This is a genomic window from Acinetobacter sp. NBRC 110496 (assembly GCF_000876115.1).
Lineage (GTDB): Bacteria > Pseudomonadota > Gammaproteobacteria > Pseudomonadales > Moraxellaceae > Acinetobacter.
Genome location: NZ_BBTF01000003.1, coordinates 115,344 through 197,268 on the forward strand (window position 1 = coordinate 115,344; position 81,925 = coordinate 197,268).

The following is an 81,925-nucleotide window of genomic DNA, read 5'->3' on the forward strand; positions in this document are numbered from 1 at the left end:
TTGCGTGCTGCGGGCATCGAATATTGCAAGTTACTGATTGTTGCGATTGATGATGTTGAAGACAGTATGAATCTGGCGCGACACCTGCGCTTGAATTATCCAGATTTGACCATTCTGGTTCGGGCTCGCGATCGGCATCATGCCCATTTACTGCATGGCTTAGGCATCTCACAAATCTGGCGTGAAACCTATGCCTCATCGTTAAATATGGCGCAGCAAGCCTTAATTGAAACAGGTCTGGATCATGACGAAGCACAAACCCAGATTGCCCAATTCAAACAGCAAGATGAACAACTGCTCACACAGCAACATTGGACTTACGACCAACAGACGCTGACTGAAAGTTATCCAAGTGCCATTGCTGAACTGGAGTATTTATTTGCCAATACTCAAACTTTGCTGACAGATCGCGTGAGCAATGAACAAAACACACAAAGTGATGCAAATTCCCCCAATGAACAAGCTTGAGTTTTTACGAACTGGCACCATTATTGACTGCATATATGCACCTTTTTTATAAAGCTCAAAGTGCTTTTCAAAGCAATAAATTGCTTTGTTTTCCCCTTGAGGGGGCTGGAGAAAAATATGTCTGATTTACGCCAACGCTTTTTTATCGAAGACTGTCCTGTTCGTGGTGAAGTGGTACATCTGGAAGAAGCACTACAAACCATTTTGGCGCAACGAGAATATATGCCTGCGGTTCAAAGCCTGTTGGGTGAAATGCTCAGTGCAACTGCACTATTGGCAAGTACGCTCAAGATTCATGGCCGTATTAGCTTACAGATTCAAGCCAGCGGTACATTTAAATGGGCAATGGCAGAGTGTAACCATTTAGGTGAAGTGCGCGCCTTGGCAGATTATGAAGAAGATCCTCGTTTTGTTGAAGGTACAGATAGCCGTACCGTATTGGCGGCTTTAACGAATCCCTTATTGTTCATTAATATTGAACCTGAGCACGGTGAACGCTATCAAGGCATCGTACCGCTTGATCAACCAACTTTAGCCGGTTGTTTGACACAATATTATGATTTGTCTGCACAGATCCCAACTCATATTGTTTTGGCAACCAATAACAAACGTTCAGGCGGTTTATTGATTCAGTTACTTCCGCGTAATGATGAAGAAGAGCAAAAGCTGGTTGATGAGGACTTATGGCCGCGTTTGACCATGCTCACTGAAACGCTTAAACCTGAAGAACTCACTGATCTTTCAGCCAATGAAATTCTGTATCGTTTATATAACGAAGAAGAAGTCCGTTTACCGGAAATTGAGCAGTTAAAGTTTGGTTGTACTTGCTCTAAAGAACGCTGTGCCAATGCCTTGATCCAGATTGGTGTTGACGCGGTACATGAAACTTTAGAAGTACAAAATCCAATCCAGATGGATTGCCAATTCTGTAATACACGCTATGAATTCACCGCAGAAGAAGCACTGGGGCTGTTCGGTGAGCATTTAAGTTAATGAAATAGCGAAAAATAAAAAAAGACGGGCTTCCGTCTTTTTTTATTTTGTATTAAGGTCTACGGGATAAAATAAGATCCAGATCTCCCAATAACATAGACCGTTATCCTGCCTTATGAACTATTTCGAATACCTGCTGTTTATTATTAGTGTTGTGGTACTGATTGCTACTCCTGGCCCTGTGATGATTCTCGTCGCCAGCGCAGGTCTCAAAGGTGGCTATAAAAAAGCCTTGCAAACCATTTTTGGCACTAATTTCGCCTCCTTAATCCTGATTTTTATTTCAGTGTTAATTCTCAAAGGCTTTCTGACGATTGATGAAAACTATCTCAAAGGTATCCGGGTATTGGGGTGCCTTTATATTGCCTACCTCGGTTATAGCATCATCAAAGAAGTGCTTCAGGCACCACATCCCGCAGCGATTCAAACGGTGTCCGCACAAAATGGCGGTTTTAAAAAAGGCTTTCTGGTGGGGATTTCCAACCCCAAAGATATTATTTTCTTTTCAGCTTTTTTCCCGCAATTTATTTCAATTTCACCGAATATCAATTTCAGTTTAAGTCTTCTGACCGTGACTTGGATTATCCTGGATTTCCTCACGCTGTCTTTGGTTTATTTGTTTTTCCGTCGCTTGTCACAAAGCAGTATTTATCCCAAGATTTTGGGGCTATGTGGTGTCCTACTGGTCTTGATTGCACTCTATGGTCTGGTTGAAACTTTTATTTAACACCGCCATAAAATAACCTCCAAGTTACAACCCAGCGGCTACGTTCAGCCAAGCAGAACAAGTCTTATACAATCGAATCCATTGAAATCTCTTGGATTCGTTTCATAATGAAACAAACATCTCATTATTATATTTAAGATCATGGCAAAAAATTATTATGAAGAGCTCGGTGTTTCCAGAGATGCCTCAGCAGATGAAATCAAAAAAGCCTACCGAAAATTGGCACGTAAATATCATCCTGACATTAGTAAAGAAGCAGATGCTGAAGCCAAAATGCAGGCGATCAATGTTGCTTATGACACTTTAAGTGATAGCAGCAAAAAAACCGAATACGATCAAATGCTGGATCATCCACAAGGGTTTTCTCATTTTGGACAAGGCAATCAAAGTGGCTTTGATGGTTCTCAGTTCTATCGGCAAAGTTCAGGTGAAGGAGCTGATTTTAGTGGCTTTGAGGACCTATTTGGTCGCTTTGGATCAGGCTTTGGTGGCGGACAACAGCGCTCTCAACGCCAGCAACGCAGCTATCGTGGTGAAGATCAGCATGCCAGTATTCAGGTCGACATAGATATTGCCTATCACGGTTCAACTCAACAGATTACACTGCAAATTCCAACCTATAATGTGTATGGTGAGCCTGAAGTCCAACGTAAAACTTTAGAGGTTAAAATTCCAAAAGGTATGAAAGAAGGCCAGCAAATCCGCCTCAATGGCCAAGGTCAAAGTGGTATCAACGGTGGTGAAAATGGCGACTTATACATCGAGATTCAATATAAAGACAGCGACCGCATTCGCGTTGAAGGCGCTGATGTTTATCAAACCATTGACGTTAGCCCTTGGGAAGCAGGCTTGGGTCAAAGCATTGAGCTAAATACCCCTGCTGGACAGCTCAAGGTCAACTTACCCAAAAATGCCAAAAATGGACAACAACTGCGTTTAAAAGATAAAGGGATTCCAAATAAAACGGCAGGACACTTATATCTGATTATTAATATTGTTTTACCGCCAGCGCACAGTGAACAAGAGCAGCAGGCTTATCAACAATTTGCCGATGCCTTTGCTGCATTCAAACCTCGTGCCTCATAAGGAGTAAGATCATGACAACTATTCAATACAAAGAAATTCAATATGACGGTCACAGCCAAGTTGAAATCATTGATGAACAATTGGCACTCGATCTTGAGCACTTCGCCGAAGCATGTGGTCAAAGTACCGATTGGGTGTTAAAACTGATTGATTATGATATTTTGCAGATCTCTGTTGAACCCCAGAACTATCAGTTCATTGGCGAAGATGTCAGTCGCGCCAGACGGGCCTACCGCCTGCAACGCGACTTTGATGCCAGTCTGTCTGCCGTAGCAGTGATGCTGGATTTAATTGATGAAGTGCAACAACTGCGCAAACAGCTTAAACATTTTCATTAAGCTATGATACAAATGACCAAGTTCGAACTATTTCAGCTTGGTCATTTTCTCGACTTCTTTCAGCGTTTGCTTAATCGGTTCATAATCAAGGAACCACAACAAATTAAAATTACGCTGCCGATGTTGCTGAGCCAGCAAATCAATCACACTGCGCTCACCACGTCCCACCAAATGCTGCTGATAAAAATAGTACAGTAATAACACGGTACTCATCAGCATCACACCCAGCATAATCCAGAAGCCCACAGGGGATTTCAATCCGGGAATAAACTCAAAGTTCATTCCATAGACCCCAGTCAGCAACGTTAAAGGCGCAAATACAGCCGTGATAATGGCCAAGATACGCATGTTTTCATTGGTTTGGTTGGCAATCGCAGAAAAGTGTAAATCGATGGCCGACTGAATCGCGCTCCTTAACCGCAAGGTATGCTTCTGTACCCGCTCAACATGGCTCATCAGGTCATTCAAACGCACCAACAGAATATCTTGTGCCTTGTGCTTATGCTCACCCACCACATGATGATAATTATCGACCAGTTCATCTCTAAACTCCTGCAAGGTCTCAATCTGTTCTTCGCATAAGTTTTCGATTTGTTGAAAGGCCATATCTTCATGGAACAATTGATGCCATTGTTTAAAACGGCGATTACCCTGTAATAACTGCTGCTGCCAATATTCAACACGACGTGTCAAAGGCGTACGCAAATTCAGATAACCATCAATCATGCTATTCAGTAGGCGCAGACATAAATCAGCAGATGTGCCCGCTAATTTACGCGGTTTATTTTGTTCAATGATCGGACGACCCATAATGGTCTGGATACGTTGAATATAACTTTCTACCGCTTTATTGCCCTGCTCACGGACACTCACCAGTATGTTGGGTGTCAAAATAAAACTCATCGGTGTCGTGGCCAATCCAAACACACTTTCATGGCTTTCTGAAGCATTCTCATTTGCCAAAATCTGGTCATCTGGGCTAATCAGTTTGCGGAACACCAACAGGTCATATTCCTCCACTGTATCAAATGCACAAGGGTGTTCAATATTGAGTAAGTCCCGCAAATGAAATTCATTCAGTACCAGTCCTGTATGCTCATAAATATTTTTCTGCCAAGCCTCGGTATGATTCACAAGATCTTGTCTAAGACTATCCACCCATAAAAATTCAAGCGTATGTTCTGTTTGTTGTTCCGCACTGATAAAAATCGTATTTTCACTGTTATGACGATAAAAATAATAAAGTTGCATAGGACAATAGAAATTAGAATGGCAAGAGAAATGCTGCCACGAAGCCAGATAAAAAGCTACGGCTATTACAGGACTGAAACGACATCCAATAAAAAAGCCTCACATGCAAGGCATAGAGGCTTTTTCTCATCTCAGCAAGATTACATTTCTGTTTTCTCAACCACACCATATTTAAGGGCTTGATCAAGTTGCTCTTTATCCAAGGCATTATCCCATTTTGCCACCACGATTGTGGCACAAGCATTCCCCACCAAATTGGTTAATGCACGGCATTCTGACATGAAACGGTCAATACCAAGGATCAATGCCATACCTGCGACTGGAATTGCAGGAACAACCGAAAGGGTTGCTGCCAAGGTAATAAAGCCTGCGCCAGTAATCCCCGCCGCGCCCTTAGAACTCAGCATCGCAACCAATAAAATCGTGATCTGCTGTGTCAGTGTCAATTCAATATTACAGGCCTGAGCAATAAACAAAGCTGCCAAGGTCATATAAATATTCGTCCCATCGAGGTTAAATGAATAACCTGTTGGAATCACCAGACCCACCACTGACTTTTCACAGCCAGCCTTTTCCATTTTCGCCATCAATGACGGTAATGCTGCTTCTGATGAACTTGTCCCAAGCACCAACCAGAGTTCGTCCTTAATATAACGAATCAGGTCAATAATCGAGAAGCCGTTATAACGCGCAACAGCACCCAAAATCACAATAACAAACAGTAAAGCGGTAATATAGAAGGTCGCAATCAATAACATCAAATTACCAATTGAACTGATCCCATAAGCACCAATGGTAAAAGCCATCGCACCGAATGCACCGATCGGCGCAAACTTCATCAGCATTCCAACCAAGGTAAATACTGGCGTGGTGAGCTGCTGTAGGAAATCAGTGACTGGACGACCTAAATCACCTGATTTTGCCAAAGCCAAACCAAATAACACAGCCACAAAAAGCACTTGAAGAATCTGACCTGATACAAATGGACTGACCAACGTATCTGGAATGATATTCATCAAGAAGCCGGTAATGGTTGACTCATGAGCTTTGGCGGCATATTCGTCTACTTTGGTGCTGTGCAAGGTACTTGGATCAATATTTAATCCATGCCCAGGCTCAATCACATTCCCGACAATCAGACCGACAATCAAAGCCAAGGTCGAGAAAGTCAGGAAGTAAATCATTGCCTTCCCGGTGACTCGTCCAACGCTGCCAATATTTTTCATCCCCGCAATCCCGGTCACAACCGTCAGGAAAATCACAGGGGCAATGATCATTTTCACCATTTTAATGAAGGCTTCGCCAAGCGGCTTTAAGCTTTCACCGAATTCAGGAAAAAAATGACCCAACAAGATCCCCGCGACAATGGCGAAGATCACTTGGACATAGAGAATTTGATAAAACTTTGGTTTCTTTGGAGGTTGTTGGTCATCTTGACCTGTGGCGACATGATCGACAAGCATGTGCAATATTCCTTCATATTGGGAGAAAAAATAGACTTCCGACTGTCTATCTAAAACCACATAAACGCAGGCAGGCACGGAAATTTGGGGAATTCTACGTTAATTGCAGCACAGACAATTGGCAGCTTAGACTAATGTCTAATATAAAAGACATTTATGTTCATAATTTCTACAATTTATAAACCAAATACTTAAAAATTATATTTCGAGTAATCATTGGGTTAATAAAAAAAGCGCATTGTTTACACAATGCGCTTTTTTAAAGCTAAAAGCTTACTCGCCTTAAGCTTGCTCGATATCTTTCATTGTCAACTTGATACGACCACGGTTATCAACATCGGCAACTTGTACTTTAACATCCTGACCTTCTTTCAATACGTCAGTCACATTGGCAATACGCTCATTTGAGATTTGCGAAATGTGAAGTAAACCATCAGTACCCGGCAAGATATTCACGAACGCACCAAATTCAACGATACGAATCACTTTACCCACATAGATGGTACCTGGTTCAACTTCTGCAGTGAGTGCCTGGATTTTTGCAATCGCAGCTTTCGCAGCAGCTTTAGTTTCACCAAACACACGTACTGTACCATTGTCTTCGATATCAATCGCAGCTTTGGTTTCTTCAGTAATCGCACGGATAGTTGCACCACCCTTACCAATCACGTCACGGATTTTGTCAGGGTTGATGTTGATCACTTCAAAGGTTGGTGCATGTGCATTGATTTCTGAACGCGCACGTGAAATGACTTTGTTCATTTCATTCAGGATGTGCATACGACCAGCAAATGCTTGGTTTAATGCAACTTCCATAATCTCTTCAGTAATTCCTTCGATCTTGATGTCCATTTGAAGTGCAGTAATACCGTTGGCAGAACCCGCGACTTTAAAGTCCATATCACCAAGATGATCTTCATCACCCAAGATGTCAGAAAGCACTGCGAAACGCTCGCCTTCTTTTACCAAGCCCATTGCGATACCCGCAACTGGTGCTTTCAATGGCACACCTGCATCCATCAGTGATAGTGAAGCACCACATACAGACGCCATAGACGATGAACCGTTAGATTCAGTAATATCAGATACGATACGAATCACATACGGGAAGCGGTCAGCAGCTGGAAGAACCGCCTGAACACCACGACGTGCCAAACGACCGTGACCAATTTCACGACGTTTAGGGCCAGATTCACGGCCTGTTTCACCCACAGAGTATGCAGGGAAGTTATAGTGCAACATGAAGTTGTCAGTTTTGGTACCCGCAAGCGTATCCACCATCAACGCATCACGGGTATTACCCAAAGTCGTTGTTACTAAGGCCTGAGTTTCACCACGGGTGAATAGCGCAGAACCGTGTGCACGGTCTAATACACCCACTTGTACGTCGATACCACGAACAGTTTTGGTATCACGGCCATCAATACGCGGCTTACCTGACAAGATGTTGTCACGTACAGTACGGTATTTCAGGTCTTCAAATAATTCGTTCACTTCATCCGCAATACCGGTTTCGTCATTTTCAGGAACGAACTGCGCTACTGCTTCTGCATACAAAGCATCAAGTGCTGCATAACGGTCTTGTTTCACCGCAATGGTATATGCTTCAGAGATTTTCGCTTCGAAAGCCGTTTTTAATTGCTCAAGCAATGCTTCGTTTTTGCTTGGTGCAACCCAAGTCGATTCAACCGCGCCCGCAGCCGCAGCAAATTCTTTGATCGCTTGAATTGCAATTTGCATTTCGTCATGACCGAAAAGCACAGCACCGAGCATTTGGTCTTCTGAAAGCTCTTTCGCTTCAGATTCAACCATCAATACAGCTGATTCAGTCCCTGCAACCACAAGGTCAAGATCAGATTGTGCAAGTTGTTCAAAGTTCGGGTTAAGAACGTATTCGCCGTTGATCAAACCAACACGCGCGCCGCCGATTGGACCACGGAATGGCGTACCTGCAATTGACAATGCAGCAGATGTACCCAACATTGCAGCAATATCGGCATCCATGGTTTTGTCAGAAGAAACAACCGTTGCGGTTACCTGGATTTCGTTGAAATAGCCTTCTGGGAACAATGGACGAATTGGACGGTCAATCAAGCGTGAAATCAACGTTTCAGCTTCAGAGGCACGACCTTCACGCTTACCGTAACCCCCTGGGATACGACCAGCAGCATATTGTTTTTCTTGATAGTTTACAGTTAACGGGAAGAAATCCTGACCCGCTTTTGCTTTAGGCTGAGCCACAACAGCAACGAGAACAGTCACGCCACCCATGGTAACTAAAACTGTATTTGCTTGGCGTGCAACACGACCCGTTTCTAAAACAACTTGGTGTTGACCAAATTGAAATTCTTTACGAACGATATTAAACATTGACATGTATTATATTTTCCTAGTTTTATTCTAGTGAGACCCCTAAGGTTTGGCATTCAGACTACCACTACTGTGTAGATAAATGACAAAGCTTAGAAGCCATCGCACTAGATCAAAATTTTTAAATAAATTTAAACACAAAGAAGGAGCGAACAAGCGCCCCTTCTAAAGTCATCTAAGATAAATTAGATGAAACTCTCTTTTCAGCAATAAAGCATAACAACATGCGAAATAGCGAAAACAAAGTAAAATCGAATTAACGACGTAAACCTAATGCGCCGATCAAAGCAACATAACGACCGTGATCTTTACCGTTTAAGTAGTCAAGTAATTTACGACGTTGGTTAACCATACGGATCAAACCACGACGGCTGTGATGGTCATGTTTGTGTTCTTTAAAGTGACCTTGCAAATCATTGATTTGTGCAGTCAATAAAGCAACTTGTACTTCAGGTGAACCAGTGTCGTTTTCAGCACGAGCAAATTTAGCGATGATCTCTGCGCGATCAGTGTTAGTTAAAGCCATTCGATTTCTCCGAGATGCTTACAAAAATAAATGATATTGATCAGTTGGGAACCAACCGACTGCCGTGCATCACTACAGCAAGGCGGTTATTTTAAGTGATCTATCGCTATATTGCAAAATTGTTTTCGATGCGCGGGCAATTCGGCAGCTGACAGCGTTACACAAAATAGGCACACTAGCCTGATTCTGTTTTCAATTTATGACAGAGAAGAAAGAAAACGAAAATATTGCGAGGGAATCGTGAAAATTTTATCAACCAATACCTGTTATGTACCGCATGATCTGAGTCAAGTGATTCGCAGCAAAGATGAAGTCTCGGCTGAATTCGGGGGAATGACTGAAAAGCAGATTGAAAAAATATGGAACAGTGTTGAAAGCCTATATAAAACAGGAAACTACCCACTCATTACCTTATGTTTACGTCGTCAGGGACAAATTCTTCTCAATCGTAGCATTGGGTATGCACAAGGCAATTCAGCTGAGGGTCTAGCAACGGATGCCAAGATTGGCACCCCCGATACACCCGTCTGTCTGTTTTCAGCTTCCAAGATGGTCACAGCGATGTTGATCCATATGCTGGATGAACGAGGTGCTTTGAACCTGCTTGATCCGATTAGCTATTACATTCCTGAATATGGGGTCAATGGTAAACGTCGGGCCACCATTTTTCATTTGCTCTCCCATCGTGGCGGTATTCCGCGTATCGACACTGAAGTCACGCCTGAGCTTTTATTTAATCAAGCAGAGATATTAAAACTACTCTATGCTGCAAAGCCTGTGTCTCCATCAGGCACCCATCTTGCTTATCATGCCGTCACGGCGGGTTATATTCTGGGTGAGATTGTGCAACGGGTGACAGGCCAAAGTGTGCGTGAGTTTTTAGCTGAGCACGTTGAGAAGCCAATGGGATTAGACTATTTCAACTATGGTTTAAAACCTGAATATCGCGCTGATGTTGCGCTGAACTATGCCACAGGAATTCATCCAAGCTTGGGGACAGACCATTATCTCAATCATGTGCTGGGTGGTGGCCTACAACTCGCAGTCGATGTCACCAATGATCGTCGCTTTATGGACACCATTTGCCCTGCTGGAAATATTTATACCAGTGCCGAACAGGTTGGGCGTTTCTTTGAAATGCTGCTTAGTGGCGGTGCCTATAAAGACCAGCAGATTATGAGCGCCCAAACCGTTTTTAGATCCACCCTACCGACCTCGGGTGTCAGTCTGGATCGAACCTTATTGGCACCGATGCGTTATGCATTAGGTCCAATGCTGGGCAGTAATCCAGTCGGTTTATTTGGCCCAATGACTGGGCAAGCCTTTGGCCATATCGGCTTTTCCAATATTCTCTGTTGGGCTGATCCAGAACGCGATATCAGTGTATCTTTATTAACTACTGGAAAATCCGTTGTTGGCACCCACCTCCCTGCTTTAGCCAGAACGCTGTATCAAATTTCAGCCAACTGCCCGAAGATTGCCAAAAATCAACGCCGCTCGTTGTTTGCCACAGACCGTACCGAAGCAGATTTAGTTTAATTTCCGTCATTCAGCAGACATAAAAAAGCCCAAGTAAACTTGGGCTTTTGCGCTTAGGGTTTATTGTTATCGTTTTGTCATTTTTATTTTTTATTCTCTTTTTTCTTCATCATTCAAACCCTCTGAATGTAAATTACCCATCCTTTTCTTTATTCTTTTTACTTCATGTTCGCTTTCTCTATACCGACTATTCTGTCAGAATCAATTGTGGAGAAAGATAGCATTTTTCTTATCTCTGTGTAAGAAAAAACGTACAAGTCTGTATAACATTTAACTTAATAATAACAAAAAATTGTCAGACAAGCCGATTTATATTTCTTGCTTTTATTTGACAGCTTGAACTAAGCCAGGTCATGCATATTTTTAAAGGTGTAAATTTTCAGCTATGAGCAAGCAGGGTGGATTAAATATATGGATTACACTGATTTCTATAGTGAATTTTGATGTAAAAATAAAAAAGCCCTGTAGTCTCTCCCAAAACTACAAGGCTTAGCGGCTGTAAGTTTCCTCTCTTATCACTTACTTCACTGTAAGTTCGCTGTCATACGACGTTATTGTTATATTTTTGCGATTTACCTAGCTTTCCATGCTAGGCTCTTTGTGTGTACATAATCTCAAAAACCGTGTGCCTGCTCTAGCGACAATATCTCGAATCTTTGTAAGCTTTTACTTACAAAAGAGTGAATTCTGAAGCTTAAGTTCACAATCTGCTCAAATTGATCTTTTGCACTAAACCACTTCGGCGCACTGTCCGAATGGTCAGTGCCTGATGTAATGCCCCCCGATCCGCCAAAATACTCACAACTTTCTTGGCTCGGGTTACTGCAGTGTAAATTAACTCCTGACTCAATAATTTTTCTGCATGTGCATCCAATACGATTGCAGTATGGGTAAATTCAGAACCTTGTGATTTATGGATGGTTAACACAAAAGCAGTTTGCATGCTTCGTGGTAGCCGGTGAGCGGCGATCCACTTGTTCAAGCTCGGGAAAAACACTTCGAATTGCTGTGGCTGAGTGCGATGTTTAAAACAGATCCCAATATCCCCATTGGAAATCCCCAGTTGATAGTCGTTATAGGTCATCATCACGGGGCGGCCAACATACCAATCCCCGACTGCGATTTGCTTCAACTGCTGATTTAGCCACTGCTCAGCAAAACGATTAAGTTGTTCCAGACCCAATTGACCATGTCGCACTGCCGTCAAGATTCGATAATCATCGAAAGCATGTATAACTGGTTGAATCTGATCTTCAGGCTCATCGGCCTGTAGATAATGTTTTAAGGCAGCCACATAGCCTTGGAAACCATACATCAGTTTTTGCTGATAGGGTTCCATCTCGATCTGCTGCGACTCGGCTAAATATTCCAGCTGAATCAGATCTGGCATCTCTGGATTTAAGTGAATTGCGCCTAAAGGTGCGGCGTTGACAATCTCATGTTCTAGTTTCGAAAGCACTGAATCAGGTTCAGTTGCATCCTGTTGTGCCTGAATAAAACGTGCCAATTGACCAATTTTGGCATCACCTGCAAAACGACGGCTGGTCTGCAACTGTACTCTGTTTTCAGTCAAAGCGGGGACTTGCTGTAAATCAGCTAAAACCGATCCGACATCAACTGAAGCCAATTGATTGGCATCCCCCAACAAAATGATCCGGCATCCTTCAGGAATCGCTTCAAATAATGCCGTCGCCAGACTGAGATCCAGCATTGAGGCTTCATCAACGACAACGACATCATAGGGTAAAGGTTGCTTTTGATTAAAGCGCGGAATCTGCCGATTGCCCATCCCCAACAGTCGATGCAAGGTCTGAGTATTTTGATGACGCAACTCGTCCGTGATCAGACCTGATTGCAACAGTTTTGGATCATTGAATGAGTTTTGTAAGGCTTCTTGCATCCGTTGTGCCGCTTTCCCTGTGGGTGCAGCCATGGCAATACGAATATCTGGAATAATCTGGTTCAACGCCGCAATAATACGGGCCAAGGTATAGGTTTTCCCTGTCCCCGGCCCCCCAGTAATCAGGCTGAACCATTGCTGTAATACCATTTTAAGCGCAGCTTGCTGATGTGGATCACTGAGTAAATCCTGAAAATCTGATGTATTGATCTGTTGAATCGTTTGTCGCTTTAATCGACAAATCTGCTGTGCGAGGCGTTGCTCTAGATGCCAATATCGGTATAATGCCAAGCCCTGCTGATCATAGACACATGGGGCGACTTGCGTCGTTGCGATTTCGCTAGAAACGGCTAAATCACCCAAGGCTTCCAGCTGTGTCGGATCAAGCGCAATACAACTATCCCCTTGCAAACTGGCTTCAATCAGTTGCTGTAATATTTGTGCAGCGCTAACTGTTTGAGCAGACTGAGAAAATGGGGCTTGTGTGAGGTAGTTGCTCCACATATTCAACCAGGTTATTTGCTCTGGTTGTTGACCATTTAGCTTGTCCACAGAGTTATCCTCAAACTTACCCACACGCTTGTCCACAAGGTTATAAACACACTTATCCACATGATAAGCTTTTGTTTAATTTAAAATCACACACTTTATCTACACCATTTTCCCAGCTTTATCTTCAGAGAAATATCCCAGAATTGCATCCAAACGCAGGATAAATTCGTCCGCAGGTTTCCAATACAGGCAGCCTTGCTGTGGCTGTCCATTCATGCCTCTTAAATACAGATAGGAAGCGCCACCCAAATGTTGCTGCATATCATAATCCTGTAGCTTCACCCCAAGATAGCGATGCAAGGCCACCAAATATAAGGCCGCTTGCAGCCAATAACTGGATAGTGACATGCTCTCGGCAATCTGTGCTTGCTGATAATCACTTTGTGCTGTGCCCAAATAATTACTTTTATAATCGGCAATATGGTAACGCTGACCATCAAAGTAGACCAAATCAATTGAGCCATTCAAGTAGCGAGCCGATTTAGCTTCGAGTAATTCAGGCATCTCGATGCCATATTCCTCAAACAACTGCTGCACACGCTGCATTGCCAACACCCGATCAGATAAGGCCAAATAGAAAGGACATTCAGATAGATATTGGCCGCTGGTTAATTGCTTGAGTTGAAAGCCTTGATCCAGTGGTGTGATCAATACCTCAGCCAACCATTCAGCAATCCATTGATAGAGTTGCTGTTCTGCATTTTGTTGTTCAGGAAACTGCTGTTGATATTGCTCAAGCAACTCCAACCATAGACTTTGATAGGTGTTTTTAAAACGGCGACGGATTTCCTCAACCCATGTCTCAGCGCGTTGAAAATCAATCTGTTCAAAGATTTCATGCAGAAAATTTCCTGCCAAGGTTCCTTTAGGAAAATGCTGTTTAATCCAAGCAATCGGTTGCGCTGCGGATGCCGTTTCAACCGCAAGCAGATTTAACTCATCCTCTGCTTGTTCAAAATCAGAATTGATATTGGCCAGCCGATCGACACGATTGGCCTTGTGTTTTAAATGTTGTGCCAGATAACTAAAGCTGGTCTTGGCGCGTGCATAGAAACGTTGTTCAGGTAACTCCAGCGCTCGTAACTGCAGCTGCTGTGGATGCTGTTGCAGATGTTGCGCTTGAGGGCGTTCTAGTACAGGCAACTCATCTGCACTATAGGCATGATGGAAGCTTTCCCCCTGATTCTTCCAGAAGGCGAGGCCTGAAAGTTTATTCTTTTCCCCTTTCTCTGGTTCAAAGACCGCATAGACGCGATGACTGGCGCGGGTCAGCGCTACATACCATAAGCGGTTTTGCTCTGCTAAAGCACGCTGTTGATGTTGATCAATCTCGATTGGTTGCAAAAAGTTTTTATCTGCCACTGCAACAACACGCTGCATCCTGCTCTGTCCCGTCTCAGGATTTTGTACTTCTGTGGTGGAAAAGTTTAACGTCTTCTGCATTTCAGAAAAGGCTTTATTCGCTCCTAACAAAAATACGATTTTATATTCCAGCCCCTTGGACTGGTGGATGGTCATCAACTGCACCCCCGCTTCACTGGACAGCTTATGTTCAAGCTCCCACTCTCGATCACTCGGTGCATGTAGTTGTTTTAAATACCAGTGATACAAGTTTTGGATGCCCTGTACATGCTCGCTGTGCTGACTCAAAAGATCAGTCAGATGGCGTAAATTTACGACGGCCCGCTCATTGTCTTTACTTTGGGTTGCCACCAATTGCTGCCAGATCCCAAATTGATTCAGACAACGCTGCCATGCGGTCAAGAAACCTTGACTAAGCCACATTTCACGAATGTCATCAAATTGTTGAATGTAATGACTCAGACCTTCAGGACTCTGTTCCAGTGCCAGTAAACGGCTGAGATCATAGCCGAATAAACGACTGAGTAAAGCACGTTTGAGTTTGGCTTCATCATAAGGATGAAGGATCGCCGTGAATAAGGCTGCTACATCCTGCGCAATTGCTGAATCGAAAACACTACGTTTTGATGGACGATTAACCCGAATCCCCAAGCGCTCCAGCATATATTGCACTTCATCCAACTGGCGATGGCTACGGGAAAGTACCGCAATATCATCTTCACAAATGGCTTGGCGACGCTCACCGTCCAAATACAATTGCTGCAAAGCAGCCTGATTCAACAAGGTCTGAATTTTCCAAGCCACCTGAGTGGCTTGCTCATTACCGTCTTGCAGCTGTAACCAACGTAAAGGGGCAGGATTGAGCTGATCATTTTCAATCAAGGCAGGATGTGGACGTGAGCCTGCCTGAATCGGGTCATATCTGACCTGCTCGCCAAAATCGACTTGTCGCTGAAACAGAATATCGATGACTTCAACCAGTTCTTTTACCGAACGATGGTTATGGATCAATTTATACTCACGCCCCTGTTTCGCCATAATATCTTGATGGGCATTCAGGAAGGTCAGCATATCGCCGCCACGGAAACCATAAATCGCCTGTTTCCGATCTCCAACCATAATCATGCAACCTTTTTGATAGCGTTGCGGATGTCGCCAAATACTGGCCAACATATCATCTTGATCTTGGTTGGTATCCTGAAATTCATCGACCAAAATTAAGGGATAGCGCGCTTGTACAAATACTGCAAAACGTTGTCCCTGCTCACCTTTCAGTGCCTCAGACAACGTTTTTATTTGTTGGGCGAATGTGGTTTCGCCTTTTTGCTGCAACACTTGCGGCAGTCTTTTTTTAACCTCAGTACATAGATAAGCTTTGAGATAAACCTGCAGTTGCTCAAATTGCTGCTGGGTGTTTTGAAGCTCCTGAAACAGTGCGCTCAGTTGCAGCAGCATCGGATGTTGATAAAAGCCTTCACTAACTTCAACAGGGCATTTTTTAAAAATCTTTTGCTGCTCGAATTTATCTAAAAATTTAAAAACAGCTTCACGTGCATCGGCAAAATAGGCATCAAATACCTGACTGTTCTCTTGTTCTGCTAAAGCGTTCAAGAGCAAAGGAATCGATTCACAGAACAAGCGATTAAAGGCATTGTTACGAAAAGAAGTCCCATTAATAAAGGTGTAATAAGCCCCATCCAACTGAAAATAGTCTGCGAATTGCTCCAGTTCAATCTGTTGCGCTTGCTGCTGCCATTGTTGAGACTGAGCCAGCTCAATTTCAGGCATGGCCGGCAATTTAAACTGAGCCGAACTAAAGTTCAGCGAGCTTTCCACCATCGAGACAAAATGATCGACACTTTTCAGCCCCCCCACCAGATACAATGTATCAATCACGGCTTGCGGCTGTGACTGGATCCATTCACGTAACACATCATGAATCAGTTGGCGGGTATAGCTTTTGGCATCATCCGTGATTTGCGCCGCTTCAATTTTGCCGCTTTCGAAAGCAAATTCCCTTAATAGTTTCTGGCTAAAACTGTCTAGAGTCCCAACAAATAACTCATCTAACTGATCAATCACCAGTTTTAAACGTTCACAGGCATACGCAATACGAGGCGCAAAGCTGTGTAAAATCTGTTGTTTGAGTGGATCGGCTTCTTGCTCCGCCAGCGTATGAATATCTGTTTCCAAGACGCTGCGTAATGGTTCCAGAAACTGCTGAACCTCAACCAGACGTAAACGAATACGGCTTTTTAACTCGGCCGCAGCAGCACGGGTAAAGGTGGTTGCTATCACCTGATTGGGTAAATACTTTTCTAGAAAAATCCGTACCATCAAACTGGACAAGGTATAGGTTTTTCCTGTCCCTGCTGAGGCTTCAATCAGATGTAAACCTTCAAATTGAATATCACGAATCGGCTGATAAGACACTGGATGTGATGCGTTCATGTCTTACTCCACCCGTAAAAATTCAAAAATAGGTTGATACAGTGCATACGCATAATGATCGCAGGCATAGTGTAATAATGCTGCGGCATCTTGCTCTTGCAAAATAAACTGCCAATCCCGATGCAACTTACACGCTTCATTCTGGGTCATATCAAAGCCTGAAAAATCCCCCGTGTCATTCCAGTCCTTCAAGATTTGTATTTGACTCTCTTCAACCAGTATTTGCTTGGAATCCAGTTCCACCCATTCATGCTGTTTCGCTTTTTCCAGAGGCTTTAATAACAAAGCTGCTGGTAAGACCACTGGTTGCTGTTGGGCATCTTGCCAAAGCTGCAACCATGCCCGTAAATAAGTCTGTGCCTGCGCAGAACTTAGCCCTTCACAAATCACGGTATGATCACTAAACACCACAATACGGCGTTTTTCAGTTGCTGTCTCACTGTTCAATACAGCCAGCCACAATAAATATTCCAGCCAGACTTTGGCGAGACGCTTGGCGCGCGCGCTGGATGCATCCAGACTGACCCAGTCCTGAGCCAATTGTTTAGGCGTCACGCAAGCAATCTGTAACTGTTTCGACACGCGCCAAACCCGTTGCGTAGTTGCTGTCGGTGCAGCGGCGTATTGCTGTAAGCGCTCCATTAATCGTTGCTGTTCGAGACGGCTCTGTTGCCATGCACTATGTTGCACCTTGCCCACAGGCAACTGATCTTGCAAGACGCTTGGTGATATCTGTTCATCTTGTTGTTGTAAAAAGTGGCGAATGGCGTATTTACCTAATCCATCGAGTAATAAAGGCTCACTTTGATCCACCAACTCCGTGGCACTCAGATTTTCCACACCCAGTGTTTTTAAATACAACCGTGCAGGGAATGTCACATCCTGAATCCATTGCTGACTTTCCAGAATGGTCATTTCATCCTGCTCAATAGGATAAGCCCGATCCACCCATGCCTGTCGCTCCCCTTTGGGCTGCTGAATCTGCGATGCCACATGGAACCAGTGATTTTGGTAACGAATCGACTTGGATTCCGCCACGAACCCGAGTGGATCAAATGGCTGCAACGGATGCAGGTGATAAAGTGGGTACAGCTGTGCTGGCGCGATCTTCTGCATTTCTACATGATCCGCATATTGTATTTCTGCTGAAGTCCCCACAATAAGTGCCAAATGATCACGGAAATTTTGCAGCACGCTCGATGGTTCTCTCACCTCACCATCATTGATATCAAAACCATTATAGAACAGCCAGAGTTGTTCTTGCGCCAGCAGCACGGCATCTAGAAATGCACCTTGATCATCTTCCAGACGGGAACGATCCCCTAATTGTTGACGTAATACATCCATCAAATCAAAGGGAATATGACTGTCGCGATTTGGAAATTTACCTGTATCCAGATTCAACAAGACAATTAAACGATAAGGCAACGGCCGAATCTGACCAATCTGGCTAAAGGTAATTTGCCCAGTCGGTTCAACCTGTGCAGACTGGCTTTCCAAGGTGCGTTGAATTTCTTCAATAATATAGGGTAAAGGCAACGAAATCTGACGTAATTGGGTTTCTTCATCTTCGTAATAACTGGCCAAGGTTAGCATCCGTTCTTGTTTCTGGATGATTTCCCGAACCGTTTTTAATGCCACAATCTCGGCTTGTTCAAACTCTTGAACATCGGCCTTAATCCGCTTTAACCATGCTTCTACCGGCAAGCGCTGTCCTTGTTCATGGGCCCGCAGCCAGTGTCGCCGAGCCGATAAATCCTGATAGATTTGAATCAAGATGCCAATCAGCTCAAAATCACTTGGTTGTACCAAGGCATAACTTAAGGTCTGCTGTACCATCACATGTGCAGGTACGGCGACTCCCAAAGCCAAGCGATCCAAGGCGAACTTAAAGCTATAACGATAGTCCTGATCGTCAGCACTCAAGCCTTGTTTGAGATGTTGCTCGTCCAGACCACGCTTAAAGCCAGCCTCATTCAGTAAGCTCAGAATCCGCTGTGCCTGACTATAGTCCAGTCCGTAACGCTGTTGCGTTGCGGAAAGATTGAGCCAGTCGGCAAAGTCATCCTGAGTAAAGCGAGCTTGTGTCAATTGCATCCGTCCCAAAACGGAACGCCAGGCATTTAACGCATCTAACTGTGCCACGCCTGCAATTTTCACAGGCAAAAACACCTCATGATCATTGGCAACGGCAGGAAAAACGCTGCGAATCAGCGGTTCCAGTTCCGCCAGATTCGGCGTCAGAATCAAAATATCACTGGGGCGGCGTGGTGTGGTGTCTGATTGGGAAAGCCAGTGTAGCAATTGTTCTTTTAACACTTCCAACTGGCGCAAACTGGAATGACAGACATGAATCTGGATCGAGGCATCGTCTGCAGCCAAGGCATATTCTGCCGCAACTGGTTCCACAAGATAGAAAATATCCGACTGGATTTTGCCCAGTAAGGTCTCAGGAAAGTAGTCCTCAAAAGCATCGACCCATTTTCCTTCTTCGCCCGTTGCAAGCTGTGACAACAATGAGAAGTTATCACGTGCCTGTTTACCCAAACGGGTCAATAAAGGATGTCGAGATTCACGATTTAAAGCATTAAAGCCTAAACTAAAACTGTCAAAGAATGCGGCAATTTCTGCATCTGTTGCCTTGGGATTTTTAGCAATAAAACGCTCTTTTACCCCTAAGTCATATCGTTGCTTCCACAAGGGATCGACACTGTCGGCCCAGTATTCTTGTGAAGGGTTATAGTGCAAAATCACCACATCGAGATACTGCCCCAAGCGCCGTAAAAACTGTAACTGGCTCGGTGGCAAATCCAACAAGGTGAAGACAATCACTTGATTGGGAAGTTGTGCCAATGCCTGTGATCGGGTCTGGTCGTTGTCTAACAGATGCCAGAAATCTGCATCAATCCCTTGTATTTCAACAAAATCATCATGGAAATAGTTTTGCCATAACCAGCGCTGCCAGGCTTCCAGCTGTTCAGTTTGTTGCAACGTAAATGCCGAGGTTTGCTGGTCGGTCTGAGAGATTAAATTTTCGATATCGAGTGCTTTGTTTTGTCCCCATGCCGATAACCAGTTGCCTGCACACTGACATTGGCCTTGGCATGCCTTTTGACAGTGCCCCCGATAAACCATGTAATGATTAAACAATTGTGAAACCTGCTCGGCGACCCAGTACAGCATACTTTGCTTTTTAAGCTGTTTTTCTGTGCCTTGCTGTAATTGATCGGCACTGGCATAAATCCGCTGCACAATTGAATACAACGGATGATCGACTGGCAGGTTGATCTGATCTGCTCGAATAAAAGGCTGTAAGGCTTGATGGATACGCCATTTCAAAATCAAGCGCGGAATATTGGCTTTACGGACTTGTTCTTTATTTTCGAGGACTTGCTGATAGGCATACCATTGAAAGCCACGGATACGCTGGTGAAACTGATAATTCGCGGTCATGCCCTGCTGTTCAGCAATTTTCTGGGTCAGCCATTGTTCTTGTGCTGGACTCGGCACAATAAAATGCTGGGTTCTAAACACCTGAAAGGGTGAGTTACTGGGCTGGGTAATTGATGCCATCACACCTTGAACAAGCACATCAAGGCGTTGACTTTGAATAACATGAATACCCATGTATTAATATAACCTCATCAAAAAGCGATCATTTTTTGGTACAAAAACGTTCATAATAGTCACTATACAACATTCAGCTTCATATCACGAAGTCACGTTAAATACACAATCCAATAAAAAATTGTTTTGAAATTCACCATTCAATACGATTGAATGTACTATCAAGGGACAGAGCTTAGGTATAACTTTATGAAAATCGATAAAATTCCTGATTCCATTGATCCAAATTTAAACTTGGATCAGATTCGAGAAGAATGTTTAGAACTGTCTAAAAAGCGTGCCTACTGGTCAGCGGGTGCTGCAATTGTACCGATTCCATTTTTTGATGTTGTGGTCGATTTAGGCATGCTGACCCAGATTATTCCCTATATTAATGCCCGCTTCGGTCTCGCACCTGAACATATCAGTGTTTATGATCCTGAAACCAAGAAAATCCATTGGGATGAACTGCGTAAGCGTGGCTTTGAGTTCTCTGGCTTTGTGGTGGCACGTACTGCAATGAAGGCATCTTTTAATGGCTTTTTCACTAAAATTGCCACCAAACAGGTGACTAAATTTATTCCTTTAGGTGGGCAACTGGTCGCGGCCAGTCTAGGCTATTTCATGATGCGTAAAATTACTGAAGCGCATGTGCAAGATTGCTATAACCTGGCCAAACAGATTCAGCAAAAAAGCCGCAGTACCATTGTCGCTTAAGCACTAATGAAAGGTGTTTGTATGAAACACCTTTTCTTTTTTAATGATTGACTCGGAGCTTCAAGCGCATTTACCCGAGCCGTTTTCATGCCTAGAATCTCGGTCGCTATTTTTGATATAGATCCATGCTTACAGTGCAATAACAGATCAATAAAAAAACCACACAAATACGTTAAGATTCACTTAATTTTTTAAGCTTTCATAAAGATTGTATTTTTATTCTCCACATCTTGATGATCAATAGATGATGGAGCGTCATTGTGCCAAATAGCCAATCCCCTTCTCGGGTCCGTTCAATTTTTAACGTGACCAGCGGGAACTTCCTTGAACAATACGACTTCTTCTTATTCGGTCTCTATGCACAAGCCATAGGTGAAACCTTTTTCCATTCGGACAGCAGCTACGCAGCATTAATGAAAACCTTTCTCGTGTTCGCAGTCAGCTTTCTGATGCGCCCGATCGGAGCTTTGGTGCTTGGCCCTTATGTAGATCGGATTGGTCGTCGCCGTGGCCTGATGGTGACATTAAGTATCATGGCTTTCGGTTCGTTAATCATTGCCTTTACTCCAAGTTATGCCAGTATTGGCTTTGCCGCAACCGTGCTTATTTTCGTTGGACGCCTTGCACAAGGTTTTTCCGCGGGGGTCGAGCTGGGTGGCGTTTCAGTCTATTTAGCAGAAATAGCCGAACCGCATAACCGTGGCTTTATTACCAGTTGGCAATCTGCCAGTCAGCAAGTCGCCGTCATTTTTGCTGCAATCTTGGGTTATCTCGTCAGTGTGATTTTCACCAAAGCTCAGGTCGATGCATGGGCATGGCGGATTCCATTCTTTGTGGGCTGTGCCATTATCCCCTTCATTTTCTGGTTGCGTAAATCTTTGGCTGAAACCGAAGCCTTCGCTTCCCGTAAAGAGCATCCCAGCACACAGCAAATTCTTGCGACTTTAGCAGCAAACTGGAAAATTGTGTTGGCGGGTGTGTGTATGGTTGCGACCACCACCACCATGTTTTATTTCATTACCGTCTATACCCCAACCTACGGCAAAGAGGTCTTGAATCTAACCCGTGCAGAAAGTTTGATTGCCACAATTATGGTGGGTGTGAGTAACTTTATCCTGTTACCCCTGGGCGGACATCTTTCCGATAAATTCGGCCGAAAACCGCTTTTAATCATCACCACAGTCTTAATTTTTATCAGTGCCTATCCTCTGCTGACTTGGCTGACACATACCATTAGCTTGTCGCATATGCTGATGGTGTTGTTATGGTTCTCGCTACTTTATAGCTTCTATAACGGCGCACTGGTGGTTTCATTGGCAGAAATGATGCCGAGCTCAGTGCGAATTGCGGGCTTCTCTGTTGCCTATAGCTTTGCCACTTCCATTTTTGGTGGACTCACCCCGATGATTGCAACCTATCTGGTGCAGACTTCAGGCAATAAGAGCATGCCTGCTTTCTGGCTGATGTTCGCCGCAATCACCAGTTTAATCGCGACACTGATCGTATTCCGACAGCATCGCAGCTATAAAGCACAATTGGCGAATAACAATTAATTTAATTGAACTTAACGAGAAGGTGGATTAGTCCGCCTTCAACTGTTTTAAGATGGCCTTTAATACTTCAATCCGCGCTGAATACTTATCATCGGTCGCAATCACATACCACGGTGCATAATCGGTATCGGTCCGTTCAAACATATCCGCTGCTGCCTTGAGATAATCATCCCATTTCTCACGATTACGCCAGTCTTCCTCTGTGATTTTAAAACGTTTATGTGGTGTTTGTTCACGTGCCTTAAAGCGAAGTGCCTGCTCGTCTTTACTAATCGCCAGCCAAATTTTGACAAGCACCGTCTGACTATCCACCAGATTTTCTTCAAAACGGTTAATCTCATTATAGGCGCGTTGCCATTCTACAGTAGAGGCAAAACCCTCAATCCGTTCAACCAATACGCGTCCATACCACGTGCGGTCAAAAATGGTGATCTTGCCACTGTCAGTCAATTTGCTCCAGAAACGCCATAAATAAGGACGCCGTAATTCATAGCGCTCAGGTGCTGCAATGGTATGAATTTCGTATTCTCTTGGATCAAGCTTTTTCACGATCCGTTTAATCGCGCCGCCTTTTCCTGCCGCATCCATGCCTTCAAACGCGATCACCACTTTGCGCTCATCATAACGCAGCGTGTCTGCAACTTTCTTGGTCAGCTTACGCAACTCATCTTTATAATCCTCTTTTTCTAAACTGGCTTGCGCAGGTGCAAGTAATGCTTTGGGAATCGCAGCCTGCTGCCATTTCTGCGTCACTTTAGTTTGATGTTCAGGCAACTCTCGCAAGGTTTGCAGCAAATATTGAGCAAAAGATTGATCACGCAGCTTGCCATCTTCGCCATCAATCATAAACCAGTCATCGGTAAAGCGTTGGCTTAAGCCTTGCAAGCTATCGTATTGTTTTTTATTACGCCAATCCAGGCCATGGAGTTTATGCCAACGTTGTTCCGAAGCATCGATTTCATCCAAACGCTTTTGCAGAGACTTCCACGACAAATCAAACCAGACTTTGACTATATGAACATGATTATTTTGCAGATCATGCTCAAAAGCCCGCATCTGCTCCACATAGGCATCAAACAAGTTCTCATCCAATGGTTTGGAGACATGCATCGCCGTCGTGAGTAGGTCGCTATACCAATTACCAAACATCACCACGATTTGCCCTTCTGCGGGGATAAAACGGCTATAAGATTGCCAAAAGGTTTGATTGTTGGACAACAGCTGTGGTGCATCCGCTTTCACTCTTAAATAGCGTGGATCGAGCCATTCACGTAATTGCTTGACTGCTTCGCCTTTGCCCGCCAGTTCAATCCCACTGACCAAGACCAAAACACTTTTGGCATTTTTTTTATCGCGACTTTGTTTGAGTGCATATTGGGCTTCAATGAGTTCTAAAGACAGCTCATCCTCATCACGTAATTCAAATGTCGGTTGTTGTATACTCATGTTCTGCTCTAAATGATTCATTCTTAATATTTAAAATCAGTATAGTCAAAACTGCTGCCGATCAAAGGCCACCCCGTGTACAGTTTATGTAGAATGTCATCAGATGACTGCCGTAGTGACCGATGATTAAACATTTAGAGTTTATGCTGTCATGGTTCTCCGTTATGATGCAGCCTATGCTTTTATGGTTTTATTTTCTTTGAGTTCGAACATGTCAAAACTCGCTGCATTTGATCATCTTTTATTACAATATCAAACACTGAATTACCACCAGAATCCAGCGATTGCCCAGAGATTGCATGAAGTCCAAGCATGGATGAAAGTACGGATTGCACAGACACATGCAGCATTTTTTGCTGAACCCAAGAATCAGCTGATGTCGGCGTATTTCTTAAACCGTTTATACGGCGGTCCAGATTTTGATGCTATGGCGCAACAAATCGAACGGCTGCTCAAATACGCACACAAAGCGGAGAGCCTTCTGCCTGAAAATGCCATCAAGACAGGGACTAAATCGGTCAGTTTAGCTGTTCTGGCAACGCAACTGGACGAGCAAGTGGCCATACAACTGTTAGAAGATTATCCACTTGAAACCCCATTAACAGATGAGATCATGCGTCAAACCCTAATCAAGCTGGATCAAGGTGAGGCTCGGTATGAGCAACTTCAACTGCTGGATGAATTAGGTCTGACCCTTGATAAATATATGCGTTCCACCATGATGTATGCCGCATTTAAAATGTGTAAAGGGATTGCACATAAATATCAATTCGAACAAATGTATGAGTTTATTCAGGAAGGCTTTGCTGCCATGAAACCGTTGAAATCGGCAGCAACCTTTATCAGTACTTTCACCGAAAAAGAACGTGAAATTATTGAAAAGGTGCATAGTGGACATCCTCATCCTTTTCAAGACTAAACGGGATCTGGGCATGCTTCAGTCATGAGATCCATGGCTGAAGCAGAAAAATGAGACTTTTCAAATCTTAAGAAAAATTAAAACCCTTTTGAGAAAGTGACTTTCTGTATATTATTCATATCAATTACATGTGAAAGCCTGTAAAAAGATACAAAATCTGTCATCATGCTTGCTGATTCGTGCCGCTAGAGCGAAAGTTTAGGAGAAAACAATGTCTAACGAAAACCAACAGCCTACCCCAGAAGTTGAGCAAAATCCAAGTTCAGACAAAGTCAGTCCATTCTTAAGCTCACCGCTTCCTCAAGGCACGCCACAAGGTCAGCAGCAGTCTTTACAACAAGGCACCACAGCGACCTCAACCGCATCAATCCCCAAATACAATCTGCCGCGCGGAGCCAATACGGGTAATGTAGGCGAAACAACTCACTTTGGTTTTCAAACCGTAAACAGTGATGATAAAGCACAGAAAGTTGCAGAGGTTTTCCATTCAGTTGCCAGCAAATACGACATCATGAATGACTTGATGTCATTCGGTATTCATCGTCTATGGAAACGCTTTGCGATTAATATGTCTGGCGTACGTCGCGGACAACATGTGCTTGATATCGCGGGCGGTACTGGTGATTTGGCCAAAGTCTTTAGCCGTGAAGTTGGCCCTCAAGGTCATGTCGTATTGTCCGACATTAACGAATCTATGTTAAATGTGGGTCGTGATCGTCTAATCGATGCCGGCTGTACCAATGTGGATTTTGTGCTTGCCAATGCAGAAACGCTTGAGCCATTTGCCGATAATAGTTTTGATTTAGTGACGATCAGCTTTGGTTTGCGTAACGTGACCGATAAAGATGCGGCACTGCAAGCGATGTACCGTGTCTTGAAACCAGGTGGCCGTTTACTGATTCTCGAATTTTCTAAACCTGTATTTGAACCATTTTCAAAACTCTACGATCTTTACTCATTCACGGCATTGCCGATTATGGGTAAATTGGTGGCCAATGATTCGGAAAGCTATAAATACCTTGCCGAATCAATTCGCATGCACCCAGACCAACGTACCCTCAAAGGCATGATGGAAAATGCAGGCTTTCAAAGCTGCGACTACCATAACTTAACGGGTGGTATTGTTGCGGTTCACCGTGGATTCAAACTTTAAGGTTCTCAGATATGTGGTCGATTTTAGCACTCGGTGCAGTCGAACGTATCATTCATCATGTGATTGATCTGGATGCGATTACCCGCATTCAGCTCAACCAACTGCAAGGTCAATTATTACGGGTTGTGATCGATAGTCCTCAACTCTCGGTTGATGTGTTTTTTGATGAAAATAGAGTTCGCCTCGAACCGACCGTGACTGGACACAGTCACAGCCCGTCTATTTTTGAACAACGTCCCTTTGATCCCCAACATAAAGTAACGGATGCAACCGCAACCCTACATGTTGAAAATAGCGTTGAGCTGATTAAATTATTGCTCAGTGACATGGATCAGATTGGCAATATTCCCTTGCAAGGTGATTACCACCTCTTGCAGGAGATTCAAAAAATTATGCAGCAGGCCGAGCCTGATCTGGCAGCGCATTTATCCCCTTGGATTGGTCCACAGCTGGCCCATGAACTCGGTAAAATTCAGCTTGCACCACAACAACTGAAACGCTCACTACAAAGCCATTTATTTTTTGTTGAAGATGCCTTAAAAGAAGATAGCGGTTTATTTGCTCCACGCTGGCAAATGGATGATCTCAATCGCGAGACACGTCAACTGAACCAAGAAATTGACCGTTTGGCAGCCAAGCTGCAACAGCTCAATGCTCAATTCAATCCCTCAAAGCCCACACAAGACTAGGTAAGACTTTATATGATTCCGCATGTTACACGGTTACTCGAACTCTGGCGTATTGCTGCACACTATCGCCTTGATACCTTGTTCCCTGCGGAAGAATTGCCAGTAAAAGCACGTCATGCATTAAACATCATTAAAATGCATCCTGCGGCATGGTCAAGTCGTGAGAAGAAAAATCCGCTGAAGCTTAAGCAAGCCTTAGAGGATATGGGGCCATTGGCAATTAAGTTAGGACAATTGCTGTCTACACGCCGTGATTTGATTCCACCTGAAGTGCTATCCCAACTGGTGTTATTGCAAGACCGTGTCAAACCCTATGATACCCAACTGGCCAAGCAACGTATTCAAGAATCACTGAAAGCAGATGTCAGTACCCTGTTTTCTCGCTTTGATGAACAGCCACTTGCAGCCGCATCGATTGCTCAGGTCCACACCGCGGCTTTGCATGATGGCCGTGAAGTGGTGGTAAAAGTCACTCGCCCAGATATTCGTCATCAGATTTTACAAGACTTCGAAATTCTGACGTGGCTAGGCGACTGGCTGGAAAACCGTTTAGAAGCAGCGCGTGCCCTGCATCTCTCGGAAATTATCCAAGATTACCGCCACATCATTTTAAATGAACTGGATCTGAGCTTAGAAGCCGATAATACCCGTCGTATGCGCCACTACTTTACAGGTTCAAGCATGATGTATGTGCCTGAAGTGTATATGGACAGTAAAGATGTGATGGTGGCGGAACGCATTACTGGCGTTCCTATTTCAGATACGGCCACTTTTGATCGTTTAGGTATGGATCGTGCGGATCTGGCAGAAAAAGGCTTAACCATTTTCTTCACCCAAGTGTTCCGTGACAACTTTTTCCATGCCGATATGCATCCAGGAAATGTCTTTGTCGAGACCATTAATCCAAGCAATCCACGTTTTATCGCCTTAGACTGCGCCATTATGGGCGAACTGTCGAAGCATGATCAGATGACGGTTGCACGGATGCTACTCGCGGTGATGAACAGCAACTTTATGCAGTTGATTCAAATCGTGCATCAAGCTGGCTGGATTCCACCGGGTACTGATCAAGATGCCTTGTCACGCGAGATGCGCCGTACGGTTGGCCCAATGGTTTCCAAACCAATGGATCAACTGGATTTCGCCGGTATTTTGATTCAGGTGATGGATATTGCCCGCCGTTTCCATTTGGAAATTCCGCCGCAACTGATGCTGTTACTGAAAACACTGGTGCATGTTGAAGGCTTAGGTACCGACCTCTACCCACAACTGGATATCTGGAAACTGGCGAAACCGATTCTAACCGAATGGGTCAAGGCCAATATGAACCCAGTCAAAAACATGAAAGAACTGGGACAACAAATTCCGGACCTATTATTGGGTGCTCAAGATATTCCAAGCCTGTTAATTGACAGCTTAAATGGTTTGAAAAACCAATCTGCATGGCACGATAAACAGCTCCGTGAAATTCAGCAAATGCGTTTACAAATGCAACAGCAACAACGTCGTAGCTGGATGTTTGGCAGTACCCTGCTGATCTTGCTCACAATTGCCATTATCAGCCCATGGTTTATCTCGGTTATTCTGATTGTACTGAGTAGTTTGATTGCCCTGTGGCGTATTGCCAAATAAAACCTAGATCCCGAATCAAAGGCTGTATCGATTGATACGGCCTTTTTATTTGGCAGAACAATCCAATTGATCGACATATTCACCGCACCGACCTCATCTAAGAATCCCAGCCCAGTTGTCACACTTTAGGCAATATCTAAATCCAACTCAGGCCATTATTAGCTAAAAACTTTTCATCCTTGAGCAGATCGCTCATCATCGGCTAAGCATTGAAATGTATCCGCACAGCTTTTAAAGGAAGAACAGCATGAGTTTAAAAAATAGTAGGGATAACTATGGCTCGATTGCAAAATGGTTGCATTGGAGCACAGCACTGCTCTTTTTATGTGCCTATTGCAGTGTTTATTACCGACACTGGTTTACCGAAAAAGGTACACCCGAGAACTGGACGGCTTTGCAGCTGCATCTTTCTGTCGGTATCAGCATTGCCGTGATTATTAGTCTCCGAATCCTCTGGCGGCTAAGCAATCCGCAACCCAAATTAGAACCTGCCAGTCCGCTCGCAACATTTGCTGCACATGCAGCACATTTTGCCCTGTATGCCATCATGATCATTGCACCGCTTACAGGCTACTTGGGTACAGGCGTCAATACAGAGTTTTTCTTTTTGTTTGAGATTCCCAAATTTGAACAGACTGGATTGTTCCAGAGCTGGGTTACCCAAGGTTTAGGCTTAAGTTTTGAACAGTTCGAGAAGCCGATTGATTTTATTCACAAAGAAATTCTTGGGAAATGGCTGATCTGGATGCTGATTTTAGGGCATGCAGGTGCGGCCCTTTATCATCACGCGATCAAGAAAGATCGTACCCTGATCAAGATGACCACAGGCAAAGATCCTTCAAAATAATCCAGATTGAGCTTTTGCTAAAATTACAGACCCGTACCTTAGGCATTGAGCTAGAACAGATTTCATTTAAAAAAATCATCGGGATCAGTTAAGATCAAGGCTGACTGATCTAATAAACCTTTAAAAGAATAAACAATGAAAATACCTCATTTTGCCATTGTGGGTGCTGGAACTGCTGGACTAGCAACAGCGATTTTGCTGGCACGCGCAGGCAATCACGTCACTATTTTTGAACACGTGGATAAGCTTTCTCCTGTCGGCGCTGGTTTGTTGTTACAGCCCGCTGGCCTCGCCGTATTTGAACATCTGGGCGTGCTTGAGCATGCCCTAAAACTAGGCGCAAAAGTCACAGGATTAGAAGGTCAACTTCCCAATAAACGTCTGTTAGTCAATAGTCACTATCATCAAGCAGGCAGCAATCTGTATGGGCTCGGCATTCATCGCGCCAGCTTATGTCATGTGCTCACCCACAAACTGGCTGAATATGCCAGTCAGGTGACATGGCGAATGGGTCATAGTGTTGAACGTATTCAAGAACAGCAAAATGAAGTTCGACTGTTCGGCATTCAGCAGCAACAAACATTTGATGATGGCTTTGATGCCGTGTTGATTGCCAATGGTGCACGCAGCCAGTTACGCCCTTCTGCATGGGTGAAAGTCGATCAGGCTTATCCTTGGGGTGCGGCATGGAGTATCGTGCCTGAATGCCCAACACTTGATCCTGCCATTCTGCATCAGTTTTATGACCGCTCCAAAATCATGATGGGGGTATTGCCTACTGGTGCAATCCCAATCGCCCCTCAGCAACGATTGTCGAGTGTATTTTGGAGTTTGCCCAGCAAGCAACTGCACACATTCTTAGAGGATGAATCCGCAAAGCAACAATGGTTAAAACAAGTGTCTGACCGCTGGCCTGATGTGGCGGAATGGCTCAAACAGCTGTTGTCGAATCCACAACATCAACCACAATGGTTGTCTGCGCAATATCGCGATGTGGTGATGTCTCAATTTGGACAAGGACGAATTGGAGTGATCGGTGATGCAGCCCATGCCATGAGTCCACAGTTGGGACAAGGCGCGAATATGGCCTTGCTGGATGCTTGGGCCTTTTCGCAATCATTGCAAATAGCACAAAAACATCAGCAAATTGACTGGTCGATGCTCTGGCAACATTATCATCAACAACGGCGTTCTTCGACCCAATTCTATCAGTTCCTGAGCCGCCTACTCACGCCACTGTATCAATCAGATCATTGGTGGGCGGGTGCTATACGTGATCTGACCTTTCCGTGGATGTATCAGATCCCGTATTTCCGTAAAGAAATGGCGATCACCATTTCTGGTTTAAAAACAGGACTGTTTCAGCAACTCGATTATCAACAAGTGGCGCAATATACAGAAAGCGACAATAGCTTTAGTGTCAAACTTGAATCTCTACCTGAATATAAATAAGGGCTGTGATATATGAAAATTAGCCATTTAGATCACTTGGTTCTGACCGTTGCCGATATTGAAATCACTTGTCAGTTTTATCAATCTGCCCTGAATTTTGAAGTGATAAGCTTTGCTGAAAACCGCAAAGCACTGCAATTTGGCAAGCAGAAAATTAATCTTCATCAACTGGGCAAAGAGTTTGAGCCTAAAGCACTTCGCCCGACAGCAGGTTCAGCAGATTTATGTTTTATTGCAGAAACCCCATTAAATGAAGTGATGGCACACCTTCAAGCGCAGCATATTGATATCGTTGAAGGCCCAATCGAATGAACTGGGGCAATGGGGAAAATTTTATCGCTCTATTTACGAGATCCTGATCAGAATTTGATTGAAATCTCGAACTACCAAAGTGTCTAAATTATTGATAATCCATTGGGATATTTTGTAATTGCGCATTAATATCCCAATGCTTCGGCTTATTCTTTAGTTCCCACCAATTTGCACCTGTATTTAACCATTTTGTACGCTGAACTTTTACGGATTCTTTTGTGCAATCCTCATAACCAAATTCTGTACCACAGCAAGCACAAATAATAAAGTTAGGTGTACTCCCATCCTCACCCCATGGGGCTTCAGATTGGATAAGTCCGCACACTCGACAAGCTAAATTTTCATTATTCTTCAATACTGAATACCTCTAAATTTGATTCACACCCTATTCATACCAGTTGAAAAAGTATTTAATTTAAATAAATGAGTTAACTACTATTTATAACGTTATAAACTTCTGTCTATTAATCTAATGCAAAAATCACATAACTTATTTTTTACCCCACAAGCATAGCCAACCCTAGTCACAAACGCTACACTAGCTGCTTTCCACTCAATGGATTTTCACTCATGTCAAACTGGTTAGATGAAGTTAAATTTGATTCCAATGGTCTTGTTCCTGCCATTGCACAACATCATCAAACTGGTCGAGTGTTAATGGTTGCGTGGATGAATCGTGAGGCCTTACAACTGACAGCTGAAAAAAATCAGGCGGTGTATTACTCACGCTCACGTCAAAAACTCTGGCATAAAGGCGAAGAGTCCGGACACTTTCAAACCGTGCATGAAATCCGTCTGGATTGCGATGCCGATGTGATTATTTTACAAATTGAACAGCATGGTGGCATTGCTTGCCATACCGGTCGTGAATCTTGCTTCTATCGCAAACTTACGCCACAAGGCTGGGAAATTGTAGATGCCCAACTCAAAGATCCGACGGCGATTTATGGCGCATCTGCCAAAGTTGCAGCACATGATCACGTTCAAAGTGAACAGGTTGATGTGCTTGCTTATCTCGGGCATTTGATGCAAGAACGCAAAAATGCCGAAGCAGATAACTCTTATGTTGCCAGCCTGTATAAAAAAGGCATTAATAAAATTTTAGAAAAAGTCGGTGAGGAAAGTGTCGAAAGCATTATCGCTGCCAAAGATTATGCCGTGCTTGCTTCGCTAGAAAATAAACACGACCTGATTTATGAAGTGGCCGATCTGTGGTTCCACAGTATTGTCATGTTGGGTTATTTCGACCTTGATCCGCAAGTGGTACTGGACGAGCTGGCACGTCGCCAAGGTCTATCGGGCTTAGTTGAAAAAGCCAACCGTAATCAAGAAGCGTAAGCAAAGCCTGTGTCAAATATAGAAAAACCTAAAGCCACTTATGAGCAAGCCATTGCCATCGACAACGCCCGTCTCGGTCAATCATTTAAAGTGATTGCCTATGCTGGCACAGGTAAAACCACCACCTTACAGATGATTAGTGATGCCATGCCCGAACGGCGTGGCATGTATTTGGCCTTTAACAAAGCCATCGCCTCAGAAGCCCAGAATAAGTTTCACAGTAATGTGAATTGTCGTACCTTCCACTCACTGGCCTTTCGTAGTGTTCCACGTGGAGTAACCGACAAATTACGTCTGCCCCGCCTGAGCCCAAGTTTTATTGCCAAAGAATATCGTCTCGAACCGATTACGCTACGTCGCCTCATGGGTGGGCGTTATGAAAAATATGTACTGATGCCAAGTCGTCTGGCGAGTTTGGTTGCCAATGCGGTCAGCTACTTCTGTTCAACCAGTTCACAATATCCTGCACCCCGTCATATTCAGGCGCCAAGTTGGTTACATCTGGATGATATTGAAGCTTTGCAACAGCATCTCTATCCCGCGGTAGAACGACGCTGGCTGGAATCGATTGACCCGAATCATCAGGCTGGCATCGGGCATGATATTTATCTAAAACTGTGGGCCCTATCTGAACCGAATATTCCTGCCGATTATGTGCTTTTTGATGAAGCACAAGATGCTGATCCGCTCATGCTGGGTATCTTACTGCGCCAGAAAAGCACGCAAGTAATTTATGTTGGGGATGCTCACCAGCAAATCTATGCATGGCGTGGTGCAATCAATGCCATGCAGCAAATGCCACTACCCGAAAGCCGTCTCACCACTTCTTTCCGTTTTGGTGAAGCGATTGCCGATGTTGCCAACAGTTTACTGGGGGCACTGAATGAAACGGTTCCCCTGCTGGGCAATCCCAACCAAAAATCCAGTGTGGTGAATAAACCGCATACCAAAATGCGTGATGCGATTTTATGTCGTACTAACGCACGAGCGATGGAATTGCTTTTGTCTGGTTTAGTGCATGGCGATAAAGTCAGTCTGCAGGCAGATCATCAAAAACTCAGTCGCTTTGTCGATGCCGCCAGTTTACTTAAACAAGGTAAACGTATCACCGATGTACCTGAACTGGCTTGGTTTAACTCTTGGCACGACGTACATGAATATTGTGAAACCAATGACGGCAGTGATATCAAACCCTTAGTAAAATTAGTGGATGATCATGGCACTGAACCACTAAAAAAAGCACTGGCAAAAATCACGCCGATTGAACAAGCAGATTATGTGATTTCTACTGCGCACAAAGCCAAAGGATTGGAGTGGGATCGTGTGCATATCGAAGACGATTACCAATTTAAAATAAATGGACTAGAACATAAAATTACAGATGAAGAATTAAGATTACTTTACGTGGCCTGTACGCGTGCTAAAGTAAGTTTAAACATTCATCATTTATACGACTTAATACAACAATTAAAACAGCGCGCGCCCTCAAGTCTTCGTCAGTCCGCAGGTTAAAGCGCCCATGATTGAGGTCAGCTTATGCAACTTGAATCGGTTCACTTTAAACATATTGGCATGTTTCGAGAGCTAGATCTCGAGTTTGATCCAGAGCAATACCCTATTACCCTGATTTTGGGCGATCAGGCGACAGGCAAAAGCACTATTCTAAAAAATATCTATCAAAGCCTGACCTGGTTTTCTGCACGCTATAAAGATATTCGTACTGCTGGCGTGGTGATTGCTGATCAAGATATTATGCTGAATCGCCTACAAGCAAAAATTGAAATTCAGGTTCACATGAGTCAGGAACTGGCTGGTAATCTGGTCGAGAGTAGCTCCGCCCAGCAATCAGACACCCACAGTTGCGCTTGGAAACTCTACAAAACCTTTAATAGTCAAAGTGTTGGTATTAGTCAGGTCGAAACTCAGCAACTCGATCAAATGGTTAGCCTGTACCAAAGAACAGGACAGCAAGACCCCTTATTTGGCTTGCCATTGATCGCTTATTACCCCGCAGAACGCTTTGTACAAGACATCAATCTACAGAGCAAAAATACATCGGGCATTTTACAGGAAATTTCGGCCTACGATTTAACAGCTGTCCCCTACACCACCTTTACTCGCTTTTTTGAATGGTTACGTGAGATCAGTGATGTTGAAAATGCCCATTCAGCACATATTGTTCGGCGGCTGATGGGGAATGATTTTAATCAGCACAATCAATCTGAGATTTTACAAGAATTACAACGGGAACTGATTAACCACCCCAAACAATTATCCGCTCCCAATCTCTATGCCTTAAAAAATAGCCTGCATACGGTTTTTCCTGAATTGGATGATATTTATATTCAGTATGTACCGAAGCTGCAATTGATGGTGCGCTATCAAGAGCAACTGGTTCCTTTTCAATACCTGTCCGCATCACTTAAAACCTGGATTGCTTTGGTTGGAGATATCAGCCGACGGCTTTGCCAATTGAATCAACATTGTTTTAACCCCTGCCTAGAGGGTGAAGGTATTCTCATGATAGATCAGGTTGATCATCAACTGGATCAAAGTCACTGTGCTGAAATTTTAGAACGTTTACATCAGGCTTTTCCTTGCCTACAAATTATTGTTACAGGCAATCGAGATGCATTGCTTGAACATGCCTTACATTATCAATGTTTAAAACTCGATCAAAAAGGAATCTACCAACTCAATCTGCAAGCATCACAACAACAGCTTTCGAATTTATATCAGACCTTATCACAAGCCGAAAGCACGGATTCTGTTCCAACCCACACCTTGCTACAAGCTGACCCTCCAACCAACAAAGTCGATGATTTATTTCAGCAAATTCAAGACCTAAACGAGCAAGAAAAGACCAACTTACTTCACTTACTTAAAATTGATGATACACCCCAAGAAAGCCCGTTATAAAGGTGTATCAAAAAGTGAAAATTGAAATGTTTTCAATGAAATGATGTTGTTAGTTTCATGTAATAACATTAAGTTTTTACAGTCTGTTTATAGTAAAATAAATCGCATTTTTTTATTTTCAAGTTGTGCAATACAACTTGCTGCCTCCGTTAACTTGATTGGGCTTCAAGATTTAAAGTTTTTGGTATTCTCTTTGAGTGCCTGTAAGTCTTGAAAGAAAATTCACCCCTTAGGTCTTCGACCTAAATCATCGACATGGATACCAGTGTGCTACCGATTATTATCTTATTACCGCTCATACTCGGCACCACCCTTGTCTCACAATTACAGCGTATTTCGCGTGGCGTGACGGCACTTGGGGCGATTGGGATCAGCCTTAGTTGTTTTATTTTACTTCTGACTCAGGCAGAAACGGTTCTACAGGGCAATCCCCTGCAACAAAGCTGGGACTGGCTTCCACAGCTTGGAATTAATCTGAGTTTTCGCCTAGATGCATTAGGTTTATTGTTTGGTCTGCTGATTAGCGGTATCGGCACGCTCATTTATATTTATGCCTATTATTATCTGAGTCCTAAAAACTCCCTGAGTAAACTGTACCAGTTATTGATGCTGTTCATGGCAGCCATGCTGGGCATTTCACTCTCGAACAACCTGATTATCTTGTTGGTATTTTGGGAACTGACCAGTATTTCTTCTTTCCTGCTTGTGGGTTACTGGAGTCAATACGAGGCAGCCCAACGTGGCGCACGTATGGCTTTAACCATCACCGGTATGGGGGGGCTGGCCATGCTGGGGGGATTTGTACTGATTGGACAAATCACCGGAACCTACCAAATTGATCAATTGGTGCTGATGAAAGATACCATTCAACAGCATGCGCTTTTTGTGCCCGCCTTACTGCTTATTCTGTTAGGTGCATTTACCAAAAGCGCTCAGTTCCCGTTCCATTTTTGGTTACCGAATGCAATGGCGGCACCTACCCCGGTGTCAGCCTATCTGCATTCTGCAACGATGGTCAAAGCTGGGATTTTCTTGTTGGCACGTTTAGCACCTATTTTTATTGGTGCTGCGTTATATCACAATATCGTGACTTTTGTCGGCCTGTTCACCTTGTGTATGGCCGCAGGTTTTGCCATCTTCAAGGAAGACCTGAAAGGTTTACTGGCTTATTCAACCATCAGCCATTTGGGTTTGATTGTCTGCTTACTCGGCATTGGTTCTCCACTTGCCGTTGCAGCTGCAATTTTCCATATCATTAACCATGCAACTTTTAAAGCTGCCTTGTTCATGATTGCAGGGATTATTGACCATGAAACTGGCACGCGTGATTTACGCAAGCTGAGTGGTATCTGGCAGCTCCTTCCTTTCACTGGAACCTTAACCATGATCACCGCTGCCTCAATGGCGGGTGTACCATTAACCAATGGTTTTATCTCGAAAGAGATGTTTTTTACCGAACTACTGGCCAACTTATCTGGTCCAGTGATGGTGATTTCAGCCATCGTCGCAACCTTAGCGGGTATTTTCGCAGTCAGTTATTCGATTCGTCTGGTACATGGTGTGTTCTTTGACGGGCCTATCGGCAAGCATGTTCCCAATAAAGATGCACACGAACCTCCTTTGGGTATGCGCTTACCCGCCATTATTCTGGCGAGCTTATGTATTTTAGTGGGTATCCTCCCTGCCCTATTTGCAGGCACTATGGTCAACAGCGTGACCCGTGCCAGTTTGGCACAGCCTGAATTTGAAGGCGTACACCTTGCGATTTGGCATGGGGTTAATGCACCACTCATCATGAGTCTGATTGCCTTAATTGGCGGATCAATTTTCTACTTTGCACTGGCAAAAGAGGGACGTATCCGCAAAATCGACCTCGATCCTTATCTTGGAAAATTCCAAGGCAAGATTCTGTTTGATTTGTTCCTTAAGCATTTATTGTTAACCAGTCGTAAAATCAAACAAAGCACTGAAAATGGCTCTCTACAAAGCTATCTGCTCTGGATTGTGCTGTTCAGCATCGTCATGGTCGGCTTACCACTCTTTAACCAAGGTCTAACTACAGGTACCCGTGAACTGACGCATGCGCCATGGATCGCCATTGTACTCTGGCTCACCTTGTTCTCTGCCTGCTGGATGATGCTGTGGTTCCACCATGAACGCATCAAAGCGGTACTGATCAGTGGTGCTGTCGGTCTGGTCGTGACCATGGTCTTTGTAACGCTGTCTGCACCAGACTTGGCATTGACCCAAATCACGGTTGATGTGGTGACAACCGTTTTACTGTTAATGAGTTTATCGCTTTTACCACAACTTACGCCTTATGAATCGAGTCGTTCACGTCGTTGGCGTGATGCCAGCCTTGCCATCGCAGGTGGCTTAGGAATTGGCTGGATTACCTGGTTGCTGTTAACCCGTGACCACAATTCAATCTCATGGTTCTTTTTACAGCAAGCGATTCCACTTGGCGGCGGTTCGAATGTCGTCAATGTGATCTTGGTTGACTTCCGTGGTTTCGATACCTTCGGTGAAATTAGCGTTCTCGGGATTGCAGCAATCGGTGCACTCTGTCTGATGGATGGCATGCGTGCGCATGGGACTACCATGACACAAGGCCTCACCTATCGCTTTAACCCGTCTCCACTGATGTTACGTATCACAGCTTCCTGGATATTGCCGCTCGCCTTAGTGGTGAGTGTTTATATCTTCATGCGTGGGCACAATCTTCCAGGAGGGGGCTTTATCGCAGGTCTAATCACCTCTATGGCGCTAGTCATTCAATATATCGTATTAGGGCAGGACCAAACCGAACAGATGCTCAAAGCAAAATCGGGGCGTCTCTATGAACTTTGGATTGGTTCAGGCTTAACCATTGCGGGCCTTACAGGCATTGCAGCCTGGTTCTGGGCACGTCCGTTCTTGACCAGTGCACATATTTATGTCGAGGCACCTTTGCTCGGAAAAATGCACCTCGCTTCCGCAGTTGCATTTGATACCGGGGTCTACATTACCGTTGTTGGTGCTGCGATGTTGTTAATTTCGGTCTTAGGTGATTCACGTCATTCCAGTATGTCAGGTCCAATCCCAAGTGGAGATAAACGAAATGATTAGTATTGAATTTTTACTCGCTTCCGGGATCGGCTTGTTGACCGCAACAGGTATTTATTTAATTTTACGTGCCAGAACATTTCCTGTGGTCCTCGGCTTGGCCATGATTGGTTATGCCGTGAATCTATTTTTGTTTGCCATGGGACGTTTGCAGATCAATGCACCTGCCGTATTGACGCAAACCACCAAGGTGACCGACCCACTCCCTCAAGCACTGGTATTAACGGCGATTGTGATTGGTTTCGCAACCACAGCCTTTATCGTGCAACTTGCATTACGCAGTCGTTATGAATCTGGGACAGACCATGTCGACTCTAAAGAAGAGCCTACTTTGACTTATGACCCACGTGAGGATGAGCCATAATGTTTGATTTTTATAGTTTCTGGCATGCTCATGCTCCAATTATCAGCATTTTAATTCCAGCATTCACCAGTTTTATTCTGGTGTTATTGGGCAATCCAGGTGCAGGTTCTTTAAAACAGGATTGGCGCCAACCTTGGCGTCGTGGCATCAGTCTCACCTCTGTGGTGCTCGGCTTAATTACAGCAATTAGCTATTTAAGTATTGCCAGTACAGGACAAATTACGGTTTATCAACTCAGTGAATGGTCTGCACCCTTTGGTATCGTGTTAGTCCTTGATCGCTTATCAGCCTTTATGCTGGTGCTTACCTATGTTCTTGCCGTCCCTGTGGTCTGGTATGCAAGTGAGAACTGGGACACCCGCGGTCGTTATTTCCATGCCATGGTGCATTTTCTACTCATGGGAATCACAGGGGCATTTCTCACAGGCGACTTGTTTAACTTATTCGTGTTTTTTGAAATCCTGCTGATGGCATCTTATGTGCTGTTATTGCACGGTCAAGGTCGTCCACGTTTTCAGCTTGGGATTCATTACGTCACCATTAACCTGTTGGCCTCTGCCCTGTTCCTGATTGGTTTAGGCATGATTTATGGCAGTGTGGGCAGTTTAAACATGACCGATGTGGGTCGTCTTGTTCCAACACTGGATGGTGACCAATACAAACTTGCTGTTGCGGGTGGATTACTGCTGTTTGTGGTATTCGGAATTAAAGCCGCAATGTTACCTGTCGGTTTCTGGTTACCCAAAACCTATGCGGTTGCCAGTACACCAGTAGCAGCACTGTTCACCATCATGACCAAAGTCGGAATTTATGCCATCTTACGTGTCAATGGCACCGTTTTCGATGAAGCCATGGCGCAAAGTATTTTCAAAAACTGCCTGTTAATTATTGGTTTAGTGACTTCGCTATATGGTGTAATTGGTGCCATTGGTGCAGAACGTTTACGTCGTTTTGTCGGTTTTATGGTGCTGTCCTCGATTGGCACACTGCTGATTGCCATTGCCATGTTTAATACCCACGCATGGGCAGCAGCACTGTATTATTTGGTTCACAGCACACTGATTGCTGCAGCATTCTATTTATTCTGTGGCTGGATGACGTCACAACGTGGTGCTTTTAAAGATCATTTAAAAGTTGCACCACGAATCAAACAGGAAAAAGCCGCTGCCTTTACTTACTTTACCATCGCCCTCATGATGGCAGGCCTGCCTCCATTTAGTGGCTTCTTAGGTAAAGTCTTTATCTTGCAGGCCACCGCCGAAACCCCTTATCAAGGCTGGATTATCGCGGTGATTCTGATTGTGAGCCTGCTCAGCATTATTGCCATGACACGGGTCGGTTTTATTCTGTTCTGGCGAGCGACACCGCCCGAAGAGGATCAAAAAGAAGCGGCTTATACAGAATATCAAGCCTTGCCTGAAGTTGCGCCGAAACGTAACGATACAGCAATTTATTTCCTGCTCGGCGCCTTAATGCTGTATGTGGTTTGTGCTGCACCGATTCAGAACTACACGCTTGCAACTGCACAGCAAATTCAGAATCATGCACTTTATAACCAAACCATTCTGAAACATGATGCACAAGGTCGTCCAATCAGCGTTCAACCGTATGATCCAAGCTACTTACCAGAAACCAAATATGGTGGTGAAGTTGAAGATGCCAATGCACTGTTGATCCCAGATATTATTTCTAAGCCAACATTGCAAGGTGGGCATATTTCTGAGTACAAGCAACGTCAAATTGCGGAACAAGTTCTACACGCACCGACCATTCCGAATAGCACACAGCTTAAACCAATGGAGGATCACTAATGCAAAAACCATCTTTGCTTGAGCGTTGGTTCCCCCATCCATTTGTGTCTGTTCTGATTTTTTTAAGCTGGTTGATGCTGGCGCATAGTCTGGATCTGACGGACATTTTAATGGCAGTGATTCTGGCGGTGCTGATTGCCCGTTTAGTCAGTCCATTTATTGCCAGAACGCCACATATTCACTGGCTTCCTGCCATTAAACTGGTCTTTGTCGTGCTGTGGGATATTGTGATATCTAATTTCCGTGTGGCCAAAATGGTGCTTGGCCCCATGGATCAACTACACCCCAAATGGTATCGCGTCCCCTTAGAAACTGAACATGAACAAGTCAACACCTTACTTGCAATGATTATCACCACCACACCCGGAACGGTTTCAGCCGGAATCGATCAGGAACGTGGTGATATTCTGGTACATGCACTCAGTTCCGATGATACTGAACTCGACATTCAAGAGATTAAAAAGCGCTACGAAGCACCTTTAATTGAAATCTTTGATGTCAAGACTGCAGAAGGAGCAACCAAATGACTATTTTACCTTATGCACTGGGTATCGGCTTAATTGCCATTACCATCTCTATGTTTCTGTGCTTGATTCGCTTGATTGCAGGCCCTTCAGTGATTGACCGTTTGCTGGCTTTAGACACGCTCTTTCTCAATGCGACCTGCCTGATTGTAGTCTTAGGTATCTATTGGGTCAGCACTAATTTATTTGAAGGTGCACTTTTGGTTGCCATGCTTGGCTTTGTCTCTACTGCTGCACTTGCCCGTTATTTCACAACGGGCCATGTGATCGATTAAGGAGCTTCACCATGCAACTCATCCTTGAAATTGTCGTTTCATTTTTTGTGGTATTTGGCGCATTCTTTATGCTGATCGGTTCGATCGGCATGATTCGCCTCCCCGACTTATTTATGCGCCTGCATGCCCCCACCAAATCGAGTACCTTGGGGCTCGGTAGCTTCCTCATTGCAGCCATGATATTTGCAGCAATGCATGGTCGTTTTGGTTTTGCTGAGTTGTTGATTACCTTGTTTGCCTTTATCACTGCACCCGTATCGGCAAATTTGATGGCGCAAGCTGCGATTCACCTCCGCTTACGCTCAACCAGTGGTGATGTACCAGAAGCACTCAATCGTCCTCTGCCTTGGCAACGCTATCGTCGCTACCCGCTGAAAAAAGACTAATTAAAGCCTCGCAATAAAAAAGCCACCCGAAGGTGGCTTTTTTTATATCTATTTACTTTTGTTCGTCTTGCTCTTGTTCAGGTAAATCCTTCACAGCTTCAGCAATCAGACCAAACATATAGTTGCCGTAGGCATTGGTTTTGTCATAGTGAAAACGTAAACGAGGCGTCACACGTGTTTTGATACGACGACTCAATTCATGGCGTAAGAAACCAGACGCTTTATTCAAGACATCTAGCGTTTCTTTATTCGCCGCCTCACTCTGATCATCACCGAGTTCACGTCCCATTACCGTGACATAAACTTCGGCATAACCCATATCTGCACTAACTTTCACGGCTGAGATGGTCACCAGACCACCCAGACGTGGATCTTTAAGCTCCTGACGGATCAGTTCAGACAACTCACGTTGTACTGAATCCGCCATGCGCTTTAAGCGTTGGCTACCCGCCATTAAAGACTCCGTTTAATCAATTGAACATCATACACTTCGATCTTATCTTGTGCTTTGATGTCTTTATAGCCTTTGACTGCAAGACCACATTCCATACCGGCACGAACTTCTTCAACCACTTCTTTATAGCGGCGAAGAGACTCAAGCTCACCTTGGAATACAACCACGTCATCACGTAATACGCGAATTGGCTTGTTACGGTGCAATACACCTTCAAGTACCATACAGCCCGCTGCAGCACCAAACTTACTTGAGTGGAATACTTCACGCACTTCCGCAACACCCAGAATAGTTTCACGGTGTTCAGGTGCAAGCTTACCGCTCATTGCAGCTTTTACATCATCAATCAATTGATAGATGATGCTGTAGTAACGAATATCGATACCATCTTGGTCAGCTTTCTGACGCGCAGTATTGTCTGCACGTACGTTGAAGCCTAACAATACTGCTTCTGAAGATTCAGCCAAAGTCACATCTGACTCAGTGATTGCACCTACGCCAGAACCGATGACGCGAACTTTAACTTCATCCGTCGCAAGTTCATCAAGCGCAACATGCAATGCTTCTAAAGTACCGCGTACATCAGTTTTGAGTACCACGTTAACGGTAGGAACATCTTTCTTGCCCATTGATGCCATGATGTTTTCAAGGCGCATTGAGCTCGCACGCTCAAGACGTTTTTGACGTTCGCGATCTGCACGAGCATCAGCAACTTCACGTGCTTTCTTCTCGTCATTGACCACAAGAACTTCATCACCCGCCATTGGCGCTTCTGGCAGACCTAAGATTTCAACAGGAATCGAAGGGCCTGCAGAGGTAATACGTTGACCATTTTCATCTGACATTGCACGAACACGACCATAAGATGAACCTGCAAGAACCAAGTCACCAATGTTCAAGGTACCGTTTTGTACCAGAATCGACGTTACCGCACCGCGACCTTTGTCGACACGTGCTTCAATCACCACACCTTGCGCCGCACCTTCTGCTGAAGCTTTAAGCTCCATCAATTCAGCTTGGATCAGGATGAGATCAAGCAAACCGTCGATACCCGCACCTGAGTGTGCTGATACTTTGGCAATTGGCACATCACCGCCCCACTCTTCAGGTACGATACCCTTGGTGGTCAATTCGTTTAAGACACGGTCTACATCAGCTGACTCTTTGTCCATTTTGTTGATGGCAACAATAATTGGCGTACCAGCTGCACGCGCATGGTCAATTGCTTCTGCTGTTTGTGGCATTACACCATCATCAGCCGCAACAACAAGTACCACGATATCAGTCGCTTTTGCACCACGCGCACGCATAGAGGTAAATGCTGCGTGTCCTGGTGTATCCAAGAAAGTGATAATTCCTTTCTCAGTTTCAACGTGATAAGCACCGATATGCTGGGTAATGCCACCCGCTTCACCCGCTGCCACTTTAGAGCGACGGATACGATCCAGTAATGACGTTTTACCATGGTCAACGTGACCCATGATCGTTACCACTGGTGGACGAGTGGTTTGCTCACCACGTGCTTCTTCAGCAGCAACCAATAAGTTGTCTTCTGCTTGCGTATCCGATACCAATACCGGATTGTGGCCTAACTCTTCAACCACAAGTACTGCTGTATCTTGATCAATGGCTTGGTTCTGAGTCACAAGCTCACCCATTTTCATGAGGGTCTTGATTACTTCACGAACTTTAACAGCCATTTTTTGTGCAAGATCAGCAACAATGATTTTTTCGCCAATCTCAACATCATAAACTTGCTTTTTAACAGGTTTTTCAAAACCATGTTTATTCGCCTGGCTGGTTTTCAAGCCGCGCTTATGATGGCTCTTGCTGAAACTTTGTTCAGACTGTGCATCACCACCGCGACCACCTTTCTTACCAGCACGCGGATTTGCAGTTGCACCACCACGCTTGATTTCACGGTCTTCTTTGTTAAAAGAATCTTCATACGCTTGACCAACAAGACCAGCGGCTAAAGGTGAATCATCGATTACGCGAATCGTTGCAGTTGCATCATCATTTGAATATTTTGATGCCATCTGACGCATTTGTTCAAGCGTACGTTGTTGTGCTTCTTCAGCCGCTTTACGACGTACCGCTTCCTCAGTTGCTTTCAACTGAGCAGTTTGCTCTTCACGCGCTTTCTTTTGTTCTGGTGTTTCAGTCGGTCGAACAACAGGGGCTTTAATAACCTTGTCGCTATTACGCTTTTTCACCACAACTGCGGTTTTTGCTGGCGCTTGACCTGAACTGTCAGAAGTATGCGCAGCACGCATCGCTTCTAAAGTTGCATTGGCTTTTTGTTCAGCGCTATGACGTGCTTTTTGATCTGCTTCGTCACGTACTTTTTGTTCAGCACGGACTTTTGCATCAGCTTCTACACGCGCTTTTGCTTCTGCAGCAAGTAACTCTGGATTTGGCTTCGCAAAAACTTGTTTTTTGCGAACTTCAACATTAATGCTTTTTGCCTTACCTGAAGTACTTGTTACTTTAGCAGTACTCGTTGTTTTACGTTTCAACGCAATCTTTCCTGTGTTACCACTTTCCTGACCATGTACTTTTTTCAAGTGATTGACCAAAGTATCTTGCTGTTCAGTGGTAATAATGTCATCTGCTTTACGCTGTGGTAGACCTGCTTCGCGAACCTGCTCTAGGAGTTTCTCTACAGGACGTTCTACGCTGAGCGCTAACTCTTGAATCGACTTGTCCGTCATCTATTATCTCCTAGTTAAACCATGATTCACGTGCTTTCATGATTAACTGACCCGCTTTGTCATGACCTAAACCTTCGATATCAGAGATATCATCAGTTGCCTGGTCTGCCAAATCATCAACAGTAACCACACCACGCGCCGCCAATGCATATGCAATCTCAGTCGTCATACCTTCCATACCGAGAAGTTCTGCACTTGGCTCTTGAATATTTTCTTGCTGTTTCAGTGCATCCGTCAAAGCAGCTTCTTTCGCACGGCTTTGCAGCAATTCAACTAAATCAGCCTCAAGCTCGATTTCGTCAAATGTTTCCGCTGGAACATACGCAATCTCTTCTAATGAAGTGAAGCCCATTTCAACTAAAGCCATTGCCAAATCTTCTTCAATATCAAGACGTGTAATAAACATATCTAAATATTGCTGTGCTTCATTTTGCTGACGAGCACGATACTCTTCTTCTAGCATCATGTCGAGTTTATAACCCGTCAATTCCGATGCTAAACGAACATTTTGCCCTTGCGAACCAATCGCGCGCGCCAATTGATCATTGGTTGCGAAGATGATATCGGCACTACGTGCATCTTCATCTAAAACAATACCAGACACATCTGCAGGCTCTAATGCGCTTGCAATATATTGCGCCGGATCATCAGACCACACCACCACATCAATACGCTCACCATTCAACTCTTGTTGTACAGCCTGGATACGTGTACCACGCATACCAATACATGCACCCACTGGGTCAATACGATGGTCATTGGTTTTCACTGCAATTTTAGCACGAACACCTGGCTGACGCGCTGCTGCTTTAATTTCAATGATTTCTTCAGAAATTTCTGGAATTTCTTTTTTCATTAAAGCAATCAACATCTCTGGACGTGCGCGAGACAATAATAATTGTGCACCACGACCTTCACGGTTAACGTTATATAAAATTGCATTGATACGCTGTTTAGGACGTAAAATTTCTTTGTGAATGGTTTCTTCACGCGCTAAATACGCTTCAGCGTTGTCACCCAGATCAATGATAAAGCCATCTTTGGTTTGCTTTTTCACTTCACCGTAAATCAACTCACCCACTTTAGACTCATAAGCATCGGCAACAAGTGCACGCTCTGCTTCACGAATCTTTTGCACGATCACTTGTTTTGCGATTTGCGCAGCGATACGACCAAACTCAATTGATTCGACTTCCAACTCGCGCACATCACCAATCGACCATTGTGATGGATCTACATCAGAAATTGCATCTTGGCATGCTGGCATTTCATGATCTTCATCCGCAACAACAGTCCATTGACGGAATGTACGGTAATCACCTGTTTTACGATCAATCTCAACACGAAGCTGAGCTTCTTCTGAACGCGTGCCTTCGTAAAACTTTTTCTTCGTTGCCGCAACCAGTGCTTGCTCTAACGCTTGGAAGATCGCTTCACGACTAACACCTTTTTCATTACTAACCGTTTCTGCAACGGTAAGAATTTCGCGGCCCATAAGTCACCTACCGATTTCTTATAAAATTAAGTTAATATTAGTCTTGATAGATTAAATTTGCTTTATCAATATTATTACTATCAATTTCAAGCACATGATTACCTTCAACTTCAACTTGAATCAACTCATTTTCTAAGTCAACAGAAAGTAATTTTGCCTGGAATTTACGACGGTTCTCGACAGCAGCAATTAATCGTAAAGCCACTTGTTGCCCGATATAGGCAGGTAGCTGATTAAGTTGGAAAAATGGACGATCCCAACCTGGTGATGATACTTCCAAAGCATACTCACCCGAAATTGGATCATGGACATCAAGCATTGCACCCACTTGTTGTGTGACTAACACACAATCTTGAACGCCAATACCACGCCCGAGTTCAACTTCACCATCTTCATTGAGGACAGGTTCTGCGTTTTCATCAACCGCTTTATCTATATAAATGCGTAATAAAGAACGTTTACCTTGTGGCAGGAATTCAATCCCCCACAGATCTACACCACATGCAGCCACAGCTGGTGCGATAAGATCATGCAATGCTTGAGACTTGTTTGATAATTTCATTTACTCTCGTCGCTCTTATACGAGCCAATCAATCTTAACCGTATAGTGAAGCACGACTATTTGACCAATTGATGTCGAACAACTACACGATAGCTAAACAACCAATAAAAAAGGGCGTAATCGCCCCTATGATACACAGAAAAGCATAGCCCACTGTGCAAAAAGGCCCACCTTATTGTGAGCCTCTTTTTAGAAACTTGGTAGCGGGAGCTGGATTTGAACCAACGACCTTCGGGTTATGAGCCCGACGAGCTACCAGACTGCTCCATCCCGCATCAACGTGCAAAAATTATATACAAATATAAAAAAAAGTCAATTTGAGTTTTCTCTACATTTGCTTGATTAAGTTGCACCTTAATCAAATGGTAGCGGGAGCTGGATTTGAACCAACGACCTTCGGGTTATGAGCCCGACGAGCTACCAGACTGCTCCATCCCGCATCAACACAAACACTGCATACACCGAACTTAACTGGTTATTAAGTTTGGTGCGGAAGGGGGGACTTGAACCCCCACGCCCGAAAGCACTACCACCTCAAGGTAGCGTGTCTACCAATTCCACCACCACCGCAGTTTGTGGGACGCATTCTAGCCCTTCAAGTACAAAAAGGAAAGAACTAATTCAACTTATTCAGTTGTTTTTGGTGCGTTTGATGAAGTTTCAGGCGATGTCGCTGGCGCAGATGTGGTTGTTTGAACAGTTTTCAAACTATAAGCATCCGTCGTTTGCTTTTTGGCAAATACAGCCAGAGTCAAACTGGTCACAAAAAACAATGCCGTAAAAATCGCGGTTAAACGAGTTAAAAAGTTGCCTGCACCTGAAGCACCAAATACGGTTGCAGCACCGCCACCACCAAATGATGCACCTGCTTCTGCACCTTTACCTTGTTGCACCAATACCAAAGCAATAATTAGAATTGCTAAAATGATATGTACAACGAGTATAAAACTATACATCTCTCTTCCTCGTTATTTGCTTTGCGCAAATGCTTTTGAGATTTGGTAGAACGATTGTGCATTTAAAGATGCACCACCAACCAAAGCACCATTAATATCTGGACATGCAGCCAACTCAACCGCATTCTCGGCTTTTACACTCCCCCCATAGAGGATTGCCATCTCTGCACCGAATGTTGTGATTTGCTTCAAGCCTTCACGAATTTTTGCATGCATCGCCTGAGCATCGGCAGGAGATGCTGTTTTTCCTGTTCCAATTGCCCAGATCGGTTCATACGCTATCACAATATTTTGCCATTGGTCAGCTTTTACCACTGCCGCAATATCACAAATTTGTTGCAATACCACTTGCTCTGCTGCGCCCTGCTCACGTTGTTCTAGACTTTCACCTACGCAATATATAATGGTCAGGCCAGCCGTTAAGGCATTTTGTAATTTAGCTTTTAAAATTTCAACATCGTCACCGAAGAGTTCACGGCGCTCAGAATGCCCAATTAAAACAAATTCAATTCCACTGTCCTTTAACAGTTCAGCACTCACTTCACCTGTATAGGCGCCTGTACCTGCGACACGTGATACATCTTGAGCCACGGTATAAACTGTTCTCGTAGCATCTTTAAATTGTATCTGAATGCCACTTAACGCGATTGCTGTTGGCGCAACACCAATATGACATTGCTCAGGTGCAATATTTTCCTGTTGTAATAACTGTTTAAATTCTTCTACTAATTGGAAAGCATTCGCATGCATTGGATTCATTTTCCAATTGCCAACAACCCAAGGAGTAATGCCCGAGTTCGACATACTTCGCCCGCCTACTGTTAATTTCTCAAAAATGCTGCATATTTTACACGGATTTTTATAAAATTCAGTTTTTTCTTTTATGTGTACATAAATTATGCAAAAACTTCAGAACCAATAAAAATTACCATCCCACCACCATGCTATGATGGCGATGAATTTAAAAATTAAAAGCCTACAAAGGTTTGAACTCATTTGATTCTAGATAAAACTGGCCAAAATTAATGAAAATTAATTGGCAAAAAACTCGATCAGTTCAAAGTTTTAACGAGGAATCAAGGCAAAAACAACACTTTCTGTAGTGGTATTTTTGCATAACAAAAGTATAATTTTTAAAATACATATTATAAACATTTATTGTCATAAGGCGGACAGATGTCAGGATTACATACGTCTCCAAAGTTTTCGGGGTTTATTCGGCGCTTAGTTGAAGATGGGCAACTGTCTGCAGCGACCATGCAAAGCGCAATTGATGCTGCTAAAAAAGCACAACAAGACATCGTCGCACATTTGATTGAGCAACATCGCTTATCACCACTCACAATTGCTGAAACCATTGCAGCCGAGTTTGGTGAGCCTCTTTTCGATTTGGCAGTCTACGATACAGCGCTATTACCTCGCGAGCTGGCAGATAATAAGCTCATTCAAAAGCATAAAGTTGCACCGCTATTGCAACGCGGACAAATTCTGTATGTTGCAACCAGTAATCCCACCAATATTGAAGCCTTGGATGCCATTCGTTTCAATACCAAGCTCAATATTGAACCGATTATTGTTGAACACACCAAACTCGAAAAACTGATCGAACAGCAGTTTGGTGATTCTGGCAGCTTTGATTTTGGCGAAAGCGAAGACTTTGACCTTGATATCGATGTTAGCCAAGCTCCCACCCAAGAGGAGGAGGATGCTCCTCAAGGTGACGAATCCCCTATTGTAAAATACATCAACAAACTGCTAATTGATGCGATTCGTATGGGTGCTTCTGATTTACATTTTGAACCCTATGAAAAAATGTATCGTGTCCGTTATCGCGTTGATGGGGTATTACGTCAGATTGCCAATCCACCACTACAAATGGCAACCCGATTGGCATCACGTTTAAAAGTGATGTCGCAAATGGACATTTCAGAAAAACGAATGCCTCAAGATGGCCGTATCAAACTCAAACTCTCCAAGACCAAAGCCATCGATTTCCGTGTTAACTCACTCCCGACACTATTTGGTGAGAAACTGGTGCTGCGTATTCTCGATCCGTCGAGCGCGATGCTCGGTATTGAAGCTTTGGGCTATGAAGATGAACAAAAAGCCTTGTTCATGGATGCTCTGGATAAACCTCAAGGCATGCTCCTCATCACAGGTCCAACCGGTTCAGGTAAAACCGTTTCCTTATATACAGGTTTAAATATCCTCAATACTGAGGATACCAACATTTCGACCGCCGAAGATCCGGTCGAAATCAACTTGGAAGGGATCAATCAGGTCAATGTGAATCCCAAAACTGGACTCACCTTCTCGGCTGCACTTAAAGCCTTTTTACGCCAAGATCCAGATGTGATTATGGTCGGGGAGATTCGTGACCTGGAAACAGCAGAAATTGCAATTAAGGCTGCTCAAACAGGCCATATGGTCATGTCGACGCTGCATACCAACAGCGCACCAGAAACCTTGACACGTTTACGCAATATGGGGGTTCCTTCTTTTAATATTGCAACGTCAGTCAATTTGGTAATTGCACAACGTTTGGCACGTCGCCTCTGTGGGCAATGCAAAGAAGTAATTGAAATTCCTAAACAAAGCTTACTAGAACTCGGCTTTACTGAACAAGATTTAAATGATCCTGAGTTTAAAATTTTTCAACCTGTGGGATGTTCTGAATGCCGTGAAGGCTACAAAGGCCGAGTCGGTATTTATGAAGTCATGAAAGTCACGCCAGAGATTTCTAAAATTATTATGGAAGATGGCAATGCCTTACAAATTGCGGCAGCATCAGAACAAGCAGGCTTTAATAATCTACGTCGTTCAGGTTTGAAAAAAGTCATGCAGGGAATTACCTCTTTGCAGGAAGTCAACCGAGTAACAAGTGAATAAAATCAATAAAAAGGATTAATAATCATGGCAGCTAAAAAAGCGCAAATGATGCCAACTTTTGCTTACGAAGGGGTCGATCGTAAAGGGGCAAAAATTAAAGGGGAATTACCTGCACGTAATATGGCCTTGGCTAAAGTTACGTTGCGTAAACAAGGGGTGACCATCAAGAACATTCGAGAAAAGCGTAAAAATATTCTTGAAGGCTTGATGAAGAAAAAAGTGACCACTTTGGATATCACCATTTTTACCCGTCAATTGGCGACAATGATGAAAGCGGGCGTTCCCTTGGTACAAGGCTTTGAAATCGTGGCTGAAGGCTTAGAAAACCCAGCCATGCGTGAAGTGGTCCTTGGGATTAAAAGTGAAGTCGAAGGGGGAAATACCTTCGCGGGTGCCCTGAAAAAATATCCGCAGTATTTTGATAATCTGTTTTGCTCGCTGGTTGAATCTGGTGAACAATCTGGTGCACTTGAAACCATGCTGGATCGAATTGCAATTTATAAAGAAAAGAGTGAATTACTCAAACAAAAAATCAAGAAAGCCATGAAATATCCAATTTCGGTGGTTGTGGTTGCAGTGATTGTGACCATTATTTTGATGGTGAAGGTTGTCCCTGTATTTCAGGATCTATTTAGCTCTTTTGGTGCAGATCTACCCGCTTTTACCAAAATGGTGGTCGAAATGTCCAAATGGATGCAAGAGTACTGGTTTATTCTGATTATCGTGATTGGCATAATTATTACCGCCTTTTTGGAAGCCAAGAAACGTAGTAAAAAGTTTCGCGACACCTTGGATAAAATGGCACTCAAAGCGCCGATTTTTGGGGATTTGGTCTATAAAGCCATTATTGCCCGTTATAGCCGTACTTTGGCAACAACTTTTGCAGCAGGTGTTCCACTAATTGATGCACTTGAGTCAACCGCTGGTGCAACCAATAATGTCGTGTATGAAGAAGCGGTGATGAAAATTCGTGAAGATGTCGCCACAGGCCAACAGCTACAGTTTGCCATGCGTGTTTCTAACCGTTTTCCATCAATGGCCATTCAAATGGTGGCAATTGGTGAAGAATCGGGGGCTTTAGACAGTATGCTCGACAAAGTTGCGACGCACTATGAAAATGAGGTGGATAATGCTGTCGATGGCTTGACCTCAATGATGGAACCATTAATCATGGCCATTCTAGGCGTGCTGGTCGGTGGCCTGGTTATCGCGATGTATCTTCCAATCTTCCAAATGGGCTCCGTGGTCTAAGTTTTATGCAAGATTTTTTTTCATATTTTATCGAAAATCCCACTGCACTTTATCTGGCGGTTGGGCTTTTTAGTTTATGCATTGGTAGCTTTCTAAATGTTGTCATTTTTCGCACGCCTCGAATGATGGAGCAGGAGTGGCAGCAAGAATGCCACATGCTCCTCCACCCTGAACAACCGATTATTGATCAAAGCAAGCTCAGTTTAAGCCAACCCGCCTCGACTTGCCCCAAATGCGACTCACCTATCCATTGGTACCATAATATCCCTGTGATCAGCTGGTTAGTACTTCGTGGTAAATGTGGGACTTGCCAAAACCCAATCAGTATCCGCTACCCTTTTATTGAGCTGCTCACCATGGTCTGCTCATTGGTTGTGGTTGCCGTATTTGGTGCAACAGTGCAAATGTTGTTTGGTCTGGTTCTGACTTGGGTATTAATTACATTAACCTTTATTGATTTTGATACACAATTATTACCTGATCGCTTTACCCTTCCCTTAGCAGCCTTAGGTTTAGGCATTAATAGTTATGCGATTTATACCACTGCCAGCCTAGCCATTTGGGGCTATTTAATCGGCTTCCTCTGCCTCTGGATTGTTTACTACATCTTTAAACTAATCACTGGTAAGGAAGGGATGGGCTATGGCGATTTCAAGCTACTCGCAGCGTTAGGTGCATGGATGGGACCAATGCTACTCCCCCTCATTGTGTTACTCTCTTCTATGATTGGTGCAGTGATTGGTATTATTCTGATGAAAATGCGGGGCGAAAATCAACCTTTTGCATTTGGTCCATATATCGCAATTGCGGGCTGGATCGCCTTCTTATGGGGTGATCAGATCATGAAAGTTTATTTAGGTGGCTAATATGCGTTTTATCTTGGGAATCACAGGTGGTATTGGCAGCGGCAAATCAGCGGCGACACAATGGTTTGAGTCTCAGGGTATTACGGTTATTGATGCTGATGTGGTGGCACGAGAAGTGGTCGAGCCAGGCCAACCCGCACTCAGAGCAATCCGGGACAACTTTGGCGATTGGGTATTATTGGCAGACGGCAATCTGGATCGACGGGCGCTGCGTGAGCATATTTTTCAATTTCCAGAGGCGCGTCAAACTTTAGAAAAAATCACCCATCCTGCCATTCGCCAGTCCATTATTCAGCAATTACAACAGGCTGAGAGTCCATATGTGATTTTGGTTTCGCCCCTGCTATTTGAAACCAATCAACATCAACTCACTCATCACACGCTACTGGTTGATGCTGATGAACAAACGCAATTACAGCGCGCGAGCCAACGCGACGGACAAAGTGAAGAACAGATTCGAAAGATCATTGCAGCACAAATGCCACGCTCTCAAAAACAGCAATTAGCCAATGATATTGTACTCAATGACGGTCTGTTAGAGCATCTTCACCAACAGCTGAAACCCTTGCATTTCAGCTATTTACAACGTGCAGAACGTTGTATCTAGCCTTGTTTCTGCTGCTCCAGCTGCGTGGTCAAACTGTCTTTGCGAAACCAACGCCAAGGTTGTAAAGCACCAATCCCCATTCCAACCAGACCACAGAGAATCGCGGCATTGAGCGGTTCATTTAATAATGGAACAGCCACAATCGCTGCAATAAATGGTGCCAGCGTTACAATACTACCCGTTTTAAATGCCCCTAAACGCTCAATTGCAGCCACATAACTTAAGGTCGCCACGATCACCACCAAAATGCCATGAAAAAGCCCCTGAATCACCAGATGAATCGGCTCTGCATCTTGAAAATGTTTTGGAATAAATAATAGATAAATCGGCAAATAGAGAATGGCAGACCAAATCACCACACCTACGGTCGAATGCCACGCTGATAATTTCCACTGTTTTAGCAGGACGGTGAAAAGCCCCCACCATGCCGCACTGATAAAAAGAAGCAGATCGCCCCACCCCAATGCGGCTGCCTGATCATGCAGTATTAAATAACTCATGAGCGCCAATGCACCCATCATAATCACCAAACTCAACCACGTGTTTTTATCAAAGGGCTGCTGAAACAATAAATAGGCTGCAACAGCCGTACACAGTGGAATACAGCCATTGAGAAAAATCGCCGCATGCGCTGCTGGAGCATGTAAGAAAGCGGTATACACCGTTAAGCAATAGGCCAAACCACCGATCAATGCCAAAATGACAGGACGAGGGTGCCATAAAAAGGCAAAATCTTTTTTATAGATTAATATAGGGATTAAAATCAGAGAGGCAATTGTAAAGCGCATTGCCATCAAATCCCACACACTGACGTGCCAATGTGCATTGAGACGGGAAAAAATGGTAAATCCCCCCCAAATACACATGGTGATAAAGACAAAGAAATAGCCTTGTGTGCGAGCAGTCATTTGAGCTTACATGAACAAGATTGGGTTAAATTATACACCAGCACGTTGGCGGCATGCCTCATAAAGTGCCATCCCAGTTGCCACACTCACATTCAAGCTTTGTAAATCGCCCAACATTGGAATATAAACCGTATGATCGCACTGTGACTGGGTAATCGGTCTTAAACCTGTATCCTCCGCACCCATCACAATCACCACAGGCCCGTTGAAATCACACTGATGAATCGGCAATGCCTTTTCATCCAGCATGGTCCCAATCACTCGGGTATGGGTGGTGTCTTTTAAGTGCGCAAGCGTTCGCGCAAGGTTGGTCACCTGAATAAACTTCACTTTTTCAGCTCCACCTGCAGCAACCTTACGTGCTGTCGGCGTTAAGCTCGCTGAACGATCACGCGGAACAATTACCGCCTGTACACCCATTGCCGCAGCCGTACGAATACACGCCCCCAGATTATGGGGGTCAGTCACTTGGTCAAGTGCCAGCAACAGGGCATCTGGTGATTGCTGTAGTAATTCGTCCAGATCTTTTTCATTCAAGGTCGGATGCGGGCGAACTGCTGCGACTACGCCTTGATGGAAAGGTAAACCTGCCAGTTTTTCCAGACCATCTCGACTGGCTTTTTGAACACTGATCCCAAAAGGTTCTGCAAGCTGCAAAATTTTTTGCAGACGCTGATCATCACGACCTTTTAGCGTAAATAAAGTTAAAACGCGTTCAGGCTCCAACTCCAACAATGACTCCACTGAATGAACGCCATAATAATATTCAGGTTTCGCCATGAACGACCTCTTGCAGTATTCCCTCTGATATAAAGAAGGATAATTAGGGGAGTTTTGAAAAAAATAAAAATCCTGCAAAGCAACTTTACAGGTGAGGAGCTGTTATAGCTCCGCAAGGGAACTTAATAAAAAATCCTGCAAAATGACTTTTACAGGATTTCCATTAAATCTAGTGTACTCGATTTAGACAGGAATAGGTTAACCTTCTAAATGACAGACATAATCGAGCACTTCATCTGCTTCGATATGGAACATACTGTTCCCAGGCACATAAAAGGACTGGCCTGCACGAAATAATTCACTCTCAGCACTATCTGCAATTTTTACACGGCATTCACCAGAAATAATTTCCATACGCTCTGGAACGTGTGTTTCAAAAGTCAAAGGCTGTTCAGTGGGTAAAATTACACCTAAAGTCTTTTTTGTACCATCTTCAAATTGTACTGTATGGCTAATACATGCCCCACCAAAATACACATTCGATTTCTTAATGACCGTTACATGATCAAATTGCACTGAACTCATGCGTACTCTCCAAATAATGCCGCATTTATATTAGGTTATGCTGGACGTAGTTTAATTGTGCCGTGACAACTAATCAATCCATTTTCTGGGCTAAACGTTGCAATTTTCATACCTGAGCCCAGATTAACAAAGCAACGCTTTGTCTGGGCGCAAGACGAACAGCTATGCTGTGAGTAAAGCGGAAAGCAACCCAACGCTTTACCCGAGCGCAAGACAAACAGCTATGCTGTGAGTAGCGAAGATAAATAACGCGAAACTTTACCAGAGCCTAAGACAAACAGCTTTGCTGTGAGTGGCGAAGATAAATAAAGTATGAGAAGCATCGCTTCGCAAGGTTCGAACACAAAACCTTGTACCATAGATGGTGCATCAGCGACGACTGGCGCACAAATACAAAGCGAAATCGTATCTTAAGCCCATAAACAATCAGTAATTCCTCAGTAAATCAGGAAAATCCAGTATTCCGCACTTGTCGTCACTTTAAAACTTCTCTATCTTTAAGCAAAAGATTCCGTGCATTGGATGCGTTTATGCTCACCCATTTAACTTTAATTAATTTTGCACTCGCTGACCATTTGGCTTTAGATATTGAACGAGGCTTCAATGTGCTGACTGGTGAAACTGGTGCAGGAAAATCATTATTGTTAGATGCACTTTCTGCGTGCTTAGGCGAACGTACCGATACCAATTATGTACGTTATGGTGCAGACAAAGCTGATGTCACTGCGATATTTAGTTATCAGCCTGAAAGCGCAGAAGCGCATTGGCTGACCGAACATGAACTGGATGATGATTCAGGTGAAATCCATTTAAGACGTGTGATTTTTGCCACAGGCCGCAGCAAGGCTTGGATCAATGGCCGCCCGAGCAGCTTGGCCGAACTCAAAGAGATTGGACGCTTGCTGGTTCAACTGTATAGCCAGCACAGCCAACAACAATTACTCGAACCACCTTATCCTAAACATTGGCTTGATCGTTATCATAATTTTGCCGAACCTTCGCAAGCAGTACGTGATGCCTATAGCACATGGCAACGAAATATTCGTCAACATCAAGCTGCCTTAGATGCGCAAGCAACACGTATTCAAAAAATACAAAGCTTAGAATTACAAATTGAAGAACTGGATGACGTTGTTCAAACCGATTATCGTGAAATCGAACAAGAGTTTGATCGTCTCAGCCATCATGAACATATCATGCAAGACTGTAGTTATAGTCTCAATGTACTGGATGAGGCCGAGCAGAATATTACCCAAGAAGTTGCATCGATCATTCGTCGTCTGGAATCTCATGCAGGTCGTAGCGAACAGCTCGCCAATATTTATAACTCCTTGTTAAATGCGCAAAGCGAAATAGACGATGCAACCGCAAGCTTACGTCAGTTTATTGACCGTCAAAGCTTTGATCCTGAACGCATGGAACAGTTGAATGCAACCCTCGAAGTGTTCCATCGTCTGGCACGTAAACACCGCACTCAACCCGAATTACTCAAACAAGACTATGAAACTTGGCAACAAGAATTAGCGCAACTGCATCAGCTGGAAGATCCAGAAACCTTGGCAGAACAAGTTGAGCTTTCCTATCAAGCCTTTATACAAGCGGCTCAACATCTGGATAACATTCGTCGCGCGGCCGCTGTTCCATTGGCAAAACAACTGACTGAACAGGTAAAGCCACTCGCACTTCCAGAAGCACATTTTGAGTTTAAATTTGAGCCACAGGAACCGAATGCCGAAGGACTCAGCTTTATTCAACTGTTATTCACCGCCAATAAAGGTATTCCGCCACAACCATTGGCACGCGTTGCCTCAGGCGGTGAGTTATCCCGTATTGCGCTGGTGATGCAAGTCATGAATGCAGAGAAAACCGAGTCCGAGGTACTGGTCTTTGACGAAATTGATGTTGGGATCAGTGGGGGTACTGCTGAAGTCGTGGGACGCCTATTGGCTGATCTGGCTCAACATGTGCAACTGCTCTGTATTACGCATCAAGCGCAAGTGGCAGCACAATCCGACCAGCATTTATTGGTGAAAAAACAACAAAGCGATCCAGCCAGCAGTACCATTCTCGAACTGGATGAAGATCAACGCATCTTAGAATTGGCACGTATGTCAGGGGGCGTTGAAATTAGCGAAACCACTTTGCAACATGCACGCCAGCTGCGCCAGCTCAAATTCCAATCTGCTTAATTGTGTATACAAAATATGAGAAAAAGATTGGCGAAATCCGATCAACTCTTGTATGTTGATAAAAAGAACCTATATAGATAGATCAGCATAATATATTGATGGAGAATCGCCTAGGTGACGAAACAATACTTAACTCACCGTTGTCTCATCGCTCCACCAGACATGGCAGATGACTTTTTTGCCAATACTGTCATCTATGTTGCGCGCCATGACGAAGACGGTGCTCAAGGCATCATTATCAATCGCCCTTCCGATCTACAAATCAAAGAATTACTTAATGATTTAGAGATTGATGCCGACAATGTCCATCCACATGCTGTTTTGCAAGGTGGCCCATTACGTCCAGAAGCAGGCTTTGTCTTGCATACCGGTCAGCCGACTTGGCATTCATCGATTGCGGTCGGTGAAAATGTCTGTATCACCACCAGTAAAGATATTTTAGATGCGATTGCACATAACGAAGGTGTGGGCCGCTATCAAATCGCCTTAGGCTATGCCAGCTGGAGCAAGAATCAACTTGAAGAAGAGATTGCACGTGGGGACTGGCTCATCTGTGAATCAGACATGGATCTGATTTTTAATCTGCCCTATCACGATCGCTGGGATGCCGCCTATAAAAAAATTGGAGTAGACCGTACCTGGTTTGCCTCTGAGATTGGTCATGCCTGAGATGCAGAGTTTCCAATCCATCATGGCATTTGATTTTGGCACCCAAAAAATGGGGATGGCGATGGGTCAATCCTCGATTGAAAGCAGCAATCCTCTGCCCTTATTCCCGATGAAAGATGGTATTCCAGACTGGGATAAATTACTAAAGATTGTCAAAGAATGGCAACCGAATCTATTTATCGTGGGTTTACCGCTGAATATGGATGACAGTGAATCTGAGCTCTCTGCTCGGGCACGTAAATTCGCGCGTCGTTTACGTCATCAAACCAATATTGAAACCTGGATGGTGGATGAACGTTTGACGACACGTGAAGCCAGAGAAGAGCTGGAGTCTTATCAAAGCAAAGGACAGGCAAAACGCTTATCTGCAGATAGCTTTGCAGCGGCATTATTGATTCAGAGTTGGTATCGCGATCCCGTAGGGATTACACCTTAAGGCTGAATTTCCCAAATATTTAATGGTCTCGTGCTATTAATACCGCGAGACCATTGTATAAAACATAAAACAACACTCTTAATCCCAAATAAAATCTTTAAGCCAAGCTCTGAGTTATTTCTCGATAATTCGAACCGTTGCCGTACGCCCTGAAACAAATGCCAGCGGATTTTGTGGTTGTTCATCCAAGACAATTTTCACAGGTACACGTTGTGCCAAACGCACCCAACTAAAGGTTGGATTTACATTGGCCAATAAATTCGAACTACCCGAACGTTCACGATCTTCAATCCCGGTTGCGATGCCTTGTACATGGCCTCGAATGCGTTGCTTATCTCCCATCAACTGGACAGTCGCAGCATCACCAACATGAATACGGTTTAATTTGGTCTCTTCAAAATACCCCACAACATAGAGCTGATGGCGGTCTAATAAAGCCGCAACGGCTTGCCCCACCTTCACATAATTGCCAACCCGCAAATCGAAATTCGATAAAGTCCCATCTGCAGGTGCGACCACTTCAGAGCGATTCAAATTCAGTTGCGCCAAATGTAAATTGCTATTGGCCACTTCAATCAAAGCTTGCTGCTGTTGAATCGCGGCATTGGCTTGTTCGATGCTCGCAGTTAATTGCTCACGCTCGGCTACGGCTTGATCGCGGGTTGCAAAAACTTGATCTTGTTCCTGTTTTGAAATTGCACCATCCATCAAGCTGGCATAACGTGCTGCATTTTTCTCTGCCAGTTTCATATTGGCTTCAGTTTTCACCAAACTCGCCTTTGAACCTGCCAGATTTGCATGCGCTTGCGCCAAACCGGCTTTGGCTTTGGCAAGGTCGGATCTCGCTTGCTCAACATCCAAGGCCTGACGTGCGACATCAATCTTGAACAGCACTTGCCCTTTCTTCACGGTTTGGTTGTCTTGCACCAACACTTCAGTGACCAAACCATTCACATCGGAAGCGACCTGAATCACATCTCCCCGTACACGTCCATCCCGTGTCCACGGTGCGGCATTGTAGTAATTCCATAAATGCACGATGGCGTAAACAGCAATCACAACTGCAACGAGCAACACCATAGGACGTATAACTTTGCGCACATCAAATGCATTCATGTTGATGACCTCTACTACATTTCTTGACATCATTAAATTTTAAAATCAGCATCTTGTCTCAGGCCCATAGCCAAACAAAGAGACAATGCACCAACAGCATCAGCCCCAAGTAAAAGCACAAGTTAAAAATGCTGGGCAACGCGATCCAGCCTTTGATGACCAAACGATCAATCAAGGGGCTGAGCAACTTAAACAGTACATAGGCAATAATGGCTTGTACCAGAAGGATTGGGATATAAATCCCGTAAAGATTCATTTCACCCATGAACTACCCCTAAACCAGATCTGTCCGAATCCATCTCTTGTATCGAGATATGACCAATACTTTCGCAAATATTATTCAGTGAAATGAGCAGTCGTTGCCGCAATTGCAGGTCTTCAATCTGCTGGGCAATCCCCTGTAAGCTTTCAATTTGCTGCACAATCTGCGTTGGAAAATGATGAATCGACAGTTGCTTTTCTTGTGCCTGAAAATAGTCTGCAAGCTGTTGCTGTAACTGCTTCAATTCATATTGTAGTTGCTGCAATTGCGGTAATTTTTGACTAATTTCCTGCAAACGAACTAAATCAACAATCGAACTGCTTTCAACCAATGCATTTTGAATCGCTGTTTTCACTTCAGGATTCTGCACCATTTTGCTATTCAATACCCCGACACGGTCTAACATACTGCGTAAGTGAATTTTAAAATCACTACCATAAGACAAATGCAAGGCTTGACGCATGGCTTGGTAATGCAAAGCTAAAATGCGTGTCGCACTGGTATCTGGTGAAACAGCACGTACCAAATCAATCACAATCAGAGACACCAAAACGCCTAACACCATGGCAAAGGAACTGTCCAGATAAGACACTGCATCCATGGTGTATTTGTTATGCAGATTTAAACCCATCATGGTATTAATTCCGAGTACCATCCCCACAGGCATCAGCATTTGATTAGCCATCATGGTCACGGCAACCAGAAATACCGGAAATAGCACCAATGCCAATTGCCAGAAATGTGTCACATGCGGAAAGATTCCAAAGGCATAGACAAATACCAAAACTGCCGAGACGATACTGCCCCAGATAAAGATACGTAACACTGGCACTGGATTATCCAAAGCCGTTAAGATACAAGCGGTAATCGCCCCCATCTGTGCCATCATAAAACCGGCTTTCCAACCTGACAGAATCCAGGCGGCAGTCACAATAAAGGTAATCAATACCGCGCTAATCCCCCCACGAATCGCAATGCCATGATCACGATGCAAACTTGGATATTTGGTGGTAATGGCGGTAATTTCAGAAGGAATCTCTTTGTTGCCCTGCTGAATCTGCTGCCAGATCAATTTCACCGCCAACATATTGGCAATGAAATGGCGAACATCCATCTTCAAGGCACCCAGTACAATTTGCTGTTCAGCCGTAGCTTGCGCAATCAGTTCGGCAAAATCCTGTTCAAATTTCATGGGTAAACTTTGCAAATCACTGGCTTTCACAATGCGCTCTTGCTTTAAAAAAGCCAATGTATCCTGACGTATGCGGTCTAAATGCGGTGCCAGATTACTCAGTTGCATCTGTTCCAGCTGTTTGACCCGTTGTGACAGAGCCACAAGATTGGCGACCACCAAAGACACCTGATGCAACATTTCCTGCAAAGTCTTGGTCATGCCTTTTAGCTCACCTTTTTCATAAGCCAAATGCACGGCCAAAGCATGAATATCTGCGGTATCACGGGTAATTACCGACAAGATTTGGGTATAGTTTTCCGGGCTGTCTTGAACGGTAATTAATTTTTCAAAGGTACTTTCCAGATCATTCAGGGTTTTATTGACCCGCTGTTTAATCATGGCTCCAACATGTACAGGAAAAAAAGTCGCTGACACCACGGCAGTGGCAATCACTCCGACAGAAATTTCTAGCACGCGTGCCAAAGCAATATCAAAAATATTATAGGTATCGATATAGGTAATGGCATTGTAAACGATCATTGCAGTGGAATAACCCGCCAACATAAAGACATAGCTTCTTGCCGTGCGGTCTAGCAATGAGACGTATAGGGCAAAACCCACCCACAATGACAAAATAAGGGTAAATAACCACGGTGTATTAATAAAATGAGGCGTCAGCAGCAAAGCAATGATTGCTCCTGCTACCGTTCCCACCAAGCGATAGACACACTTTGAAGACACCATACCCGAATAGGGACTGGCAATAATCAACACTGTACCAATCGACCACATCGGATTAATCAAATCCAGTTCAAACGAAATAAACAGTGCCAGCATGCCTGCGACGAATGTTTTGCACGCAAAGATCAGGTCAAGTCGACTCGGTCTAAAAGCCAACAACTGTTTAAATAGCATGAATATGTCTCTGTTCAGCGTCAGTTTGATCACTCATGGCATCACTAAAAAAGTGACAAGCTATCCTGACTGATTTGAAATCATTCAGACCAGGGCAATCAATGTGAGTAAAACTGGATATAGGGAGTGATACGCAATGTTGGCTATTTTCAGGAATTTCTGCCTAAAAATAATTATCCACATAAGACATTGCGTAGCTTATTTTTTCAAAATAGAGTAAATTAGTCAACATAAATTATCACCATTTGATAATTTTTAATTTTAATCTAAAATAATCGCGACAAAATTTGATGTTTTTCTCAACATCAGCGTTAATTTATTGATCTCGGATGATCAGGTTTAAAAGTACATACCCGATCTTTCGCTTTTCTGTTATAAAGCAATAAAAGTTCGGTTTTCACGTTATTTTGTAAGGAGTAGGCATCCCATCATGGCCATTTCGAGTTTTGGTAAAATTCTTACTGTACTGGATTTATTTTCAGTTTCACGTCCGATTATCAATGTCGATATCATTTGTGATGAGCTTGCGCTATCCAAACCTACCGCCTATCGTTATCTCAAAGAACTAGTCTCGACGGACATTTTAAAACGTATCAGCGGCACCTCGGGTGACTATACGCTCGGCTCCAAAATTGCCGTTTTAGATTATATTTCTCACAGCACTGACCCGTTGATTCAAATTAGTATTCCCTTTATGCGTGATATCGTGGAACGTACGGAATTGTGCTGTTTATTGACTTATTTAAATCATGATTATTGTATTGATCTACATCATGAAACCTTTAAAGATGCAGAATTACTTTCATTTGGCCGAGGTTGCCCACGCCCCGTCTATGTCGGCGCGTCACCCAAAATCGTGATTGCACACTTAACCAAACAACGCATTCAAGCCTACTATCAGCAGTTTTCGAAAGAATTAGCACAAGTCGGATTTGCACAGACGCAGGATGAGTTTACTCAACAGATGCGCAAAATCAAAAAACAAGGGTTCTACTTATCACAAGGTGAGATTGACCCTCAACTTTGCAGCTTGTCAGTTCCGATCCGTTTTTCAAACAAAGAAGCGCCGATCGCGCTCACCTTAGTGGCATCCAAGAATCGTTTTGACTTTATTAACATTCAAAAGCTAATTGAAATTTTGCAAAATAATGCGACTCAAATTGAACATAAATTTGCAACACTCTCAGAGAGCCAAGCCAACCCGATTTGAGAATTTTAAAAAACATTTACATTTTATACCGTTGTAAATATCAATAAATTCTCATATGATGATTATGTTCTTCAGCATACTCTCCCAAAAGAGCATGACTTTCCTCAGAGAACTAAGCTCATCGTTGTATGGGCTTTTTTCTTTTCTGTGCATTCATTAAAGAAGAAAAAGCCTTCTAAAAAGAAGGCCTGAATAATGGGATATGGATCAACAGATGATTTTTTGAATCAGTTTGGCTTCAACCAACATCTGTTCCGTCTGATCGGCAGTCATCAAGACCAAGTGTTTTCCATTCGAATACAAAACTGAACCTTCAATACCCAACAATGCATACCCCAGCACCCCCCGCTTGAGTACTTTTTGCTCTCCTGTTTTGGAACATTGAATCAGTTCCCAACTCCTTGGAATGACGCCTGCAAATTTTTCTCCAGCACTTTGATTCTGCTGCAAAGTCTTTTGTAGCTTAATTAAATTACCTTCCACAAAAAGTTCTTCTTCTGACTTTTGTCTCAACTTCGCAGGATTACTACCCGAGGTTGATTTCAATGACTCACCTGTATAACGTTGTGTAAAGAAATCCAACCAACCAAACACGGCGCGAATAATTTTAAAGGGTGCTAATACAATATCTTTCAGTGAGTTACCACTATAGTTCTTATTTTTATAAGGACGTTTAAGATAATATAACTGCCCAGCCGCATCAATCTGCGGTTTGTAGTAATCGTAACGCGGGTCAGCAATAATCGTTTCCAAATCACCTGTTTTCAGATTCAAACGACAAATTTCTTTCGGACCAATGCTCATTCCTCCTTGTTGGTCATACGCAAAGCCGCAGCTGTCATAATAAATAAGATCTGGATTTTGCGGATCAAAACATGGATGCTGATCCTGACAATCACCTTCCGTAATATATTGAATCCGATTGGAATCTAAACCTAAAATGCACAGATGCTGCTCATAAGCATAGCCTTGACTGGCCGATAAAATCAGTCTTTTATGCTGCGTATCATAAGCCATATGATGAATAATGAACTCGTTATTTCTTAATACCAATGCCTCAGGTTGCTGTGGATCTAAGAGTGATTTGATGTAAATCGCACAACCATCCTGCAATTGCGCTGCATAAATCACATGCTGATCATCCGTTAAAACCGCATCGACAGGATAAACATTCCCCAACTCATCTTGCTCGTTATAATTCGCAACACCCATGAATTGTGCCCCCGTGCCTGAGGTTTTCCATTGCTTGCGCTGCTTGATTTCTTGTAAATTTTTCTTGTACTGACTCACCGCATGACAATCTATCGTTTGTGCTTTTTGGCCATGCAAATGATGTAAGACTTGGTCTGATAAATATAATACTGATGACATTGATGTGTGTTCCCAACTTATCATTTTCAGCACTCAGCTTAGTCCAATCAGACATCGTGAGTGCTGTTTTCTCTAATTTTTATTTAAATTTACGTCAACTGGTGGACTTGCCCTCTAAGGCTGTTTCAAATACGGCCAAGCGGCTTTCATATAAATAAACATCGACCATAGCGTTAGAATAACAGCGGCGTACAGTAAGGCATAGGCCCAAATTTCCAATGGTTTCCAGTTCAATAAGAACACACTAATCGCAATCATTTGAAAAGCGGTTTTATATTTACCAACGGTTGATACCGCAACACTGGTACGTGCTCCTAGTTCAGCCATCCACTCACGTAGTGCAGAAACCGTGATTTCACGGGAAATAATCACAATCGCAGCAAAAGCCATTGAAATGGTTGGTTGCCATTGCACCAATACAATCAGCGCAGCTGCGACCATCAATTTATCTGCAACTGGATCCAAAAAGCGCCCAAAGGCTGAGGTTTGATTCAATGTTCTTGCCAAATAGCCATCAAACCAATCGGTCACAGCTGCAAGCACAAAAATTGCAGTCAGTACCATATGGCGCATCATTCCCCCATGATGCTCGGCAATTCCAATTGCAGGTGGCCAATAAGCGATGGCCAAAAACACAGGAATAAGGGCGATACGTGCCAAAGTTAAAATATTGGGAATGTTCAGGATTTGCCCTGTACTCATAAACACCGCCATGTTGTTTGCACTAAATATGCATGTTGCACAAAGGATGTGCTGAGATTATCCATGTGTAAGCAACTTTATACGAAATGCACCGCAGTGTCGACTAGGCAAAAACGGCAACTGTCTGTCTAAGCACCGCAATTAAACGGTTTTCAACATCCCAAATATAGGCATATTCAGTGGAATACCCATGTTCTGCATATTCAGTAATGACTTTATATTTTAGCCAGTCTTGAATTTGACCGTTAACTGGTTGCAAGTAGGTAATTTGCCAAGTTAAGGAACTGGCAGGTGCGGGCGTCTTGAACATCGGTAGTACCCCAGGCGGCCAGACATCCATTAAAGCAAACAGATCGGCCAATTGCATCTCACGATTGGGATGCAAACTTGCTGCAAACCGTCCCCAGCCCCCAAAGTCAGGAACTTTACTGCCTGCCATTGGATAACTGCCTTCGGCCCAACACAATTCAAACTGTTGTAAACACTCAGGCATTAAGCCTTCGATATAAAAAGTTTTATCCAGTTGTTCAGCCGTTGGATAATCAGGCACTTGCGGTAAATTCTGGACATGAATACGCGATTCACGTTGTAGACCAAAACTGGCCACCAAAATGCTTTGTACCGCATCATCCTGCCAAAGTCGGACTTCCAGAGTCGTGACGGACTTTCCTTCTCTCAATACTTCGGCACTCAGTCTGGCTTGTCCTTGCTGTACAGGACCGACAAAGGTGACATTACAGCTTAACAATTGCTTTGCTGCATCGTGTACCGTACTCATCGCCTTTTGGATCATTAGTCCAGCAATCAGACCGCCAAATACGGTACGCCCCTGTAACCAACCTGATGGAATATCAATCCATTCATGTTGTTCAACCTGTTGATAGAGCGGAAGCAAGGCCATCATTTTTCCTTCGTCATCGAAATACCCTATCTTTGAACGTTTTAACGCATTTGTGAATGATCGTTTACGCGGCAATATGGGAAGATTATGTCAATTGGTCAAATTATTCATGCAAAATTTTATAAATGGTTCTGGCCAACACCTCACCCAGTCCCGGAACCAAGGTCAGTTCATTTTCCGATGCCTTTAACACCCCTTGTATACCACCAAAATGCGTTAATAAATCGCGACGACGTTTCGGCCCAAGGCCTGGAATAGCTTCCAGAACCGAACTACTACGGCGCTTGTCACGCTTGGCACGATGCTTGGTAATGGCAAAACGATGCGCTTCATCACGGACCTGTTGAATCAAATGCAAAGCTTTATGGTCCTCTGGCAACTGAATCTTGGTACCATCGGTAAAATGCAGCGTCTCTAATCCGGGTTTACGCCCTTCACCTTTAGAGACCCCAATCATAAAGGCATCCAGTTCAAGCTCCTGCATGACCTCCATTGCCATGTGTAATTGTCCTTTACCACCATCAATCAATAATAAATCTGGCAACATATTCTTTTTATAGCGACGAATTAAGGCTTGGCGCATGGCGGCGTAGTCATCACCACCCGTAATGTCCTGAATCGCAAATTGGCGATAATCACGTTTTCTTGCGCCGCCCTGATCAAACACAACACAGGAGGCGATCGGGGCTTCACCCATAGTATGGCTGATATCAAAACATTCAATTCGGTCGATCGGACGCCCCACCACCTGTTCAAGTTGATGAAAGCGTTCATTCAGTTCCAGATGATTACTGAGTTTACCTTTAATCGCATGTTGCACATTCATTTGTGCCAGCTCTAACCATTCGGCACGGGTCTCTCGTACTTTATGTTTAATCTGCACTTTTTTATTAAAGGTCTGCTGTAAGCCTTCTTCCAACTGCTGCTGATCTGGCACCGCAACATTGACAATGAGTTCTGTCGGTACTTCATCTGCCACTTGGAAATAAAAATTGGCCATGAAATCACTGAGCATTTGCCCCAAATCATCGCCCAACATATCTGGGAAATAGCTTTTCCCCCCTAGCATTCGCCCATTACGCACATACATAATTTGCACACAGGTTACCCCTGCCTGATAAGCAATTGCCAGAATATCGGCCTCACCCTTGATTTTAAACACTGCTTGCTGCGCCTGTACTTCACGTAACAAGGCGAGACGGTCACGATAGAACACTGCTTTCTCGAATTCCAGCGCTTCAGCTGCCTGTTCCATTTTCCCAATCAATTCTTGATTCAGCTCTTTGGTATCGCCTTGCAAAAAGCGGATGGAGTTATCGACATCTTCCTTATAGTCTTTTGGGCTAATCAAACCGACACAAGGTGCGGTACAACGTTTAATCTGATATTGTAGACACGGACGTTTGCGTTGTGAAAAATAGCTGTTTTCGCATTGACGCACATTAAACAGTTTCTGTAACACCAGTAAGGTATCCCGCGCACTATAAGCACTTGGGTACGGTCCAAAGAACTTGCCGATATGATGCTTGCCTTTACCCCGTCCACTGGCAATACGCGGATAGGGTTTATCTGATGAGACAAAGATATAAACGTAAGATTTATCGTCTCGCAACATGATGTTATAAGGCGGGCGATGCAGCTTAATCAGATTTTGTTCGAGTAATAAGGCTTCGGTTTCAGAACGCACCACCAAGCTTTCAATATCATAAATACGGGCGACCAAGGCCTGTGTTTTTGGATGCTCGATGGTTTTTACAAAATAGCTCGAGACACGGTTTTTCAGATTTTTGGCTTTACCGACATACAATAACTCCCCATCCTTCCCCAGCATTTTATAAACGCCAGGTAACTGAGTCATATGTGCCAGTATTTTTTCAATGTGTTCTCGAGCGTTTGGGTTCACAGACTACTTTTAACTTTGGATAATGACTAAATGATGTAGCTTAAGTATCCATTTTTCAAGGCTACAATTGACTCAATTTAGATATCGTCAAAGTTTATTTTGCTGATCTTCTATCTAGGAGCTTACCCATGAAATTATTTTTTAAGGGGTTCTATAAATAATGAGGCTCCCAAATTACCTCTCCATTAAGCTCTTTTAATAAAAAAAGTATATCTGATGAGAACATTGCCGCCTTAAAAGCTGTTTCATTCATATAATCACATGCCAAATTATCCATTTCGACTGCAAAGGTTTCACTTAATGGGTGATAAATCCCCCAATATTCTTTATCGTTAATATTTAGCTTTACATTTGCTCTTTCGGGTTCATCGCTATCCGTTTTAAATTGTACCCAAGTTATGTTATTCCACTGACCAGATCTCTGAATTTCAGAATCCTCATTAACATGACGGATGATCTTTTCTGAATAGAATTCAATATATTCCTGACTACTTTCGGCAACTTGTTTTTGCCAACACACTGATCCTTCAGGAAATTTATTCGAAGCGCCATAACCTATCCCTAGTATTGCTGCCATTGTTTCTGCTGTTGGGCTTTTACTTATTGAATGCATTGGATTATTTTTATCACTTTTTATGGGCAAGCCAGAAACATCAATTTTCTTATACTTCCACGATAAAGTTAGTGGTTTCAAACCAACATAATTACTTACCGTATAGTGTAGATTTTCCCCATCAAATTCAGCATTTTCTCCTATTAAAAATTGAGACTCATGCAATTGTGGTGGCATCGTTGTCGACATGCTATCTTCGGTGAGAAAACTTCTTAATTTTTCTGTTTTAAAAATAGGTTTACCACTATATTCTACAAAAAATTTTTTATTTAAATCAAAAGAATAAGTCTTATAATTCACATAAATTGCAGAATAAATTAAAAGCGAAATAATATCATACTCTCCGCTAAAACTATCTATAGCATATATTTTAGAGGGTCTTTGGTGATCATTTAGCTGAGCAACTGATGAACTCGGCCCCTCTCCACCACACGCAGTTAATCCAAGAATAGACAGGCCTATCAACAATCCTTTTTTCATTCTTTTTTCTCAAAAATTTATATTCATCATCATTTATCCAATTGATATAATATCAAAAAAAAACAAAGCGTAATAAATAAGCATAAATTTAAAATATAGTTTTTATCCAAGTTTCAAAAAATAGAATTAGGGATGCACCTCTAAATTACTTGTAATGCCTGACAAAAAGCTTGTTTATCTTTAGGTGAAACCAAAATATGGCTTGTAACTCCATTTTTTTGATAATCAATGCGTAAACGATCTAAAGATAAAGCAGGAGATGACATTAAATTATGACTCACAGAGATTTTGAGGATGTCTGACTTATTAATCTGCCATTTAAACAACATCGAACGGATAATTAAATGATGTTCGGTCACAATATAACGGGTATTCAATATCGGCCACCACAGACATGCAATCGTTAGAAAATGTACAACCGTATGCTCAGGATATTGCTGTAGCGTACCTTTAAGATACATCGTCCATAACAACTGCAATGACAAACCTGTTATTGCGATCACGATTCCCCACAGCCACCAATCAATTTTAGAACGAAATGTTTGCATAGATTTTTTCACAATCAATTGTGATGAATTAAAACTATTCTATGCCATATTTTATAAAAAAACGCCCTTACGGGCGTTGATTTTATCCAGACTTAAAAGACATAAGGACGAATAAAAATAAGGAAGAAGAGACCCAGCATAATGAACCATTTCAAGAAGTAGTATAGTGAGCGGTTCGATGCTTTTAATGCTTTTGCCTTGATCCGAATCTGATAGACATAACCAAAAGCTTTATTTAAACCACCTGTCTGGTCGCCTGCTTCATTGGGTGAACTTGCCGCAGTCATGACTTTTTTACCAAACCAGTGATTAAACTTTTCCATAAAACGGGTTTTTAATGGACGTTCAACATCGGCAAAGAAGATGATACGGTTTTGGTCAGTGGTATTTTCCGCATAGTGAATATAGGTTTCATCAAACACCACACTCTCACCATCACGCCAAGAATAACGCTCGCCATCAACATCAATAAAACAGCGATCATCATTCGGAGTGATTAAACCTAAGTGATAACGCAATGAACCTGCGTAAGGGTCACGGTGACGCACCAAACGGCTGTCTGGTGCCAGTTCCGTAAACATCGCAGCTTTGATCGTTGGTAAAGTCTTCAATAAAGCAGTCGTTTTTGGGCAAAGCTCAGCTGCAGATGGATGCGCAGAGTCATACCACTTCAAATAGAAACGTTTCCAGCCTGTTTTAAAGAAAGAGTTAAAGCCCAAGTCATCATAAGTACTTGAGGCCTTAATCCCCCCTTTATCATACAGCGCTTTGGCTTCATCACGAATCATTTCCCAGTTTTCATCCAGAACTTTTAAGTCCTGAAAATGCTGGGTGTCGATATACGGTTGATTCGGCACTTTGGAAAACATGTACATTAAAAAATTAATCGGTGCGAGAATCGTCGAATGGTCAAAAAACTGACGATAAAACGAATGCTTTACTTTACCACGGCGCTGAATATACAACGCAGATATGATAAAAATCGCTAATATGATCCACTTAATCATAGATTACTCTATCTTCTTAGCTGAAAACCAAATGCCAATTTGATAACCAAATGTCAAAATCGCACACAAAAATAAGCCTGCTATTCTAACAAACTTGTCGACTTAAATACCAATTTAGGTTACCTAAATCGGACAAAGCACCTTGCAAATTCCTGATCACAATCAAGGAGTAAACACTCTATTTCGCACAAAAAATTTATTTTTATTCATGATTTAGCAATTCAAATCCCAGCTTACAATAAATTGATGACCCTAGCGTCACGGCTTGATACAACTTGTTATGTCCTTTTTGGATATAGTTATCGTAAGATTAGCGAAGCATTTTTTGTGTGCATCACTGTACATACGCTTTATGACATCAACTCAGAATCCTCCACAACAAGGGAGATCAGGCATGATCCACGCTGGCAATGCCATTACCGTCCAAATGCTTGCGGACGGAATTGCAGAATTCCGCTTTGACTTACAAGGTGAGTCGGTCAATAAATTTAACCGCGCAACCATCGAAGACTTCCAAGCAGCAATTGCTGCAGTAAAAGCCAATAAAGAGATTAAAGGCTTAGTTGTTACCTCTGGCAAATCAACTTTTATCGTTGGTGCTGATATCACTGAGTTTGGCGATAACTTCGCTGCGGGTGAGCAAGCGATCGTTGATTGGCTTATGCCTGTACATGAAATCTTCAACAGTTTTGAAGACTTAGATCTACCTAAAGTTGCTGCAATCAATGGTACAGCGCTCGGTGGCGGTTTTGAAATGTGCTTGGTTTGTGACTACCGCGTGATGTCAGAACAAGCACAAGTCGGTTTACCAGAAATCAAATTGGGGATCTATCCTGGTTTTGGTGGTAGTGTACGTTTAAGCCGTTTAATCGGTATCGACAATGCCGTTGAATGGATGGCAATGGCGAACCCGAAAAAACCAGCTGCTGCGCTAAAAGACGGTGCTGTAGATGCGGTTGTTGCTGCTGACAAATTACTAGAAGCTGCTGTTGATCTGGTTAAACAAGCACTTGCTGGCCGTTTGAACTGGAAAGCCAAGCGTCAAGAAAAATTAGATGCAATCAAATTGAACCCGCTTGAACAAATGATGGCGTTCAATACGGCAAAAGGTGCGGTACTTGCAAAAGCAAATCCTGCGCAATACCCTGCCCCAAAACTATTGCTTGATTCATTACAAGCAGGTGCGAACTCAACTCGTGATGACGCATTAAAAGCTGAAGCTCAAGGTTTTGCCAAAGCAGCGATTACCCCACAAGCAGGCGCATTGATTGGTTTATTCATCAATGACCAAGTGGTGAAGAAAACTGCGAAAAAATATGAGAAAGGTGCTCACCCTGTTAACCAAGCGGCTGTATTAGGTGCGGGTATCATGGGTGGTGGTATTGCTTACCAAGCGGCAAGCAAAGGCACACCAATCATCATGAAAGACATTGGTAACCCGCAACTTGCACTCGGTATGCAAGAAGCAAATAACTTGCTGACCAAGCAAGTTGAGCGCAAGAAAATGAAACCTGCGCAAATGGGTGAAACACTGGCTCGCATTCGTCCGACTTTAAGCTATGACGAGTTTAAAGAAGTGGATATCGTGATCGAAGCTGTGACTGAAAATCCAAAAGTAAAAGAAATCGTACTTGCTGACACTGAAAAGCATGTTCGTGAAAATACGATCATTGCATCTAATACCTCTACGATTTCAATTACCCGTTTAGCGAAAGCATTACAACGTCCTGAAAACTTTGTAGGTATGCACTTCTTTAACCCAGTACACATGATGCCACTGGTTGAAGTGATTCGTGGTGAAAAGACGTCAGAAGAAGCAATCGCAACAACTGTAGTGCTCGCTCAAAAAATGGGTAAAACACCAATCGTTGTTAACGACTGCCCAGGCTTCTTGGTGAACCGTGTATTGTTCCCTTACTTTGGTGCATTCGACCTTCTTGTGAAAGATGGTGCGGATTTCCAACAAGTAGACAATGTGATGGCGAAATTCGGCTGGCCAATGGGCCCTGCATACTTGATCGACGTTGTGGGTATCGATACAGGTGTTCATGGCGCAGAAGTGATGGCAGAAGGTTTCCCTGACCGTATGAAGCCAGACTACAAAGGTTCGATCGAAGCAATGTATGAAGCCAAACGTCTGGGTCAAAAGAATGACGTTGGTTTCTACAAATACGTGTTAGACAAGAAAGGTAAGAAAACGAAAACTGTTGATCCAACAGCATACGAAATCATTGCACCTTTCGTGACTGGTGAAAAACGTGAGTTTGATAGCCAGGAAATCATTGACCGTATGATGCTGGCTTTCTGTAACGAAACCGTTCGTTGCTTGGAAGACAAGATCGTAGCAACTGCTGCAGAAGCAGATATGGCGATGATTATGGGTGTTGGTTTCCCTCCATTCCGCGGTGGTCCATGCCGTTACATCGACCAAACAGGTGTTGCTGAATACGTTGCGCTTTGCGACAAATATGCACACTTAGGTAAGGCTTATGAAGCGCCACAAATGTTGCGTGACATGGCTGCTAACAACACAAAATTCTACGGTTAAGGAGCGACGTGAATGGCTACTTTAAATCCACGTGACGTTGTGATTGTTGATGGCGTTCGTTCTGCCATGGGCAAATCACGTAACGGTATGTTCCGCAATGTACGTGCCGACAGTTTATCTGCTGAATTAGTACGTGCACTTGTTGCTCGTAACCCGTTTGATACCAATGAAGTTGAAGACGTAATCTGGGGCTGTGTCAACCAAACTTTAGAGCAAGGTATGAACATTGCTCGTAACATTGGTTTATTGGCTGATATTCCTAAAACTGCTGGTGGCCAAACGGTAAACCGTTTATGTGGTTCTTCTATGCAAGCCATCCACACGGCTGCTGCACAGATTGCGACCAATCAAGGTGATGTGTTCATCATCGGTGGTGTAGAGCACATGGGCCACGTAGGTATGATGCATGGCATCGACCTGAACCCAGAAGCATCTAAGCACTATGCCAAAGCATCGAACATGATGGGCTTAACCGCTGAAATGTTAGGTCGTATGAATGGCATTTCTCGTGAAGAGCAGGATGCATTCGGTGTTGAATCTCACCGTCGTGCGTGGGCTGCAACTCAAGAAGGTCGTTTCAAAAACGAAATCGTCGGTGTTGAAGGCCACGATGCCAATGGCTTCAAAATCCTTTGCGACATCGACGAAGTGATTCGTCCTGATGCTAACCTTGAAGCATTCAAAGCATTGAAACCAGTGTTTGATCCTAAAGGTGGTTCAGTCACAGCAGCAACGTCTTCTGCGCTTTCTGACGGCGCATCTGCAATGTTGCTTATGTCTGCTGAACGTGCTCAAGCATTGGGTTTAAAACCACGTGCCGTGATTCGTTCAATGGCCATTGCAGGTTGTGATGCGGCGATCATGGGTTATGGTCCAGTACCAGCAACTCAAAAAGCGCTGAAACGTGCTGGTTTAACGATGGCGGATATCCAGACTATCGAATTAAACGAAGCATTTGCTGCTCAAGGCTTATCAGTGATGAAAGGCTTAGGCGTTTATGACAAGCAAGACATCATCAACTTGAATGGTGGTGCGATTGCATTGGGTCACCCATTGGGCTGTTCAGGTGCACGTATCACAACAACCTTGTTGAACGTGATGGAACAACAAGATACACAAATTGGTCTTGCGACCATGTGTATCGGCCTTGGTCAAGGTATCGCGACTATTATCGAACGTGTTTAATCAACACTGAGATAGAAAAATCCCCGCTAAATGCGGGGATTTTTATTTATTCAATCAGCTAATTTAATAAGGCTGTTTAAAGCCTCTTAGCCCATCTTGAATTTGCTGTTGCAAGCGCAAAATATCATCGGTATTCAACTTAATCGTACCATTACGAATCCCATCAATATTATTTCGATTGATATTCAAAGGTTCCAGCATTTTAAAAACGCCATTAGTTGGGTCAGATGACTGTAAACCCGAAGCAACCGCTAAAATATATTGCTGCAAAATCGGAGAATATTGGGTCAGATCTGGCTGTGCTGCCACTGGCTGATAGTTGACAATCAGTGGACTTTCACTCACGCCTGCATTCTGCATATCATTATTGAGCTTATAAACATAATGCTGCAGTGACTGACGAACCTGCTTGTCTTCTTGAAAGGGAACAAACCCCACCTCTTCACGTAATTCAGATTCAGCCATGACCCGAATGGTCGGCAATGAGGCCACCTCATCATTGGCATGAACTACCGGCAAGCCCATAAAAACCAGTGCAGTTGTCAGCACAGATCGTTTTAGAAAATTCATCTCTTGCTCCAAACATCCCTCATCCATAAGAACATCATGAGTTAAATAAAAGCATCTATAGAATAGGCTACAGCAAACTTAAATTTGATTCAGTAGAGGTCGGATAAACGGTAAATATCACTCAACTTTATGTCCTATCTCAAGCAATCTTGTCTATAAAATTTTTTAAATCGTGAAAACACGGGTACTTAGAGAAAATCAAAAGCCTCTGAAATTCATAGGGATTCATATTGTTTTATTTCCAGTTTCCAAGCTGCTGACAAGATTTTTGCTCGGTCTTCAGTTCAACGTTAGGCCAAATAAGATGAAGCATTGCTAACTATGGGTTTCCTCTTCATCATCGCCTTCAAAGGTTTTAGAAATCTTTTCGATATTTAAGCTCTTGGCCATCGCGTCAAAGATATCCTTATAGACGCCTTGTTGCTGATACAGCTGATGATGCTCGCCATGTTCCACGATCCTGCCATCCTGCATCACATAGGTATAATCGGCATCAATAATCTGTGACAGGCTATGTGAAATAATAATCACCGTCCGCCCCTGCTTAATTTCATCCAGACTATGCTTGATCTGTTCAGTGGCAATCGCATCCAGACTAGCCGTAGGTTCATCCAGAAAAATAATCGGCGGATTTTTCAGGAACATGCGGGCAATCGCAATACGCTGTTGTTGCCCACCTGAGAGCAATAAGGCATCAGATTGATAGGCCTGCGGTAGTTTAAGAATCTGCTCGTGAATCGAAGCTTTTTTCGCAGCAAGGATAATCTCATCCTGTGTGGCATTCATCTTGCCATAACGGATATTTTCCTCAATCGTGCCCTGAAAAATATGATTTTTTTGTAGGACGAGGCCAATATGATCACGCAAATATTGAGTATCAATCTCTGTTAATGACGTTCCATTTAGTAGAATTTCTCCGGACTGCGGTAAATAGAATTTATCCAGTAGGCTAATCAACGTCGATTTACCTGCGCCAGATAAACCCACCAATGCTGTGATCTTATTCGGCTGAATGGTCAGGTTAATATCTTTCAATGCATGAAAACCATTGGGATAGAAAAAATTAAGCTCCTTTAATTCAAACTTGCCTGTCAATGGCTGTGGTTTAAGCTGGCCAGAAGTTTCTATTTCATCCTCTGCTTCCAGAATCTTGAAAAAGCTTTCTGCATAAATCATTGCATCATTGACTTCATCATAGATTCGATGCAGAGAGCGAATCGGGGCGGAAACATTATTAAAGAGCAAGATATGAAACATGATCATGCCAATGCTCATATCACCGACCAGAACAAAATAGGCCGTTAGAATGATAATAAACACCACGCCAATCTGTTCAATAAAGGTTTTGAGTCCATCAAACAGAAAACTCAGCTGACGCGTCCGCATCTGATCATCAGTCAGCTGTTTTTGTAAGGTCAGTTGCTTTTCAGCTTCAATTTGCTCTCGGTTAAATGACTTAATCACCGTAATCGACTGAATGATACTTAAAGTCCCCTGACTTTTACGCTCCCGGCCATCACGTAAATTACGGCGTGTACCACTGAGTTTCTGTGCCTGTTTAAAGGTAATCCAGAAATAAATCGGCACAATACTCAAAGCCACCAATCCTATCCAGAAGTTGGCATAGAACATCAGACACAGGGCAATAATGGCACTACTAAACAAAGGAAAAATATCGATAAAGAAGATTTGCACCAGTCGGGTAATCGAACCTATGCCGCGATCAATCCGGGTTTGTAATTTCCCTGCCTGATTGTCATCTTGGGTAAAGAAGGCCAGACGATATTGTAGAAACTTCACAATAATTGACTGTGCCACATCTTGTGAAATCAAAATGCGTAATTTCTCGCCAAAAAACTTTTGTCCGAACTGAATAAAAATATTCAGCACTTCTTTACTCAATAAAATCACGCTGATGGTGATCAAAATATGCAATCCAGCAGTCAAACCCTGTCCAGACTCAACCACAGCATTGATCTGATCTACCGCATATTGCAAGGTCAGCGCATTGACCTGTGCCGTTAAGGCGCCAATCAAGGTCAGCACTAATGTGACTGCAACCAGCCACTTATAAGGCAATACAAAAGGTCTAACTTTAAGAAACTATTGCCATAAATTCATATTTGAATCTTCTACCTGTGTTCTGAGTACACTCTGTGGACTTGGTCAATTGGTATTACAATTCTTCGTCTAATACCTCAGCATTATTTTGTTTAATTTTCTCCATCTTGGCATTCAGCTTTAACACATCTTGATAGAGCCCATTGAATTTTTTCACTTGAGCGGTCTCTCGGAACAAAATGGTTTTATCTTTTCTCTGCCACGGATATTGCTTCAACATATCAAACATGGCCTGTGCTTTTTCCATAATCTGCTGTTCAATCGGGAAGATATCATGAGCTTTGTCTGCCTTCAGGTTATGCTCCAGTTTGGCTTGCAGTGAGGCTCTCATTTCATTGTGAATCGCCAAACTTTTTGCTTGCTGCATTGAATGCATCTGAATCTGTTGTCGTGCTTGTTCATATTCAGCAGATGCTTTACGCACCGCCACAAACATTTGCTCAGTGTCTTTATAGCCCTGTTTGCGGTCTTGGTCTAAGCGTTCAACATCTAAAAAAGTATCCCAATGGGCGGCTTTCAGTTCACGTAAATAACGATTACGCGCTTCTACATTCTGCATCCAATAGTTCAACAGAAACTCAGACATCAATTTATAGTCGCCAGATAAACGCTTATCATGGATATCCAGTTGTACAGGCGTTGACCAGTCTTGCGCCTGATCATAAAGTTCGCGCATTTTCTCGGACATTACCACCTCAAACATCTGCTGATTATTGATGGCACGTTGTTTTAGGGTATGTTGATAAAAGAAGAATGAACCGATACCAAGCACGACAATTGTAAGAAAAATTAAAAAACGGCGCATACAGCCTCCAAGTTTCATTATATTTTTTATGTTGTTTAGTCAGTTTAATCCATAAAACACATGCAGTTATAGCCCTTTTTATTTCATTTCTCGTAACGGAGCATTACATATTCATCGCTTTAAATTCATGAGCTTCGCCCCTATTATCTGATTAAGTAAAATTGAAGAGAGCTGCTATGCGTGTAGATATTTGGTCAGATGTGGTCTGTCCATTTTGTTATATCGGTAAAAAACGTCTTGAACATGTTGCTGAAGAAGCTGGTATTGAGCTGGATATTCACTGGCATAGTTTTGAGTTAGATCCCAATGCGCCAGCAAAACATGAAACCTCAAACACTGAACGTTTAGCGCAGAAATACGGTCGTAGTTATGCCGAGATGGAAGAAATGGAGCGTAATGTTGCAGCCATGGCAGCCGCCGAAGGCATCGATTTCCAGTGGCAGAAAGCCAATTCAGGTAATAGTTTTAATGCACACCGTATTATTCATCTTGCCCAAAGCAAAGGCTTAGGCAATGAAGCAGAAGAAGCCTTCTTCCATGCGTATATGACTGAAGGACTCGCGATTGGTGAACGTGAAGTGGTTGAAGAAATTGCCTCACGTATTGGCTTAGACAATGCTGAAGTTGAGTATGTACTGGATTCGGATGAACTGGCAGATTTTGTACGCCATGATGAACAAATCGCCCATGAACAGCTAAAAGTCACTGGGGTTCCTTTCTTTGTCTTTGATCAAAAACTAGCACTCTCTGGTGCACAACCCCGCGAGATTTTCTTGCAAGCATTACAGCAGGCACAATCTGCGGCTACAGAAGAGATTGAACAAACAGATGCCCCACAATGCAACGATGATCAATGCGAAATTAAATCTTAATTTCAACTGATCACAAAAAACCGCTTCTATGTACATCTCGAAGCGGTTTTTTTAATACCTACAGTCTAAGATTTCTTTTTCTTTCAGTCGTTTATCTTTAAAAAAGCACCGTCTATCGGCTGTTATCAAGATTTCCCACAAAGTCGATTTTTATTTGCTGAGCTTTTCACCAATAGATATGTGAAAGTGATCACAACTCACCCAAAAATTTATAGATAAATTTCGATCTTATGATCTGCTAATCCGATTCATTCTTTTAAAATGTTTTTATTTTCAAAGACAAACCATGATGAATATCTCGATTTAGTATATGCAAAGGAAAATTTTGACTAACTTGACCGCTATAGATTTTGTCTCTTTTTCTTCTATAATCGTCATAAAGTGACAATCTTTTGTGATGAAAATACAAGCTTTAAATCCTGGATCTACTCTGATTATCAAACACCGAGAGCTATGGATTAGAGCAGTTTTCACACCCGTAAAACAGCATACTTTGCCCACTATAATTGATTACAAACGATTCCGATTGCTGTCACTTTTCCGTATTTATGATTTAAAACAGGCTCAAGCCTATCTCTAAGGAAACAATCGATGGACGTATTAGAGAAAGCACTCTTGGTTGATGAGCTCAAGACCCTCGTCGACGGGCTGAATGATGATAAAACATCACTTTTTGAAATTGCCAAATCAAAACAACGTATCAAAGATATCTGCGCATCTTGCGACGATCCAACCTTCCAGGATCAACTCAGCCCATTCAAAGAGTTTATTCTCAATGAAGAGTTTTCGGCTGACGACTTAGCTGAATATGGCTATGCCATGACCTATCGTGGTACCTATAATTTTATGGGTCGTGTAGAAAACGCCTTGTTTGCTTCAGCGGATATGGGCTGGGCGGCATTACGTCAAGGACAGCACTGGCAAGTCTGGGTCATTCGCCCTGCCTTGTCCTTCCTGAAAAGTCCTTGGTTGAGCAAGTCACAAGATGCGCTGCAATGGCTACAAAAACATGCCAGTGAATATGTGAAAACTGACCATGAATTGCAAAATCTGATTCCTGTTTTAGAGGCAGTTCAAGCAGAAGAGATTCAGCACTCAAATAAAGATAGCTTCTCCCTGATTAAACAGCAAAGCAAAAACTTTCAGTCACAGCTGGATGCGATTATTCAAGAAAAAATTCAGCCCGCAGCAGTGACACCATCGACGCAGCCGACACCCCGTGTAAAACCTGGATTTAGGCAAGGCACTCTTCCTTCAGCCAACTTGAATAAAGCCCAACCATTGGCTTTAAATGATTTTAGTCTGGATGGTTTACTATGCCGATTGGAACGCGTAGATGCGCGCACTTTCCCGTCACTGTATCGGGTCGATCTGCATAACGAGATTGATCAAAATATTAAAATCGACTGGCTCTATCTCAAAGCCGAAAATGAAGCACAGCCACTTTGGGGCTCAGCACAAATTTTTATTGCTGAGCAACTCTATGCACAGGGGCAATTTTCCCATTATGTTGTTTTAGTGGGCACGCACAGTGTTGAATATGCAACCACTGTTTTACAGGCTTATACCGATCAACGTCACACCAGAACCAGTTCAATTCACCAGACCGGTTGGACTAACTTTAAACGACACTATCACCAGCATGAAAGCTTATTTAATGAATGCATCATGAATGGCACTTTAGTTTGGCAACGTGATCAACGCGTGTATCCCTATATTCCTGCCTCGTTTATCAATACACAAAAATTTATTCCTTTTGAAGAAACCGCTGCAACCTTTTTCACGCCTGTGATTTTACTCAGAGAACGTCAAAAAATTCGCGTGATTCATGGCTTAGAACGGGTCAAGCTCTCTAACGAAGATCAAGCTTATCCCTATTTATTGTTAGATCGTGCCGATGGTTATACCTGGCAACTGATTCGGCAAGTCATCAGCCATTTGCCGCAACCGATTTCTGTCCATGATCTATATCAGGCCTTGGAAAATAGTACGGTCGCAAAATCACCTTAAATTAGGCATAGTCACTTCAGCGCTTTAATATTCAAGATTAAAGTCTGGCTCAAGGATGAGCAGATGCCTTCGATAAACCGAGTGATGTTCAATCTTATCTATTGGACTAAATGCTTATGATGTCTCGCATTTTGTAGGACTAAATTGCTGTTTTTTGTGTCTAATACTTGATTTTATTAACCTAATCATCAAAAGTTAATATAAGAACAATAGATAAGCCTTAATTATGAATAATTT

General features: G+C 43.4%; 66 protein-coding genes, 3 tRNA genes and 1 pseudogene (1 of these 70 running past the window's edge). 36 read left to right on the top strand and 34 right to left on the bottom strand.

Features of this window, described 5'->3' with window-relative positions:
* The 5 genes from Aba26S_RS02910 to Aba26S_RS02930 all read left to right on the top strand — a co-directional run.
* Positions 1 to 468: the final stretch of a cation:proton antiporter gene (locus Aba26S_RS02910; protein ID WP_005240015.1), read on the top strand. It extends 1,359 nt beyond the left edge of the window; only the last 468 of its 1,827 coding nucleotides appear in the window; its start codon lies beyond the left edge, outside the window; it ends in the stop codon at positions 466 to 468.
* A 117-nt stretch (positions 469 to 585) separates the two neighbouring features.
* Positions 586 to 1,461, top strand: coding sequence for an Hsp33 family molecular chaperone HslO (locus tag Aba26S_RS02915; RefSeq protein WP_005240017.1), 876 nt, complete (start codon positions 586 to 588; stop codon positions 1,459 to 1,461).
* Positions 1,462 to 1,576: 115 nt separating this feature from the next.
* On the top strand, positions 1,577 to 2,188 hold the full coding sequence (locus Aba26S_RS02920; protein ID WP_005240019.1) for a LysE family translocator: 612 nt from the start codon (positions 1,577 to 1,579) through the stop codon (positions 2,186 to 2,188).
* A 141-nt stretch (positions 2,189 to 2,329) separates the two neighbouring features.
* On the top strand, positions 2,330 to 3,274 hold the full coding sequence (locus tag Aba26S_RS02925; protein ID WP_005240021.1) for a DnaJ C-terminal domain-containing protein: 945 nt from the start codon (positions 2,330 to 2,332) through the stop codon (positions 3,272 to 3,274).
* An 11-nt stretch (positions 3,275 to 3,285) separates the two neighbouring features.
* Positions 3,286 to 3,612: a chaperone modulator CbpM gene (locus tag Aba26S_RS02930; protein ID WP_005240023.1), complete on the top strand. Its 327-nt coding sequence runs from the start codon at positions 3,286 to 3,288 to the stop codon at positions 3,610 to 3,612.
* 27 nt (positions 3,613 to 3,639) lie between these two features.
* Here Aba26S_RS02930 and Aba26S_RS02935 read toward each other — a convergent pair whose 3' ends face one another.
* From Aba26S_RS02935 to rpsO, 4 genes are all read right to left on the bottom strand, one after another.
* On the bottom strand, positions 3,640 to 4,863 hold the full coding sequence (locus Aba26S_RS02935) for a magnesium transporter CorA family protein (protein ID WP_005240025.1): 1,224 nt from the start codon (positions 4,861 to 4,863) through the stop codon (positions 3,640 to 3,642).
* 140 nt (positions 4,864 to 5,003) lie between these two features.
* Positions 5,004 to 6,326, bottom strand: coding sequence for a dicarboxylate/amino acid:cation symporter (locus tag Aba26S_RS02940; RefSeq protein ID WP_005240027.1), 1,323 nt, complete (start codon positions 6,324 to 6,326; stop codon positions 5,004 to 5,006).
* Between the two features lie 282 nt (positions 6,327 to 6,608).
* Entirely contained in the window at positions 6,609 to 8,696 is a 2,088-nt protein-coding gene (gene pnp / locus Aba26S_RS02945) for a polyribonucleotide nucleotidyltransferase (RefSeq protein ID WP_171248917.1), read from the bottom strand.
* Positions 8,697 to 8,952: 256 nt separating this feature from the next.
* Positions 8,953 to 9,222 (bottom strand): 30S ribosomal protein S15, encoded by a 270-nt coding sequence (rpsO, locus tag Aba26S_RS02950; protein ID WP_004656162.1) that lies wholly within the window; start codon positions 9,220 to 9,222, stop codon positions 8,953 to 8,955.
* A 240-nt stretch (positions 9,223 to 9,462) separates the two neighbouring features.
* Between rpsO and Aba26S_RS02955 the strand changes: the two genes are divergently transcribed.
* Positions 9,463 to 10,761 carry an EstA family serine hydrolase gene (locus tag Aba26S_RS02955; RefSeq protein ID WP_005240030.1) on the top strand — a complete coding sequence of 433 codons (1,299 nt, stop codon included), beginning with the start codon at positions 9,463 to 9,465 and terminating at the stop codon, positions 10,759 to 10,761.
* A 700-nt stretch (positions 10,762 to 11,461) separates the two neighbouring features.
* Here the strand turns inward: Aba26S_RS02955 and recD are convergent.
* The 3 genes from recD to Aba26S_RS02970 form a co-directional block, all read right to left on the bottom strand.
* On the bottom strand, positions 11,462 to 13,213 hold the full coding sequence (gene recD, locus Aba26S_RS02960) for an exodeoxyribonuclease V subunit alpha (RefSeq protein ID WP_010589779.1): 1,752 nt from the start codon (positions 13,211 to 13,213) through the stop codon (positions 11,462 to 11,464).
* Between the two features lie 99 nt (positions 13,214 to 13,312).
* Positions 13,313 to 17,026: a UvrD-helicase domain-containing protein gene (locus Aba26S_RS02965; protein WP_005240032.1), complete on the bottom strand. Its 3,714-nt coding sequence runs from the start codon at positions 17,024 to 17,026 to the stop codon at positions 13,313 to 13,315.
* A gap of 3 nt (positions 17,027 to 17,029) precedes the next feature.
* The gene (locus Aba26S_RS02970) at positions 17,030 to 20,653 is read right to left on the bottom strand and encodes an exodeoxyribonuclease V subunit gamma (RefSeq protein ID WP_005240033.1); all 3,624 of its coding nucleotides are present in this window, start codon (positions 20,651 to 20,653) and stop codon (positions 17,030 to 17,032) included.
* Between the two features lie 189 nt (positions 20,654 to 20,842).
* Here Aba26S_RS02970 and Aba26S_RS02975 point away from each other — a divergent pair, with 189 nt between their 5' ends.
* A complete protein-coding gene (locus Aba26S_RS02975; protein WP_005240034.1) occupies positions 20,843 to 21,349 on the top strand; it encodes a hypothetical protein in 507 nt (168 codons plus the stop codon).
* Positions 21,350 to 21,609: 260 nt separating this feature from the next.
* Positions 21,610 to 22,902 (top strand): MFS transporter, encoded by a 1,293-nt coding sequence (locus Aba26S_RS02980; RefSeq protein WP_005240036.1) that lies wholly within the window; start codon positions 21,610 to 21,612, stop codon positions 22,900 to 22,902.
* Positions 22,903 to 22,929: 27 nt separating this feature from the next.
* Here the strand turns inward: Aba26S_RS02980 and Aba26S_RS02985 are convergent, their stop codons facing one another.
* Positions 22,930 to 24,348 (bottom strand): hypothetical protein, encoded by a 1,419-nt coding sequence (locus Aba26S_RS02985; RefSeq protein WP_005240038.1) that lies wholly within the window; start codon positions 24,346 to 24,348, stop codon positions 22,930 to 22,932.
* 211 nt (positions 24,349 to 24,559) lie between these two features.
* On the opposite strand from Aba26S_RS02985, the gene Aba26S_RS02990 reads away from it, so the two are divergent.
* The 7 genes and pseudogenes from Aba26S_RS02990 to Aba26S_RS03020 all read left to right on the top strand — a co-directional run bounded on the left by Aba26S_RS02990 (position 24,560) and on the right by Aba26S_RS03020 (position 31,439).
* A complete protein-coding gene (locus tag Aba26S_RS02990; RefSeq protein ID WP_010590084.1) occupies positions 24,560 to 25,267 on the top strand; it encodes a hypothetical protein in 708 nt (235 codons plus the stop codon).
* 211 nt (positions 25,268 to 25,478) lie between these two features.
* On the top strand, positions 25,479 to 26,420 hold the full coding sequence (gene ubiE / locus Aba26S_RS02995) for a bifunctional demethylmenaquinone methyltransferase/2-methoxy-6-polyprenyl-1,4-benzoquinol methylase UbiE (RefSeq protein ID WP_005240043.1): 942 nt from the start codon (positions 25,479 to 25,481) through the stop codon (positions 26,418 to 26,420).
* An 11-nt stretch (positions 26,421 to 26,431) separates the two neighbouring features.
* Positions 26,432 to 27,109 (top strand): SCP2 domain-containing protein, encoded by a 678-nt coding sequence (locus Aba26S_RS03000; RefSeq protein WP_005240045.1) that lies wholly within the window; start codon positions 26,432 to 26,434, stop codon positions 27,107 to 27,109.
* 12 nt (positions 27,110 to 27,121) lie between these two features.
* A complete protein-coding gene (locus Aba26S_RS03005; protein WP_005240046.1) occupies positions 27,122 to 28,741 on the top strand; it encodes an AarF/ABC1/UbiB kinase family protein in 1,620 nt (539 codons plus the stop codon).
* Positions 28,742 to 28,988: 247 nt separating this feature from the next.
* Positions 28,989 to 29,588 (top strand): cytochrome b, encoded by a 600-nt coding sequence (locus Aba26S_RS03010; protein ID WP_005240053.1) that lies wholly within the window; start codon positions 28,989 to 28,991, stop codon positions 29,586 to 29,588.
* 135 nt (positions 29,589 to 29,723) lie between these two features.
* Positions 29,724 to 31,040 (top strand): NAD(P)/FAD-dependent oxidoreductase, encoded by a 1,317-nt coding sequence (locus Aba26S_RS03015; protein WP_005240054.1) that lies wholly within the window; start codon positions 29,724 to 29,726, stop codon positions 31,038 to 31,040.
* A 12-nt stretch (positions 31,041 to 31,052) separates the two neighbouring features.
* A pseudogene (locus tag Aba26S_RS03020) lies at positions 31,053 to 31,439 on the top strand (VOC family protein).
* Between the two features lies 1 nt (position 31,440).
* Here the strand turns inward: Aba26S_RS03020 and Aba26S_RS03025 are convergent.
* The gene (locus Aba26S_RS03025) at positions 31,441 to 31,707 is read right to left on the bottom strand and encodes a hypothetical protein (RefSeq protein ID WP_005240056.1); all 267 of its coding nucleotides are present in this window, start codon (positions 31,705 to 31,707) and stop codon (positions 31,441 to 31,443) included.
* A gap of 215 nt (positions 31,708 to 31,922) precedes the next feature.
* Between Aba26S_RS03025 and hisIE the strand changes: the two genes are divergently transcribed.
* From hisIE to Aba26S_RS03070, 9 genes are all read left to right on the top strand, one after another.
* The gene (hisIE, locus tag Aba26S_RS03030) at positions 31,923 to 32,690 is read left to right on the top strand and encodes a bifunctional phosphoribosyl-AMP cyclohydrolase/phosphoribosyl-ATP diphosphatase HisIE (protein WP_005240057.1); all 768 of its coding nucleotides are present in this window, start codon (positions 31,923 to 31,925) and stop codon (positions 32,688 to 32,690) included.
* 9 nt (positions 32,691 to 32,699) lie between these two features.
* Positions 32,700 to 34,202, top strand: a complete 1,503-nt coding sequence (locus tag Aba26S_RS03035) for a UvrD-helicase domain-containing protein (protein ID WP_005240058.1) — start codon at positions 32,700 to 32,702, stop codon at positions 34,200 to 34,202.
* Positions 34,203 to 34,226: 24 nt separating this feature from the next.
* Entirely contained in the window at positions 34,227 to 35,609 is a 1,383-nt protein-coding gene (locus Aba26S_RS03040) for an AAA family ATPase (protein WP_005240061.1), read from the top strand.
* A 255-nt stretch (positions 35,610 to 35,864) separates the two neighbouring features.
* Positions 35,865 to 38,717 carry a monovalent cation/H+ antiporter subunit A gene (locus tag Aba26S_RS03045; RefSeq protein ID WP_005240063.1) on the top strand — a complete coding sequence of 951 codons (2,853 nt, stop codon included), beginning with the start codon at positions 35,865 to 35,867 and terminating at the stop codon, positions 38,715 to 38,717.
* Entirely contained in the window at positions 38,710 to 39,078 is a 369-nt protein-coding gene (locus Aba26S_RS03050; RefSeq protein ID WP_005240065.1) for a Na+/H+ antiporter subunit C, read from the top strand. Before Aba26S_RS03045 ends, Aba26S_RS03050 begins: the two co-directional genes overlap by 8 nt.
* A complete protein-coding gene (locus Aba26S_RS03055) occupies positions 39,078 to 40,889 on the top strand; it encodes a monovalent cation/H+ antiporter subunit D (RefSeq protein ID WP_005240067.1) in 1,812 nt (603 codons plus the stop codon). The genes Aba26S_RS03050 and Aba26S_RS03055 overlap by 1 nt, the downstream gene beginning before the upstream one ends.
* Complete coding sequence (locus Aba26S_RS03060) at positions 40,889 to 41,416, top strand: Na+/H+ antiporter subunit E (RefSeq protein ID WP_005240069.1); 528 nt, start codon at positions 40,889 to 40,891, stop codon at positions 41,414 to 41,416. The genes Aba26S_RS03055 and Aba26S_RS03060 overlap by 1 nt, the downstream gene beginning before the upstream one ends.
* Positions 41,413 to 41,688, top strand: coding sequence for a monovalent cation/H+ antiporter subunit F (locus tag Aba26S_RS03065; RefSeq protein ID WP_004656203.1), 276 nt, complete (start codon positions 41,413 to 41,415; stop codon positions 41,686 to 41,688). Before Aba26S_RS03060 ends, Aba26S_RS03065 begins: the two co-directional genes overlap by 4 nt.
* 11 nt (positions 41,689 to 41,699) lie before the next feature.
* On the top strand, positions 41,700 to 42,074 hold the full coding sequence (locus Aba26S_RS03070; RefSeq protein ID WP_005240071.1) for a Na+/H+ antiporter subunit G: 375 nt from the start codon (positions 41,700 to 41,702) through the stop codon (positions 42,072 to 42,074).
* A gap of 52 nt (positions 42,075 to 42,126) precedes the next feature.
* Here the strand turns inward: Aba26S_RS03070 and Aba26S_RS03075 are convergent, their stop codons facing one another.
* From Aba26S_RS03075 to tpiA, 9 genes are all read right to left on the bottom strand, one after another.
* The gene (locus tag Aba26S_RS03075; RefSeq protein WP_005240073.1) at positions 42,127 to 42,528 is read right to left on the bottom strand and encodes a ribosome-binding factor A; all 402 of its coding nucleotides are present in this window, start codon (positions 42,526 to 42,528) and stop codon (positions 42,127 to 42,129) included.
* The gene (gene infB, locus Aba26S_RS03080; RefSeq protein ID WP_005240075.1) at positions 42,528 to 45,242 is read right to left on the bottom strand and encodes a translation initiation factor IF-2; all 2,715 of its coding nucleotides are present in this window, start codon (positions 45,240 to 45,242) and stop codon (positions 42,528 to 42,530) included. The genes Aba26S_RS03075 and infB overlap by 1 nt, the downstream gene beginning before the upstream one ends.
* A gap of 10 nt (positions 45,243 to 45,252) precedes the next feature.
* The gene (nusA, locus tag Aba26S_RS03085) at positions 45,253 to 46,737 is read right to left on the bottom strand and encodes a transcription termination factor NusA (protein ID WP_004656210.1); all 1,485 of its coding nucleotides are present in this window, start codon (positions 46,735 to 46,737) and stop codon (positions 45,253 to 45,255) included.
* Between the two features lie 37 nt (positions 46,738 to 46,774).
* A complete protein-coding gene (gene rimP / locus Aba26S_RS03090) occupies positions 46,775 to 47,299 on the bottom strand; it encodes a ribosome maturation factor RimP (RefSeq protein ID WP_005240078.1) in 525 nt (174 codons plus the stop codon).
* A 198-nt stretch (positions 47,300 to 47,497) separates the two neighbouring features.
* Positions 47,498 to 47,574, bottom strand: a tRNA-Met gene (locus tag Aba26S_RS03095).
* A gap of 88 nt (positions 47,575 to 47,662) precedes the next feature.
* Positions 47,663 to 47,739: transfer RNA gene (locus Aba26S_RS03100), tRNA-Met, on the bottom strand.
* A gap of 45 nt (positions 47,740 to 47,784) precedes the next feature.
* Positions 47,785 to 47,869 (bottom strand) — tRNA-Leu (locus Aba26S_RS03105).
* A 56-nt stretch (positions 47,870 to 47,925) separates the two neighbouring features.
* On the bottom strand, positions 47,926 to 48,255 hold the full coding sequence (gene secG, locus Aba26S_RS03110) for a preprotein translocase subunit SecG (RefSeq protein ID WP_004656213.1): 330 nt from the start codon (positions 48,253 to 48,255) through the stop codon (positions 47,926 to 47,928).
* Between the two features lie 12 nt (positions 48,256 to 48,267).
* The gene (gene tpiA, locus Aba26S_RS03115) at positions 48,268 to 49,059 is read right to left on the bottom strand and encodes a triose-phosphate isomerase (RefSeq protein WP_005240080.1); all 792 of its coding nucleotides are present in this window, start codon (positions 49,057 to 49,059) and stop codon (positions 48,268 to 48,270) included.
* A 372-nt stretch (positions 49,060 to 49,431) separates the two neighbouring features.
* Here tpiA and pilB point away from each other — a divergent pair, with 372 nt between their 5' ends.
* From pilB to coaE, 4 genes are read left to right on the top strand one after another with little or no spacing between them, the layout of a single operon-like run.
* On the top strand, positions 49,432 to 51,144 hold the full coding sequence (pilB, locus tag Aba26S_RS03120; protein WP_005240082.1) for a type IV-A pilus assembly ATPase PilB: 1,713 nt from the start codon (positions 49,432 to 49,434) through the stop codon (positions 51,142 to 51,144).
* Positions 51,145 to 51,168: 24 nt separating this feature from the next.
* A complete protein-coding gene (locus tag Aba26S_RS03125) occupies positions 51,169 to 52,395 on the top strand; it encodes a type II secretion system F family protein (protein WP_005240085.1) in 1,227 nt (408 codons plus the stop codon).
* Positions 52,396 to 52,400: 5 nt separating this feature from the next.
* A complete protein-coding gene (locus tag Aba26S_RS03130) occupies positions 52,401 to 53,261 on the top strand; it encodes an A24 family peptidase (protein ID WP_005240087.1) in 861 nt (286 codons plus the stop codon).
* Between the two features lies 1 nt (position 53,262).
* The gene (coaE, locus tag Aba26S_RS03135) at positions 53,263 to 53,868 is read left to right on the top strand and encodes a dephospho-CoA kinase (protein ID WP_005240088.1); all 606 of its coding nucleotides are present in this window, start codon (positions 53,263 to 53,265) and stop codon (positions 53,866 to 53,868) included.
* Here the strand turns inward: coaE and Aba26S_RS03140 are convergent.
* From Aba26S_RS03140 to Aba26S_RS03150, 3 genes are all read right to left on the bottom strand, one after another.
* Positions 53,865 to 54,776, bottom strand: a complete 912-nt coding sequence (locus tag Aba26S_RS03140; RefSeq protein ID WP_005240090.1) for a DMT family transporter — start codon at positions 54,774 to 54,776, stop codon at positions 53,865 to 53,867. The two genes, coaE and Aba26S_RS03140, sit on opposite strands and share 4 nt — an antisense overlap.
* Positions 54,777 to 54,806: 30 nt before the next feature.
* Positions 54,807 to 55,556: a 23S rRNA (guanosine(2251)-2'-O)-methyltransferase RlmB gene (rlmB, locus tag Aba26S_RS03145; RefSeq protein ID WP_005240091.1), complete on the bottom strand. Its 750-nt coding sequence runs from the start codon at positions 55,554 to 55,556 to the stop codon at positions 54,807 to 54,809.
* A 198-nt stretch (positions 55,557 to 55,754) separates the two neighbouring features.
* The gene (locus Aba26S_RS03150) at positions 55,755 to 56,081 is read right to left on the bottom strand and encodes a pyrimidine/purine nucleoside phosphorylase (protein ID WP_004637677.1); all 327 of its coding nucleotides are present in this window, start codon (positions 56,079 to 56,081) and stop codon (positions 55,755 to 55,757) included.
* 530 nt (positions 56,082 to 56,611) lie between these two features.
* Here Aba26S_RS03150 and recN point away from each other — a divergent pair.
* The 3 genes from recN (at position 56,612) to ruvX (ending at position 59,375) form a co-directional block, all read left to right on the top strand.
* Complete coding sequence (gene recN, locus Aba26S_RS03155) at positions 56,612 to 58,270, top strand: DNA repair protein RecN (protein ID WP_005240093.1); 1,659 nt, start codon at positions 56,612 to 56,614, stop codon at positions 58,268 to 58,270.
* A gap of 114 nt (positions 58,271 to 58,384) precedes the next feature.
* Positions 58,385 to 58,939 carry a YqgE/AlgH family protein gene (locus tag Aba26S_RS03160; RefSeq protein WP_005240094.1) on the top strand — a complete coding sequence of 185 codons (555 nt, stop codon included), beginning with the start codon at positions 58,385 to 58,387 and terminating at the stop codon, positions 58,937 to 58,939.
* Entirely contained in the window at positions 58,932 to 59,375 is a 444-nt protein-coding gene (gene ruvX, locus Aba26S_RS03165) for a Holliday junction resolvase RuvX (protein WP_005240096.1), read from the top strand. Before Aba26S_RS03160 ends, ruvX begins: the two co-directional genes overlap by 8 nt.
* A 114-nt stretch (positions 59,376 to 59,489) precedes the next feature.
* Here ruvX and Aba26S_RS03170 read toward each other — a convergent pair whose 3' ends face one another.
* Genes Aba26S_RS03170 through Aba26S_RS03180 form a run of 3 tightly spaced genes read right to left on the bottom strand, consistent with a single transcriptional unit; the run spans position 59,490 to position 62,842 of the window.
* Positions 59,490 to 60,491 (bottom strand): HlyD family secretion protein, encoded by a 1,002-nt coding sequence (locus tag Aba26S_RS03170; protein ID WP_005240098.1) that lies wholly within the window; start codon positions 60,489 to 60,491, stop codon positions 59,490 to 59,492.
* A gap of 58 nt (positions 60,492 to 60,549) precedes the next feature.
* Positions 60,550 to 60,756: a DUF1656 domain-containing protein gene (locus Aba26S_RS03175; protein WP_004656235.1), complete on the bottom strand. Its 207-nt coding sequence runs from the start codon at positions 60,754 to 60,756 to the stop codon at positions 60,550 to 60,552.
* On the bottom strand, positions 60,749 to 62,842 hold the full coding sequence (locus Aba26S_RS03180; RefSeq protein WP_005240101.1) for an FUSC family protein: 2,094 nt from the start codon (positions 62,840 to 62,842) through the stop codon (positions 60,749 to 60,751). Before Aba26S_RS03180 ends, Aba26S_RS03175 begins: the two co-directional genes overlap by 8 nt.
* Before the next feature lie 430 nt (positions 62,843 to 63,272).
* Between Aba26S_RS03180 and Aba26S_RS03185 the strand changes: the two genes are divergently transcribed.
* On the top strand, positions 63,273 to 64,052 hold the full coding sequence (locus Aba26S_RS03185; RefSeq protein WP_005240104.1) for an IclR family transcriptional regulator: 780 nt from the start codon (positions 63,273 to 63,275) through the stop codon (positions 64,050 to 64,052).
* 207 nt (positions 64,053 to 64,259) lie between these two features.
* Here Aba26S_RS03185 and Aba26S_RS03190 read toward each other — a convergent pair whose 3' ends face one another.
* The 7 genes from Aba26S_RS03190 to lpxO all read right to left on the bottom strand — a co-directional run bounded on the left by Aba26S_RS03190 (position 64,260) and on the right by lpxO (position 71,577).
* Complete coding sequence (locus tag Aba26S_RS03190; RefSeq protein ID WP_043969997.1) at positions 64,260 to 65,423, bottom strand: hypothetical protein; 1,164 nt, start codon at positions 65,421 to 65,423, stop codon at positions 64,260 to 64,262.
* A 114-nt stretch (positions 65,424 to 65,537) separates the two neighbouring features.
* Complete coding sequence (gene pgsA / locus Aba26S_RS03195; RefSeq protein ID WP_010590272.1) at positions 65,538 to 66,125, bottom strand: CDP-diacylglycerol--glycerol-3-phosphate 3-phosphatidyltransferase; 588 nt, start codon at positions 66,123 to 66,125, stop codon at positions 65,538 to 65,540.
* A 103-nt stretch (positions 66,126 to 66,228) separates the two neighbouring features.
* Positions 66,229 to 67,026: a thioesterase family protein gene (locus Aba26S_RS03200; protein WP_005240111.1), complete on the bottom strand. Its 798-nt coding sequence runs from the start codon at positions 67,024 to 67,026 to the stop codon at positions 66,229 to 66,231.
* A 103-nt stretch (positions 67,027 to 67,129) separates the two neighbouring features.
* Positions 67,130 to 68,929, bottom strand: coding sequence for an excinuclease ABC subunit UvrC (gene uvrC / locus Aba26S_RS03205; RefSeq protein ID WP_026040239.1), 1,800 nt, complete (start codon positions 68,927 to 68,929; stop codon positions 67,130 to 67,132).
* A gap of 151 nt (positions 68,930 to 69,080) precedes the next feature.
* A complete protein-coding gene (locus tag Aba26S_RS03210; protein ID WP_005240115.1) occupies positions 69,081 to 70,022 on the bottom strand; it encodes a hypothetical protein in 942 nt (313 codons plus the stop codon).
* Between the two features lie 140 nt (positions 70,023 to 70,162).
* A complete protein-coding gene (locus Aba26S_RS03215) occupies positions 70,163 to 70,570 on the bottom strand; it encodes a PH domain-containing protein (RefSeq protein ID WP_043970000.1) in 408 nt (135 codons plus the stop codon).
* Between the two features lie 92 nt (positions 70,571 to 70,662).
* Complete coding sequence (gene lpxO, locus Aba26S_RS03220) at positions 70,663 to 71,577, bottom strand: lipid A hydroxylase LpxO (protein ID WP_005240120.1); 915 nt, start codon at positions 71,575 to 71,577, stop codon at positions 70,663 to 70,665.
* Positions 71,578 to 71,971: 394 nt separating this feature from the next.
* Here lpxO and fadB point away from each other — a divergent pair, with 394 nt between their 5' ends.
* Complete coding sequence (gene fadB / locus Aba26S_RS03225; RefSeq protein ID WP_005240121.1) at positions 71,972 to 74,125, top strand: fatty acid oxidation complex subunit alpha FadB; 2,154 nt, start codon at positions 71,972 to 71,974, stop codon at positions 74,123 to 74,125.
* A 12-nt stretch (positions 74,126 to 74,137) separates the two neighbouring features.
* The gene (fadA, locus tag Aba26S_RS03230; RefSeq protein WP_005240124.1) at positions 74,138 to 75,310 is read left to right on the top strand and encodes an acetyl-CoA C-acyltransferase FadA; all 1,173 of its coding nucleotides are present in this window, start codon (positions 74,138 to 74,140) and stop codon (positions 75,308 to 75,310) included.
* A gap of 63 nt (positions 75,311 to 75,373) precedes the next feature.
* Here the strand turns inward: fadA and Aba26S_RS03235 are convergent, their stop codons facing one another.
* The 3 genes from Aba26S_RS03235 to Aba26S_RS03245 all read right to left on the bottom strand — a co-directional run bounded on the left by Aba26S_RS03235 (position 75,374) and on the right by Aba26S_RS03245 (position 78,806).
* Positions 75,374 to 75,880 carry a hypothetical protein gene (locus tag Aba26S_RS03235; RefSeq protein ID WP_005240126.1) on the bottom strand — a complete coding sequence of 169 codons (507 nt, stop codon included), beginning with the start codon at positions 75,878 to 75,880 and terminating at the stop codon, positions 75,374 to 75,376.
* A gap of 315 nt (positions 75,881 to 76,195) precedes the next feature.
* Positions 76,196 to 77,959, bottom strand: coding sequence for an ABC transporter ATP-binding protein (locus Aba26S_RS03240; protein WP_252322549.1), 1,764 nt, complete (start codon positions 77,957 to 77,959; stop codon positions 76,196 to 76,198).
* 97 nt (positions 77,960 to 78,056) lie between these two features.
* Positions 78,057 to 78,806, bottom strand: a complete 750-nt coding sequence (locus Aba26S_RS03245) for a hypothetical protein (protein WP_005240129.1) — start codon at positions 78,804 to 78,806, stop codon at positions 78,057 to 78,059.
* A gap of 176 nt (positions 78,807 to 78,982) precedes the next feature.
* Here Aba26S_RS03245 and Aba26S_RS03250 point away from each other — a divergent pair, with 176 nt between their 5' ends.
* Complete coding sequence (locus Aba26S_RS03250) at positions 78,983 to 79,678, top strand: DsbA family oxidoreductase (protein ID WP_005240131.1); 696 nt, start codon at positions 78,983 to 78,985, stop codon at positions 79,676 to 79,678.
* Between the two features lie 591 nt (positions 79,679 to 80,269).
* Positions 80,270 to 81,688 carry a hypothetical protein gene (locus Aba26S_RS03255; RefSeq protein ID WP_005240133.1) on the top strand — a complete coding sequence of 473 codons (1,419 nt, stop codon included), beginning with the start codon at positions 80,270 to 80,272 and terminating at the stop codon, positions 81,686 to 81,688.
* Positions 81,689 to 81,925: the final 237 nt, after the last annotated feature.

What these genes read in the sequence shown, in the direction of transcription:
- Aba26S_RS03045 (WP_005240063.1), top strand. Translation starts at nt 35,865, where the DNA reads ATGGATACCAGTGTGCTACCGATTATTATCTTATTACCGCTCATACTC.
- Aba26S_RS03000 (WP_005240045.1), top strand. Translation starts at nt 26,432, where the DNA reads ATGTGGTCGATTTTAGCACTCGGTGCAGTCGAACGTATCATTCATCAT.
- Aba26S_RS03250 (WP_005240131.1), top strand. Translation starts at nt 78,983, where the DNA reads ATGCGTGTAGATATTTGGTCAGATGTGGTCTGTCCATTTTGTTATATC.
- Aba26S_RS03215 (WP_043970000.1), bottom strand. Translation starts at nt 70,570, where the DNA reads ATGCAAACATTTCGTTCTAAAATTGATTGGTGGCTGTGGGGAATCGTG.
- Aba26S_RS03185 (WP_005240104.1), top strand. Translation starts at nt 63,273, where the DNA reads ATGGCCATTTCGAGTTTTGGTAAAATTCTTACTGTACTGGATTTATTT.
- Aba26S_RS03180 (WP_005240101.1), bottom strand. Translation starts at nt 62,842, where the DNA reads ATGCTATTTAAACAGTTGTTGGCTTTTAGACCGAGTCGACTTGACCTG.
- Aba26S_RS02915 (WP_005240017.1), top strand. Translation starts at nt 586, where the DNA reads ATGTCTGATTTACGCCAACGCTTTTTTATCGAAGACTGTCCTGTTCGT.
- lpxO (WP_005240120.1), bottom strand. Translation starts at nt 71,577, where the DNA reads ATGATTAAGTGGATCATATTAGCGATTTTTATCATATCTGCGTTGTAT.
- Aba26S_RS03065 (WP_004656203.1), top strand. Translation starts at nt 41,413, where the DNA reads ATGACTATTTTACCTTATGCACTGGGTATCGGCTTAATTGCCATTACC.
- Aba26S_RS02975 (WP_005240034.1), top strand. Translation starts at nt 20,843, where the DNA reads ATGAAAATCGATAAAATTCCTGATTCCATTGATCCAAATTTAAACTTG.
- Aba26S_RS03050 (WP_005240065.1), top strand. Translation starts at nt 38,710, where the DNA reads ATGATTAGTATTGAATTTTTACTCGCTTCCGGGATCGGCTTGTTGACC.
- Aba26S_RS03060 (WP_005240069.1), top strand. Translation starts at nt 40,889, where the DNA reads ATGCAAAAACCATCTTTGCTTGAGCGTTGGTTCCCCCATCCATTTGTG.
- Aba26S_RS03015 (WP_005240054.1), top strand. Translation starts at nt 29,724, where the DNA reads ATGAAAATACCTCATTTTGCCATTGTGGGTGCTGGAACTGCTGGACTA.
- hisIE (WP_005240057.1), top strand. Translation starts at nt 31,923, where the DNA reads ATGTCAAACTGGTTAGATGAAGTTAAATTTGATTCCAATGGTCTTGTT.
- coaE (WP_005240088.1), top strand. Translation starts at nt 53,263, where the DNA reads ATGCGTTTTATCTTGGGAATCACAGGTGGTATTGGCAGCGGCAAATCA.
- Aba26S_RS03075 (WP_005240073.1), bottom strand. Translation starts at nt 42,528, where the DNA reads ATGGCGGGTAGCCAACGCTTAAAGCGCATGGCGGATTCAGTACAACGT.
- secG (WP_004656213.1), bottom strand. Translation starts at nt 48,255, where the DNA reads ATGTATAGTTTTATACTCGTTGTACATATCATTTTAGCAATTCTAATT.
- Aba26S_RS03150 (WP_004637677.1), bottom strand. Translation starts at nt 56,081, where the DNA reads ATGAGTTCAGTGCAATTTGATCATGTAACGGTCATTAAGAAATCGAAT.
- Aba26S_RS02930 (WP_005240023.1), top strand. Translation starts at nt 3,286, where the DNA reads ATGACAACTATTCAATACAAAGAAATTCAATATGACGGTCACAGCCAA.
- Aba26S_RS03235 (WP_005240126.1), bottom strand. Translation starts at nt 75,880, where the DNA reads ATGAATTTTCTAAAACGATCTGTGCTGACAACTGCACTGGTTTTTATG.
- Aba26S_RS03190 (WP_043969997.1), bottom strand. Translation starts at nt 65,423, where the DNA reads ATGTCATCAGTATTATATTTATCAGACCAAGTCTTACATCATTTGCAT.
- Aba26S_RS02940 (WP_005240027.1), bottom strand. Translation starts at nt 6,326, where the DNA reads ATGCTTGTCGATCATGTCGCCACAGGTCAAGATGACCAACAACCTCCA.
- Aba26S_RS03255 (WP_005240133.1), top strand. Translation starts at nt 80,270, where the DNA reads ATGGACGTATTAGAGAAAGCACTCTTGGTTGATGAGCTCAAGACCCTC.
- Aba26S_RS03070 (WP_005240071.1), top strand. Translation starts at nt 41,700, where the DNA reads ATGCAACTCATCCTTGAAATTGTCGTTTCATTTTTTGTGGTATTTGGC.
- Aba26S_RS03040 (WP_005240061.1), top strand. Translation starts at nt 34,227, where the DNA reads ATGCAACTTGAATCGGTTCACTTTAAACATATTGGCATGTTTCGAGAG.
- Aba26S_RS02990 (WP_010590084.1), top strand. Translation starts at nt 24,560, where the DNA reads ATGTCAAAACTCGCTGCATTTGATCATCTTTTATTACAATATCAAACA.
- fadA (WP_005240124.1), top strand. Translation starts at nt 74,138, where the DNA reads ATGGCTACTTTAAATCCACGTGACGTTGTGATTGTTGATGGCGTTCGT.
- Aba26S_RS02925 (WP_005240021.1), top strand. Translation starts at nt 2,330, where the DNA reads ATGGCAAAAAATTATTATGAAGAGCTCGGTGTTTCCAGAGATGCCTCA.
- Aba26S_RS03055 (WP_005240067.1), top strand. Translation starts at nt 39,078, where the DNA reads ATGTTTGATTTTTATAGTTTCTGGCATGCTCATGCTCCAATTATCAGC.
- Aba26S_RS03140 (WP_005240090.1), bottom strand. Translation starts at nt 54,776, where the DNA reads ATGACTGCTCGCACACAAGGCTATTTCTTTGTCTTTATCACCATGTGT.
- Aba26S_RS03125 (WP_005240085.1), top strand. Translation starts at nt 51,169, where the DNA reads ATGGCAGCTAAAAAAGCGCAAATGATGCCAACTTTTGCTTACGAAGGG.
- infB (WP_005240075.1), bottom strand. Translation starts at nt 45,242, where the DNA reads ATGACGGACAAGTCGATTCAAGAGTTAGCGCTCAGCGTAGAACGTCCT.
- Aba26S_RS03130 (WP_005240087.1), top strand. Translation starts at nt 52,401, where the DNA reads ATGCAAGATTTTTTTTCATATTTTATCGAAAATCCCACTGCACTTTAT.
- Aba26S_RS03245 (WP_005240129.1), bottom strand. Translation starts at nt 78,806, where the DNA reads ATGCGCCGTTTTTTAATTTTTCTTACAATTGTCGTGCTTGGTATCGGT.
- pgsA (WP_010590272.1), bottom strand. Translation starts at nt 66,125, where the DNA reads ATGAGTACAGGGCAAATCCTGAACATTCCCAATATTTTAACTTTGGCA.
- rlmB (WP_005240091.1), bottom strand. Translation starts at nt 55,556, where the DNA reads ATGGCGAAACCTGAATATTATTATGGCGTTCATTCAGTGGAGTCATTG.
- rimP (WP_005240078.1), bottom strand. Translation starts at nt 47,299, where the DNA reads ATGAAATTATCAAACAAGTCTCAAGCATTGCATGATCTTATCGCACCA.
- Aba26S_RS03170 (WP_005240098.1), bottom strand. Translation starts at nt 60,491, where the DNA reads ATGAATGCATTTGATGTGCGCAAAGTTATACGTCCTATGGTGTTGCTC.
- tpiA (WP_005240080.1), bottom strand. Translation starts at nt 49,059, where the DNA reads ATGTCGAACTCGGGCATTACTCCTTGGGTTGTTGGCAATTGGAAAATG.
- nusA (WP_004656210.1), bottom strand. Translation starts at nt 46,737, where the DNA reads ATGGGCCGCGAAATTCTTACCGTTGCAGAAACGGTTAGTAATGAAAAA.
- Aba26S_RS02970 (WP_005240033.1), bottom strand. Translation starts at nt 20,653, where the DNA reads ATGGGTATTCATGTTATTCAAAGTCAACGCCTTGATGTGCTTGTTCAA.
- pilB (WP_005240082.1), top strand. Translation starts at nt 49,432, where the DNA reads ATGTCAGGATTACATACGTCTCCAAAGTTTTCGGGGTTTATTCGGCGC.
- pnp (WP_171248917.1), bottom strand. Translation starts at nt 8,696, where the DNA reads ATGTTTAATATCGTTCGTAAAGAATTTCAATTTGGTCAACACCAAGTT.
- Aba26S_RS02935 (WP_005240025.1), bottom strand. Translation starts at nt 4,863, where the DNA reads ATGCAACTTTATTATTTTTATCGTCATAACAGTGAAAATACGATTTTT.
- fadB (WP_005240121.1), top strand. Translation starts at nt 71,972, where the DNA reads ATGATCCACGCTGGCAATGCCATTACCGTCCAAATGCTTGCGGACGGA.
- Aba26S_RS03010 (WP_005240053.1), top strand. Translation starts at nt 28,989, where the DNA reads ATGAGTTTAAAAAATAGTAGGGATAACTATGGCTCGATTGCAAAATGG.
- Aba26S_RS02965 (WP_005240032.1), bottom strand. Translation starts at nt 17,026, where the DNA reads ATGAACGCATCACATCCAGTGTCTTATCAGCCGATTCGTGATATTCAA.
- Aba26S_RS02920 (WP_005240019.1), top strand. Translation starts at nt 1,577, where the DNA reads ATGAACTATTTCGAATACCTGCTGTTTATTATTAGTGTTGTGGTACTG.
- Aba26S_RS03210 (WP_005240115.1), bottom strand. Translation starts at nt 70,022, where the DNA reads ATGAAAAAAGGATTGTTGATAGGCCTGTCTATTCTTGGATTAACTGCG.
- Aba26S_RS03200 (WP_005240111.1), bottom strand. Translation starts at nt 67,026, where the DNA reads ATGGCCTTGCTTCCGCTCTATCAACAGGTTGAACAACATGAATGGATT.
- Aba26S_RS03005 (WP_005240046.1), top strand. Translation starts at nt 27,122, where the DNA reads ATGATTCCGCATGTTACACGGTTACTCGAACTCTGGCGTATTGCTGCA.
- Aba26S_RS03175 (WP_004656235.1), bottom strand. Translation starts at nt 60,756, where the DNA reads ATGGGTGAAATGAATCTTTACGGGATTTATATCCCAATCCTTCTGGTA.
- ruvX (WP_005240096.1), top strand. Translation starts at nt 58,932, where the DNA reads ATGCCTGAGATGCAGAGTTTCCAATCCATCATGGCATTTGATTTTGGC.
- recN (WP_005240093.1), top strand. Translation starts at nt 56,612, where the DNA reads ATGCTCACCCATTTAACTTTAATTAATTTTGCACTCGCTGACCATTTG.
- ubiE (WP_005240043.1), top strand. Translation starts at nt 25,479, where the DNA reads ATGTCTAACGAAAACCAACAGCCTACCCCAGAAGTTGAGCAAAATCCA.
- Aba26S_RS02985 (WP_005240038.1), bottom strand. Translation starts at nt 24,348, where the DNA reads ATGAGTATACAACAACCGACATTTGAATTACGTGATGAGGATGAGCTG.
- rpsO (WP_004656162.1), bottom strand. Translation starts at nt 9,222, where the DNA reads ATGGCTTTAACTAACACTGATCGCGCAGAGATCATCGCTAAATTTGCT.